112 protein-coding genes and 13 pseudogenes (2 of these 125 only partly in view) are annotated in these 113,785 nt (G+C 52.2%); 66 read left to right on the plus strand and 59 right to left on the minus strand.

Going from position 1 to position 113,785, the window contains the following annotated elements; translation table 11 throughout:
* Positions 1–249: the end of a DNA replication terminus site-binding protein gene (locus L3068_RS23555; protein WP_236904884.1), read on the plus strand. The gene continues 714 nt to the left of window position 1, outside the view; only the last 249 of its 963 coding nucleotides appear in the window; its start codon lies off the left edge, out of view; its stop codon occupies positions 247–249.
* Positions 250–258: 9 nt separating this feature from the next.
* Positions 259–1,164 (plus strand): hypothetical protein, encoded by a 906-nt coding sequence (locus L3068_RS23560; protein WP_001198595.1) that lies wholly within the window; start codon positions 259–261, stop codon positions 1,162–1,164.
* A 301-nt stretch (positions 1,165–1,465) separates the two neighbouring features.
* Here L3068_RS23560 and L3068_RS23565 read toward each other — a convergent pair whose 3' ends face one another.
* On the minus strand, positions 1,466–2,641 hold the full coding sequence (locus L3068_RS23565; RefSeq protein WP_000795949.1) for a tyrosine-type recombinase/integrase: 1,176 nt from the start codon (positions 2,639–2,641) through the stop codon (positions 1,466–1,468).
* Positions 2,642–2,810: 169 nt separating this feature from the next.
* On the opposite strand from L3068_RS23565, the gene L3068_RS23570 reads away from it, so the two are divergent.
* Both L3068_RS23570 and L3068_RS23575 read left to right on the plus strand, forming a co-directional pair.
* Positions 2,811–3,023: an Hha/YmoA family nucleoid-associated regulatory protein gene (locus L3068_RS23570; RefSeq protein ID WP_001285422.1), complete on the plus strand. Its 213-nt coding sequence runs from the start codon at positions 2,811–2,813 to the stop codon at positions 3,021–3,023.
* Between the two features lie 360 nt (positions 3,024–3,383).
* Complete coding sequence (locus L3068_RS23575) at positions 3,384–4,466, plus strand: competence protein CoiA family protein (protein WP_001232447.1); 1,083 nt, start codon at positions 3,384–3,386, stop codon at positions 4,464–4,466.
* Between the two features lie 165 nt (positions 4,467–4,631).
* On the opposite strand, the gene L3068_RS23580 is transcribed toward L3068_RS23575, so the two are convergent.
* The 15 genes and pseudogenes from L3068_RS23580 to L3068_RS23650 form a co-directional block, all read right to left on the minus strand.
* Entirely contained in the window at positions 4,632–6,131 is a 1,500-nt protein-coding gene (locus tag L3068_RS23580; RefSeq protein WP_001284318.1) for a helix-hairpin-helix domain-containing protein, read from the minus strand.
* Positions 6,132–6,156: 25 nt separating this feature from the next.
* On the minus strand, positions 6,157–7,794 hold the full coding sequence (locus L3068_RS23585) for a PP2C family serine/threonine-protein phosphatase (protein WP_000081059.1): 1,638 nt from the start codon (positions 7,792–7,794) through the stop codon (positions 6,157–6,159).
* Entirely contained in the window at positions 7,794–8,834 is a 1,041-nt protein-coding gene (locus L3068_RS23590) for a TerY-C metal binding domain-containing protein (RefSeq protein ID WP_001253656.1), read from the minus strand. The genes L3068_RS23585 and L3068_RS23590 overlap by 1 nt, the downstream gene beginning before the upstream one ends.
* An 84-nt stretch (positions 8,835–8,918) precedes the next feature.
* The gene (locus L3068_RS23595) at positions 8,919–9,557 is read right to left on the minus strand and encodes a vWA domain-containing protein (protein ID WP_001253658.1); all 639 of its coding nucleotides are present in this window, start codon (positions 9,555–9,557) and stop codon (positions 8,919–8,921) included.
* Positions 9,557–10,075, minus strand: a pseudogene (locus L3068_RS23600) (TerD family protein); the annotation flags it as partial. The pseudogene L3068_RS23600 and the gene L3068_RS23595, both read right to left, overlap by 1 nt.
* A gap of 17 nt (positions 10,076–10,092) precedes the next feature.
* Positions 10,093–10,790 (minus strand): IS1-like element IS1B family transposase gene (locus tag L3068_RS23605; RefSeq protein WP_095033700.1). Its coding sequence is split into 2 segments (ribosomal slippage): positions 10,093–10,541 and positions 10,541–10,790, totalling 699 coding nucleotides; the frame shifts between segments, so codons are not numbered across the junction.
* 53 nt (positions 10,791–10,843) lie between these two features.
* Positions 10,844–10,975 (minus strand): annotated as a pseudogene (locus L3068_RS23610) (TerD family protein); the annotation flags it as partial.
* Positions 10,976–10,997: 22 nt separating this feature from the next.
* Positions 10,998–11,636, minus strand: coding sequence for a vWA domain-containing protein (locus tag L3068_RS23615; protein ID WP_001253657.1), 639 nt, complete (start codon positions 11,634–11,636; stop codon positions 10,998–11,000).
* Between the two features lie 462 nt (positions 11,637–12,098).
* Positions 12,099–12,566 (minus strand): tellurium resistance protein TerW, encoded by a 468-nt coding sequence (terW, locus tag L3068_RS23620; RefSeq protein ID WP_001176767.1) that lies wholly within the window; start codon positions 12,564–12,566, stop codon positions 12,099–12,101.
* A 17-nt stretch (positions 12,567–12,583) separates the two neighbouring features.
* Positions 12,584–13,792, minus strand: coding sequence for a DUF4236 domain-containing protein (locus L3068_RS23625; RefSeq protein WP_011152964.1), 1,209 nt, complete (start codon positions 13,790–13,792; stop codon positions 12,584–12,586).
* A 10-nt stretch (positions 13,793–13,802) separates the two neighbouring features.
* On the minus strand, positions 13,803–14,759 hold the full coding sequence (locus L3068_RS23630; protein ID WP_011152965.1) for an HpcH/HpaI aldolase/citrate lyase family protein: 957 nt from the start codon (positions 14,757–14,759) through the stop codon (positions 13,803–13,805).
* Positions 14,759–15,838: a cysteine protease StiP family protein gene (locus L3068_RS23635; protein WP_001585166.1), complete on the minus strand. Its 1,080-nt coding sequence runs from the start codon at positions 15,836–15,838 to the stop codon at positions 14,759–14,761. Before L3068_RS23635 ends, L3068_RS23630 begins: the two co-directional genes overlap by 1 nt.
* A 1-nt stretch (position 15,839) precedes the next feature.
* Positions 15,840–16,613 (minus strand): HAD family hydrolase, encoded by a 774-nt coding sequence (locus L3068_RS23640; protein WP_001040058.1) that lies wholly within the window; start codon positions 16,611–16,613, stop codon positions 15,840–15,842.
* Positions 16,606–17,748, minus strand: a complete 1,143-nt coding sequence (locus L3068_RS23645; protein ID WP_001280115.1) for a phosphoribosyltransferase domain-containing protein — start codon at positions 17,746–17,748, stop codon at positions 16,606–16,608. Before L3068_RS23645 ends, L3068_RS23640 begins: the two co-directional genes overlap by 8 nt.
* A 9-nt stretch (positions 17,749–17,757) precedes the next feature.
* Positions 17,758–18,816 (minus strand): ATP-grasp domain-containing protein, encoded by a 1,059-nt coding sequence (locus tag L3068_RS23650; RefSeq protein WP_012695441.1) that lies wholly within the window; start codon positions 18,814–18,816, stop codon positions 17,758–17,760.
* A 320-nt stretch (positions 18,817–19,136) separates the two neighbouring features.
* Here L3068_RS23650 and L3068_RS23655 point away from each other — a divergent pair, with 320 nt between their 5' ends.
* The 8 genes from L3068_RS23655 (at position 19,137) to L3068_RS23690 (ending at position 25,903) form a co-directional block, all read left to right on the plus strand.
* Positions 19,137–19,718 carry a tellurium resistance-associated protein TerZ gene (locus L3068_RS23655; RefSeq protein WP_000254137.1) on the plus strand — a complete coding sequence of 194 codons (582 nt, stop codon included), beginning with the start codon at positions 19,137–19,139 and terminating at the stop codon, positions 19,716–19,718.
* The gene (locus L3068_RS23660; protein WP_044704557.1) at positions 19,718–20,875 is read left to right on the plus strand and encodes a TerD family protein; all 1,158 of its coding nucleotides are present in this window, start codon (positions 19,718–19,720) and stop codon (positions 20,873–20,875) included. The genes L3068_RS23655 and L3068_RS23660 overlap by 1 nt, the downstream gene beginning before the upstream one ends.
* A gap of 22 nt (positions 20,876–20,897) precedes the next feature.
* Positions 20,898–21,353 (plus strand): tellurite resistance TerB family protein, encoded by a 456-nt coding sequence (locus L3068_RS23665; RefSeq protein WP_000007449.1) that lies wholly within the window; start codon positions 20,898–20,900, stop codon positions 21,351–21,353.
* 22 nt (positions 21,354–21,375) lie between these two features.
* Complete coding sequence (gene terC / locus L3068_RS23670; RefSeq protein WP_000255079.1) at positions 21,376–22,416, plus strand: tellurium resistance membrane protein TerC; 1,041 nt, start codon at positions 21,376–21,378, stop codon at positions 22,414–22,416.
* A gap of 48 nt (positions 22,417–22,464) precedes the next feature.
* Positions 22,465–23,043: a tellurium resistance membrane protein TerD gene (gene terD / locus L3068_RS23675; RefSeq protein WP_000116680.1), complete on the plus strand. Its 579-nt coding sequence runs from the start codon at positions 22,465–22,467 to the stop codon at positions 23,041–23,043.
* 68 nt (positions 23,044–23,111) lie between these two features.
* Positions 23,112–23,687: a TerD family protein gene (locus L3068_RS23680; protein ID WP_000301247.1), complete on the plus strand. Its 576-nt coding sequence runs from the start codon at positions 23,112–23,114 to the stop codon at positions 23,685–23,687.
* Positions 23,688–24,115: 428 nt separating this feature from the next.
* Positions 24,116–25,357: a vWA domain-containing protein gene (locus L3068_RS23685; protein WP_001053340.1), complete on the plus strand. Its 1,242-nt coding sequence runs from the start codon at positions 24,116–24,118 to the stop codon at positions 25,355–25,357.
* 90 nt (positions 25,358–25,447) lie between these two features.
* Positions 25,448–25,903 carry a hypothetical protein gene (locus L3068_RS23690; protein ID WP_000374058.1) on the plus strand — a complete coding sequence of 152 codons (456 nt, stop codon included), beginning with the start codon at positions 25,448–25,450 and terminating at the stop codon, positions 25,901–25,903.
* 240 nt (positions 25,904–26,143) lie between these two features.
* On the opposite strand, the gene L3068_RS23695 is transcribed toward L3068_RS23690, so the two are convergent.
* Positions 26,144–26,335: a DUF7706 family protein gene (locus L3068_RS23695; RefSeq protein ID WP_000398479.1), complete on the minus strand. Its 192-nt coding sequence runs from the start codon at positions 26,333–26,335 to the stop codon at positions 26,144–26,146.
* A gap of 91 nt (positions 26,336–26,426) precedes the next feature.
* On the minus strand, positions 26,427–26,768 hold the full coding sequence (locus tag L3068_RS23700) for a hypothetical protein (protein WP_001151572.1): 342 nt from the start codon (positions 26,766–26,768) through the stop codon (positions 26,427–26,429).
* 625 nt (positions 26,769–27,393) lie between these two features.
* Between L3068_RS23700 and L3068_RS23705 the strand changes: the two are divergent.
* Together L3068_RS23705 and L3068_RS23710 are read left to right on the plus strand one after the other, a co-directional pair.
* Positions 27,394–27,614 (plus strand): annotated as a pseudogene (locus L3068_RS23705) (type I restriction-modification system subunit M N-terminal domain-containing protein); the annotation flags it as partial.
* Between the two features lie 140 nt (positions 27,615–27,754).
* Positions 27,755–28,009 carry a hypothetical protein gene (locus L3068_RS23710; RefSeq protein ID WP_000880375.1) on the plus strand — a complete coding sequence of 85 codons (255 nt, stop codon included), beginning with the start codon at positions 27,755–27,757 and terminating at the stop codon, positions 28,007–28,009.
* Between the two features lie 2 nt (positions 28,010–28,011).
* Here the strand turns inward: L3068_RS23710 and L3068_RS23715 are convergent, their stop codons facing one another.
* On the minus strand, positions 28,012–30,051 hold the full coding sequence (locus L3068_RS23715) for an ATP-dependent helicase (RefSeq protein ID WP_000166877.1): 2,040 nt from the start codon (positions 30,049–30,051) through the stop codon (positions 28,012–28,014).
* On the minus strand, positions 30,048–31,034 hold the full coding sequence (locus L3068_RS23720) for a competence protein CoiA family protein (RefSeq protein WP_000211823.1): 987 nt from the start codon (positions 31,032–31,034) through the stop codon (positions 30,048–30,050). The genes L3068_RS23715 and L3068_RS23720 overlap by 4 nt, the downstream gene beginning before the upstream one ends.
* 920 nt (positions 31,035–31,954) lie before the next feature.
* Between L3068_RS23720 and L3068_RS23725 the strand changes: the two genes are divergently transcribed.
* The 9 genes and pseudogenes from L3068_RS23725 to L3068_RS23765 all read left to right on the plus strand — a co-directional run.
* Positions 31,955–32,347: a hypothetical protein gene (locus L3068_RS23725; protein ID WP_000341066.1), complete on the plus strand. Its 393-nt coding sequence runs from the start codon at positions 31,955–31,957 to the stop codon at positions 32,345–32,347.
* A gap of 658 nt (positions 32,348–33,005) precedes the next feature.
* On the plus strand, positions 33,006–33,662 hold the full coding sequence (locus L3068_RS23730; protein ID WP_000462754.1) for a trypsin-like serine protease: 657 nt from the start codon (positions 33,006–33,008) through the stop codon (positions 33,660–33,662).
* Between the two features lie 202 nt (positions 33,663–33,864).
* On the plus strand, positions 33,865–34,362 hold the full coding sequence (locus tag L3068_RS23735; protein ID WP_000340139.1) for a membrane protein: 498 nt from the start codon (positions 33,865–33,867) through the stop codon (positions 34,360–34,362).
* 4 nt (positions 34,363–34,366) lie between these two features.
* Entirely contained in the window at positions 34,367–35,755 is a 1,389-nt protein-coding gene (locus L3068_RS23740) for a hypothetical protein (protein ID WP_012695445.1), read from the plus strand.
* 400 nt (positions 35,756–36,155) lie between these two features.
* Positions 36,156–36,449: a helix-turn-helix transcriptional regulator gene (locus L3068_RS23745; protein ID WP_012477377.1), complete on the plus strand. Its 294-nt coding sequence runs from the start codon at positions 36,156–36,158 to the stop codon at positions 36,447–36,449.
* A 4-nt stretch (positions 36,450–36,453) separates the two neighbouring features.
* On the plus strand, positions 36,454–37,779 hold the full coding sequence (locus tag L3068_RS23750; RefSeq protein ID WP_000088044.1) for a type II toxin-antitoxin system HipA family toxin: 1,326 nt from the start codon (positions 36,454–36,456) through the stop codon (positions 37,777–37,779).
* A gap of 60 nt (positions 37,780–37,839) precedes the next feature.
* On the plus strand, positions 37,840–38,046 hold the full coding sequence (locus tag L3068_RS23755; protein WP_000134171.1) for a hypothetical protein: 207 nt from the start codon (positions 37,840–37,842) through the stop codon (positions 38,044–38,046).
* Between the two features lie 100 nt (positions 38,047–38,146).
* Entirely contained in the window at positions 38,147–38,557 is a 411-nt protein-coding gene (locus L3068_RS23760; protein WP_000985909.1) for a hypothetical protein, read from the plus strand.
* A gap of 12 nt (positions 38,558–38,569) precedes the next feature.
* Positions 38,570–38,998: pseudogene (locus tag L3068_RS23765) on the plus strand (hypothetical protein); the annotation flags it as partial.
* A gap of 276 nt (positions 38,999–39,274) precedes the next feature.
* On the opposite strand, the gene L3068_RS23770 reads toward L3068_RS23765, so the two are convergent.
* The 4 genes from L3068_RS23770 to intI1 (L3068_RS23785) all read right to left on the minus strand — a co-directional run bounded on the left by L3068_RS23770 (position 39,275) and on the right by intI1 (L3068_RS23785) (position 45,200).
* Positions 39,275–40,279, minus strand: a complete 1,005-nt coding sequence (locus L3068_RS23770; protein WP_000427623.1) for an IS110-like element IS4321 family transposase — start codon at positions 40,277–40,279, stop codon at positions 39,275–39,277.
* A 78-nt stretch (positions 40,280–40,357) separates the two neighbouring features.
* A complete protein-coding gene (locus L3068_RS23775) occupies positions 40,358–43,330 on the minus strand; it encodes a Tn3 family transposase (RefSeq protein ID WP_001138073.1) in 2,973 nt (990 codons plus the stop codon).
* A gap of 2 nt (positions 43,331–43,332) precedes the next feature.
* A complete protein-coding gene (locus tag L3068_RS23780; RefSeq protein WP_001162012.1) occupies positions 43,333–43,890 on the minus strand; it encodes a recombinase family protein in 558 nt (185 codons plus the stop codon).
* Between the two features lie 296 nt (positions 43,891–44,186).
* Complete coding sequence (intI1, locus tag L3068_RS23785; protein WP_000845048.1) at positions 44,187–45,200, minus strand: class 1 integron integrase IntI1; 1,014 nt, start codon at positions 45,198–45,200, stop codon at positions 44,187–44,189.
* A 145-nt stretch (positions 45,201–45,345) separates the two neighbouring features.
* Here intI1 (L3068_RS23785) and aadB point away from each other — a divergent pair, with 145 nt between their 5' ends.
* From aadB to ampR, 7 genes are all read left to right on the plus strand, one after another.
* Positions 45,346–45,879, plus strand: a complete 534-nt coding sequence (gene aadB, locus L3068_RS23790; RefSeq protein WP_000381802.1) for an aminoglycoside nucleotidyltransferase ANT(2'')-Ia — start codon at positions 45,346–45,348, stop codon at positions 45,877–45,879.
* Between the two features lie 57 nt (positions 45,880–45,936).
* Positions 45,937–46,728 carry an ANT(3'')-Ia family aminoglycoside nucleotidyltransferase AadA2 gene (locus tag L3068_RS23795; protein ID WP_001261740.1) on the plus strand — a complete coding sequence of 264 codons (792 nt, stop codon included), beginning with the start codon at positions 45,937–45,939 and terminating at the stop codon, positions 46,726–46,728.
* A 163-nt stretch (positions 46,729–46,891) separates the two neighbouring features.
* Entirely contained in the window at positions 46,892–47,239 is a 348-nt protein-coding gene (locus L3068_RS23800) for a quaternary ammonium compound efflux SMR transporter QacE delta 1 (protein ID WP_000679427.1), read from the plus strand.
* On the plus strand, positions 47,233–48,072 hold the full coding sequence (gene sul1, locus L3068_RS23805) for a sulfonamide-resistant dihydropteroate synthase Sul1 (RefSeq protein WP_000259031.1): 840 nt from the start codon (positions 47,233–47,235) through the stop codon (positions 48,070–48,072). Before L3068_RS23800 ends, sul1 (L3068_RS23805) begins: the two co-directional genes overlap by 7 nt.
* Positions 48,073–48,476: 404 nt before the next feature.
* Complete coding sequence (locus L3068_RS23810) at positions 48,477–50,018, plus strand: IS91-like element ISCR1 family transposase (protein WP_000050481.1); 1,542 nt, start codon at positions 48,477–48,479, stop codon at positions 50,016–50,018.
* A 263-nt stretch (positions 50,019–50,281) separates the two neighbouring features.
* The gene (locus L3068_RS23815; RefSeq protein ID WP_012579084.1) at positions 50,282–50,938 is read left to right on the plus strand and encodes a quinolone resistance pentapeptide repeat protein QnrA1; all 657 of its coding nucleotides are present in this window, start codon (positions 50,282–50,284) and stop codon (positions 50,936–50,938) included.
* Positions 50,939–51,123: 185 nt separating this feature from the next.
* Positions 51,124–51,999 (plus strand): LysR family transcriptional regulator AmpR, encoded by an 876-nt coding sequence (ampR, locus tag L3068_RS23820; protein ID WP_004193231.1) that lies wholly within the window; start codon positions 51,124–51,126, stop codon positions 51,997–51,999.
* A gap of 3 nt (positions 52,000–52,002) precedes the next feature.
* Here ampR and hypA read toward each other — a convergent pair whose 3' ends face one another.
* On the minus strand, positions 52,003–52,368 hold the full coding sequence (gene hypA / locus L3068_RS23825) for a hydrogenase maturation nickel metallochaperone HypA (protein ID WP_025999322.1): 366 nt from the start codon (positions 52,366–52,368) through the stop codon (positions 52,003–52,005).
* Here hypA and L3068_RS23830 point away from each other — a divergent pair.
* The 3 genes from L3068_RS23830 (at position 52,261) to L3068_RS23840 (ending at position 54,057) form a co-directional block, all read left to right on the plus strand.
* A complete protein-coding gene (locus L3068_RS23830; protein ID WP_052238321.1) occupies positions 52,261–52,596 on the plus strand; it encodes a DMT family transporter in 336 nt (111 codons plus the stop codon). The genes hypA and L3068_RS23830 overlap by 108 nt on opposite strands.
* Positions 52,590–53,429 carry a sulfonamide-resistant dihydropteroate synthase Sul1 gene (gene sul1, locus L3068_RS23835; protein WP_000259031.1) on the plus strand — a complete coding sequence of 280 codons (840 nt, stop codon included), beginning with the start codon at positions 52,590–52,592 and terminating at the stop codon, positions 53,427–53,429. Before L3068_RS23830 ends, sul1 (L3068_RS23835) begins: the two co-directional genes overlap by 7 nt.
* Positions 53,430–53,556: 127 nt before the next feature.
* Entirely contained in the window at positions 53,557–54,057 is a 501-nt protein-coding gene (locus tag L3068_RS23840; RefSeq protein ID WP_000376623.1) for a GNAT family N-acetyltransferase, read from the plus strand.
* Positions 54,058–54,362: 305 nt separating this feature from the next.
* Here L3068_RS23840 and L3068_RS25490 read toward each other — a convergent pair whose 3' ends face one another.
* Complete coding sequence (locus L3068_RS25490; RefSeq protein WP_001297012.1) at positions 54,363–54,476, minus strand: hypothetical protein; 114 nt, start codon at positions 54,474–54,476, stop codon at positions 54,363–54,365.
* Between the two features lie 87 nt (positions 54,477–54,563).
* Here L3068_RS25490 and L3068_RS23850 point away from each other — a divergent pair, with 87 nt between their 5' ends.
* On the plus strand, positions 54,564–55,328 hold the full coding sequence (locus tag L3068_RS23850; RefSeq protein WP_001389365.1) for an IS6-like element IS6100 family transposase: 765 nt from the start codon (positions 54,564–54,566) through the stop codon (positions 55,326–55,328).
* A 109-nt stretch (positions 55,329–55,437) separates the two neighbouring features.
* A pseudogene (locus tag L3068_RS25495) lies at positions 55,438–55,533 on the plus strand (NTP-binding protein); the annotation flags it as partial.
* Here the strand turns inward: L3068_RS25495 and L3068_RS23860 are convergent.
* The 7 genes and pseudogenes from L3068_RS23860 to merT all read right to left on the minus strand — a co-directional run.
* A pseudogene (locus L3068_RS23860) lies at positions 55,503–55,736 on the minus strand (DUF3330 domain-containing protein); the annotation flags it as partial. The pseudogenes L3068_RS25495 and L3068_RS23860 sit on opposite strands and share 31 nt — an antisense overlap.
* A gap of 50 nt (positions 55,737–55,786) precedes the next feature.
* Positions 55,787–56,023: a broad-spectrum mercury transporter MerE gene (gene merE / locus L3068_RS23865; RefSeq protein WP_001087807.1), complete on the minus strand. Its 237-nt coding sequence runs from the start codon at positions 56,021–56,023 to the stop codon at positions 55,787–55,789.
* On the minus strand, positions 56,020–56,385 hold the full coding sequence (gene merD, locus L3068_RS23870) for a mercury resistance co-regulator MerD (RefSeq protein WP_001277466.1): 366 nt from the start codon (positions 56,383–56,385) through the stop codon (positions 56,020–56,022). The genes merE and merD overlap by 4 nt, the downstream gene beginning before the upstream one ends.
* 17 nt (positions 56,386–56,402) lie before the next feature.
* A complete protein-coding gene (merA, locus tag L3068_RS23875; RefSeq protein WP_000209296.1) occupies positions 56,403–58,088 on the minus strand; it encodes a mercury(II) reductase in 1,686 nt (561 codons plus the stop codon).
* 38 nt (positions 58,089–58,126) lie between these two features.
* A complete protein-coding gene (merC, locus tag L3068_RS23880; RefSeq protein WP_000522996.1) occupies positions 58,127–58,552 on the minus strand; it encodes an organomercurial transporter MerC in 426 nt (141 codons plus the stop codon).
* A 27-nt stretch (positions 58,553–58,579) separates the two neighbouring features.
* Complete coding sequence (gene merP, locus L3068_RS23885) at positions 58,580–58,855, minus strand: mercury resistance system periplasmic binding protein MerP (protein ID WP_000732275.1); 276 nt, start codon at positions 58,853–58,855, stop codon at positions 58,580–58,582.
* A 15-nt stretch (positions 58,856–58,870) separates the two neighbouring features.
* Positions 58,871–59,236: a mercuric ion transporter MerT gene (merT, locus tag L3068_RS23890; protein WP_001294656.1), complete on the minus strand. Its 366-nt coding sequence runs from the start codon at positions 59,234–59,236 to the stop codon at positions 58,871–58,873.
* Positions 59,237–59,307: 71 nt separating this feature from the next.
* Between merT and merR the strand changes: the two genes are divergently transcribed.
* Both merR and L3068_RS23900 read left to right on the plus strand, forming a co-directional pair.
* The gene (merR, locus tag L3068_RS23895) at positions 59,308–59,763 is read left to right on the plus strand and encodes a mercury resistance transcriptional regulator MerR (protein ID WP_001166628.1); all 456 of its coding nucleotides are present in this window, start codon (positions 59,308–59,310) and stop codon (positions 59,761–59,763) included.
* 65 nt (positions 59,764–59,828) lie between these two features.
* A complete protein-coding gene (locus L3068_RS23900) occupies positions 59,829–60,437 on the plus strand; it encodes an HNH endonuclease signature motif containing protein (RefSeq protein WP_000289256.1) in 609 nt (202 codons plus the stop codon).
* A 606-nt stretch (positions 60,438–61,043) separates the two neighbouring features.
* Here L3068_RS23900 and L3068_RS23905 read toward each other — a convergent pair.
* From L3068_RS23905 to dcm, 8 genes and pseudogenes are all read right to left on the minus strand, one after another.
* Positions 61,044–61,448, minus strand: coding sequence for an H-NS family histone-like protein (locus L3068_RS23905; protein WP_001287391.1), 405 nt, complete (start codon positions 61,446–61,448; stop codon positions 61,044–61,046).
* A 177-nt stretch (positions 61,449–61,625) separates the two neighbouring features.
* Positions 61,626–61,919: a hypothetical protein gene (locus L3068_RS23910; protein ID WP_001100635.1), complete on the minus strand. Its 294-nt coding sequence runs from the start codon at positions 61,917–61,919 to the stop codon at positions 61,626–61,628.
* A gap of 25 nt (positions 61,920–61,944) precedes the next feature.
* Complete coding sequence (locus tag L3068_RS23915; protein ID WP_223152485.1) at positions 61,945–62,250, minus strand: hypothetical protein; 306 nt, start codon at positions 62,248–62,250, stop codon at positions 61,945–61,947.
* A complete protein-coding gene (locus L3068_RS23920; RefSeq protein ID WP_000916941.1) occupies positions 62,222–62,677 on the minus strand; it encodes a hypothetical protein in 456 nt (151 codons plus the stop codon). The genes L3068_RS23915 and L3068_RS23920 overlap by 29 nt, the downstream gene beginning before the upstream one ends.
* 59 nt (positions 62,678–62,736) lie before the next feature.
* Positions 62,737–63,402, minus strand: coding sequence for a hypothetical protein (locus L3068_RS23925; RefSeq protein ID WP_001447900.1), 666 nt, complete (start codon positions 63,400–63,402; stop codon positions 62,737–62,739).
* Between the two features lie 57 nt (positions 63,403–63,459).
* Positions 63,460–63,840: a hypothetical protein gene (locus L3068_RS23930; RefSeq protein WP_001371925.1), complete on the minus strand. Its 381-nt coding sequence runs from the start codon at positions 63,838–63,840 to the stop codon at positions 63,460–63,462.
* 775 nt (positions 63,841–64,615) lie between these two features.
* The gene (locus tag L3068_RS23935) at positions 64,616–65,320 is read right to left on the minus strand and encodes an IS6-like element IS26 family transposase (RefSeq protein ID WP_001067855.1); all 705 of its coding nucleotides are present in this window, start codon (positions 65,318–65,320) and stop codon (positions 64,616–64,618) included.
* A 64-nt stretch (positions 65,321–65,384) separates the two neighbouring features.
* Positions 65,385–65,828 (minus strand): annotated as a pseudogene (gene dcm, locus L3068_RS23940) (DNA (cytosine-5-)-methyltransferase); the annotation flags it as partial.
* 62 nt (positions 65,829–65,890) lie between these two features.
* Between dcm and L3068_RS23945 the strand changes: the two are divergent.
* Positions 65,891–66,595, plus strand: coding sequence for an IS6-like element IS26 family transposase (locus tag L3068_RS23945; protein WP_001067855.1), 705 nt, complete (start codon positions 65,891–65,893; stop codon positions 66,593–66,595).
* Here L3068_RS23945 and L3068_RS23950 read toward each other — a convergent pair.
* From L3068_RS23950 to ltnD, 3 genes and pseudogenes are all read right to left on the minus strand, one after another.
* Positions 66,541–66,972: a class II aldolase/adducin family protein gene (locus L3068_RS23950; RefSeq protein WP_011977770.1), complete on the minus strand. Its 432-nt coding sequence runs from the start codon at positions 66,970–66,972 to the stop codon at positions 66,541–66,543. The two genes, L3068_RS23945 and L3068_RS23950, sit on opposite strands and share 55 nt — an antisense overlap.
* Positions 66,965–68,217 (minus strand): annotated as a pseudogene (gene otnK / locus L3068_RS23955) (3-oxo-tetronate kinase). Before otnK ends, L3068_RS23950 begins: the two are co-directional and overlap by 8 nt.
* A gap of 11 nt (positions 68,218–68,228) precedes the next feature.
* Positions 68,229–69,131 carry an L-threonate dehydrogenase gene (gene ltnD, locus L3068_RS23960; RefSeq protein ID WP_002903955.1) on the minus strand — a complete coding sequence of 301 codons (903 nt, stop codon included), beginning with the start codon at positions 69,129–69,131 and terminating at the stop codon, positions 68,229–68,231.
* A 261-nt stretch (positions 69,132–69,392) separates the two neighbouring features.
* On the opposite strand from ltnD, the gene L3068_RS23965 reads away from it, so the two are divergent.
* Positions 69,393–70,154, plus strand: coding sequence for a DeoR/GlpR family DNA-binding transcription regulator (locus L3068_RS23965; RefSeq protein WP_002210513.1), 762 nt, complete (start codon positions 69,393–69,395; stop codon positions 70,152–70,154).
* Between the two features lie 20 nt (positions 70,155–70,174).
* Here the strand turns inward: L3068_RS23965 and L3068_RS23970 are convergent, their stop codons facing one another.
* Positions 70,175–71,035, minus strand: coding sequence for an extended-spectrum class A beta-lactamase SHV-12 (locus L3068_RS23970; RefSeq protein WP_002904004.1), 861 nt, complete (start codon positions 71,033–71,035; stop codon positions 70,175–70,177).
* 136 nt (positions 71,036–71,171) lie between these two features.
* On the opposite strand from L3068_RS23970, the pseudogene L3068_RS23975 reads away from it, so the two are divergent.
* Positions 71,172–71,576 (plus strand): annotated as a pseudogene (locus L3068_RS23975) (IS6-like element IS26 family transposase); the annotation flags it as partial.
* Between the two features lie 191 nt (positions 71,577–71,767).
* Here L3068_RS23975 and L3068_RS23980 read toward each other — a convergent pair.
* Positions 71,768–73,345, minus strand: coding sequence for a methyl-accepting chemotaxis protein (locus tag L3068_RS23980; protein WP_001323889.1), 1,578 nt, complete (start codon positions 73,343–73,345; stop codon positions 71,768–71,770).
* 309 nt (positions 73,346–73,654) lie between these two features.
* Between L3068_RS23980 and L3068_RS23985 the strand changes: the two genes are divergently transcribed.
* The 5 genes and pseudogenes from L3068_RS23985 (at position 73,655) to istB (ending at position 79,916) form a co-directional block, all read left to right on the plus strand.
* Positions 73,655–74,215, plus strand: coding sequence for a recombinase family protein (locus L3068_RS23985; protein WP_236904885.1), 561 nt, complete (start codon positions 73,655–73,657; stop codon positions 74,213–74,215).
* A gap of 3 nt (positions 74,216–74,218) precedes the next feature.
* Positions 74,219–77,185, plus strand: coding sequence for a Tn3-like element TnAs1 family transposase (locus L3068_RS23990; protein ID WP_001138014.1), 2,967 nt, complete (start codon positions 74,219–74,221; stop codon positions 77,183–77,185).
* A gap of 33 nt (positions 77,186–77,218) precedes the next feature.
* Positions 77,219–77,521 (plus strand): annotated as a pseudogene (locus tag L3068_RS23995) (IS6-like element IS26 family transposase); the annotation flags it as partial.
* A gap of 159 nt (positions 77,522–77,680) precedes the next feature.
* Positions 77,681–79,189: an IS21-like element ISCfr8 family transposase gene (gene istA, locus L3068_RS24000; RefSeq protein ID WP_077249983.1), complete on the plus strand. Its 1,509-nt coding sequence runs from the start codon at positions 77,681–77,683 to the stop codon at positions 79,187–79,189.
* Positions 79,176–79,916, plus strand: a complete 741-nt coding sequence (istB, locus tag L3068_RS24005) for an IS21-like element helper ATPase IstB (protein ID WP_012695455.1) — start codon at positions 79,176–79,178, stop codon at positions 79,914–79,916. Before istA ends, istB begins: the two co-directional genes overlap by 14 nt.
* Before the next feature lie 227 nt (positions 79,917–80,143).
* Here istB and L3068_RS24010 read toward each other — a convergent pair whose 3' ends face one another.
* Positions 80,144–80,698 (minus strand): aminoglycoside N-acetyltransferase AAC(6')-Ib3, encoded by a 555-nt coding sequence (locus L3068_RS24010; RefSeq protein ID WP_032488579.1) that lies wholly within the window; start codon positions 80,696–80,698, stop codon positions 80,144–80,146.
* A gap of 176 nt (positions 80,699–80,874) precedes the next feature.
* On the opposite strand from L3068_RS24010, the gene intI1 (L3068_RS24015) reads away from it, so the two are divergent.
* Both intI1 (L3068_RS24015) and L3068_RS24020 read left to right on the plus strand, forming a co-directional pair.
* Positions 80,875–81,888 carry a class 1 integron integrase IntI1 gene (gene intI1 / locus L3068_RS24015; protein WP_002075255.1) on the plus strand — a complete coding sequence of 338 codons (1,014 nt, stop codon included), beginning with the start codon at positions 80,875–80,877 and terminating at the stop codon, positions 81,886–81,888.
* Between the two features lie 392 nt (positions 81,889–82,280).
* On the plus strand, positions 82,281–82,850 hold the full coding sequence (locus L3068_RS24020; protein ID WP_001749988.1) for a recombinase family protein: 570 nt from the start codon (positions 82,281–82,283) through the stop codon (positions 82,848–82,850).
* Positions 82,851–83,161: 311 nt separating this feature from the next.
* On the opposite strand, the gene L3068_RS24025 is transcribed toward L3068_RS24020, so the two are convergent.
* The 3 genes from L3068_RS24025 to tet(A) form a co-directional block, all read right to left on the minus strand.
* Positions 83,162–83,866: an IS6-like element IS26 family transposase gene (locus tag L3068_RS24025; RefSeq protein WP_001067855.1), complete on the minus strand. Its 705-nt coding sequence runs from the start codon at positions 83,864–83,866 to the stop codon at positions 83,162–83,164.
* Positions 83,867–83,902: 36 nt separating this feature from the next.
* Positions 83,903–84,406 carry a shikimate dehydrogenase family protein gene (locus L3068_RS24030; protein WP_013851371.1) on the minus strand — a complete coding sequence of 168 codons (504 nt, stop codon included), beginning with the start codon at positions 84,404–84,406 and terminating at the stop codon, positions 83,903–83,905.
* A 514-nt stretch (positions 84,407–84,920) separates the two neighbouring features.
* Entirely contained in the window at positions 84,921–86,120 is a 1,200-nt protein-coding gene (gene tet(A), locus L3068_RS24035) for a tetracycline efflux MFS transporter Tet(A) (RefSeq protein WP_031942321.1), read from the minus strand.
* Positions 86,121–86,247: 127 nt separating this feature from the next.
* Between tet(A) and tetR the strand changes: the two genes are divergently transcribed.
* The gene (gene tetR, locus L3068_RS24040; RefSeq protein ID WP_013851373.1) at positions 86,248–86,889 is read left to right on the plus strand and encodes a tetracycline resistance transcriptional repressor TetR; all 642 of its coding nucleotides are present in this window, start codon (positions 86,248–86,250) and stop codon (positions 86,887–86,889) included.
* A 390-nt stretch (positions 86,890–87,279) separates the two neighbouring features.
* Here the strand turns inward: tetR and L3068_RS25360 are convergent.
* Positions 87,280–87,456, minus strand: a pseudogene (locus tag L3068_RS25360) (DDE-type integrase/transposase/recombinase); the annotation flags it as partial.
* Between the two features lie 254 nt (positions 87,457–87,710).
* Here L3068_RS25360 and L3068_RS24045 point away from each other — a divergent pair.
* Together L3068_RS24045 and L3068_RS24050 are read left to right on the plus strand one after the other, a co-directional pair.
* Positions 87,711–88,415, plus strand: coding sequence for an IS6-like element IS26 family transposase (locus L3068_RS24045; protein WP_001067855.1), 705 nt, complete (start codon positions 87,711–87,713; stop codon positions 88,413–88,415).
* Between the two features lie 161 nt (positions 88,416–88,576).
* A complete protein-coding gene (locus L3068_RS24050; RefSeq protein WP_001067855.1) occupies positions 88,577–89,281 on the plus strand; it encodes an IS6-like element IS26 family transposase in 705 nt (234 codons plus the stop codon).
* A 52-nt stretch (positions 89,282–89,333) separates the two neighbouring features.
* Here L3068_RS24050 and intI1 (L3068_RS24055) read toward each other — a convergent pair.
* Positions 89,334–90,131 (minus strand): annotated as a pseudogene (gene intI1, locus L3068_RS24055) (class 1 integron integrase IntI1); the annotation flags it as partial.
* 155 nt (positions 90,132–90,286) lie between these two features.
* Here intI1 (L3068_RS24055) and dfrA16 point away from each other — a divergent pair.
* From dfrA16 to L3068_RS24095, 8 genes are all read left to right on the plus strand, one after another.
* Positions 90,287–90,760: a trimethoprim-resistant dihydrofolate reductase DfrA16 gene (gene dfrA16, locus L3068_RS24060; protein ID WP_032490158.1), complete on the plus strand. Its 474-nt coding sequence runs from the start codon at positions 90,287–90,289 to the stop codon at positions 90,758–90,760.
* Between the two features lie 104 nt (positions 90,761–90,864).
* Positions 90,865–91,656 carry an ANT(3'')-Ia family aminoglycoside nucleotidyltransferase AadA2 gene (locus L3068_RS24065; protein ID WP_001261740.1) on the plus strand — a complete coding sequence of 264 codons (792 nt, stop codon included), beginning with the start codon at positions 90,865–90,867 and terminating at the stop codon, positions 91,654–91,656.
* 163 nt (positions 91,657–91,819) lie between these two features.
* On the plus strand, positions 91,820–92,167 hold the full coding sequence (locus L3068_RS24070; RefSeq protein WP_000679427.1) for a quaternary ammonium compound efflux SMR transporter QacE delta 1: 348 nt from the start codon (positions 91,820–91,822) through the stop codon (positions 92,165–92,167).
* On the plus strand, positions 92,161–93,000 hold the full coding sequence (gene sul1 / locus L3068_RS24075) for a sulfonamide-resistant dihydropteroate synthase Sul1 (protein ID WP_000259031.1): 840 nt from the start codon (positions 92,161–92,163) through the stop codon (positions 92,998–93,000). Before L3068_RS24070 ends, sul1 (L3068_RS24075) begins: the two co-directional genes overlap by 7 nt.
* Positions 93,001–93,404: 404 nt before the next feature.
* Positions 93,405–94,946 (plus strand): IS91-like element ISCR1 family transposase, encoded by a 1,542-nt coding sequence (locus tag L3068_RS24080; RefSeq protein WP_000050481.1) that lies wholly within the window; start codon positions 93,405–93,407, stop codon positions 94,944–94,946.
* Positions 94,947–95,272: 326 nt separating this feature from the next.
* A complete protein-coding gene (locus tag L3068_RS24085) occupies positions 95,273–96,148 on the plus strand; it encodes an extended-spectrum class A beta-lactamase CTX-M-9 (protein WP_032489926.1) in 876 nt (291 codons plus the stop codon).
* A 463-nt stretch (positions 96,149–96,611) separates the two neighbouring features.
* Positions 96,612–97,241 carry a helix-turn-helix transcriptional regulator gene (locus tag L3068_RS24090; protein ID WP_024266332.1) on the plus strand — a complete coding sequence of 210 codons (630 nt, stop codon included), beginning with the start codon at positions 96,612–96,614 and terminating at the stop codon, positions 97,239–97,241.
* Between the two features lie 561 nt (positions 97,242–97,802).
* A complete protein-coding gene (locus tag L3068_RS24095) occupies positions 97,803–98,054 on the plus strand; it encodes a hypothetical protein (protein ID WP_044704902.1) in 252 nt (83 codons plus the stop codon).
* A 157-nt stretch (positions 98,055–98,211) separates the two neighbouring features.
* On the opposite strand, the pseudogene L3068_RS24100 reads toward L3068_RS24095, so the two are convergent.
* Positions 98,212–99,375: pseudogene (locus tag L3068_RS24100) on the minus strand (Tn3 family transposase); the annotation flags it as partial.
* Between the two features lie 61 nt (positions 99,376–99,436).
* On the opposite strand from L3068_RS24100, the gene L3068_RS24105 reads away from it, so the two are divergent.
* Positions 99,437–100,134 (plus strand): IS1-like element IS1B family transposase gene (locus L3068_RS24105; RefSeq protein ID WP_095033700.1). Its coding sequence is split into 2 segments (ribosomal slippage): positions 99,437–99,686 and positions 99,686–100,134, totalling 699 coding nucleotides; the frame shifts between segments, so codons are not numbered across the junction.
* A 10-nt stretch (positions 100,135–100,144) separates the two neighbouring features.
* On the opposite strand, the gene L3068_RS24110 is transcribed toward L3068_RS24105, so the two are convergent.
* The gene (locus L3068_RS24110; RefSeq protein WP_044704969.1) at positions 100,145–101,767 is read right to left on the minus strand and encodes a phosphoethanolamine--lipid A transferase MCR-9.2; all 1,623 of its coding nucleotides are present in this window, start codon (positions 101,765–101,767) and stop codon (positions 100,145–100,147) included.
* Positions 101,768–101,955: 188 nt separating this feature from the next.
* Positions 101,956–102,924 carry an IS5-like element IS903B family transposase gene (locus L3068_RS24115; protein ID WP_072196614.1) on the minus strand — a complete coding sequence of 323 codons (969 nt, stop codon included), beginning with the start codon at positions 102,922–102,924 and terminating at the stop codon, positions 101,956–101,958.
* A 38-nt stretch (positions 102,925–102,962) separates the two neighbouring features.
* Here L3068_RS24115 and pcoS point away from each other — a divergent pair, with 38 nt between their 5' ends.
* Both pcoS and L3068_RS24125 read left to right on the plus strand, forming a co-directional pair.
* Complete coding sequence (gene pcoS / locus L3068_RS24120; protein ID WP_236904882.1) at positions 102,963–104,309, plus strand: copper resistance membrane spanning protein PcoS; 1,347 nt, start codon at positions 102,963–102,965, stop codon at positions 104,307–104,309.
* 217 nt (positions 104,310–104,526) lie between these two features.
* A complete protein-coding gene (locus L3068_RS24125) occupies positions 104,527–104,961 on the plus strand; it encodes a PcoE/SilE family metal-binding protein (protein ID WP_000723070.1) in 435 nt (144 codons plus the stop codon).
* 257 nt (positions 104,962–105,218) lie between these two features.
* Here L3068_RS24125 and L3068_RS24130 read toward each other — a convergent pair whose 3' ends face one another.
* Positions 105,219–106,334: a nickel/cobalt efflux protein RcnA gene (locus L3068_RS24130; protein WP_001572377.1), complete on the minus strand. Its 1,116-nt coding sequence runs from the start codon at positions 106,332–106,334 to the stop codon at positions 105,219–105,221.
* A gap of 122 nt (positions 106,335–106,456) precedes the next feature.
* Between L3068_RS24130 and rcnR the strand changes: the two genes are divergently transcribed.
* The 3 genes from rcnR (at position 106,457) to L3068_RS24145 (ending at position 109,215) form a co-directional block, all read left to right on the plus strand.
* Positions 106,457–106,729 carry a Ni(II)/Co(II)-binding transcriptional repressor RcnR gene (gene rcnR, locus L3068_RS24135; RefSeq protein WP_000019951.1) on the plus strand — a complete coding sequence of 91 codons (273 nt, stop codon included), beginning with the start codon at positions 106,457–106,459 and terminating at the stop codon, positions 106,727–106,729.
* 465 nt (positions 106,730–107,194) lie between these two features.
* Positions 107,195–108,013: a DUF4942 domain-containing protein gene (locus L3068_RS24140; protein WP_044704764.1), complete on the plus strand. Its 819-nt coding sequence runs from the start codon at positions 107,195–107,197 to the stop codon at positions 108,011–108,013.
* Positions 108,010–109,215 carry a coiled-coil domain-containing protein gene (locus tag L3068_RS24145; RefSeq protein ID WP_001572381.1) on the plus strand — a complete coding sequence of 402 codons (1,206 nt, stop codon included), beginning with the start codon at positions 108,010–108,012 and terminating at the stop codon, positions 109,213–109,215. The genes L3068_RS24140 and L3068_RS24145 overlap by 4 nt, the downstream gene beginning before the upstream one ends.
* Positions 109,216–109,494: 279 nt before the next feature.
* Here L3068_RS24145 and L3068_RS24150 read toward each other — a convergent pair whose 3' ends face one another.
* The 3 genes from L3068_RS24150 to L3068_RS24160 are packed head-to-tail and all read right to left on the minus strand — an operon-like array spanning position 109,495 to position 112,492.
* Complete coding sequence (locus tag L3068_RS24150) at positions 109,495–110,814, minus strand: DUF1173 family protein (RefSeq protein ID WP_000078514.1); 1,320 nt, start codon at positions 110,812–110,814, stop codon at positions 109,495–109,497.
* 22 nt (positions 110,815–110,836) lie between these two features.
* Entirely contained in the window at positions 110,837–111,004 is a 168-nt protein-coding gene (locus tag L3068_RS24155; protein ID WP_000220758.1) for a hypothetical protein, read from the minus strand.
* Positions 111,005–111,064: 60 nt separating this feature from the next.
* Positions 111,065–112,492: a DNA cytosine methyltransferase gene (locus L3068_RS24160; protein ID WP_000833382.1), complete on the minus strand. Its 1,428-nt coding sequence runs from the start codon at positions 112,490–112,492 to the stop codon at positions 111,065–111,067.
* A gap of 214 nt (positions 112,493–112,706) precedes the next feature.
* Here L3068_RS24160 and L3068_RS24165 point away from each other — a divergent pair, with 214 nt between their 5' ends.
* The gene (locus L3068_RS24165; protein ID WP_031942328.1) at positions 112,707–113,222 is read left to right on the plus strand and encodes a thermonuclease family protein; all 516 of its coding nucleotides are present in this window, start codon (positions 112,707–112,709) and stop codon (positions 113,220–113,222) included.
* Positions 113,223–113,224: 2 nt separating this feature from the next.
* Positions 113,225–113,785 carry the 5' portion of a hypothetical protein gene (locus tag L3068_RS24170; RefSeq protein ID WP_000975181.1) on the plus strand. It continues 336 nt past the right edge of the window, so the window shows 561 of its 897 coding nt (coding positions 1–561); the start codon lies at positions 113,225–113,227; its stop codon lies off the right edge, out of view.

Consider the following 113,785-nt stretch of genomic DNA (forward strand, 5'->3'; position numbering starts at 1 on the left):
CACATTTTTGCATTTAGGCCTGAAGGGCAGGAACGAAACGGGAATAAATATGCTGAGACTGATTATTCAGTAGTAAAAGCATCCTTGCCCATTTTCGCAGCAGGCAACATACCTCAATTAAAAACGCTCTCTGACTGGGCTCCTGAAAACAGCCAGGGTCCGTCCAACCAACGGAAGCTGAGCCTGAAATATACAGAACTCGTGCCGGGGGCTGAGCTGGGCATTTTCATTGTCAGCCCCGAAAATTAAGGAACAACAATGCAATGGATTTCCACAGCCAGCCAGAAAATCGATGAGCGTCTCTATCGTGTCTGCGTCTGGGTAAAAAAATATCACGCTGATGCGATTAACCGCGTTGTGCTAACCGTTGATCTAAGTAAAGCCCGACATGACCCTGACGAGGACCAGGTAAGAGCAGAGCTGCTGTGCGGCCATTATTTTTTGCTTCGTAAGGAAAACGCTTCGAACTCTGCGCCTGACGATCAAAAGTTTGCTTTCCTGCCTGACGGGCGCAATCTGTGTTGGCAGACCGCAACCCCGGTGCTTCAGCATCTCCTACTCAATAAAAACGTTCCTGAGTCGCTGAGGTTGCTTACGGACTACATACATATGCGTCTGGCCAGGCTGACAATGGTACCTATGTCCGGAACCATCATGAACGAGGCTCTGCTGGACAGCATCAGCTGGGTTAAGGTGGATTTGACCTACTTCTGGCAGTACGAACAGCTCAGCTCTCATCTGGGACCCATCCAGATAACCCACAAGGCACTTGTACGCTTCGGGCACCTGGCAAAGAATGATGAAAACTCCAGTGCCATAAGAATTCTGCGTCAGCGTCTGTCTTCAGAATTCTTACAAGAATTTCAGATGGCTGAGGATGAGCTAAAGCGCAAACAGTCGTTGATGGGCACCATGGACGTGAAAATGCTGTTTCATGCTCATTACCCCAGCCAGAAGATGCTGGTGGCTCGATATAAAAATGGTTGGGTAATGGTGGATTGTTTTCTGTTTCACCATACCAAACCTAAGAAAAAAGCAAAAAACAAAACTACTGTGGCTAAGCCTCAACTTAAACAGACTAAAAGAGAAGGGAGTGAAAATGGAACTGGGCATTATGGTGTGCATCGTGTTGTTACTCTCAGTGGCGGCGGCGTGGATCAGTAATAAGACAGTTGATTTGCTCGAAAGATTCTATTTCAAGCGTCCGCTGAGCATGGAGTACGCGGCATGGCTACGTGTAATGTGTGCAGGCTTGTTATTAGTTTTTATTCAGGTTGCTCCCCAATTTACACTCCTGTATACCCTTAAACTTGTCACGCTTATTAATCTTGGAATCCAGACAATGAAATTAAATGGCGTGTACAAATATAAAAGGACGGGAATTTTGCCTCCGGGAGGGGCACTCTCTAATCTCACCAGACTTAACCCGTTCAAGAAAAAATAAAGTTATGCGCCCGTGAGGGCGCTATTCATCAAAGGCATTTCGCATAAGCTTGATCATGGCTTTTTTACCAGCTTCAATATTGCGAATGTAGCGCATAACCATTTCTTCATTCGACCAGTTCCCCATTTCCATAATCTGTGGTAGCGAGTAACCTTCAATATCCAGCTGTATCGCACCGCCTACACGAACGCTGTGCCCTGTCCAGTAACGGGTTTTAGTCTCATTTGGATAAAGCTCATTCCACATTTCTTTAAATGCCCGTAAAAGGGAATTTTTGCTGAGCATACCGGCATCGTCCACAGTGTCTTCCTCATCTTCATCGTTCAGAAGACTTTGTTTAGCACGGTAGGGCAGGTTATGCCGTTTAAGAAGCTCAGATAGCTCATTCCCTTTACTCCGAAGCTTCCAGCCGGGTGGCATATAGCCTGTATCATGGAAATTTACGGCCTGGAAAAGGTATTCATCCGGATGACTGTGCTGATCCATTTTCACAAGGTTCATCAATCTCAAGAGGCAGTTAGTTAACTGACGTGTCAGCCGGTAGGTAAGAAGTGTACTGATGTTCGTTTTTGTACGGTATACCGTCAGGTTAAATTCACCGGTCATACTATCCAGAGACAGATCTTTCAGACGTATACGGCGAATTTCGGATGAACGGAGCAGTGTTTCAAAGCCTGTCCAGATCAGGCACAGGTCACGAAGCTTACGAACTGAGTTTGTAGTACTGCGTAACTTTATCAGAGCCTTGAGATCGCCAATAAGAAAGGGAGTTGCCTGTTTAGTCGTCTTTCGCTTCCGGGCTTCCGATTGTTTTAAGGCTTCCAGCATGTACCATGCTTCAGACGTAATAATCCCGGGCAGGTTAAGCCCTTTTTTATGGATACTGTTTAAGGCCTGAAGACAGCTGTTTATGCTGCTTCGTGACAATTTGCCTTCAAGATGCCCCATAAACGCCAGCAGAGCTTCCTCAGACACGGGGAGCGAACTTACTGGCCAGTCTGTATGCAACCGGGCATTCGCCTGATACCATTCGTTCCATACTCGTAGCCAGTGCAGATAGGTTTTAGCTGTGTTGTATCTCAGATGGGAAAAGTAACGGATCAAGCGTGAAAGCTGTTTATCATGGTTGCCGAACGTTTCCAGCTGCTGATGCAATTCGCTTTCCGAAAACTGTCTGATCACTGATTGATTCTTCATCCTGCTCACCGGGATACACTGGTTTTATTTACAGTCATTTTAGCACTCATGTACCTGGTTATGAACAGGGTGGAAACAACGAAAAAGGTTGTGAAATCGTTAGGCTTAAGTGAAAAATGATATTAAGATTATCCCTGGCCAGTTGAGGCCTGTCTAAAGAAGGTTGATTATGTCTGACACAAAGCAGTCTTATTTAATGAAATTCCGTAAGTGTAGTTCGTTCGAAACGCTCGAAAAAGTATTTGAAAGGTTATGTGAAAAAAACTCGGGTGTCGCCTCTCTTGAAATTTCTGGTGCTTATGATCATCGTAAAGCTGAACTGACAATGAAAAAGTTATATGACAAAGTTCCTGCGAGTGTGTGGACCTTTGTTCGCGAGTAATTATTGATATTGGCACAACAAAAAGACTGTGTCTGGATTTGAAAATAGTTTATGCCCCTTTCGGGGCTAAAGGCACTGTAATAGCCTGTCTTTTTAACTTTCTTATTAAGTTCGGAGAAAGACTTTAATCATAAGCCAAGCCCACTGCTAAATACATCCGATATTCTCCTTAATTTTAGAAGTTGTGATAAAAGTTACTTTACCTAAACTTCTCTCTCCATATTTGTAAGGCTCTCATTTGATTCTTGTCAAACATTAATCTGGAAAACTAAAAAATCATTTCTTTTAATTCGTTTTACAGAAATCCTCCTCCGTTATTTCGGATATAGTTTGAATAATTATCAAAAACGGGGTGCAGCCATGCGTAAGAGTTACACATTTGGTATTCCATTTGGACTCCAGAGAGAATCAGGACTCTTTTTAGATATTACAGAGGTCAGCCGGGGTATCGACTGTAACTGCATCTGCCCCGCTTGCAAAACTGATCTGTTAGCAAAGCAGGGGGAGGTCAAGCTTTGGCATTTCTCACACAGTACTGCTGTAGCCGGTGACTGTGATGGTCTGATGGAAGCCATCCGGGGAAAAATTATTGAAGTCATCAACGAGCACCAGGTTCTTGGTTTCCCAAATCTTCTCGCTGGCGACGATGGTGGGCCGGTTTCACTGAATGAGGTTATTGGAAGCGGCAGTATGTTCGGAGGCACAGCTGATCTGTTCGTAAAGGTTAATGATTTATGTGTGGCCGTCTTTCTGGACAGGGATCGTAGCATTTCTGCGAAGTTAACCTTTGACCACCTTCATCCTTCCGAAAGAGTTGCCGCATTGCGTATCGATCTTCCAGATATTGAATATGAAATCAGTCAGGTGCAGCTCGGGCGACGTAAAACAACATACAGTGAGTGCATTGAAAGCCTGATCATTGATGAGACCAGTTCCCGGGAATGGCTATATCATCCATTAATGCATGAACTTGAATCTGAACCTCTTCAGGAGTATCGGGGACGGGAGCCTTCAGAGGAAGGGCCTCTTCTTCAGCGCCTTGCTGACTGTAAGATGAAATTGCCTGATATCCTTCCGGGCAGTCATAACGCGTTAGTCAGGTTACAGCAGGATACGATTGTATGTCTGTGTAGGTTAACGGTTCGGGCTTATGACATCGCTCAGACCGATGAATTTCCTTTGTTCCTTCGCTATTTCAGGTTGCACTGCCTGGAAAACAGCGAACATGTCAGTTACGAAAGACTGATCTGCTGGCAGGAAATGATTTCAAAAACCCAGGAAGGCCAGTCCTTGACACAAAACGAACTTGAATATCTTCATGAGATTGTCCGCATCGCCTTATACAATCACCGGCTTAACAATGTCAGTATTTCAGATGTTAAAAACCATGACACAGGAAAGGAGAGCGGCAGGGTAGAGCCACAAAACTATTCACTCTTATAAATAAATTGGGCTTTGCGCATTAAACCCTTGCCGCAGGAGGTGTACCGCATATCCGGCACAGACAGTCAGTTTTTCTGGCAGCTTAAATTTGACACAGCTTAATATAGTGATTCATTAAACAGGTTCAGTATGCTGCCAGAACGTTTTAGTCGTTATGGGCGTCCGTTAGTTTTCTACTAACTGAACGACGACCAGCCTGCCGCCTTCCTCCTTTGACAGAACAAACTGAGCGTTATTCGTCAGTTCAATTTTTTCCCCAATGGCAATCTGTCGTTTATCCGGTAATGACATAAGCCCATTTATGCCTTCATTTACTAACCACCACTGATCGTTATGGAAAACAAAATACCCAACTCGTTTCCTTTGCAAATCGGTTGTACGCTCATTTGGCGCAATGAGGCGATTCACATGCCACGCATAGATTGACTGCCCGCTCCACACCATCAACCGGTGGTCGTCAGGACGATAACTGCCTTCCTTTCGGGAAGAATATAAATTTAGAACCGGTAATTTACCCTTGTATGGCGTACCGCAGTAGGGACAAACCGGCTTTGTCTTACCCGAGAAAACGTACCATTTCTGTTCACACGCCTTGTTCTGGCAGGGCTGTATCAGATCGACTGTTTTAACCAGGGCGCTTTCCCACTCATCGGCGGTCGGGCGTTTAGTGGCATCGTGTAAGCCATCTATAAAGGCGCGCTCAAACAAAGGTGTCAGATAAGGGCCCATGATGGTGTAAGGAATTTTCTCCGGGTCAGCCCAGGGCAGTGAAAAGGACGATAGCTGACTGACTTTGACTGCATTGCTTTTGTCTGTCGGATGTTCAATGAAGAGTGCCTTCTCACCCATAGATAAGGTCTCATCACGTACTTCATCCGACATGTCATGTATTTTTCCGCCACGTAGCGGATGACGGAAGAACAGATACATGTAGATAAGCACCGACAGCGCATGACGGTCAGTAGTAATGCTTGGCAATACGCGGTTCGGATCCTCTTTGGAAAGATGACTGGTTTTCACCACTTCCGGAGCGATAAAATCCGGGGTGCCCACCACGTCGGGAGGATACTTTCCAGGGACAACCAGGCCGTCTACGTCAATGATGCAGGCATGTCCCATTTCTGGATCGATAAGCACGTTTTTATAGCTTAGATCGCTGTGACAGAGACCTGCCGCATGCATCCTTCTGACGGCTCTTGTCAGCAGCAGACAGACCTTGAGATAGGTAAGCGTATTGCCTCGTTCACGTGGGTCGAGAAATTTGTTCTGGTTGCTGGCGCTGGCAAACCATTTGCCTTCCTTTTCACGACCTTTTATGCCAAGAAAATCATCGTTTTTAGAGCCGTATTTAAAGAAAAAGTAGCTTTTGTAGGTTGGAACCACGATGCCGATTTTATGCCCATGCTCAACAACATGGGTCGGCCAGCAAAACAGGTCCTTCCAGTATTCACCTCCGGACTGGCCAAAAATGTTTTGCCTGTAGCGTCCGGTGATCATATCAATCCGATCCCGGGCCTGCTCGTTCTGCGGTTTATGATAAAAAGCGACGACGTATGATTTATCAGGCGAAAAGTAAACATCCTTCATCGAGCCCGAACCAATTACCTCGTCAACATACTGGACTGTTTCGCCGTCCTTTGTTTTGCACGTAACGATATTTGCCATATTGATCACCGAAAAAGCGTATCCCTTACCACAACACCGCAATAGTGCGGTCATCATGGTTCCCTGTGGAGAAAAAGTTAAGCCAGTCGCCTAACCTCTCAGGCGCAATACTGGCGTCTGTAAGGACAGGGTTGAGCTCATCAACGAGACGGGTCCATTTTTCGTCACTGCGAAGCCCATTATCCGTCTCAAACAGAGGGTCTGAGACGCCGTCTGTCATGAGGATCAAGTGAGATACATCATTCCATTTACCCACGCTGATGCGGCCGCTAAACGAGGGGTCTGCGATAATGCTCTGGTCAAGGAAACGGGTTTGTCCTGCGTATTCTCCGCTATCGGGATTTCCCAGTATCCTGACTTTACCGGAAGGGCTGTATGCACCTATCGCACCATCACCAAGCCAGAATGCAGCCGCAAACAGCTCGTTATCAGTTCGTAGCGCTACAGTTGCCAGAAGGGTTGTTGAATAGGATTTCACAGGTTGTTCTGCACAAATGGCTTCGTTCTGGATACTGTTGACCGCGAGCGTAGCTGCCTGTTTAAAATGATGAAGCATGGCGTTTATTGTTGCCTGCTGATCGCTCCCTTCCCACGCCGTGATGTGCTGCTTTAAATGGACGCCTTTCACACCACTGAGCTGATTTAAAAGGTAATCGCCAGCCGTTTTGACTGCAATCCGGGAGCCTTCCCGGGAATTTACCGCACTACCGGCTCCGTCTGCGACCAGCATGACAGACCATCCTGTTTCCTGGCAGTGGTTGATGTAGAAGTCGTCATCTCTGAAGCTTCCGGCATGCTCATGAGAGCGTCCCCGGCGACTGGCGGCAGCAATACGTATATCACCCCTGACCAGGCCAGCAGCGTCCAGATGGGACTTAGGGTAGGGAGCGTCTGCTGGTGGCTCTACCACCTTCCACAGGCTTCTCGGATCGGGATTGATTATAAATAGCTGTTTTGTTTCACATTCGTCGTGCGACGTGCATGACCAGATTACTGAAAGCTCTATATCGCCGCTTTCGGTGGGAGTACCTGTCAGCAACTCCTGTTCTTTGTCAAAAGACAGGCCAATGTTCCGGGGAAAGACAACGTCCCTGACAGTAGCCTGCTGGCCCTCACCCAGAACGATAGCAACCGGCGAAGAGAAACGTTCGCCTGCGCGGGCGTTGGGGATCGTTATTTTAGCTCTCGGGGGAACGGCAGGTGGCACAGCTAAGCTGGCCCGCTGCTGGCCTGTCGGTATCTGCCCGGGTTTTAATACCAGGGAAGACAGGTTTTCGTCTTCCCTCTGTGCTGGTTTATCAAATTCGTAATAAGGCATCAGCTTCCAGAACGGAGGATGAGGCTCATTTTCTGGCAGGGGTTGCAGTGCTGATGTATCGGTAGCGTCAATGCCCGGGTTATCAGCAACACTTACGACCGTTTGTTGCTGATCGGAAAGACTGGATGCTGACGAGGCGGCAATCTCTGCGTCGTTATCACCTTCGCTAACCCGCGCAGATAAACCCTGTGCAAGGCTCTCAATCCGCTCTTTAAGCCGCATAATTTCTTCGGTAAGGGATGGGTCCTGCGATAGAAGTAAAAGCCGCTCACCTTCAACAGGGTGGCCCAGCTCAGACAGAACTAAGCGGATAATCTTCTCTTCAAGTAAAGCATTTTGCGACATCAACCTCTCCCTCTGTTTACGTCGAAGTTAGTGTTTCCGCCATCATTGCTGAATGACAGGCCTGTTTCACACCACGGGCAGATCACGTCATCCGGGCCGTCAATACACAGCAACTTTCCGCATGAGCACAGGGCAAACGCACTGGCATTACCGCAGTGGGGGCAACCCGGTACGCCATGCAGTTCGCTGGTATTTACCTGCAAACCGGTAGCGGTGGCATCTGACCACGCAAAATAGTCCTCATCGATGGGATAGCATCCGGCAATATTAAAGCTGTTCAGGTTCAGACTGAAATCGAGCCCGGAAACCCTTGCTGGTGGCCGTTCATACTTCATCAGGTACGGACGACGGGTCTTGCTGCAACGGCCGGTAAGCGTAACGCAGTTTTCGTCGTACGCTTTTACTGGCTCGTCCTTGGCCAGCCGGACTATGTATTCAGTCTGGCTGAGCTCAGGTTGTTTGTCGTCCCCGACGCTGCGGCTGTGCGCCGTAACCGAGGCCGTGATCCATTTGATGAAGCGGGTAAAGTCCCCTTCCTGAGATTCGGTGAACAGCATGACATTCTCTGTCAGTTGCCGCAGGATATTCAGGTCCGCTGACGGCCCCAGGCCAACGGCAATGAGATTCACTTTACTCGCGTAGTGATCCTTCCAGCGCTTCACTTCTGCGGTTGTGTCGTCAGTCGGACGTCCGTCGGTAAGGAGATACACGACGGGTTTCCAGTCGCCTTTAGCCTCATGAGTGGTTTTTCTGACCTGGGTATCAATTTGCACGGTCAGCTCACGCAATGCAGCTCCAAGGCTCGTACCGCCGCCAACGGGAAGGCGGGGAGGGTAGAACGAGGCAATTTCGTGAAGAGGTACAATCGTACGGGCTACACCGGCAAATGCGATTACCGAGACCCAGGCTGTTTCAAGTGCGTGTGGATCCTTTCTTAAATCTCCGACGATCATTTGCAGACCATCAGTCATTTTTTTCAGGTTTTCACCAATCATGGACTCTGAACAGTCCAGGACAAAAAACACGGGAAGGCGTCTCATAATTTTCCTCGTACGGCTGGTACGGCCAGCAGAAAACGTTGCTGTACAGAAAGGTGCTGCCCGGAAACAGCACCTTTCTGTCTGTCAGAGCACCAGCTGGATTTCTGGTGGAGGAGGGGGAAGGGTATCAGTTCCGTTATTAATCCCCGCGCTTGTGCTGCCGGAAGACACGCTGGCCGATACCCATTTAAAGAAACCTGCAAACGCGGTTGAATCTAGCGTCTCCAGAGACACAACCTTATCGGTGAGCTGTTTTAAGTGCTCATGGCCTGCTTTAGGACCAACGGCGCAGGCAATGATGGATCCGAATCCCCGGCCGCGAATCGCTTTTACCGCTTCACCGTACGCCAGGGCATCAGAAGGGGTTCCATCAGTCATCAGGAATACCAGAGGACGCCAGTCTCCTTTGGTATCACCATCTGAGCGACGTACATCCCGTTCAACACACTGCATCAGACATTCAAGGGCAGCACCGGTGAACGTCCCGCCTGCGCTTGGCACAACGATGTCAGAAAACTGGAAGTCTTCCAGCGGCGTGAGAGGAATGAACTCACGCGCCTCATTGTCATAGGTGATAATGGAGATATGAACGCTTTCGAGGGCGTAGGGATCCTGGCGAAGAGCGCTAAGCATCGCCTGAATTCCAACGTTAACGGAATGGATTGACTCACCGCGCATCGAGCCGGATGTGTCGATAACAAGGTAAACAGGCAGGCGGCGCATCACATGTAATTCCTCAGGTGCGAGACAAACGAATCTGATTCTGAAGGCTCACCAATTGCCCTGAGTTTCCAGCCTGTAGCCTCGCGTATCAGCTCGGCAAAGACCATGGAGCGCTGGCTGGCGAAGGCGGGTCCGCCAGAAAGATCGAATCGTGCCATTTCAATATTACGGGCATCTACTGCCCGGATGAAGGCATTCTGAACTTTACCAAAGTGCTGCTGGAGCTTTTCACCATTGTAGATCTGAACGATGAACACAATTTTCTCGTACTGAGCGTCAAGGGAATTCAGGCGCACAATAATTTGCTCATCGTCACCGTCACCGGCTCCGGTTCGGTTATCGCCCGTCAGCCAGATATTGCCTGACTTATGGCGAAGGCTGTTGAAAAAGATGATATCGCCATTCACAAGCGTTGGTTTACCATTTTCCACATTGCCGAGATCGGTCACCTTTCCGGCTGAATTACACAGGAAAGCGATCACATCAAGGTCGTATTCTTCTTCTTTTTTACCAAAGATCCGGTAATGACTCCAACTTATTGATAGTGTTTTATGTTCAGATAATGCCCGATGACTTTGTCATGCAGCTCCACCGATTTTGAGAACGACAGCGACTTCCGTCCCAGCCGTGCCAGGTGCTGCCTCAGATTCAGGTTATGCCGCTCAATTCGCTGCGTATATCGCTTGCTGATTACGTGCAGCTTTCCCTTCAGGCGGGATTCATACAGCGGCCAGCCATCCGTCATCCATATCACCACGTCAAAGGGTGACAGCAGGCTCATAAGACGCCCCAGCGTCGCCATAGTGCGTTCACCGAATACGTGCGCAACAACCGTCTTCCGGAGCCTGTCATACGCGTAAAACAGCCAGCGCTGGCGCGATTTAGCCCCGACGTATCCCCACTGTTCGTCCATTTCCGCGCAGACGATGACGTCACTGCCCGGCTGTATGCGCGAGGTTACCGACTGCGGCCTGAGTTTTTTAAATGGCGGAAAATCGTGTTGAGGCCAACGCCCATAATGCGGGCGGTTGCCCGGCATCCAACGCCATTCATGGCCATATCAATGATTTTCTGGTGCGTACCGGGTTGAGAAGCGGTGTAAGTGAACTGCAGTTGCCATGTTTTACGGCAGTGAGAGCAGAGATAGCGCTGATGTCCGGCAGTGCTTTTGCCGTTACGCACCACCCCGTCAGTAGCTGAACAGGAGGGACAGCTGATAGAAACAGAAGCCACTGGAGCACCTCAAAAACACCATCATACACTAAATCAGTAAGTTGGCAGCATCACCCAAAGATCCCGCCGAGAAAACCTTTCTTTTCCTCATTAATATCCCAACCGAGGCCGATAGTAACGGACGAGAGATCGTATTCATTTTTTTTCAGGCTTACGCCCTGGCCTTTGCTCAGACTGACAGACATGATATCCCCTTAATCAATAAAATTATAAGACCACATTTACTTCTGGCGGCGGCGGTGGCAGGTCTTCAAGACCGATCACTTCTTTTTTGCTGGACTCCACTTTCTGACTGCCTACCGAAATGCTCGCACTGACCCATTTAAAGAAAGCTTTAATCGTCGAACTGTCAGCTGTATCGAGCTGAACCACGATTTCAGTGATTTCTTTGAGGACGCTGGTATCGGCATCATGCCCGGCTGCACATGCCACAACAACGCCGGTTCTGGCCGCTTTAAAGTCATTCAGGCCTTTACGCCAGTCATCATTCGGACTTCCATCCGTCATCAGGAATACAAGGGGACGCCAGTCACCTTTAGTGTCAGCCGTCGTTTTCTGTACTTCTTTGGCAATGGAGCTGGCCGTGAGGGAAAGCGCTTCGCCAAGAGACGTGGTGCCGCTGGCTGTTAGTGCTGGCATCTGGAAACTCAGGAGGTCTGTCAGGGGGACTGCCTGTCGGGCTGAAGAATCAAAGGTGATCACTGACACGTGAGCCGTTTCGAGTGCATACGGATCCTGTTTCAGCGTGGTAAGCAGCGTCTGAACGCCATTTTTAACCGCTTCGATAGGCTCTCCGTGCATAGAGCCGGACGTGTCGAGTAGCAGATATACGGGTAAGCGTCTCAAATGTAATTCCTTCTTAAGAGATCGGAAGAGGAGAGTAGTTTCAGGAAGAGGCCAGGGTTTGTTGATTTGATAAAACGGCACGACATCTGTCGGGTGGAGATTAAATACTCAGAAGCGGCATTAAAGAAATAAGTTAACCACCATAGAATTACCGACATGTGAATGGCCTCTTATCAACAGAAAAATAATTCAGACCGGACTGGAATATAAGATTTCTGAAAAAACTCGGACAAATAAACTGTCTTATGTATGAAATTCATCATACATCACAGATCTGCATGAATGGAGTGTAAAACGCCCAAAGATTGATGTGTAGCACAAGAGGATGTCAAGACACCAGGTTTTGTAGTCAGTAAGGCGCTGCTGGCATTGCGGGAGGAGAATAGATCAAAACTACGTCACGCCAATACAGAGGTAAAATATGACAAAACCGGGGTTTTCACCCCGGTCTGAGATTTAGCGTCAGGACTTTTTAGCGCTGTATTCTTTTATCAGTTCGTCAACGGAGTGCAGAGCCAGCTTCTCTACCGCTTCACTTCGGGTCGAGCCACTCAGCGCAGCCAGACGGTCAATTTTTCTTAAGATCCGCATGCGTAGCGATAAGGACACGGCTGTTTTTTTATCCTTATCGAGTACGACCTTCCCTGTAGACTCACCGGTTTTCAGTTCAGCATTCTGTGCGAGCGCTTCATTCATCCGGCGAAGGGTCTTTTTATCCAGCTGGCCCGGATTAACGAGATGGTAGGAATGACCTGCCTTGCTGTATTTGATCTCCGCAGAATATGACTCGCGTAGCTCTTTGAGGGCCCGGGTTAATGTCGGCTCTGAGCATTCCAGACTGGTTATAATGTCGGCAGCGGAAACGGGCTTGCCGGTGCCCAGTAAGTTGGCAAGCTTAAAAATCCGGGCCTGTCTGGTATTTAATTGCATCGTAAGATTTAGCCTGCTTAAAGGGTTAGTGGTTCAATAGGCTGAAAAATGAAGGTACTGCTCATCTTTCGAATAACCGGGTGATCGCCTAACGCTTCAACCGGATCAATGTGTTCTATGCCTGCAAAATTTACTGACGACATCTGGCTGCGAGTGCATTTGCAGGACAGGATATACTCATCCTCCAGATAGCCGGTCCGCTTACTGACCCGTTGCGTAAAGCCTGACACAATCACGTTGTCGAAAGGTAGCGTATGTAAAACGATACCGACCAGGCGGAACAAGCAGCCATGGACGTGGCGGGCATAGTTTTCGCGTACGGCTTTTTGCGTCATGGCTTTTTCCGTCAGCTCCGTGCCCCGGGCATTAACGCCGTAAATCTTATCAGGGAAATCTTCAATCTCAGCTAAATCAACGTCCAGCAGGACTGCTGATAGCTCCGGCTTTACTTCAAATGCAACAATCGTTTCACGCGGCCATTCAGTTTCTGCCAGCACACCCGCCAGGTATGATTCGAAAAACGCGGCGTCTGTCCGGAACTGCTGCCGGGCATCTGCCTGAGCCGTGGCGAGCCGTTTTTCATGTTCTTCTGCTTCAAACTTCCAGTTTGCATACTGTTCGGCCCAGGCCGTCCGTTGTTGCTGGTACCGGTGCTGTCGAAGGGTATTCTCACGCTCCACATCAATCAGCTCCTGCTGCCACCGGCGAAGATTTTCGGCGTGGCGCTCAGCTTTAGCTGATTCCGATTCAAACCATTTACCCAGAAAACTAATGCCTTCGCTCTCGGCAGGCTTTTCCGGCAATGCAAGGTAGTCTGGCTTTTCTGGACGCACCGGTGCCGGAACCTGAAAAGGCGACGTTCTGTTATGCAGGTATACTGCTTCCAGCTCTGCCCAGCTGATGCCTGTTTTTGGATCCGGCGTCAGCTCGTGAATATTACGGATTGCGGTTACCGCTGACATGAGTTCAGCGGCTTCCTGCTCAAGCGCCTGTCTGAGCCCCGGGTCGGTTGCCGTCCGGTTTCCACCTCCGGAACGCGCGGCCCGGTCAAGCCGGGTACGGTAACTCAGCCCGGTACCGGGCAAGCCCAGATTGGCATAGGTCCCCCGGCTACCAAAAGAAACGGAAGCACCTCTCGGCCCGACACTCAGGCTCGGTGCACCGTTACTCAGGTTGAGGCGAACGCCAGGAATAATGTTGATCGACTTTCTGAACCTGAACCCCATTATGATTTCCTTAATGATGCTGGGTCACGGTAAGTAATCTGATTCCATCAGCGCTTTGCTCGTTCTGTAACCCATAAAAACGAGCTCTGTCCAGAATGCCAGCCGCCCAGCGGCGATGTGTGGCGGGTTCACACATTGCTCCCTGCGACTTAAACACGGCCTGGGTAGAGTTCAGGATCCGCAGAGCGTCAGAATACTCACCCTGAGTGACCATCAGCGCGTTTTGAATGACCTCTATCTGACCCGGGTGAATGGCCGTTTTCCCAACAAGCCCATGTGCCATATCAAGAGCCAGCTCTCTGGCCATAACGGCATGATCGTCAATATGCTCACATACGGGCGCGGTCAGGGCAAAATCACGCGGGCCGAAGACTGAAACGAGCATTTTGATGACGTAGCCCATCGGGCTGTCATACAGCGTCAGGTCCCGGGGGCGGCGAAGCGACACAACGTTCATAAGATCGTTGCCGCCGATTCGAAGCGCAATAATGCGGTCGTGGCAGGGATGTTCCACCAGGCGAGTGGCCAGCTCGCGCATCTGAACCACGTCAAAGACGTCTTCTGTTTCCAGCGTTGGCATCATGCACAGGTGAGTCCCGCCCATGATATCCCACCATTCAGCTAACGAACTGAGGGTAAATTTCGGCAACACAAACCCATCGACAGCGGAAAGATCATAATGCGCTTTTAACCATCTGCCCATTTCGGCATGCCGAGGGCGAATGAACACCAGAGGCCAGTCATTTTTACCCAGGCTACGCATGCTGTTACTGAGCTCGTGCAGCAGGTGCTCCAGATTTTTGAGGGCGATGGGGATGTCTGCTTCACTGACAGCATCCTCCAGGCAAATCACCAGAGAGCGCAAACCCGGGATTTTCCCGTGCAGGACGGCATCAGCAATATCTTCCCGTGTTGCAGGCATGTATAGCGTGGCTCCCAGATTCCAGGGAGAAAGACGATTTTTCATCAGAGTACCTTCTTGATAATGGTTACAGCCCGATACTGGCCGAGGGTTCCCCCCATTTCTGTAACAACTATTCCCTTTTCACGAGCAAGCCCTACAAGCAAGGCAACGTCCGGGTCGTCAATAGAACGCACAAATACATGGTCCGGTACCCGACGTAATACAGCCCGGGTTGCTTCAGCAATACCGGGTTTAATACGATTGACGCTGTCCACTTTAAATTCATCGGCCAGGAACGCGATAACGTCGCGACTTGTCTGCCATAAGACCCGGGCTGACTCCATATTCCAGCTCAGGGTAGCGAGGGATGACGGGGTTAACTTCTTACGGAAATGGGCGACGGTATCGACAAGCATCCGGCTGCATTCGAATTCACTGAGATGCTCGCAAACCATGCACCCATGTAATCCTTCAGAGGACCATACTGACCGGGAGATCAGGCCTGATACCGGCGCACCCATGATGCCAAAAGGAATGAGCCAGTCATCATCACTGGCTGCAAGCCAGGAGCAGCCACAGGGATCGGCCAGGACAACCAGTCGCGGCTGCTCAGGATAGCCCGGGCGATCTTTCAGTGCGCGTACAAGCTCTCCGGTAATTGCGCCTTTACCTGTCCATCCGTCAACAAAGACAATACCGCTGGTACCATGGCGCTCTTCAATGACGTCGAGGGCTGCACCGTCAATTCCACGATCCCGGATAATGCTGATACCGTAATGCCATGAGGTTTTCCCCATGTCACGCAGGGCCTGGTGCAGCATAACGCCGAGCGGCACGCCAGCTCTGACGAGACTGGCCAGTACAATGGGCTCATCACCGAAGCGTTCGGCCAGAGCAATAGCGAGCTGTGTGACTTCTTTTGCAAGTCTCTCTGCGCCCCGATCCAGCGCCCGGTGAAACAAATCAAGATGCCATTGTGTTGGCGCTGGCTCCTGACTGAGCATGTCCGAATAATGTTTCTTCCCTGACTGAATCAGCTCTTCTTTTTGCTCAACCGGCGTCATCTCAATGACTACCGGCTTTAGCAGAAATTCCACGTCACCGGGCTGGTATGAGCCGGTAAATGTGTCATGTGGCTGCATTTTAATTTTCTCCAAAAATTCGCTGTGAAATGGCATCTGCAAACTGACTCTGACGCGGGATGCCAAACCAGCTGCACAGTTTCATAAAACGATGATCGCTCAGGCTGTCGCCCAGACCAATTACGGGGAAGACTCCGCGTTCAGCCCGAAGTTTTTCAAGAAGCCATCTGACTGCCAGCCCTTTCTCAACCGCGGTGGGAAGCCAGGCCACGTTATTACTGTTGCGGTGGATGTAGAAGCCCTCGGTCGGAAACACCGTTTCTATCTCATCTGCAATGGCATTGAGCTCGTCAAGGCGGGTGCTGTCGCGGTGCTTCATCACCATATAAACCGCCGTTTCACCGTATTCGAAGTTCAGCCTTGCCCAGGCATTGATCCCTTTTGCGTCCATCATTTCAGTGATCAGACGCTGCATCGATGTCAGCTTTTCCTGATAGGGAGCCAGCTGGCCGAGCATATGGGCCTTCCACTCCTCGTCGGGTTTGCCTTCTGGCGTGAGAATGACGGCCCCGTGAGTGGTGATTGCCCAGGAGTGGAAAGGGATCCGTACGCGGCTGATTTCTTCAGTTCCCCGTGCGGTAACGGGTATGAGTTCAGCCTGCTCCAGGAGCCAGTCCACCAACATGGACTGTTCTTCCGTCATAAAGCTTCGTGGATTCAGGGTGCGATCAACGGCACCGGTACGGAATGGCTCCAGGGCCAGCTCGTCCACCATTTTACGACGGGTCTGAAAGAGCGTGTCGTCAAGGTCGCTCAGAACAACGGGTTTATTCATAGGTAACAATCTCCACGACGGCCGCAACCTCAGCCAGCGCTTTAAGAAGCTGCGTGTCAATACTTTCTGCGGGTGTCTCAGTACACACAAGAATGCGGTCAAACTGCTGGTGGGCGACGTTATAGACAAAATTGGGGATGCCCAGCCCGTAGTTATCCGTAAAGGAAATGGCGGACTCAATGGCATAACCAACGGCGATAGGGGAGCGGGTGGTCGATCCATAAAATGCCTGTGCTCCGGCAGCTTCGAGCCGTTCAGCAAGCAGGAACGGCTCCCAGACGAATTCCCCGGTCCCGAGAACCAGAATACGTTCCCCCTTGTGGACGGAGACCTCATGGCCGAGATCGGCCGCAGGTGCGAGCATCCCCAGTCGGCCCCAGGACTGTTTTCCCTGGATGTCCCATTCTCCTCGTGAAGTTACGTTGACTTTCGGCATGTCCGGGACAGGTGCATCAGGTAATGGGGTCCATCCCCACTTACCGCTTACAAGAGAAACCGAAGTGACTGGTAAGGTGCTGCGCTCGGACAAGGCTTTGCCACTCCAGTCGGTAAGCGTAACGGCTATAACCTGTTCAATATGTTGAAGCTTGCCGGTATTACGCAGGGCTGAAAGCAGGTTAATAAAGGTATTACCGGTGGTTGCCTCGTCATCAATCAAAACCAGCGTTCGTGCGTTGGTAACACGACGTCTTTTCTCTTCATCATCTGGCAGATAGATCAGATGATCGGTGGCGTGGCTGTGTTCTTCCTTGAACTCGCAAAGCAACGTGCCATCAACCGGGTGACGGGTAGAGGTCAGATAGACAGATTCAGGATGCTGGTGGCGCACTTCATCAAATACACCGGCCCCAAGCCCAACGGCGGTTTCAGCCATACCGATAAACAGTACGGGTCCTGTCAGTGTCGAGGGGAACTGGCTGGCAAGCTGTCTGTAGGCCTGCCGCATGACTGAGGGTGGCACGGGAATGTGCCTGCCGAGTACTTTGCTGACAAACAGAAAGGCGCGTTTCGGGTTACGTCTTTCAGCGATGTCAAACAGGTCATCGAGCGAAACTTCACCCTGGTCGCGGGTTACCTGAATCGTACCGCATGAGAGGGTACGGCGATAAATCATATCTTCGAGGATATCAGACATAAATACGCCTTAATTCAGAAGGTTAGAGAGTGATTCCGGGTATGCAATTACATCCGTAATGGATCTCACCGCAACCGGAGAAAAGGTGTTTTTAGCGCTCTGGCGCACCATATCTTCAGACATCAGACCGAGCTTAAAGGCAGCAAATAACCCAGGAAGGTTCACCCCGCTGTGAAGGGTATAACCCACCCCCCCTGACGGACGCATGTTGGTTTCAAGCAGCACCGGGTTGCCATTCACATCGTTTCGCGTCTGAACATTCACCAGCCCGTCGGCCTTCATAACCCTGGCGCAGTCACACGCCAGTTCCCAGGCGCTTCCTTCGTTTACCAGATACTGGATAACCCCTTCCTTACGGCGTCCCACGGCTGCGAGTATTTCGCCCTTATCCGCGAGGATATCGACGGAAAATTCCGGGCCTGGCAGGTACGGCATCAAAACAAGGGGTTTAAACGACTCAGCAGCTGATGCTGCTGCAATATACTGTTGCGGACTGACCAGACGATGTTCGGGATGATTAAAGACGGCCATAGGCGAAGCACTGTCATCAAAGCGCCAGAATCCCATGCCATAGATACCCGTCACCGGCTTCACGCATACCGGGCTGTCAGTGAACGGCGGGGCCGCGAGGTGTGTTTTTAATTCTGCCAGCGTATTCACCCGCCAGGATGGTACGACCGGGAGACCCTTTTGCTCCATAAACTGAGCAAAAGTAACTTTTTCGTCAGCCAGAGTTAACCAGTCGACGCCCGTTGCACCGGTAGTAAGGGTGGCACCGGTCGATTCAATGGCTGAACGGTGTTCTTCAAACCACTGGCTGTTACGGCCAGTATGAATATGGTGGATGCCGTAGGACTGAATGGTTTCCTGGATAAACTGAAGACGTTTTTGAGGATCTTCAGGTTCAGTCAAAGAATAGTCGGCAACGGAAAGGATTTCATTTCTTTCGTTACGGTGGGAGGCAAAAACGGTAATGGCAAAATTATTTTTTTTTGCAAATGATTTTACCCCCTGAATAATATCTCGCTGGGAGGATAAACCTTCCATAAACCAAATTTTCTTGTTCATTTTTTTTAATTATCCGGAACGCCATGCAAATTTATGATTGAGAAGTGAGTCTATGAGTGTCTAAGCTACATGTCAATCATAATATGATTAATAACTCCTGTGGTTATGGAGTGCGTCAGGTTTTTTGGATTCCTGATAACACATTGATATTTAAATTAAACTTAGAAAATTAACACCCTGAAAAGGATTTCTTTTTGTGTTTTTACAGAAAACTACCAAAATTTCCCTTGTCAGAGAACTTCATCATGATATGATTTTCTTCGTCAGTTACTAAATATACCTTTGATTGTCTCGGTCATTACCATTTTAAGGAATAAAACATGGTTTCATTAGTTAAGAACCAGACGGTATCACTCAGCAAAGAATCATCTGCATTAAGCCAGCTTCATTTCGGTCTCGGTTGGGATCCGGTTAAGAAAAAAGGTCTTCTTGGAGGATTGTTTGGAGGCAACGACTCAATCGATCTCGATGCTGGCTGCGTATTAATGGACAGCACCGGTAAAACAATTGACACCATCTGGTTCCGCAAACTGGAATCCACCTGCGGCGCTGTTGTGCACAGTGGCGATAACCTGACCGGTGAAGGTGACGGTGACGATGAGGTGATTAATGTCAACCTCTCCCGACTGCCTGCAAACGTTGAATACCTGGCGTTTACGGTAAACAGCTTCCGTGGTCAGTCGTTCAATGACGTCGAAAACGCGTTCTGCCGCGTTGTCGATCAAACCGGCAAAGAGCTGGCTCGCTACAAGCTGACTGAGCAGGGCTCACATACCGGGATCGTTATTTCTTCGCTGCGCCGTAATAACGGCAACTGGGACTTTACCGCCCTTGGCCATGCCTGTCGCGGCCGCACAATTGACGATATGCACTCCGATATCGTTTCAGCGGTTATTCGCTAATGAACCTGACGCCGGGGGGCAATGCCCCCGTTCCAGCCCAGGAGTTGCGGGTCCGGATCACCTCGGGCGGCCAGGTGGATGCTTCGGCGTTTCGCCTGTATGCCGACGGGAAGGTGCAGGGTGATGCGGACATGGTGTTTTATGGTCAGCCACGTAACGATGATGGTACCGTCAGCCTGGTCAGTGAAGGCCAGTACTCAACCTTTACTGTCGCGCTCAACCGGCTGAAACCTGATGTCCAGAAAATTGCGTTCACCGTGACCTGTGACGGTGGGCAGACGGCGTCCGGTCTTCGTAATCTTTCCATCGACGTGGAGCAAGGGGCTACCGGCCTGGTTAGCGGCAGTGTCGAACTGAGCGGCCGTCAGGAAGCAGCCTTAATTCTGGGTGAATTTTACCGTCGTAATAATGACTGGAAATTCCGCTTCGTTGCGCAGGGGTTCAACGGTGGACTTAAACCGCTGGCAGAGCATTTCGGCGTAAATATTGCCGACGAACCGGCTCCCGCAGCCCCGACTCCTCCGGTTGTAACCCCTCCGCCAGTTGAGACAAAAATCAGCCTGAGCAAGGTATCGCTGACAAAAGAGAAGCCTGCAATCAGCCTGACCAAACGGGATAACTTCGGTGAAATCCGGATCAACCTGAACTGGCACCGGGGCAGCGGCAAATCAGGCTTTGCAGGCATGTTCGGCTCCAAAGGAATCGACCTGGATCTGGGGGCCTTTGTTGAGCTTCAGGACGGGTATAAATCGGTCATTCAGGCGCTCGGTAATGCATTCGGTGATTATCGCGATGAACCGTATGTTCAGCTCAAGGGCGATGACCGGACGGGTGATGTATCAGACGGCGAGTGGCTGCATATCAATGGACGTGAATGGAAGCATATCCGCGAAGTGCTGATTTACGCCTTTATTTATGAAGGTGTTCCCAGCTGGGACAAGACTGATGGTGTGGTCACCATTCATGTGCCGGATCAACCGCCCATTGAGACCCGCCTGACCGAAGGTGAAAACCGTCGCACATTGTGCGCCATTGCCAGACTCGTAAACGAAAACGGCGCAATTAAAGTCGAGCGAATTAACCAGTACTTCAAAGGCCAGGACGAAATGGACCGGGCATTTGGCTGGGGATTTCGCTGGAGCGCCGGTTCTAAATAACACAGCAACAAAGGAAACAGGTATGAGCTTTTTCGACAAAGTTAAAGGTGCCATTAACTCAGGCCGTGACGAACTGACCCGCCAGGTTGGCCGTTTCAAAAACAAAAAATTCATGCAGGGCACCGTTGCTGTATGTGCCCGTATTGCCGTATCGAGTGACGGCGTAAGTTCGGAAGAAAAGCAGAAAATGATGGGCTTTCTGCGCTCTTCAGAAGAGCTGAAGGTCTTCGATACCAATGAGGTGATTGAGTTCTTCAATAAACTGGTTTCAAGCTTCGATTTCGATGTTGAAATCGGCAAGGGCGAAACCATGAAATACATCCTGGCGCTGAAAGATCAGCCTGAGGCCGCTCAGCTGGCCTTACGTGTTGGTATTGCCGTTGCGAAAAGTGACGGTAACTTCGATCAGGACGAGAAACTGGCCTCCCGCGAGATCGCTATCGCGTTGGGCTTCGACCCGGCTGAATTTGGCCTCTGATCCACATCCCTAAGGGTAAAATATGGTTTCCACACACATCGGCTTCCCGACTGAAACGGTCATTGTTTTTATTGCGCTTTCAGTCGGTGCCATCTTTATTGACCTGTTTATGCACCGTGATGACAAGCCTATTTCGCTGAAGAGTGCGGCGCTCTGGTCCGTATTCTGGGTTGTGGTTGCGATGGCATTTGCCGGTTTCCTCTATATCCACCACGGTGCTGAGGTTGCCAGTCTGTTTGTCACGGGTTATGCGCTGGAGAAAGTGCTGTCGGTCGATAACCTGTTCGTCATGATGGCCATCTTCTCCTGGTTCGCCGTTCCGGATCGTTATCGCCACCGTGTTCTCTACTGGGGGATCATTGGTGCCATTGTCTTCAGGGGCATCTTTGTCGCCATCGGTACGAGCCTGCTGAGTCTGGGGCCGTATGTTGAAGTTGTCTTCGCTATTATCGTTGCCTGGACAGCGGTCATGATGCTTAAAAGCGGTGATGACGATGATGAAATTGAGGATTACTCCCAGCATCTGGCTTACCGCATGGTTAAACGCTTCTTCCCTATCTGGCCGAAGCTCAGAGGGCATGCCTTCCTGCTTAACCAGAAGGAAGTGGATGCTGAACTGGCGAAACCAGAAAACAGCGATGTCACCATTGGCCGTGGTAAAAAAGCGGCGCTGTATGCGACCCCGCTGTTCCTGTGTGTGGCTGTGGTTGAACTCTCGGACGTAATGTTCGCGTTTGACTCGGTACCGGCAATCATTGCCGTCAGTCGTGAACCGCTTATCGTCTATAGTGCCATGATGTTTGCTATCCTGGGCCTGCGTACTCTGTACTTTGTCCTTGAGGCACTGAAACAGTACCTGGTTCATCTGGAGAAGGCCGTTATCGTGCTGCTGTTCTTCATCGCGGCAAAACTCGGCCTGAATGCGACCGATCACATCTGGCATCATGGTTACAGCATCGCGGCAACAACCAGCCTGTATGTTGTACTGGGTGTACTGGCGCTGGGCATTCTCGCAAGCGTCATGTTCCCGGGCAAACCTGAATCTGAGGAAAAGGGGAGTTAATCCCCTTAAGTGTTAACCTGAACAATTACTAATCGAAGAGGTTATTTTATGAGTGTTTCTCTTTCCAAAGGCGGGAACGTCTCCCTAAGTAAAGCAGCTCCGTCAATGAAAAACGTCCTGGTGGGCCTTGGCTGGGATGCGCGTTCAACAGACGGTCAGGACTTTGACCTGGATGCTTCAGCATTCCTGCTGGCCTCAAACGGCAAAGTGCGCGGCGATTCAGATTTCATCTTCTATAACAACCTGACGTCATCCGACGGTTCCGTAACGCACACCGGCGATAACCGCACCGGTGAGGGCGATGGTGATGATGAATCGCTGAAAATTAAACTGGACGCCGTCCCGTCTGAAGTTGACAAGATCATCTTCGTTGTGACCATCCACGATGCTCAGGCTCGTCGCCAGAGCTTTGGTCAGGTATCCGGTGCGTTTATTCGTCTGGTTAATGACGATAACCAGACTGAAGTTGCTCGCTACGATCTGACCGAAGATGCGTCCACTGAGACTGCCATGCTGTTCGGCGAGCTGTATCGCCACAATGGTGAGTGGAAATTCCGCGCAGTAGGTCAGGGTTATGCTGGTGGTCTGGCATCTGTATGTGCTCAGTACGGCATTAACGCGTCCTGATCAAAAAGTAACTTTTCTACCCGGGGCTGTTAATGCAGCCCTCATTCAACTGTTTGCAGGAGCTAAAAATGGCAGTTTCTCTCGTAAAAGGCGGCAATGTATCTCTGACCAAAGAAGCACCAACCATGAATGTTGCTATGGTTGGCCTAGGCTGGGATGCCCGTGTAACCGATGGTCAGGGTTTTGACCTGGACGCTTCCGTGTTCGCAGTAGGCGAAGACGGTAAAGTGTTGTCAGATGCGCATTTCATTTTCTTCAATAACAAAACCAGCCCTGATGGCGCGGTAGAGCACCAGGGCGACAACCGTACCGGTGAAGGCGACGGCGACGATGAGCAGGTCAAAATCGATCTGACCAAAGTCTCAGCAGATATCAAAAAACTGGTGTTTGCCGTTACCATCTATGATGCAGAAGCGCGTAAACAAAACTTCGGCATGGTGAGCAACAGCTTCATGCGCGTTTACAACAACGACAACGGCACGGAAATTGCCCGTTTCGATCTGTCTGAAGATGCCTCAACCGAAACCGCTATGGTCTTCGGTGAACTGTATCGTCATGGCGCTGAGTGGAAGTTTAAAGCTGTCGGTCAGGGCTTTGCCGGTGGCCTGGCGGCTCTTGCCTCCCAGCACGGCGTTAACATCTAAAATAACGCTGAATCATACCCCGGCAATGCCGGGGTTTTTTTTGGTTGCGATCCGCTATCAGGAGGGGGGGGGCAGAAAGGGTTCGGGAATCTCAGAAAGCAGAGAGATGTTAATTCTGACGTGAGCCTTTTAAAGGCAGGAAACGGATTTTTCTCTGGTTGCTGGTTAAAGCCTGTATTCCGTGCCTTATATCAACAGCATGCCCCTCTGATATATGTTACGTTTGCGACTTATGAAGGCACGGGTTCTGGAAGATAAAATACCCGACCAATGGAAATTCCAATTCAACAGGTATAGAAACTTCAACGTGATGAAATATGGTGTCACACCATATATACGCCTCACCAGAAATCCAGCGTCCTGAACTAAGCCAGGGGAACCTATATAAACGCTGCGCTTTAAAATAATCAAAAATCAGGAGAGTTAATGTGAATCTACAATCCGGACAAAACATACCACTTCAGCAATCTGCGATCAGGCTGAATCTTCAGTACCCTACCAAATCCGGCTTTAAAGGCGAACCCGATACCTGCCTGTTCCTGCTTAATGCTCAGGGAAAGGTCAGCGGCGATTCTGACTTTATCTTTTACAATAATCTGTCTTCTCCTGAAGGGGCAGTAAAGCTCGTTACCGGTTCTCAGCAGTCCAGCATTGAGATAGCACTGGATCGTGTTCCTGCGAACATCAGTAAAATTGCAATCACAGTTGTCATTGATGGTGAAGATACCATCAGTGGGCTCAGTTCGTTGAGCATGCAGGCTCAAGGAATCGCTGAGTTCCAGGCTGAGACTCAGGGCCGCAGTGAGAAAGCAATTATCCTGGGTGAAGTATATCGGCACAATGGCGCCTGGAAGCTTCGTGCGCTCGGGCAGGGTTTCAACGGTGGTCTTGAGCCTCTGGCCATTAGCTATGGCGTTGATGTCGCACAGCCAGCTCCGCAGCCAGCAAAGCCTGCTCGTATCAGTCTGGAAAAGAAACTGGAAACCAGATCTCCGCGCCTTGTAAGCCTCGCTAAAAAAGCCTCGGTCAGTCTTACTAAAAATAAACTGGACACCCTTGAGGCAGCGGTTGCATTTGTACTTGACGCATCCGGCTCAATGAGTGGCCAGTTCAGTAAGGGTAACGTTCAGTCTGTGCTGGACCGCATCGCCGTTCTTGCCGCCCAGTTCGACGACGACGGTGAAATGGATGTCTGGGGATTTGGAGAGAAGCATAAGAAGTATCCAAACGTCACACTGGACAACCTGGACACATATATTCAGTCCATTCGCGGGGCTGGAAAGCGTTCAGCCTGGGAGAACCTGCCGGGCCTCGGAGGGACAAACAACGAGCCTCCTGTGATGGAAGAAATAGTCGACTACTTTAAGGACTCGAAAATCCCGGTGTATGTTGTATTTATTACCGATGGCGGGATCAGCAAGACCCGGGCGATTAAAGATGCAATCCGGCGTTCTGCCAACTACCCCATCTTCTGGAAGTTTGTCGGCCTGGGTGGTTCAAGCTACGGTATCCTCAAAAATCTGGATGACTTTACTGACCGCCGGGTTGATAACACCCACTTCTTTGCCATGGATGATTTCGGTTCGATTAGCGATGAAAAGTTATATGATAATCTACTGGAAGAATTCAGACCGTGGATCGATGAAACAAAAAGGTTAGGCATCCTTTAATACGCACAGTTTGAGCTTGGTTGAATGAGCTCTACAGCAGCTTAATACTGTAGAGCCTTTGTTCATTGGAAATCGTACAGGGAGGCGCATATGGACCGCATCAAGTACCTGAAATGGATAGCTGAAGAATCACCAAGTACGGCTCAGCAGCTGGTGGCCTGGTTAAACAGAGCAAGGCACTATACGCCCGACATGAAAGAGCATCAGGCAGGTGTACAGATTCAAGAAAAGGGGATTGTTGTAGGGCTTAGACAAAGTACTAATCGTTATCATGGAGATTGTCTGACCATACATGTGGTACGGCTTCCGGAAGAAATACAAAACAAGGGATGGTTTAAGTCTTTTCTGAAGCTTTGCTGTGAATCGAATCCCTGGTGCGATGTTGTAATAGAAGACGTGAAAAACCCATATTTATTAAGCTTTTGTAAGAAACTAAACTTTACTGTATTAGATGAATTTTACCCGAATACTTACATAGTAAACACAGATGCCATTATGAGTTTACCTATCCCACCCTTAGGGAGATACGAAACCTATCTTTATTAAACCTGCGAACCTTTACCGGTTGCGTGGGGAGCGGATGGACTTCGGCTAAAGAAAAATCACATCGTCTATTTTGACCAGAAAAAGCTAATCTGCTTGATGTAATGCAGAAACGCATTACATTAATATCTTCTCCCAACAATCACCTGAACAATTCCCTGATTGCTTTTCACCTCATACCAGTGCTGGCTCATAGTTAGTCCTTAAGCAAATTTGTTATCGGAATAAAGAACGAAGCCAGCCTCATCGAGGCGCATAACCTTCTTCCCTTAACGCCTGTTGTAATTTTTCAATTGCGCTTTTCATTACCCAGGCTTCTTCGTCACTCACAGCACAGCCACGAAGATCGCTCCAGCTCAGACGTTTAACTAATTGAGCAAGGGCCATAGTTTCATTCTCATCAAGCTGCAAACTCAGTGTCTCAATACCTTCCACTATCTAACCTCCCTTATACTGAAAAATGGCGCTTTATTTCTGACCAGATGCCGAAGCCTTGAATGCGGCCGGAACTGCCGTTGTTTCTACTTTACAGAAATGGAATTAAAAAGTGGTGGTGCTGGGCACGTTTCTTTTCCAGTCGGGGTTTAAGCCAGAGCCGAAACTCATTCAACTTCTCAGCAGCCAAAACCGCTTCAACGGGGAAAACTTTATATTTACCCTGCTGCTGAGGTTCACCCAACCATCGCCTGATGGCTCCGTCAGTCCATAAACGAGTCTCTTTGAGCCTGGTTACAGTGACCCATTTCCTGGACCATTCATCAAATTGTCGCTGGCGATCCCGATAACGTTGTTCTTCCTGCTGACGAAGCCAGTCACGATCAACAGCGAATTTTCGGTATCCAACAAAGAGCCCTTGTACTTTGGCCATGACAACATTCCGGTTTGCTTAGAACTGTTCAGACAGACATGTCAGGGATAAAGCTGAAGAAAAAGGTACAACGAAGAATAACCAAGACATAGGCCTGCCGGGTAAGTGGTGCGGTGCACAGGACTGTCGGAAAGTACGCTCAGAGAGGGTCGTTTAAGCATGATGCACCACCGCCAGCCAGCCTTAATAATGGTAATGTACCACTGGGTTACCAGACAGACCAGTAACGCATCAAACATAAAACTGTTTTTTAAAAAACGTCAGGAACGTAGCCTGACCTTTTAACCAGTGGTGTAAAAAACATACAGATTGCTCTGAGGTATGAGGTTCAGCAACTAGCCTTGTCGACGCAGAAACATTAAGTAATCAATAGCAGCTATCGCAAACAATGGTGAAAACCACCACGTGCTTTTCAACAAGCCAAGCGGCAGAAAGAGTACAGTTGCCATCGAATAAACAAAAACACGAACCATACCATCTGTAATAAACATAGGCTATTTGCAATCTGAGGTTGGATTGTAGATTTTAGTTAGAAATGGATCAAAGTCCGTTTTGTGCAAAACTTGGTTGACAACCCTCTTTTGGAAGATGTGCCGTTTCGTGCAAAAGTTGGTTGGAGGCCAAGATGGCAGAGTTCGTAGGTTCGGCTGCTTCGCAAGCTGATTTCATTTGGAAGAACGCGGAAGACCTGTGGGGGGGGATTTCAAGCATACCGACTTCGGCAAGATCATTTTGCCGTTTACTCTGCTGCGTCGATTGGAGTGCGCACTGGAGTCTACACGGGAAGCATCGCTCGATAGCCAACCAGCCACGATTGAGTTCTTAGAAGCAGAGTTCAGTGTTGATTTCGATGCGCTGCTATCTTGACCGCCAATCAGACCCGCATGGTTCAGGTTTGTGTATGAGAGTCCCCAAATGGCTGTAGTTCTAACCAAAGCCTTGATTGAAGCCGGCCGCGCCGGAAATAGTGGGTACAGAAAAGGCAGTTGCTTGCGCTGGGCGTAAGTTACCCGCCGAAAAGCGGCTGGATCGAACGACTGATCGGCACTGAGGTATCTGACGAGCAGTACGAACGCTTTCTGGGGCACAGCACGAGCAAGCAGGCTGAACAGATCCTACGCGGAGAGCAGCCAGCCAAGGGGCTTCAGTATGCAAAGCGAGCGAAGAAGCTCGCTTCTGAAAGAAAAGCCACAATTGATCTGGATAACGAGCACCTGTCTGAAATCGAAAAGTATCGGTAGCCCTAGACTTTTAGCCGCTGAAGATCTCTTAGATACCATTGGTGAAACTTGCTGAAGTCAGCCTTCTGTTTCTCTACCGTGCTGTTATAGATCGCATCACTGGTAACCGCACAAGCAGTCCAGCCAGCCTCATAGACGAAGCGAGTAGCTATCGGTGACTTCTTCGGGGTGCTATCCCAGCGGTTTTTGAGCCACCGCGCAAGCCCTTCATCAAGAGGGACCACCAGATTTAGCTGCTGTTTTGTGCGAGTGATACCGACATAAAACAGCCGACGTTCCTCCTCGATTTCCTCTTCGGCCGGAGGGGTGTTCATCGATGTGCGAACGCTGTAAACATCATCGGGTTTGCCGCCAGGAAATTCCTGCTCATTCAGCCCGATCAGTATTACGTTATCCCACTCCAGCCCCTTGGAACCATGCAGTGTGGAAAGGATGAAGGGATCGCAGTCAGTAGCAGCCTCGCCTGGATTCAAGATAAGGTTTAAAAACGTGCGGGAATCGATCTTACTGGAGTCAAGTAGCTCCCCGATCCTCACGACCCCTCGTTGCTGGTCGTTCGATCCAGTGCGAGTTACACCCTCAGAGCCAACACTATCAATGAAACCCTCCATACTCAGGCGTCGTAACACATCGATAGCAGGCGTTTCCTCTCCGTCTTTCTGGCAGATAGTGGCGAGCCTGCCCAGCCGATCTTTTTGGTATTGTGCGCCCTCGAATAACTGACCTAGAGCAGACCATAGGTCGGCGTGCGGAGCCATCAATCCACTGAGCGCCGCTTTGAATTGCCCTTTCTGCCATCTAAAACCAGCCTCCTTCAGAAAGCCGTAAACAATCGCTTGTTTGTTGGGATGGTTTTCCAGTAGCCGCAGATCGCCGTACACAGACAGCAAGACGCCAACTACCAGTATCCCGATTTCGGTGCGGGTGTGTAATGCGCTTGAACCATTGAGGTAGCGATAAGGTAGCCCACACAGGCGTAAAGCAATTTCCGCCTCAGCAAGGTTCGCCTTAGTGCGGGACAATATGGCTTGTGTTCCACTGCTCACCGAGAGGTTTGATAGCACCTTGGATAGGCAGTTATCAAAGTGCAATCTGACCTCTGTTTTGGGGGTGCTAGGATGACTGACACAAAGCTTGGTCAGCTTTGTAGAGTTGCGCCGAATTACCGAGTTAGCCATCAAGGAAAGCTCATGGCCAAATCTGAACGTGCATGACAGTTGAAACACCTTCGTATTCGGGTAGTGCCTTTCAAACAGTCCGCCGATAAAGTCTGGTCGAGCACCACGCCACTCATAAATACACTGGTTAACATCACCAACAGCCATAACCGACGTATCCGACTTAGATAGCAAGCGGGTCATGTCATGCTGTATCAGGTTAACGTCCTGATATTCATCAACAATGATGTGCTTGAAGTGGGCACCAAGGCTGCTGTCATTACGCAACAGTGCGACAGCCTCAATCAAACAGTCATCAAAGGTTCGCAGACTGTTTTCCTCCAGCAGCTCACAATAGCGGCCATAGGCGTGAATAAACTCCCGTTTGATGTTGCTGAACGTTGGATCATTGGCAGCATCAACAGGAGTTACGGCCGCCGCCCGGCAGCGAGCAATAAACAGCTCGAAGTTTTCAATTTCATTGGGGTCAATATAATTCGCCTCATGGTCAAAGCCATAGCGGTAGGCTTGCTTTACCAGTTGCTCATAGCGGTAGTCGCTTGGAGTAATGAGGTCTTTCTTCTTGATTATCTGTTGGCGTTCTCCGTAACCAACAATCTTTAAGGCCAAGCTGTGGAACGTGCGGATTTCTGGAATCACGCTCGACATCAGTGCCGTCTTCAAGTTCTCCGTGAAGCTCACCTGCGCCGACTTGTTGTACATCAGGATCAGAATGGAGCGAGGATCAGTTCCCGTCTTGACCAGCCGCTCAACGCGCTTTACAAGTGTGGTTGTTTTCCCGCTACCAGGTACGGCTTTTACCAACGCATGTCCGGTGTCATGGCTGACAATACTTTTCTGCTCCCAAGTCAGTCTTTTGGTCATGCCTTAACCTTGTAATTGGCGCACTGACGGGCCTCGGTGTAGGGAACGATCTTTGCCTTACTGTGACATTGCAGATAGCCATCCTCCCATCGGCCTGCTTGCTCGCACATAATGCAGTTGGGAAATAGTGAATGAGGATCGGCGTGACGGATAAAAGCTCGTAAGTTATCAGCCAGCTCAGCGGCCCCTAACGATCTAGGCCATGTGTTCACGTCAGAATTGATTGTTAAATCCACTTCAGCGAGCGGCATCGTTTGTTCGTTGAGTCGGCCGGAACCACTTAAACTCCAGACAGACATATCCACGTTACCTACTGAGCAGACGCCGCTACAGGTGTCCACAGATTGAAACGGGGGAAGCCAGTTGAATACTCTCAGGATCTTCTCCTTGATCGAGTAGGCCCCGGTAAGCAACATCTGAATATCAGAGGCAGATTGGACCTTAAACTCAAGAATCGGGATACCGGCTTCGATCTTGTCTTGAGAGCAGGGGTGTGTGACACAAATCTCTACGTAGCAACGCCTTTCGCCAGTCGTATCATACAACATCACGTCTGGTCGCAGCCCTGTGACCTTATCGTGTTTTTCCAGCTCTGCCTGATCGAAAAATTGAGTCAAGTTGTAGCGTGCAGGCACGGATTTTACGCACTGACGTGCTTCGTCTCTAACCAAGGCTAAACGAGAACCATTACAGGCAACCCGGCGCTCCAGCTCAAGGCTAATAGGCATTTCACGGCTGAGAGCTTGTTGGTAGCGATAGAAGAATGCTTCTTTGCCGCACTTGTGAAGATAGGTTTCAAGGGCACAGCATTCTTCCGAATGGCGAAAGTGCTTAGCGTTGAACTCGCCCATTACCGGGGTCAGGGGGCTCTTACAACCTGGGCAGGTGTAAGTATGTGAGCGCAGGGCAGCGCCAATGTGCGTGAGGGTGCCCTCGCCGTCTAGCGCGTAAGCGTATTGTATTGAGCTGGATTGAGTTGTCATGACTGCGTATCCTCCCAAAAAAATCCAGCTAAGAACAGACCTTACGGCAGGCAAATGGTAAGTAGTGCTTCTTGAAGCAGTCGAGTGTACAGCGGCTCAGTGAAAAAGCTAATCGCCCGCTCAACAACCTAGTGATACTGGTGCAGATTCGACAATGAGTTAATGCCCGGAGAGCATCTGCAAGACTTCTAGCTGGAAGGCATTCCAACCAGCCCTCGCTTCTGAAAAGCCGTCAGGAAACGGTAAAATCCAACCAAGTGAGCAACTTCACTTGATCAAAGATCTAAGGCTAGAATGATGGAATTCCAACCTTAGTTTGCAAATAGCCTAAACATATAACTTCCTCTGAGGATTTAAAAGAATTCTCAGATGTCTTGAAAGCTACTTTTTAAACTTTCTCATTCTGAGAAGCATATTTAATTTTGCTGCGTCTGCTCGTGCTGCTGCTACAGAAAGGGCTTTATGCAGTGAAACTACCACGACAAACAAACAGAACATCGACCAGAATCCATCCATTTCGTTTACCTAATCGTTGAGGTTTTTATTCGGGATATCTGGCTAAATAGGACTACACAGATACCCAGTTAAACCCCCCGCTTACATAACACTCCGGTTCCTCACCAGACGTTTTATTCTATCGCGGTCTGTGGTTATCAGAAGCTGCATAAACCGGTTATTTAGTCCGTTACGCGAAAATTATTGAGGATCCGGGCTGTTAAACTGTTCTTCCTCTTTCGCTTCCGGAGAAAAGGGGAGGTGTCACCCTGCGGCCGGGTAGTGAAAGGGATTTGACGTAATTCAGGCGAAGGGCGAACAAGACCGCAAAGGACGCCCGGGCGACCGGATACCTGCCGGGTTGTGCGAAGTAAAAACCGGAAGCAGTGATAACACAAACAGGCCCCTACAGCGTAAGGATTGTGATGGACGATAAAGAGCAATTTACGAATCTTGTGGCAAAGCATGCCTCCGGACTCACCGAAGAGCAGCTGGCCGGTTACGATGCCTGTTCCCTGGATGGTGAATGCGTCACGCCTTCATACGAGGTTTTCCGGGGGTATCGTACCCGCCATACCCTGGATGAATTTCTGGAGATGGCCATATCGCTGAATGCCATCCACCCGGATGAATATTTAACGGATATGCTGCTTAAGCCTCATGAGGTGATCGGCGCTCTGGCCGATGAAGGCGACCAGCTGAACAACGCCACCCCGGTTTATTTCTTCCCGGATACCGGCGTCTATGCAGCGGCCGTCAGTGAAACCCGGGTGCTCGATGCCTGGCTTTGCTGGCCATGCTACCCGGCGAACTGGTAACGCGGCCGTTGGAATTGCACCGGCAGGATACGAATTTAACCGACCCCGTGGCGGGAAGGTTATCACAATTGCATGTCCTCATCCCTCAAGCCCCCTGCCAGGCCCTAACGTGCTGTCAGGCTTCGCCTGATTCCCGATCTGCGCCGGTACTTCAGCCGATAACTTTTTGTTTTCTTTTTATTTTCTCCCCATTTCCTCAAAGTTCGCGGGCGGCGTGGACAGGGCACCATTGCCGCATGTGGGGTCTTAATAAGGGCAGGGTGGTCAGGTTTGCTCGATGCCGGGGGTAGGCCCTACCCTTTATGGGATGAGGACATGCAATTCACTAAATTAATCGACAGCACCGGTGGTGACTTATCTGTAACGGGTCAGTTTTGATACGGGGAATGTTTCAGGGTTAAGATCTGGAATCATAAAAATATACGCTCCCGTTCAGGACATACGACTTGAAATGGATAATGCCATTAAAGGAATTCCAGCCTTTCGTCGATAACAGTTTCTGACCATCGCCATAACCATGTCATGGAGGAGACTAACCGTGTTTCAGAGGTGAGCTGGTGCCTGGCAAAACATACAAACTCAAATATCAGGAAGCGAGTTTAGTTGTTTATAACATGCAGCCGTGTAACTGATTAGGTACCGGCAAAAGGAGGAAATAATGTTTGAAAACTACGTTTGTAAAATCTATGTAAGCAATGATCCTCATTTTAGTAGCCATCTCGAAGCAACTGCGTTTGGTTTCGATAATGGTCAGCAGCAAAAGATTCTCACCGCAGCCCATGTTGTTACCAATGCTCTTGGAAAAATTTATCCCGTCAGCAATACACTTAAACTTTACGTCAAATTTCTTAACCATCAAGGACTGGTGAACGAAGAGCCTGTTCTAGTCGATTTCATTCTCAATGAGGCTAATGACAGGGCAGACTTTAAAGACGGCATTCCGTTTGTTGACAGTGCAGAAATCGTATTACCAGCTGGAATACAACAGCCTGTAAGTAGTTACTTTAAGGTCCTGGCTCCCGCAGCTGGCATGGGTACATTGGGTGTCGGATATCCAATGAATGAGACAACAATTTCGACATTCCCTGGTGAAGTTTCAGGCATTTGGCCTTTAAATTGCTCAAATCATTCTCCCCAACATCTCACAACTCGCTTTGTAATAGCACATTTCAACACCGATGGTTGCTCTGGTGGACCCTATGTCGTCTCCGAGAATGACGAGCATTTTGTCATTGGAAGTCTGGTTGGAATAATGTCTGGAACCTGCCCAGATTCAAATCCACACATGTCTGTTCAGTCCGCTACTGATTTTTAGCAAAGTCAGTTCCAAAATGACGCTGGCACGATAGTTATTTTGGGTCTGCCCGATATGGCGTCTGCCCTTACTAACAGCAACAGCATTGAAACTGACAAACATGAACTCGAAAGTGCCACAATAGTAAGTCATGATTTCTTCATCACTTTTATGGTGCTCTTTTTCACCTATCACACAGCAAGTTATGAATACGAGGCCTGTAATGGACGCTACCGAAACTGAAGAGCTCGAAAAAATTCGCAAGAAGGCAATGGATGAAGTTACAAGTGCTCTTCAGGCGCTTGAAAATAAGTTCCCGGGTATTACTGAGGGCGCAGCAGCTTTGGCGGGGTCAGGCGTAGGCGCAGCGGCTTCCTTCGGTGCTCTCTATACGCTTGGTACAACGGGAGTGTCAGCAGCAGGCATAACCTCCGGGCTCGCTACAGCAGGGTCTATCGTCGGTGGCGGTATGGTTGCAGGCATTGCGGTATTGGCCGCACCTGTAGCTGTGTTAGGGATTGGCGGGTACGCGATAGTGAAACACAAAAAAAATGCGAAACTGACAGCCGCCCTTAGTCAGGCCATCCAAAAGCTCTACGAAGTTCAGGAAAGGTTGATGTCGAATGCGGAATATTTTAAGGCAGAAATTGCTGGCATCAAGGCAACAATCGACATGCTTACTAAGAAAGCTCCAAAAGGTAGCCTGGTCGCGGTGAGGTAAACACATGAGTCAGTCTCCTTATGATGATGAGTTCAGGGCCATCCGTTATATTCAGCTCCGTGGTCAGGATATCGCGAACGCTCACGAGACAATTAACAGTGATATAGAGAGCCTTAAGGCACAGTTGACCGGGCTAATCAGCGGCACTGAACTTGATGAAGCGGAGCATCTGGCGCTTAAAGAACATCATCTGCGAGAAATGACCCCTTCAGATACTGCCATGCATTCTACTGGTCTCAAGACTATATATAGCGAGGCTAACCAGCGTGTATGCGGTGATATTGGACTGGCCACAATACTCTCCACGGATGACTTGGCTGTTGTAGATGCCCGGATCCAGAATCATATTAAAGAATTTAATGATCGCTACGCACTCGACGCCTGGGATTATGCTATTGCCTGCGGATGCGGGCTCATAGCATCCATGCTGGATTTACTTTGCGTCAGAGCCCCGCCAAAACCTACGGTGAGCTTTACGGCAGAAGTGGATGGTATTTTCAATAAACAGGTGCAGAAAGCCTTCAATGCCATTTTGCCGGAGGACCTGAGTACAAAACTCTCAGATTTGTTCCCTATAGGGGCACCAGACAGTTCGATCAGCAGCGATTTAGTGGGTGCGGCCGGTGGCGTTTTGTCTCCCACAAATCACCGCTTAAGAGCTTTGTCACACGATCCCGTACTGGGCATTATTTTCGGTATAAAGGATATGCTGAACGGGACCTGTACGGTGGTTCAGAATGGACAGATCGTGGTTTATCCTTCCAGTAAAGGCGTTACAGACGAAACCAATATTTTCAGGCTCATCGCCAGAATGTTTGGACACCTGGCATCGGATGTTAATGCCCCCTCAGCAAAAGGAAACCGTGGCATGGGGTTACCGGCTCCTTTTATGGGGCTACTTCGTATGCTTGAGGGGATCCCTGTGGGGAGTTCTAACTTCGGCAAACAAATAGAGTACATGTATGTCAACGGGTATGACTTTCGTCAGTTTATCGTGACAAGTATTCCGATGAGCATAATGGAAGTTTTGATGCGGGTTTTCTATGTGGCGAAACAGGTATCGCTGGGAAAAGGAGCTTTTGGGGAGACCTTACTGGATACCATGCCGTTGCGGCTAAATCCACGCTTCCGGATGATGCTTGCCCTGGGTTATGGAACTTCCAGTGCTGTTAACGCAGGTAAAATGTATATCACCGGCAATATTCTCAATGCGAATTACGCCTCCTGGATGGGGTTGGCCTGGAATGGTTTTCACTCACTCAAGTGGTCCCTTTATCAGCGACACTTAAAGCTTTGGGCCGGTATTGAAAAGGCAGAACTGGAACGGCTTCAGAACAATATAGACAGCATCGAGGCATTGACCATCATAGCAGGAAACTTGCCAGTCAAGTAACATTCACCGGAGCACCTCCGGAACCCCATAGCCCACCAGCTGCTAAAAATGTCTGCCTTTGCTTTTAATACTCTCTCTGCCTCCTCCCCGAGGCAGAGAGTAGCTCGTAGTTATTTATACAGCTCACAACAGGGCCATAAGATACTCCGCTTCTCGTTTACCGATGATCCTGATCTGTCAGCTCTCTTACCGGATGCTGTACGAGCGTAACGGCTTATTATTGATAGTTCTCTCATATCAAACCTCATAAAGATTTATGCTGCCACTTAGTAACAGCCTAAAGGTTGTACTCTCTATTTAACAGCTTTTAGGCTGTTAATTTGATATTACAGCTTTTAGGGTGTATGTTTAGAAAACAGCGTACAAGGTGTATCAGAGGAACTACTGAGGCCAGCTTATGATCAATAATGATTACCCGTTAAACACGCTCAACCAGTTGCGTCCCTTGCTCATTGGTTTTCGCAAGGCGAATGGCCTGACGCAAAAAGACCTGTCCGAAAGGTTAGGGGTCACTCAACAGACATACTCACGTCTGGAAGCCAACCCTGCCAGTGCGAGCATTGAACGGCTATTCAAGGTGTTTTCTATCCTGGGCGTAAAAATCAGCTTCTCCTCGACAACCGCCTCTTCAGAGGGGAAGCAGACGGAAGAAATGCTTAAATCAAACTCACCTGCACGACAGGAGAAATGGTAACGATATGAGCCGGAAACAGCAGCGTCTGGCAATCTGGATGAACGGAATCAAAGTCGGATACTGGGAAAAAAGTAAAGGGGTAGACAGCTTACAATACCTTCCTGACTGGAGTGCAGACGAACAGGGAAGGCCGCTGTCATTGTCCCTTCCTTTTACTCCCGGGAACCAGGTCTGGCGTGGAAATGTGGTACGTGACTATTTTGATAATTTACTCCCGGACAGCGAAGGCATACGCAGACGTCTGGCAATGCGTTACAAGGCCGATAGCCTGGAGCCTTTTGATCTTCTGACGGAGCTGGGAAAAGACTGCGTGGGCGCGATACAGCTGCTTCATGACGGAGATGAACCCACAGATTTATATTCCGTGAAGTATCACCCGCTTACTGAATCAGAAATTGCGGCAACTTTGCGTAATACCACGGAGACATTGCTACCGGGCAGGCCAGAAGATAACGACGACTTACGTTTATCTATTGCCGGTGCTCAGGAGAAAACAGCCCTACTGTGGCATGAAGATCGGTGGTGTATGCCGGAGGGTAATACACCAACGACGCATATATTCAAGCTACCGCTCGGACTTGTGGGGAACATGAAAGCCGACATGCGCTCGTCGGTTGAAAATGAATGGCTCTGCTCGGTACTTCTCGAACAGTACGGGCTCCCCGTGGCAAGAACGCAGATTGCTCACTTTGAAGATCAGAAAGCGCTGGTGGTAGAACGTTTTGACCGAAAATGGTCAGGAAACGGACAATGGATCATTCGTTTACCCCAGGAGGATATGTGTCAGGCCCTGGGCATTTCGCCATTACGAAAATATCAGGCGGACGGCGGGCCAGGTATATCGGAAATTATGGAAGTTCTGAGTAATTCAGACCGTGCTGAGCGTGACAAAGCGCAGTTTTTTATGACGCAGATAGTTTTCTGGATGATGGCCGCAACAGATGGCCACGCTAAAAATTTCAGTATTTCTATTGGGCCACAGGGACGTTATCACCTTACACCACTCTATGATGTGTTGTCGGCATGGCCGGTGATCGGTCATGGGAACAATCAGATATCCTGGCAGAAGTGCAAACTGGCGATGGCCGTACGTGGCAGTAGCAACTATTACCAGATATATCGAATACAACGACGCCACTGGATCAGGCATGGTGAGATAACCGGCCTGAGTAAACAGCAGACAGAGGCGATGATAGAGGAAATCATCGCCAGAACCCCGGGTGTCATTGAACGTGTTAGCGGGCTTCTTCCGGACCAGTTCCCCCAGCAGCTTGCGGAAAGTATTTTTGATGGAATGAGGCAGCAATGCAGGCGCCTGGCTGAGAAATGACAGCCGCAATTTATAGTGTGCATGTTTTCAGAATAGCTGATGTAAGCGTGAGGATTCAGTATGACTGAAGAACAAAAAAGAATAGAGCGGGCTATTGAGTTGGCTTGTCGTTACGGCGGAACCGATGAAATGCATCATCTGCAATGGGTCGTGGATCAGATGGTAAGAGAACTTGCTGGAGAACGTTATGCACAGATTGTAGCAGATGCCACCAGCGGAGAAGATGGGCCTGATACTTACAAATGGAGTGTTGGGATCGCGCCTTAGCATCTGTCAGTCTGGGGATGAAAACGTACTTAACATCCAGCGAATTCCCAGACTTCACATTAAGACTAGAGTAACGGCCGCAATCACGTGAGAGAAAAAAATGGCAATTTTAGCAATCATTGCAGTTATCGCCCTGGGTGGGTACGCCTGCGGGTTTATTAAAGCCCGTGAGCTGAGCGCTTTGCGTAAAGAAATGAAACTATACGTGGATCGCATGGAAGCGGCGGAGCTGGACTTACACGCAATCAGAAGTGTAGCGGAGCACCGGTTGCACGGTGCAGGTAAACAGTTTGCCGACCTTTACAGCCGTATCGACGGTGCAACTGTGACGCTGACACCCGAAGATCAGCTGTTACTGGCAACGATGCCATTTAATATTCAGGATGTAGAAGACATCGTAAACGAGCGCGGTCCAAAGACAATTAGCGGCCGTCCATTCTGGGAAGTTGAGCCAGGCCCGCATGACTATGAATATGGCCCGCAATATCCGTATTTCCCAGACCAGCGCTAGGAAGAGATCAAGATGAGAGAGCCAAGACCCCGCCATACCTTGCAGGTCATTCGAGTGCCTTCTCTGGAGGTTCAGGATCTGGGGCTGACCAGCTTTGATAGCTGGCTTGACGAGAACGGTTATGACAAAACGAATGCCAGAAATAACCGTACCATCTGGGCGAGAGAAGGCGGATGGCATCTGAAACGTTGCAGAAATCTGGAAACTGGCACGGACGATTTCTGGTTTATCGCTTTCGATGGTAAAGGCGGAAAGATATACCCGCTGAAAACCCAAAGAGACTACCGGGCTGCATATCGTAAGCTGGAAGCAGAAGGTTATGCACCTGCGGTCATCGAGCAAATGACCACAGGCGCAGCATATAACCTGGCCTATCCACGTTCCACCCTAAAACAAGCTGAGACGGCCACCAGCGAACCAAAGCGGAAACCTGACGTAGATGGGGTCGTCTCAGAAAACGGATCTATGGTCACTCCCGTTTTTGCAACACCGATTTTGACGACAAGTTGGCTTGCTTGAATCTATCCGGCGTCTGAATGGGATTTTATTCCCGCGCCTTGATGAGTTCCGCGCCTGATGAACCTCCAGAAAATATACGGCTTCAATGAGCCTTTCCGTTTTACAGGTTCCTCAACAGGCCGGTGGGCCGTTAGTATCATCAATATCAGTATTCGCAAAACCAGATCAGTAATTCTTTAAACCGGTGTATTTCTGCCGTTATGCTACATAAGTTTGCTGTCGTGCCGTTAGGGCCCAGGCTATTCTGGCCAGCTTGTTTGCCAGAGCACAAGTGACGACAAAGTTGCTTTTCCGGCACAGTAAATCCCTGACCCAATCGGCCAATTTGCCAGACTGGTGTTCCAGTTTTTGTATGAATACCCTGGCACATTGAACCAACAAAGTTCGGATCTTTTTATTACCTCGCTTACTAATTCCCAGCAATGTCGTCCTACCTCCCGTGCTGTACTGCCGAGGTACAAGCCCTGTTGCCGCCGCAAAGTCACGGCTGCTGGCGTACTGCTTCCCGTCGCCAATCTCAGTTGAAATAGTACTCGCTGTCAGTGTTCCGACGCAGGGAATGCTCAGCAAGCGCTGTCCAACCTCATCTTCGTCCAACTTTCGTTTCAACTGGGATTCCAAATCTTTAATCTGCTCAACAAGATAGTGATAATGCTGTTGTAATTTCAGCAATAACTGGCTGAGGTAAAGAGGCAAACTATTATCCTCAAGAATGGTACTCAGTCGGCTAATAACGGCAGCTCCTCGGGGAACGCTAATGCCAAATTCCAGCAGAAAAGCATGCATTTGATTGGTTGTTTTTACCTTATCCTGAACCAGGGATTCACGGACACGATGCAGAGCCCGCATTGCCTGCTGAGATTCCGTTCTGGGCTGCACAAAACGCATAGACGGACGCGATGCAGCTTCACAAATAGCTTCGGCGTCGACAAAGTCGTTTTTATTGCTTTTAACGAACGGGCGGACAAATTGTGGTGATATCAGCTTTGGGGAATGCCCCAACTCTTCCAACTTGCGTGCCATAAAGTGAGAACCGCCACAGGCTTCCATTGCGATGGTTGTAGCGGGGCATGTCGCCAAAAATTCGATCAACTTTGGCCGGGTAAATTTTTTACGGTAAACAGCCTTCCCGCGACGATCCTGGCAATGAATATGGAAAGAGTTTTTACCCAGATCGATACCAATGAGCGCAATGTTTTCCATGATAGTTCTCCGAATGAAAGCCTGTCCTCAGCATAGTACCGGGAAGGAGGGAGTGACCATCTCATTAAATAAAGCACGCTAAGCCGGTGGCAGCGGTCGCAATGGCCTAAACTTCCCCGCACCGACCTTGGCGCTGCTGCGCCATAGGTAATCGCCGGTCAGGTTGATGTGCTCCCACCCCAGCGGCGACAGATATTGCAACAATGTGTCGTCCAGCGCCGTGCCGTTGCCACGCAAAGCACTGGTGGCACGCTCCAGATATACCGTGTTCCACAACACGATGGCCGCCGTCACCAGATTGAGGCCGCTGGCCCGGTAGCGCTGCTGCTCAAAACTGCGGTCGCGGATTTCACCCAATCGGTAGAAGAAGACCGCCCTGGCCAGCGCGTTGCGCGCCTCGCCCTTATTCAGCCCCGCATGGACGCGGCGGCGCAGCTCCACGCTTTGCAGCCAATCCAAAATGAACAGCGTGCGCTCGATGCGCCCCAGCTCGCGCAACGCCACGGCCAAGCCGTTCTGGCGCGGGTAGCTGCCGAGTTTGCGCAGCATCAGCGAAGCCGTTACCGTGCCTTGCTTGATGGAGGTGGCCAGCCGCAGAATTTCATCCCAATGGGCGCGTATTTGCTTGATGTTCAGCCTGTCGCTGCTAATCATCGGCTTGAGCGCGTCATAGGCGGCATCGCCCTTGGGGATGAATAGCTTGGTTTCGCCCAAGTCACGGATACGCGGCGCGAAGCGAAATCCCAGCAAATGCATCAAGCCAAACACGTGATCGGTGAAGCCTGCCGTGTCGGTGTAGTGTTCCTCGATGCGCAAGTCCGACTCGTGGTACAGCAGGCCATCAAGCACGTAAGTTGAATCACGAATGCCCACGTTGACCACCTTGGCACTGAAGGGCGCGTACTGGTCGGAGATATGGGTGTAGAAAGTCCGTCCTGGACTGCTTCCATACTTCGGGTTGATATGACCAGTGCTTTCTGCTTTGCTGCCGGTTCTGAAGTTCTGGCCGTCCGACGATGACGTGGTGCCGTCACCCCAGTTGCCGGCGAAGGGTTGCCGAAACTGCGCATTCACCAGCTCGGCCAGCGCCGTCGAATAGGTTTCATCGCGGATGTGCCAGGCTTGCAGCCAAGACAGCTTGGCGTAGGTGGTGCCAGGGCAGGACTCGGCCATTTTGGTCAGACCCAGGTTGATCGCGTCGGCCAGGATCGTCGTCAACAGCAAGGTTTTGTCCTTGGCCGTGTCGCTGGTCTTCAGGTGTGTGAAGTGGCGGGTGAAGCCCGTCCATTCATCGACCTCCATCAGCAACTCGGTGATTTTGAGGTGCGGCAGCAGCATAGCTGTCTGGTCGATCATGGCTTGCGCGGCGTCTGGTACTGCCGCGTCCAGCGGCGTGATCTTCAGGCCTGACGCGGTGGTGATGATGGCATCCGGTAAGTCGTTGGCCGCAGCCATGCGGTTGACTGTGGCGAGTTGCGCCTCCAACAATTCCAACCGGTCATGCAGGTATTGGTCGCAGTCGGTGGCCACTGCCAGCGGCAATTCGCTGGCCAGCTTCAAAGTGGCGAACTTCTCGACCGGCACCAGGTATTCGTCGAAGTCCTTGAACTGGCGAGAACCCTGCACCCAGACATCACCGGAGCGCAGCGCGTTCTTCAGCTCCGACAGGGCGCATAACTCGTAGTAACGCCGGTCGATGCCGTCGTCGGTCAGAACCAGCTTTGCCCAGCGCGGCTTGATGAATGCGGTTGGCGCATCGGCGGGCACCTTGCGCGCGCTGTCGCTGTTCATGCCGCGCAGCATGTCGATGGCATCGAGCACACCCTTGGCGGCGGGCGCAGCCCGCAATTTGAGCACGCCCAGGAACTGCGGCGCGTAGCGGCGTAGCGTGGCATAGCTTTCACCGATGTGGTGCAGGAAATCAAAGTCGGCAGGCCGCGCCAATGTTTGCGCTTCGGTGACGCTGGCGGCGAAGGTGTCCCAGGGCATAACGGCCTCGATGGCGGCGAACGGATCGCTGCCGCTTTGCTTGGCCTCAATCAACGCTTGACCGATGCGCCCATACATCCGCACCTTGTCGTTGATCGCCTTGCCGGAAGCCTGGAACTGCTGCTGATGCTTGTTCTTGGCCGCGTTGAACAGCTTGCCGATGATGCGATCGTGAAGGTCGATGATTTCATCGGTGACGGTGGCCATGCCTTCGATGGCCAGCGCTACCAGCGTGGCATAGCGTCGTTGCACCTCGAACTTTGCCAGATCAGCAGGCGTCATCTGGCCACCTTCACGAGCGATTTTGAGCAGGCGGTTCTGGTGAACCTGCCGCTCGATGCCTGCGGGCAGATCAAGTGCTTGCCAGGATTTCAGGCGCTCAATATGTTCGAGCATGTGGCGAGAGTTCGGTTTGGCAGGCGACTGGCGCAGCCATGCCAGCCACGTCACTTTACTGCCGTCCTTGCGCTTGAGAAGTTCGTCCAGGCGCTGACGGTGGGGTGATAACAAAGAATCGGTCAGCGCCGCGTAAATGCGTCGGTTGGCACGGGTGATGGCCTCGGCGCTTGCGCGCTCGATGGCATTCATGGCGGGCAGGATAATGCTCTGCCGCCGCAGATTCTCGACAAGTGCGCTCGCCAGCACGATGCCTTTGTCGGTCTGCAAGGCCAGCTCGGTCAATGTATGCACGGCTTGCCGATAGTGGCTCATGGTGAAGGGCTTGAACCCAAAAACCGTTTGCAGCTCGACCAAGTGCTCCCGCCGTGTCTGTTCGCGCTGGCCGTACTCGCTCCAACTTTCCACTGGCATCTTGAGTTGCGCGGCCACCATGCGCAACAGGGGCGGAAACGGAGGCTCATCGACGCCCAAAAAGGTGCCAGGGAATCGCAAGTAGCAAAGCTGCACAGCGAAGCCCAATCGATTCGCGGCGCCGCGACGCTGACGGATCACCGACAGGTCGGTTTCGTTGAACGTGTAGTGCCGTATCAGTTCGTCTTTGGCATCTGGCAGTGCCAGCAGGCTTTCGCGCTCGGTGGCGGACAGGATTGAGCGGCGTGGCATGGTCAGTCTTCCCGCAGGTACTGGTACAAGGTTTCGCGGCTGATGCCGAAGTCACGGGCCACCAAGGTTTTTTGGTCGCCTGCCGCAACTCGCCGTTTCAACTCGGCAATTTGTTCGCTGTTCAGCGATTTCTTTCGTCCCCGGTAGGCACCGCGCTGCTTGGCCAGCACGATTCCCTCGCGCTGACGTTCGCGGATCAGGGCGCGCTCGAACTCAGCGAAGGCTCCCATGACCGACAGCATCAGATTGGCCATCGGTGAGTCCTCGCCGGTGAACTTCAGCCCTTCTTTGACGAACTCCATGCGCACGCCCCGTTGTGTCAGCCCTTGGACGATGCGGCGCAGGTCATCAAGGTTGCGTGCCAGCCTGTCCATGCTATGCACCACCACGGTGTCGCCCTCGCGGACGAAGGCCAGCAGCCTTTCCAGCTCGGGACGCTGGGTGTCCTTGCCAGAAGCCTTGTCGGTGAACACCCGCGCCACCTGAACACCCTCCAATTGCCGTTCCGGGTTCTGGTCGAAGCTGCTGACGCGGACATAGCCGATGCGTTGACCTTGCAAGATGCCTCCAAAGGCAAAAGTGTCAGGATGAAATCTATTACCTTTGACGGAATATGTCAATCAATAGGAAATTTAACTCTATTCTGACATCGTTTGTCGTTTTCAGAAGACGGCTGCACTGAACGTCAGAAGCCGACTGCACTATAGCAGCGGAGGGGTTGGATCCATCAGGCAACGACGGGCTGCTGCCGGCCATCAGCGGACGCAGGGAGGACTTTCCGCAACCGGCCGTTCGATGCGGCACCGATGGCCTTCGCGCAGGGGTAGTGAATCCGCCAGGATTGACTTGCGCTGCCCTACCTCTCACTAGTGAGGGGCGGCAGCGCATCAAGCGGTGAGCGCACTCCGGCACCGCCAACTTTCAGCACATGCGTGTAAATCATCGTCGTAGAGACGTCGGAATGGCCGAGCAGATCCTGCACGGTTCGAATGTCGTAACCGCTGCGGAGCAAGGCCGTCGCGAACGAGTGGCGGAGGGTGTGCGGTGTGGCGGGCTTCGTGATGCCTGCTTGTTCTACGGCACGTTTGAAGGCGCGCTGAAAGGTCTGGTCATACATGTGATGGCGACGCACGACACCGCTCCGTGGATCGGTCGAATGCGTGTGCTGCGCAAAAACCCAGAACCACGGCCAGGAATGCCCGGCGCGCGGATACTTCCGCTCAAGGGCGTCGGGAAGCGCAACGCCGCTGCGGCCCTCGGCCTGGTCCTTCAGCCACCATGCCCGTGCACGCGACAGCTGCTCGCGCAGGCTGGGTGCCAAGCTCTCGGGTAACATCAAGGCCCGATCCTTGGAGCCCTTGCCCTCCCGCACGATGATCGTGCCGTGATCGAAATCCAGATCCTTGACCCGCAGTTGCAAACCCTCACTGATCCGCATGCCCGTTCCATACAGAAGCTGGGCGAACAAACGATGCTCGCCTTCCAGAAAACCGAGGATGCGAACCACTTCATCCGGGGTCAGCACCACCGGCAAGCGCCGCGACGGCCGAGGTCTTCCGATCTCCTGAAGCCAGGGCAGATCCGTGCACAGCACCTTGCCGTAGAAGAACAGCAAGGCCGCCAATGCCTGACGATGCGTGGAGACCGAAACCTTGCGCTCGTTCGCCAGCCAGGACAGAAATGCCTCGACTTCGCTGCTGCCCAAGGTTGCCGGGTGACGCACACCGTGGAAACGGATGAAGGCACGAACCCAGTGGACATAAGCCTGTTCGGTTCGTAAACTGTAATGCAAGTAGCGTATGCGCTCACGCAACTGGTCCAGAACCTTGACCGAACGCAGCGGTGGTAACGGCGCAGTGGCGGTTTTCATGGCTTGTTATGACTGTTTTTTTGTACAGTCTATGCCTCGGGCATCCAAGCAGCAAGCGCGTTACGCCGTGGGTCGATGTTTGATGTTATGGAGCAGCAACGATGTTACGCAGCAGGGCAGTCGCCCTAAAACAAAGTTAGGCCGCATGGACACAACGCAGGTCACATTGATACACAAAATTCTAGCTGCGGCAGATGAGCGAAATCTGCCGCTCTGGATCGGTGGGGGCTGGGCGATCGATGCACGGCTAGGGCGTGTAACACGCAAGCACGATGATATTGATCTGACGTTTCCCGGCGAGAGGCGCGGCGAGCTCGAGGCAATAGTTGAAATGCTCGGCGGGCGCGTCATGGAGGAGTTGGACTATGGATTCTTAGCGGAGATCGGGGATGAGTTACTTGACTGCGAACCTGCTTGGTGGGCAGACGAAGCGTATGAAATCGCGGAGGCTCCGCAGGGCTCGTGCCCAGAGGCGGCTGAGGGCGTCATCGCCGGGCGGCCAGTCCGTTGTAACAGCTGGGAGGCGATCATCTGGGATTACTTTTACTATGCCGATGAAGTACCACCAGTGGACTGGCCTACAAAGCACATAGAGTCCTACAGGCTCGCATGCACCTCACTCGGGGCGGAAAAGGTTGAGGTCTTGCGTGCCGCTTTCAGGTCGCGATATGCGGCCTAACAATTCGTCCAAGCCGACGCCGCTTCGCGGCGCGGCTTAACTCAGGTGTTAGACATCATGAGGGTAGCGGTGACCATCGAAATTTCGAACCAACTATCAGAGGTGCTAAGCGTCATTGAGCGCCATCTGGAATCAACGTTGCTGGCCGTGCATTTGTACGGCTCCGCAGTGGATGGCGGCCTGAAGCCATACAGCGATATTGATTTGTTGGTTACTGTGGCCGTAAAGCTTGATGAAACGACGCGGCGAGCATTGCTCAATGACCTTATGGAGGCTTCGGCTTTCCCTGGCGAGAGCGAGACGCTCCGCGCTATAGAAGTCACCCTTGTCGTGCATGACGACATCATCCCGTGGCGTTATCCGGCTAAGCGCGAGCTGCAATTTGGAGAATGGCAGCGCAATGACATTCTTGCGGGTATCTTCGAGCCAGCCATGATCGACATTGATCTAGCTATCCTGCTTACAAAAGCAAGAGAACATAGCGTTGCCTTGGTAGGTCCGGCAGCGGAGGAATTCTTTGACCCGGTTCCTGAACAGGATCTATTCGAGGCGCTGAGGGAAACCTTGAAGCTATGGAACTCGCAGCCCGACTGGGCCGGCGATGAGCGAAATGTAGTGCTTACGTTGTCCCGCATTTGGTACAGCGCAATAACCGGCAAAATCGCGCCGAAGGATGTCGCTGCCGACTGGGCAATAAAACGCCTACCTGCCCAGTATCAGCCCGTCTTACTTGAAGCTAAGCAAGCTTATCTGGGACAAAAAGAAGATCACTTGGCCTCACGCGCAGATCACTTGGAAGAATTTATTCGCTTTGTGAAAGGCGAGATCATCAAGTCAGTTGGTAAATGATGTCTAACAATTCGTTCAAGCCGACCGCGCTACGCGCGGCGGCTTAACTCCGGCGTTAGATGCACTAAGCACATAATTGCTCACAGCCAAACTATCAGGTCAAGTCTGCTTTTATTATTTTTAAGCGTGCATAATAAGCCCTACACAAATTGGGAGATATATCATGAAAGGCTGGCTTTTTCTTGTTATCGCAATAGTTGGCGAAGTAATCGCAACATCCGCATTAAAATCTAGCGAGGGCTTTACTAAGCTTGCCCCTTCCGCCGTTGTCATAATCGGTTATGGCATCGCATTTTATTTTCTTTCTCTGGTTCTGAAATCCATCCCTGTCGGTGTTGCTTATGCAGTCTGGTCGGGACTCGGCGTCGTCATAATTACAGCCATTGCCTGGTTGCTTCATGGGCAAAAGCTTGATGCGTGGGGCTTTGTAGGTATGGGGCTCATAATTGCTGCCTTTTTGCTCGCCCGATCCCCATCGTGGAAGTCGCTGCGGAGGCCGACGCCATGGTGACGGTGTTCGGCATTCTGAATCTCACCGAGGACTCCTTCTTCGATGAGAGCCGGCGGCTAGACCCCGCCGGCGCTGTCACCGCGGCGATCGAAATGCTGCGAGTCGGATCAGACGTCGTGGATGTCGGACCGGCCGCCAGCCATCCGGACGCGAGGCCTGTATCGCCGGCCGATGAGATCAGACGTATTGCGCCGCTCTTAGACGCCCTGTCCGATCAGATGCACCGTGTTTCAATCGACAGCTTCCAACCGGAAACCCAGCGCTATGCGCTCAAGCGCGGCGTGGGCTACCTGAACGATATCCAAGGATTTCCTGACCCTGCGCTCTATCCCGATATTGCTGAGGCGGACTGCAGGCTGGTGGTTATGCACTCAGCGCAGCGGGATGGCATCGCCACCCGCACCGGTCACCTTCGACCCGAAGACGCGCTCGACGAGATTGTGCGGTTCTTCGAGGCGCGGGTTTCCGCCTTGCGACGGAGCGGGGTCGCTGCCGACCGGCTCATCCTCGATCCGGGGATGGGATTTTTCTTGAGCCCCGCACCGGAAACATCGCTGCACGTGCTGTCGAACCTTCAAAAGCTGAAGTCGGCGTTGGGGCTTCCGCTATTGGTCTCGGTGTCGCGGAAATCCTTCTTGGGCGCCACCGTTGGCCTTCCTGTAAAGGATCTGGGTCCAGCGAGCCTTGCGGCGGAACTTCACGCGATCGGCAATGGCGCTGACTACGTCCGCACCCACGCGCCTGGAGATCTGCGAAGCGCAATCACCTTCTCGGAAACCCTCGCGAAATTTCGCAGTCGCGACGCCAGAGACCGAGGGTTAGATCATGCCTAGCATTCACCTTCCGGCCGCCCGCTAAATATCTCCTTTTGGGTTGTTAATAAAACATCCAATAAGTTGACTGTGCGTGAAAAAGAAAGTTTTGTGTGATGGCGTTGAAGATCGCACCGTTAAGCTCTTATGTGGGATGGTGCAGAGCTCGACGACTACCGATAAAACGCAACCGCCGCAAACAGACAAGAAAAAGCCCCAACTGATAACAGTTGGGGCTTCAGTATTGTGATTGGTGGAGCAATAGCACCCTGAACCCAAAACCTTCTCGCTCAACCGGTAGTGGCTGATAACAACTCGTGAGGGCTATTGCGGGTTAAGCATTTAGCGATGTCTAGGGCCAGACTGGACGTCTGAACGCAAGCCGCTGATACTGTACATAACCACAGTATCAGCGGAGGATACCCATGTCGCTGGCAAGGAACGCCACGGCGAGTCAATCGCCCACTCAAACAAACGGTTACGAACGCCACCAACCCGACCAGACGCTGCTCTACCAGCTGGTTGAGCAGCACTACCCAGCCTTCAAAGCCTCACTCGAAGCCCAAGGTCAACACCTGCCTCGCTACATCCAACAAGAATTCAACGACCTCCTCCAATGTGGCCGTCTGGAGTATGGTTTCATGCGGGTTCGCTGCGAGGATTGTCATCACGAGCGTCTGGTCGCCTTCAGCTGTAAACGACGCGGCTTTTGCCCTAGCTGCGGTGCCCGCCGGATGGCCGAGAGTGCGGCGCTGCTGATAGACGAAGTCTTCCCCAAGGAGCCCATTCGCCAGTGGGTGCTCAGCTTTCCTTTCCAGCTACGCTTTTTGCTGGCTCGCCATCCCCAGCTGATGGGCCAGGTCTTGAGTATCGTCTATCGTACACTCTCAACTCATCTGATCAAAAAAGCCGGTTACACCAAAGCCTCTGCACAAACTGGCTCAGTGACTCTTATCCAACGCTTTGGCTCCGCGCTAAATCTCAATGTCCACTACCACATGCTGTTTCTCGATGGTGTCTATGCCGAAGATGACTATGGCAAGCAACGCTTCCATCGTGTCAAGGCACCCACTTACGATGAGCTGAATACGCTCGCTCACACCCTCAGCCATCGCATCGCTCGCTGCATGGAAAAGCGTGGGATTTTGGAGCGTGATGCCGAGAATACGTGGTTGACACTGGAAGAGGGCGAAGACGATACGCTGACTCAATTACATGGTGCTTCGGTTACGTATCGCATTGCCGTCGGCCCCCAGCAAGGGCGCAAAGTCTTCACCCTGCAAACCTTGCCAGGGCGTGAGGATAAAGCCGACTCAAGCAGTCGAGTAGCCAACCATGCTGGTTTCTCGCTACACGCCGGTGTGATGGCCGAAGCGCATCAGCGGGATAAGCTTGAGCGCTTGTGTCGCTACATTAGTCGGCCAGCGGTTTCAGAAAAACGTCTGGCATTAACCGCCAATGGGCAGGTGCGTTACGAGCTCAAAACTCCGTACCGCAATGGCACCACCCATGTGATCTTCGAGCCGCTGGACTTCATCGCCAAACTCGCTGCGTTGGTACCTAAGCCGCGAGTCAACCTCACACGCTTCCACGGCGTCTTTGCACCGAACAGCAAACACCGAGTTCAAGTAACACCCGCCAAGCGGGGCAAGAAGCCCGACAAATCGGAAGGTCTCGATACTAACTGGCGTGACAAGAGTCCTGCAGAGCGCCACCGCGCCATGACCTGGATGCAACGCCTCAAGCGAGTCTTCAATATTGATATTGAAGTCTGCGAACACTGCGGCGGTCACGTCAAAGTGATTGCCAGCATCGAAGATCCGAAGGTCATTGAGCAGATTCTCAAGCATCTGAAACAGAAAACAGCCAAGGCGAATGCCGCCAAGCAGCGTGAGCTGCCACCAGAACGAGCGCCGCCACTGACTCCCAGCCTGTTCGATCCATCACAGAGTCGTCTCTTTGACTGACGACCCCAAATCCAACACTGCTCAACACTGCCAACTTTTAAACGGGGCGGTGGGGCAGTTTGTATCTCTCGAGCTATCAGGCTAGAGATTTTACCGCCAAATCGAACCTTATTAGAGCGGTTTAGGCTGGACCGGCAGTTAAAATTGGGGCTTGAGCGGTAAACGAGTGAGGGAATTTCAGGTAAGATACTTCGGATGAGGAGCAAAAAGGTGGTTTATACTTCCTATACCCGTTAGCACCCTCCCTGATTAAAGGAAGCCGTATGGATATTATTGATAAAGTTTTTCAGCAAGAGGATTTCTCACGCCAGGATTTGAGTGACAGCCGTTTTCGCCGCTGCCGCTTTTATCAGTGTGACTTCAGCCACTGTCAGCTGCAGGATGCCAGTTTCGAGGATTGCAGTTTCATTGAAAGCGGCGCCGTTGAAGGGTGTCACTTCAGCTATGCCGATCTGCGCGATGCCAGTTTCAAGGCCTGCCGTCTGTCTTTGGCCAACTTCAGCGGTGCCAACTGCTTTGGCATAGAGTTCAGGGAGTGCGATCTCAAGGGCGCCAACTTTTCCCGGGCCCGCTTCTACAATCAAGTCAGCCATAAGATGTACTTCTGCTCGGCTTATATCTCAGGTTGCAACCTGGCCTATACCAACTTGAGTGGCCAATGCCTGGAAAAATGCGAGCTGTTTGAAAACAACTGGAGCAATGCCAATCTCAGCGGCGCTTCCTTGATGGGCTCAGATCTCAGCCGCGGCACCTTCTCCCGCGACTGTTGGCAACAGGTCAATCTGCGGGGCTGTGACCTGACCTTTGCCGATCTGGATGGGCTCGACCCCAGACGGGTCAACCTCGAAGGAGTCAAGATCTGTGCCTGGCAACAGGAGCAACTGCTGGAACCCTTGGGAGTAATAGTGCTGCCGGATTAGCTCGAATGCAAACACAAGAGGCAAATATCACTTGAGTTCCGCGCTACAACAAGGCAGATTCTGCTATAGCAGAGTATTACCGCCGGAATGCCGTTTCTCTGCTGCCGCAGCCGACGTTATACCTTCCCTTCAAAGGAGGCATTATGAAGACTCAACTGCCCTAAAGAAAAACTTACAGGTGGATTATGGTCAGACGTTATCTCCCCCTTAACCCGCTGCGCGCCTTTGAGGCCGCCGCCCGTCATCTCAGTTTTACCCGCGCGGCGATTGAGCTGAATGTCACCCATGCCGCCGTCAGCCAGCAGGTCAGGGCGCTGGAAGAACAACTCGGCTGTGTGCTGTTTACCCGCGTCTCGCGCGGGCTGGTGCTGACCCATGAAGGTGAGGGATTACTGCCGGTGCTCAATGAGGCGTTTGACCGGATTGCGGATACTCTGGAGTGTTTTTCTCACGGGCAGTTCCGTGAGCGGGTGAAAGTCGGTGCGGTGGGAACATTTGCCGCAGGCTGGCTGCTGCCGCGTCTGGCCGGATTCTATGACAGCCATCCGCATATTGATCTGCATATCTCCACCCATAACAATCATGTGGACCCGGCGGCGGAAGGGCATGATTATACGATCCGTTTCGGTAACGGCGCGTGGCATGAGTCAGATGCGGAACTGATTTTCAGTGCACCACACGCTCCGCTGTGCTCACCGGCCATTGCAGAACAGTTACAGCAGCCGGATGATGTTCACCGCTTTACCCTGCTGCGCTCATTCCGCCGGGATGAATGGAGCCGCTGGCTGGATTGTGCGGGCGGCACACCGCCTTCCCCGTCACAGCCGGTAATGGTGTTCGATACCTCACTGGCCATGGCCGAGGCGGCACAACTGGGTGCCGGGGTAGCGATCGCACCGGTATGTATGTTCAGCCGCCTGTTACAGTCAGGCGCACTGGTACAGCCGTTTGCCGCAGAAATCACCCTCGGCGGCTACTGGCTGACGCGGTTACAGTCCCGTACGGAAACCCCGGCCATGCAGCAATTCGCCCGCTGGCTGCTGAATACGGCGGCGGCGTAAAACTCACTCACCTTCCAGGCTTTTTACCCGCAAATCATCACCTTCACTGATGCGCAGCCGTTCACTGCCGCAGTGCGGACAGCATCCGGCGTGCTGCATGATTTCGGCCTCACGGCTGCAATCCCAGCACCATGCCTGTGCCGGGATAACATCAATATGCAGTGTGCAGCCCTGCGCCACGGTATCACGGCAGGCGATATCAAAACAGAAATGCAGTGCACTCTCCTCAACATCCGCCAGTGCGCCGACTTCCAGCCAGACATCCGTTACCCGCGCAATGCCGTGCTGTTCAGCCTGTTCGCGGATAATGTCCGCCGCACCGAGGGCTTTACTAAGCTTGCCCCTTCCGCCGTTGTCATAATCGGTTATGGCATCGCATTTTATTTTCTTTCTCTGGTTCTGAAATCCATCCCTGTCGGTGTTGCTTATGCAGTCTGGTCGGGACTCGGCGTCGTCATAATTACAGCCATTGCCTGGTTGCTTCATGGGCAAAAGCTTGATGCGTGGGGCTTTGTAGGTATGGGGCTCATAATTGCTGCCTTTTTGCTCGCCCGATCCCCATCGTGGAAGTCGCTGCGGAGGCCGACGCCATGGTGACGGTGTTCGGCATTCTGAATCTCACCGAGGACTCCTTCTTCGATGAGAGCCGGCGGCTAGACCCCGCCGGCGCTGTCACCGCGGCGATCGAAATGCTGCGAGTCGGATCAGACGTCGTGGATGTCGGACCGGCCGCCAGCCATCCGGACGCGAGGCCTGTATCGCCGGCCGATGAGATCAGACGTATTGCGCCGCTCTTAGACGCCCTGTCCGATCAGATGCACCGTGTTTCAATCGACAGCTTCCAACCGGAAACCCAGCGCTATGCGCTCAAGCGCGGCGTGGGCTACCTGAACGATATCCAAGGATTTCCTGACCCTGCGCTCTATCCCGATATTGCTGAGGCGGACTGCAGGCTGGTGGTTATGCACTCAGCGCAGCGGGATGGCATCGCCACCCGCACCGGTCACCTTCGACCCGAAGACGCGCTCGACGAGATTGTGCGGTTCTTCGAGGCGCGGGTTTCCGCCTTGCGACGGAGCGGGGTCGCTGCCGACCGGCTCATCCTCGATCCGGGGATGGGATTTTTCTTGAGCCCCGCACCGGAAACATCGCTGCACGTGCTGTCGAACCTTCAAAAGCTGAAGTCGGCGTTGGGGCTTCCGCTATTGGTCTCGGTGTCGCGGAAATCCTTCTTGGGCGCCACCGTTGGCCTTCCTGTAAAGGATCTGGGTCCAGCGAGCCTTGCGGCGGAACTTCACGCGATCGGCAATGGCGCTGACTACGTCCGCACCCACGCGCCTGGAGATCTGCGAAGCGCAATCACCTTCTCGGAAACCCTCGCGAAATTTCGCAGTCGCGACGCCAGAGACCGAGGGTTAGATCATGCCTAGCATTCACCTTCCGGCCGCCCGCTAGCGGACCCTGGTCAGGTTCCGCGAAGGTGGGCGCAGACATGCTGGGCTCGTCAGGATCAAACTGCACTATGAGGCGGCGGTTCATACCGCGCCAGGGGAGCGAATGGACAGCGAGGAGCCTCCGAACGTTCGGGTCGCCTGCTCGGGTGATATCGACGAGGTTGTGCGGCTGATGCACGACGCTGCGGCGTGGATGTCCGCCAAGGGAACGCCCGCCTGGGACGTCGCGCGGATCGACCGGACATTCGCGGAGACCTTCGTCCTGAGATCCGAGCTCCTAGTCGCGAGTTGCAGCGACGGCATCGTCGGCTGTTGCACCTTGTCGGCCGAGGATCCCGAGTTCTGGCCCGACGCCCTCAAGGGGGAGGCCGCATATCTGCACAAGCTCGCGGTGCGACGGACACATGCGGGCCGGGGTGTCAGCTCCGCGCTGATCGAGGCTTGCCGCCATGCCGCGCGAACGCAGGGGTGCGCCAAGCTGCGGCTCGACTGCCACCCGAACCTGCGTGGCCTATACGAGCGGCTCGGATTCACCCACGTCGACACTTTCAATCCCGGCTGGGATCCAACCTTCATCGCAGAACGCCTAGAACTCGAAATCTAACGTCCGTTCGGGCATCGAGGTCCATGTCGGGGTGGGACGGGCCCGTGGCTTCAAGATCACTTGCAGTCCGACCGCGATGTCTTGGTTGCGCGAGAGGTTGTCGATATCCTCCACTTCCATCATCAACCCTGGATAATGCCGCCGCCGTCATCGCCGCCGACGCCCGTGCCGGGCTTTTCGGGCCTGTCAGGCTTGCTCGGCCTTCAGCCTGCCTGGGCGAGATCTCCGGCGGACGGATTAACGGCGGAGCTTCGCCGCCTTTCGTGCGTGTGAAGGCCGAAGATAGTTCTCTCAAAAACATCCGTTTATGAGAGATACCAAATGTCATTTTCAGAAGACGACTGCACCAGTTGATTGGGCGTAATGGCTGTTGTGCAGCCAGCTCCTGACAGTTCAATATCAGAAGTGATCTGCACCAATCTCGACTATGCTCAATACTCGTGTGGGCTCTGTTGCAAAAATCGTGAAGCTTGAGCATGCTTGGCGGAGATTGGACGGACGGAACGATGACGGATTTCAAGTGGCGCCATTTCCAGGGTGATGTGATCCTGTGGGCGGTGCGCTGGTATTGTCGCTATCCGATCAGCTATCGCGACCTTGAGGAAATGCTGGCGGAACGCGGCATTTCGGTCGACCATACGACGATCTATCGCTGGGTCCAGTGCTACGCCCCGGAGATGGAGAAGCGGCTGCGCTGGTTCTGGCGGCGTGGCTTTGATCCGAGCTGGCGCCTGGATGAAACCTACGTCAAGGTGCGGGGCAAGTGGACCTACCTGTACCGGGCAGTCGACAAGCGGGGCGACACGATCGATTTCTACCTGTCGCCGACCCGCAGCGCCAAGGCAGCGAAGCGGTTCCTGGGCAAGGCCCTGCGAGGCCTGAAGCACTGGGAAAAGCCTGCCACGCTCAATACCGACAAAGCGCCGAGCTATGGTGCAGCGATCACCGAATTGAAGCGCGAAGGAAAGCTGGACCGGGAGACGGCCCACCGGCAGGTGAAGTATCTCAATAACGTGATCGAGGCCGATCACGGAAAGCTCAAGATACTGATCAAGCCGGTGCGCGGTTTCAAATCGATCCCCACGGCCTATGCCACGATCAAGGGATTCGAAGTCATGCGAGCCCTGCGCAAAGGACAGGCTCGCCCCTGGTGCCTGCAGCCCGGCATCAGGGGCGAGGTGCGCCTTGTGGAGAGAGCTTTTGGCATTGGGCCCTCGGCGCTGACGGAGGCCATGGGCATGCTCAACCACCATTTCGCAGCAGCCGCCTGATCGGCGCAGAGCGACAGCCTACCTCTGACTGCCGCCAATCTTTGCAACAGAGCCTCCGTCGCCATGCTCACCTCGCTTTGGTGCACACGAGTATTGAGCATAGTCGAGATTGGTGCAGATCACTTCTGATATTGAACTGTCAGGAGCTGGCTGCACAACAGCCATTACGCCCAATCAACTGGTGCAGTCGTCTTCTGAAAATGACAGGACAGGCGCAATGTCAGATTCTGTCGCGGCCTTGGCGCGTGCCTGGAAGCGTTCATAGCAATCCAGCCCGCAGAAATGTTCGACGTATTCCGCGCCTTCCGGGGTGAAGGCGGCATCGAGCGGAATTTCTTTGCAGCATACGCAGCAGGTGGTGCAACTGGCAGTGTTCGGGGCGTTTGCGTTCATGGTGGTACTCCTCCAGATTGGTAGCGAAGCTCAAAGCTGCCCACTCTCGGCTGGCTGGGAAGCGGTCATGATCTTCCCTTGAAGGCCCGCAGCAGCCGCGTCACAGACAGGACAAACAAGCCGGTCAGCGTGAGGGCTGCAATACCCCAGTGCTCCCCGATGAACGCGCCGGCCGTCGTGCCGGCTAGCACAATGGCGAGAATCGGCAAATGGCAGGGACAGGTGAGCACGGCCAGCGCGCCCCACAAGTAGCCGGTGATCGGTTTGTGCGTCTCAGACGGCAAGTGCTCTGGGCTGTTCATGGCAGACTCTCCGCGTGCTGTGCCGGTTCGGTTGGCATGGCGGCCAGTTGCATTTCGAGGCTGGCCAGGGCCTCGCGCCGACGCTCGACGAGTTGCCGCAACACGGCAAGCTGCGCAGACGCACCGTCACCGTCCGCAGCATCCAGCGCCCGGCACAGCCGCGCCAGTGCGTCCAGGCCGATACCCGCTTCGAAGGCAGCCCGTACAAAGCGCAGCCGTTGCAACGCGGTGTCATCGAACAAGCCGTAGCCGCCCGTGGTGTACGCGACCGGCCGTAGCAATCCGCGCAGCAGGTAGTCGCGCACGATATGCACGCTCACCCCGGCATCAAGGGCCAGCCGGGACACTGTGTAGGCGCTCATTGAACACCTCCTTTTCCTCATCCGGCGCAGCACGAAAGCTGCTTCACGTCCTTGCTGAAGGTCTGCGCCGCGAGCTTCAGCCCTTCGACCATGGTCAGGTAGGGGAACAATTGGTCGGCCAGTTCCTGCACGGTCATACGGTTGCGAATGGCGAGCACCGCCGTCTGGATCAGTTCACCCGCTTCCGGGGCCACCGCTTGCACGCCGATGAGCCGTCCGCTACCTTCCTCGATGACCAGCTTGATGAAGCCGCGTGTGTCGAAGTTGGCAAGCGCACGCGGCACGTTATCCAGTGTTAGCAGGCGACTGTCGGTCTCGATCCCGTCGTGATGTGCTTCCGCCTCGCTGTAGCCCACGGTGGCGACCTGCGGGTCGGTGAACACCACGGCCGGCATTGCGGTCAGGTCCAGGGCCGCATCGCCGCCAGTCATGTTGATCGCCGCACGAGTGCCGGCCGCTGCCGCCACATAGACGAACTGCGGCTGGTCGGTGCAGTCGCCGGCCGCGTAGATGTTCGGGCTACTGGTGCGCATGCCCTTGTCGATGACGATGGCCCCCTGCGCATTGACGGCTACCCCCGCCGCTTCCAATGCCAGGCTGCGCGTGTTCGGTGTCCGGCCGGTGGCGACCAGCAGCTTGTCGGCGCGCAATTCACCGTGCGTGGTGGTCAGCACGAATTCACCGTCCATATGGGCGACCTGGCTGGCTTGCGTGTGCTCCAGCACCTCGATGCCCTCGGCACGGAAAGCGGCTGTCACCGCCTCGCCGATGGCCGGGTCTTCACGGAAGAACAAGGTATTGCGCGCCAGGGCCGTGACCTTGCTGCCCAGCCGGGCAAAGGCTTGCGCCAGCTCCAGCGCCACCACCGACGAGCCGATTACGGCAAGGCGTTCGGGAATGGTGTCGCTCGCCAGGGCCTCGGTGGAAGTCCAGTAGGGTGACTCTTTCAAGCCCGGAATCGGCGGGACCGCCGGGCTGGCACCCGTGGCGACCAGGCAGCGGTCGAACATCACGACGCGCTCGCCACCCTCGTTCAAACTAACGATAAGGCTCTGGTCGTCCTTGAAACGCGCTTCACCGTGCAGAACGGTGATGGCTGAATTGCCGTCCAGGATGCCTTCGTACTTGGCATGACGGAGTTCTTCGACACGGGCCTGCTGCTGGGCCAGCAGCCGCTCGCGCAAGATCGTCGGCGGTGTGGGTGGCATGCCGCCGTCGAATGGGCTTTCCCGGCGCAGATGGGCGATGTGGGCGGCGCGGATCATGATCTTGGACGGCACACAACCGACGTTGACGCAGGTGCCGCCGATGGTGCCGCGCTCAATCAGCGTGACCTGCGCGCCTTGCTCGACGGCCTTCAGTGCTGCCGCCATCGCGGCTCCACCGCTACCAATGACGACGACCTGCAACGGGCGTTCGTTGCCACTGGGCTTATCAGCGGCCCCTATCCAGCCGCGCATCTTGTCGAGCAGGCCGGCGCGGTTGTCCGTCGGTGGCGCATCGGCAAGCGTTGCCTCGTAGCCCAGTCCGGCCACGGCGGTAGTCAGCGCATCCGATGACGTGCCCGCCTCAATGGCGAGTTGCGCTGTGCCCTTCGGATAGGACACCAGCGCCGATTGCACGCCGGGCACTTTCTCCAAGGCTTCCTTGACGTGAGCCGCGCACGAGTCGCAGGTCATCCCGGTGATTTTCAGGGTGGTCATGTATTTTTCCTTTTCTGTGGTGGCTACGGCTGTTGCCGTCAGCCACGTTGTTCTGGCAATTCACAGCTGTCCGGCCCGCAGCGGCGATGTGCTGGCGAGATGAAATCCCAGACCGACACCCCAACCATCAAGGCCAGGCCGACATAGAGCAGTCCACCGCTCTGCCAGCCGTAAGCCCGCATTAAAAACACCGCTGCCAGCACCAAGATCGGGCCTATCGTGCCGAGCGCCGTGCGTCGCCACTGTCGATGATTGAGCCAAGCGATAGCATTGGCGAGTAACGCGATGCCGGCGAACATCGGCAGCAGGATGCCAATGAATAGCCCCTCGTACTGGCTCAAGAAGCCCAGTCCGATGGCCGCGCCAAAGCTGGCGATGGCAGGAAAACAGGCGGCGCAGCCCATCGCGGAAACGACGCTGCCGAGCGCGCCGGTTTTGCCAGCGATGCGCGTGATGAGTCCCATGTGTCGCTCCCGAGTTCGGTTAACGGATCAGCGTTTGAGGCTGGACGGATAGCCCGCGTCCTCGGTCGCCTTGGTCAACTTCTGGACGTTGGTCTTGGCATCGTCGAAGGTGACGACGGCCTGGCGCTTGTCGAAACTTACGTCGGTCTTGCTCACGCCCTCAACCTTGGAAAGCGCGTGCTTGACAGTGATCGGGCAAGAGGCGCAGGTCATGCCAGGCACGGACAGCGTGACGGTCTGGGTGGCGGCCCACACGGGGGCAACAACGGCAGCGAGGGCGAGGGCGGCAAACAGTTTTTTCATGATGAACTCCTGTGATTAATAGAAAAATGGCATGACGTAGGGAAATCCGAGCGAGACCAGGACCAGCGCGGCCACGATCCAGAAAATGAGCTTGTAAGTAGCTCGCACTTGGGGAATCGCGCAGACCTCACCCGGTTTGCAGGCTTGCGCCGGGCGGTAGATGCGCCGCCAGGCGAAAAACAGCGCGACCAGCGCTGCGCCGATGAAGATCGGGCGATAGGGTTCCAGCACCGTCAGGTTGCCGATCCATGCCCCGCTGAACCCCAAGGCGATCAAAACCAGCGGCCCCAGGCAGCAGGCCGACGCAAGAATGGCGGCCAGCCCACCGGCGAAGAGCGCGCCGCGCCCGTTTTGTGGTTCAGACTTTTGTGGTTCAGACATACGCTTGTCCTTTCAAATTTGGTTTGGATAGCTTAAACTTACTTCCGTAGTTATGTACGGAGTCAAGCGATATGCAAATTAATTTTGAGAATCTGACCATTGGCGTTTTTGCCAAGGCGGCCGGGGTCAATGTGGAGACCATCCGGTTCTACCAGCGCAAGGGCCTGCTGCCGGAGCCAGACAAGCCCTATGGCAGCATTCGCCGCTATGGCGAGGCGGATGTAACACGAGTGCGGTTCGTGAAATCGGCCCAGCGGCTGGGCTTTAGCCTGGACGAAATCGCCGAGCTACTGCGGCTGGAGGATGGCACCCATTGCGAGGAAGCCAGCGGCCTGGCCGAGCACAAGCTCAAGGATGTGCGCGAGAAGATGGCCGACTTGGCACGCATGGAGGCCGTGCTGTCTGAACTGGTGTGCGCCTGCCATGCGCGGAAAGGGAACGTTTCCTGCCCGCTGATTGCGTCACTGCAAGACGGAACGAAGCTCGCTGCATCGGCGCGGGGGAGTCACGGGGTGACTACGCCTTAGCGTGCTTTATTTTCCGAATTCTGAGACGACCCCTGTGTGTTGAAAGACAAGATGAGAACCATGATGTGTACGTAGGTAAATTCATCCAGTTACATGTAGCCGCTAATAAGAGCCTTAAGATCGTCGAAATGGGCGATGTGAAACTGGTGGCCATAACCAGCTCGATTCCTACCACTTTTAATGGTGGGATAAAGAGATACAAAGGGGTTACGTATGTGTCACTTTCCCAAACAGCTCAAACCACTATCGACTTCCCGAAGCGTATCTACAAAGAGGGCCAGGAATGTACTTCTGTCACCAGTCCTGACCAAGGTCCTTTCGCCCGGGATGTTAGGTTGAATTGCTACGGGCGATGTGTTGTCACCGGCGTAAGGTCCCCCTGGCGTACTGAGGCCGCGCACTTAACGCCACGTCATGAAGAAGGCATTCCCGACGTAACGAACGGAATTTTACTTCGCCGTGATATCCATACACTGTTCGACAATGACCATTGCGCCATAAACCCTGACACTATGAAAATTTACTTCAGCCGGGAGGCCCGGGAGTTGGATGATGATCTCCTGAAATGGCATGGGAATGAGATAGAGACGACACGCATGCAGGTTCCGGTTAACATCGAAAACCTTCGGATACGATGGCAAAAATTTAAGGCTAAGGATCGTCAGCGTAAATAAAGCCATAAGCTGAACCACGGCGAGGATTAGTCTTGTTCACTAAATGACAGCGAGAGATTAAATGCAAACCCAAAAAGATATTACAGTTGGCCAGATCTGGGAAGAAGTGGATCCAAGACTGATCCGGAAAGTGCGAGTTGTTGAGGTGGCCTCGTTAGAAGGGCCCAAAGGCATCCTAATCGAAAACGTGGAGTCTGGTCGTAAGAACTGGGCGTCGTCATCCCGCTTTAATGGAAAGCGTGGAGGGTATCGTCTTATTTCCTGAAGGTTTTGCCAATATGGGAAACTGAAGAGGTTGAAACCATCCCGGTGAGGGAGCATATCTGGTAAAGAAGAGTCTTTAAAAAGGTTTTACGCGACCTGGGATAATAAACGGGAAAACGATACCCAAAAAAAGAATACAGCGATGATAACGATAAGGAATGGTAAGGGCTTCAATATTTTGAGAAATGACCTGGCTTACTTTGCATCTGCATTTCTAATCAAACTGTCCACATAGGGATCACAGCTCTTAGGTTCTGAATTTTTCATATGTTCTGTACCTGAAATTGATTCCGTATGAGAAAAGGCCACCGAAGTGGCCTCTATCAAAACTGGTGGCAAAAGTTAGATCAGGAAATCATCAAGACTTTTACCGGCTGCAATTTGTTCTGCCAGAGCTTTGGGGGTACGGCCCTGTCCAGTCCACGTTTTTGTTTCGCCATTTTCATCAGTAAATGAGTATTTGGCCGGGCGTGGTTCACGGCTTTTCTTGGTAGCCGTAGATTTGGCCTGGAATGAGCCAAGCAGCTCTTCCGGGTTGATACCATCTTCTTCCATTAACTTACGCAGGGCGTCAAGTTTCTCCTGACGAGCTTGCAGTTCGGCAGCTTTGGATGATTCTTCCTGACGACGCTCATCAACAATGACATTAAGCTTTTCGAGGATTTCCTCAAGTACTTCTAAAGGCAGCTCGCGGCCCTGGGCGCGAAGAGTACGAATATTGTTTAACGATTTGAGTGCTTCAGACATACGACCTCACTTTCTAATTCTTTGATAAGGATTTACTTAATCATAATACACTCTATAAGGAAAAAGATGCCAGCTTTATGTCTTCAGGTACAAAGATATCTTGCTAAGAATACTCCTTATCTTCCTTGTGCAGACTGTTTCGTGCTTTCGATGTTGTTCATGAGTCTTAAAATCTGCTCACTGTTTAGGGTACTCATGCTGTAAATCATCAAGAAGGAAGCGCAGAACAACATAAGCAATCGGAAAAGGAAACCATGCCAGTGACAGGCCATATATGGCGGAGATAAACATAGGGTAATTTAACTCACTTACAAAATTCGCTTCATTGTATTGTTGAATCGAAATGGCAGAAGCAAAAATTATAATTAAAGTAAGAAAAATCCACTCTAGCCATCTCTTTTTATAACAAGCATAAGCGAAAGCTGTAGGGTAAAAAATAAAGCAAAAAATTCCAGCTGCAATTACGTTCATAAAAGTAACTTTCCTGATAGCGCAGTTATTTTTCGAATGCAGCATCATGAACAACTGCCATAACATTGATGATTGGCTTTCTTTTTCTGAAGAACCTTCCGCGCGGCAAAGTTTCTCCCGCTTTGAGACGATAAAGCCAGAAAACATAAGCCGGAGGAACATTGCTGTCAAAAATATCTGAACAAGTTTGAACTGTGATGCCTACTGTATTGTCTTTCCTCATCTCTTTAAAAGTGCCTTGCAATGCAGCGGATAACGTCATTTTTAAGAAACCTTTTTCTGTTTGAACGGATAGACTTGACTTAGCTGGCTTGACTGTAATGTTTGCCACTAAAGATCCCTCGTTCTGAGGATGCAGGCACTACAAAGTTACCGTCAGGTCTAATCATACGAGTTTGGATGAAATTTTTGCCGGATTTGGTTTTTTCAACCTGGTGCTCGATCTTCCATTCTTCTTTGACGGGACCGGATGACAAATGAACTAGAACCGGTACTTTTTTACGTGTTCTATCCAGAACAATACAATTTGATTTATCCGTATCAACGCTTCCCTGAAGAGTATTCAAAGAGCAATTATCATATCCCTCAACCGGAACTGCATTACCTTGGATATCAATTTTGAATCCTCCAGCTATTACAATTTCGGGTGCATTATCATTTAAAGTCTCGTCATAGGCAGCATCAACTACATCGCAAGCAGTAAGAGTAAGTGACGATGCCACAGCAAGACACAATAAAGAAAATCTGTTTTTGAGCATATTTGAGACCTTTTATAAAAATAAAATAACAGGAGAATTGTATCATTAACAGTCTAGTTCTAACGACTACCACTTTTAAGTATGTATTGAGCCAGTTTTATATTCAGGCACACCATATTGCACTCTAGCTCTTTCATCATCCTAGAAGAACTCTTAATTAAGTATTCTTCAAGTGGGCCAGCATATGCCCCTGATGTCACGATCGTTAGTTGCGTAAGAGGATGAGTCAAACTCTCAATGCCCTTCAGGATGTCATTCTGGACAGCAGAAATATAAACAGGCGAAGCCGCAATCAAATATTCATCATTCGGACTGGACTGCATTAACTGGCTTATAGTTGCGCAACGGTTATGCTTTCCTAGTGATTTTGTGATGGCTTTCCACCAGAGATCATGCCTGAATGGTACTTGATGAAATGTCGCCTCGTAAGAGGGCACCCGATCTCGACTATTTAAAAACCCCATCCCGGCAGAGATTATCCACAACTCCAGATTTCTGGTTGAGTTTAAAATTTCCTTTGCCGTAGACCAGTGATTACCTGAATACAAGGACAATGCCGGTACCGCCTGATTACTTCTGGCGTCGTCTACAATGTTACTCCAGGCATATGCTGCGTCGTCCGGGGTTTGTTTTGGATCTATGTCCAATGTCGGCCAGACGTGGCCCTGATGATTCTTGCCCTTTGTACAGGAAGTGATTAAGTGTACTGAGCGTTCAGAGAACATTATCTTCCTTACATACCCATAGAACAGCTTTCTAAGAACGGTGGGCTCGCCTGAAAATTACAAATCAGCCCCTTTCACGGCATCATTTTGATTCTTCGCGTCTGCCCCCAGTAAGATGACCGGTTTTCTGCATGACAGTGTTATTCCTAACAAACGCAACACAAAACCACGCCAGCCAGAGCAAATTTTTTCATTTGCTGCGTAAAGCCTATTGTTTTCTCTTTTAAGCTTCGCCCACTCGTTACAGAGGGTAACATCATCAAGCGCTGTTATATGCTTCGCCTCACCTTCGACGATAACGGTATGGATACCGTATGCTGTAAATCTCATACTATTTTCCAGAACCCAGTTGCGGTATTCGTTGAGTCCACCTTCGGAACCGGTAGCTCTGCGCCACATTTCAATTTGCTTGTGTGATGGGTCAAGTGTACTTGTCATTGAAGCCTCGTCTCAGCGATAACGCTTGAAATAGCCCGCTTTGGTCAAAATGAAATTAGCCATCTGACTGGCGATTTGATTGTATCTTACTCATAGTGCCCAACCTATAGGTTAAAAAGGGGCATTTTCGCTTTATAGCGTGTTCAACATCATCAATCATCCCAAGAAAGGCTGGCTTATTAAGCCGGTCCATCATTTTCTGTATATCTCTCATCAATTTTTATATCCGGCCTGAAGTGCACCGTTCAAGCACACCGATCAGGCAGTTAGTCACTAGTTAACTCTTTACTAGAGACTAAATTCCATTGATTTACGTGACAACGTCACGTCATTAAGGTTTGCAAATGCCTAATTTTCATACTATGGGATTTAATTAGGAGTAAATCCCACAGGTTTACATAAAGCTGACATTTAAAAGTGTTAAAAATCAATCAGATAGAAAGAAAAGGCTCTCCGGAAGAACTCTTCTCATTATTTCGCCGCCCGGGGTTATTGCTGACAGATCTGAAAGTGCTAATATGTTAGTCATTAGTAATTAGTAAAGCCTTTACTAAACGCGTTTCTACGTAAATTCTATTGGTTTTAGAGGGTCCTACTGTCCGAAGACAATAAAGTTGTACACAAAGCACTAAAGTTGTAACCATTCTCAAAAAACGACGCTAATGTTGTATGCTTACTGAATGTGTGGTTATAGGGTTGGAGACTATAAAATGCACATATAGGGGCACTGTTGCAAAGTTAGCGATGAGGCAGCCTTTTGTCTTATTCAAAGGCCTTACATTTCAAAAACTCTGCTTACCAGGCGCATTTCGCCCAGGGGATCACCATAATAAAATGCTGAGGCCTGGCCTTTGCGTAGTGCACGCATCACCTCAATACCTTTGATGGTGGCGTAAGCCGTCTTCATGGATTTAAATCCCAGCGTGGCGCCGATTATCCGTTTCAGTTTGCCATGATCGCATTCAATCACGTTGTTCCGGTACTTAATCTGTCGGTGTTCAACGTCAGACGGGCACCGGCCTTCGCGTTTGAGCAGAGCAAGCGCGCGACCATAGGCGGGCGCTTTATCCGTGTTGATGAATCGCGGGATCTGCCACTTCTTCACGTTGTTGAGGATTTTACCCAGAAACCGGTATGCAGCTTTGCTGTTACGACGGGAGGAGAGATAAAAATCGACAGTGCGGCCCCGGCTGTCGACGGCCCGGTACAGATACGCCCAGCGGCCATTGACCTTCACGTAGGTTTCATCCATGTGCCACGGGCAAAGATCGGAAGGGTTACGCCAGTACCAGCGCAGCCGTTTTTCCATTTCAGGCGCATAACGCTGAACCCAGCGGTAAATCGTGGAGTGATCGACATTCACTCCGCGTTCAGCCAGCATCTCCTGCAGCTCACGGTAACTGATGCCGTATTTGCAGTACCAGCGTACGGCCCACAGAATGATGTCACGCTGAAAATGCCGGCCTTTGAATGGGTTCATGTGCAGCTCCATCAGCAAAAGGGGATGATAAGTTTATCACCACCGACTATTTGCAACAGTGCCGTAAAAAGTGCTTTCCGTCGATAACTTTAGGATCGTTTTTGCCCATCTCAGCTGCATCCGCAACTTCATAGCCCAGTTCGTCGAGGGTATCCATGATGACTTTAAAGGTTTTACCCTTGTCATGGCTCTTCAGGTTTTTAACGTTTTCAAGAACAAAGATGGCAGGTTTTTTTGCGCGGATAATACGCGCCACATCGAAGAAAAGCGTTCCCTGAGCCTCACATTCGAAACCATGCGCGCGCCCGAGCGAGTTTTTCTTGCTTACGCCCGCAAGGCTAAACGGTTGACAGGGGAAACCTGCTAGAAGTACATCATGATCCGGCACATGCTCATTAATGTAAGCATAGGCATCGTTTTCAGGTACTTCAGGTTTATCACTGAGCGTGACTTCACGAATATCGAGATTGAAAGTGTGTTCCTGAGCATCGTTAAACCAGTTAGCTTGGCACTGTTGCAAATAGTCGGTGGTGATAAACTTATCATCCCCTTTTGCTGATGGAGCTGCACATGAACCCATTCAAAGGCCGGCATTTTCAGCGTGACATCATTCTGTGGGCCGTACGCTGGTACTGCAAATACGGCATCAGTTACCGTGAGCTGCAGGAGATGCTGGCTGAACGCGGAGTGAATGTCGATCACTCCACGATTTACCGCTGGGTTCAGCGTTATGCGCCTGAAATGGAAAAACGGCTGCGCTGGTACTGGCGTAACCCTTCCGATCTTTGCCCGTGGCACATGGATGAAACCTACGTGAAGGTCAATGGCCGCTGGGCGTATCTGTACCGGGCCGTCGACAGCCGGGGCCGCACTGTCGATTTTTATCTCTCCTCCCGTCGTAACAGCAAAGCTGCATACCGGTTTCTGGGTAAAATCCTCAACAACGTGAAGAAGTGGCAGATCCCGCGATTCATCAACACGGATAAAGCGCCCGCCTATGGTCGCGCGCTTGCTCTGCTCAAACGCGAAGGCCGGTGCCCGTCTGACGTTGAACACCGACAGATTAAGTACCGGAACAACGTGATTGAATGCGATCATGGCAAACTGAAACGGATAATCGGCGCCACGCTGGGATTTAAATCCATGAAGACGGCTTACGCCACCATCAAAGGTATTGAGGTGATGCGTGCACTACGCAAAGGCCAGGCCTCAGCATTTTATTATGGTGATCCCCTGGGCGAAATGCGCCTGGTAAGCAGAGTTTTTGAAATGTAAGGCCTTTGAATAAGACAAAAGGCTGCCTCATCGCTAACTTTGCAACAGTGCCCGAGCCCCTGCAGGCAGGAGAGCGCGGTCAGATAGTGGCTGTGCAAGTGGACGATCGCCTTGCAGGCCGGGTTGTGCAAATAGACCGCCCGGTGAAAAGTGACCTCTTTCGACGGTTTGTCGCCGGAGATCCATTCCCCTTGCAGCGTCACCACCGACAACCGCTGAGCCTGCAGTTCGCCGAGGCAGGCGCCGGTCGGCGTCGCCAGCAGGTTGCCGTCCGGCAGCAGCAGCGACAGATTGCCAGCGGAGCCGGTGGCATAGCCGCGGCTAAACAACGAGGCGCCAATCTGCACCATTTCCTCTCGCAGTTGTTGCTCAGTCATGACGAAACTCCTGCTGGGCACGGGCAAAGAACTGGATATCGCCGAAGTTACCTGACTTCAGCGCCAGGGAGAGCGGCTGGCGGGTGTCACGCACCCAGGGCACGCCAGGGGAGATGGTCGGCCCAATATGGAACGCCTCAACCCCCAGGGTCTGCGCCACAATGCTCGACGTTTCCCCTCCGGCCACAATAAAGCGGGTAAATCCGTTCGCCTTCAGGGCGGCGGCAAGAGCGGCAAACAGCTGTTCCACCCGTTCGCTGCTGGCCTTGTCGCCATACTGCGCCTGGATCCGCTGCAGCGTTTGCGGCTCGGTGGTGGCATAGATCATCGGCGCCAGCGGCGCATCGCGCTGCGCGTCCACCCAGTCAGTCAGCGTCCTGACGTAGCTCTCCAGATCGGTAAAGCAGGCGCTTAAGTCGACGGCGCGGGCGGGGGCCTGTTGACGATAGGCCGCCACCTGGCTGTTGGTCATCACCGAGCAGGAGCCCGAGAGCACCACCGCCGGACCGGCCAGCGGCATGCCGGCCTGAGCGCTTTCCCCCCTGGCGCCATGGCGCTGCGCCCAGTCGCGGGCGAGGCCGATGGCGAGGCCGGAACCGCCGGAGACCAGCTTCATCTCCCGCAGCGCCACGCCCTGGGTGAGCAGATCCTGTTCGCTGAGGGCGTCGAGCACCACATAGCGCACCGCCGGATCGTTGACTGCCGCCAGCGCGGCGGCGACCGGGCGACAATCGGCCAGGCAATCAGCGCGGCTTTTCCGCGCCCTTGGCACTCAATTAAGCGGCCCAGGTGCGCATCCTCCATCGGCGTCACCGGATGGTGGCGCATCCCGGACTCATTCAGCAGTTGCTCGCCGACGAACAGATATCCCTGATAGACCGTGCGGCCGTTAACCGGCAGCGCCGGGGAAATCACCGTCCGCGTCTCACCCAGCTCGGCCAGCAGGGCATCCAGCACCGGGCCAATGTTGCCCTGCGCGGTGCTGTCGAAAGTGGAACAGTACTTGAAATAAAACTGCTGACAGCCCTGGGCCTGCAGCCAGCGCAGGGCCGCCAGCGACTGGCTGACGGCCATTTCCGCCGGGCAGGAGCGGGTTTTCAGGCTGATGACCACCGCCTCGCTGGTCAGCGGAATATCGCGGGTCGGCACGCCATTCAGTTGCACCGTCGGCATGCCGTTGCGCACGAGGAAGCTGGCAATATCCGTGGCGCCGGTGAAGTCATCGGCAATGACACCAAGCTGCATGTTGTCTCTCCTCACTGTTTATGGCCCGGCAGGGTGATGCCGTTGAAAATCTTGATCACCGCGCTGTCATCTTCCCGACCGAATCCGGCATTACTGGCGGAGGTGAACATATTCAGCGCGGTGGTAGCGAGCGGCAGCGGGAAGGTCAGCGCCCGGGCAGTGTCATTCACCAGCCCGAGATCTTTGACAAAAATATCGACAGCGGATTTTGGCGAGTAATCGCCATCCAGGACGTGCTGCATGCGATTCTCAAACATCCAGGAATTACCCGCCGCGTGGGTGACCACGTCATACATCGTCTCCAGTGGGATCCCGGCGCGGGCGGCAAGCGCCATCGCTTCGGCGGCAACGGCGATGTGCACCCCGGCCAGCAGCTGATGGATAATTTTTACCGTCGAGCCAAGACCAATGTCGCTCCCGATGCGGTAGACTTTGCCGGCCACGGCGTCCAGCACCGGCGCGAGTCGGGCAAAGGCGGCATCGCTCCCGGAGGCCATCACCGTCATGTCGCCGGCGGCCGCTTTCACGGCGCCGCCCGATACCGGCGCGTCGAGCATCAATAGCTGGTACTCCGCCAGCGCCTCGGCAATGGCCTGAGCATCGGCGGAGGCGATGGTGGACGACACCATCACGACGGTGCCCGGCTTCAGATGGGCGGCGAGGCCGCTCTCGCCGAACAGGATCCCCCGCACCTGGGCGGCATTGACCACCAGCAGCACAACTGCATCCAGTTCCGCGGCGAACGGCACCGCGCTGGGGCCCGCGCCTTTGGCGCCCGCCGCCAGCAGTGCGCGACAGTTGTCGGGATTGATGTCAACGCCCCAGGTGTTCAGGCCCGCCTGCAGGCAGGCGCGGGCGGCGCCCATGCCCATTGAACCCAGTCCAATCACGCAGACGTTAGTGTGTGCAGCCATGCTGGTCTCCTTGTGAACATTAGTTAATTAATGTGATTTAATGATAGAATAAAGCGTTATCATGTGAATTTATGTGAGAGTTATCACGAATAACCCACATGAATATAAAAAATTCACAGGCGGAAAGAGGCTGCACAGCGGCGATTCTTGCCCTAAAATAGCGTAAAAAACAGCGGCAAAGCGCGATAACAACACCGGGTGTCGCCAGGGCCGTAGCCTGGGTGGTGACGCCTGGTGTGAAAAAATGGTAAGGGGAGAGCGGTGATTCCAATAGAACGACATCAGCGTATTTTAGCCCTGGTGGAGCAGCGTGGGGCGGTAAGCATTAACGAGCTGACGGAGATCCTCGGCGTGTCCCATATGACCATCCGTCGGGACGTCAGTAAACTGGAGGAGCAGGGGCTGCTGGTCAGCGTCTCGGGCGGCGTACGCGCCGTCAGCCGGCTGGCCGCGGAACCCAGTCATCTGGTGAAAAGCACGCTGCAGAGTGAGGAGAAACAGGCGATCGGCGCGCTGGCGGCGAGTCATATCGCTAAAAACAGTTGCATCTATCTGGATGCCGGGACTACCACCCTGGCGCTGGCGCGGGCGATCCTCGACCGGAACGATCTCCAGGTGGTCACCAATGATTTTGAGATAACCCAGCTGCTGATCGATGCCAGCCAGTGCGGCGTGATCCACACCGGCGGCACTCTGTGCCGGGAGAACCGCTCCTGCGTGGGCGAATCGGCGGCGCGTACGTTACGCCACCTGGCTATCGATACGGCCTTTATCTCCGCCAGCGGCTGGGACAGTCGCGGGATATTCACCCCTGATGAGAACAAGGTTACCGTCAAGGAGACCGTCAGCCAGGTCAGCGCGAGAAGCATCCTGCTGTGCGACAGTTCGAAATACAATCAGGTGGCCACGTTTATGGCGTTACCTTTGACCCGGTTCACCACCATCATTACCGACCGGCATCTTTCCGATGCCGCCGCCAGTCATATCGCCCGGCACGCCTGCGAGGTGCTGCGGGCCGGATAACGCGCGCGGCCACCGCCGGCTTAGCGTTGCCAGTGCTCGATCAGCGCCGCGCCGATCCCGGCGATTTGCTGATTTCGCTCGGCCATGCTCGCCGGCGTATCCCGCAGATAAATCACCACAATGCGCTCTGCTTTGTTATTCGGGCCAAGCAGGGCGACAATCCCGCGCGCACCCCGCTTGCTAGCTCCGGTCTTATCGGCGATAAACCAGCCCGCCGGCAGCACGGAGCGGATCAACGGTCCGGCGACCCGATCGTCCACCATCCACTGCAGCAGCTGCCGTTGCGAACGGGCGCTCAGACGCTGGCTGGTCAGCAGCTTGCGCAGGGTCGCGGCCATGCTGGCCGGGGTAGTGGTGTCGCGGGCGTCGCCGGGAAGCGCCTCATTCAGTTCCGTTTCCCAGCGGTCAAGGCGGGTGACGTTGTCGCCGATCTGGCGCAAAAAGGCAGTCAATCCTGCGGGGCCGCCGACGGTGGCCAGCAGCAGATTGGCGGCGCTGTTATCGCTCATGGTAATGGCGGCGGCGCAGAGTTCGCCGACCGTCATGCCGTCGGCAAGGTGTTTTTCGCTGACCGGCGAGTAGTCCACCAGATCCTGCTGGCGATAGTGGATCTTTCGCTCCAGCTGTTCGTCACCGGCATCCACCCGCGCCAGCACTGCGCCGCAGAGCACTACTTTAAAGGTGCTCATCATGGGAAAGCGTTCATCGGCGCGCCAGGCGGTCAGCGTGCGGCCGCTGGCCAGATCCATTTCTATCATGCCTACGCGGCCCGACAGCTGGCTTTCGCTTTGTTTAATTTGCTCAAGCGGCTGCGGGCTGGCGTGTACCGCCAGCGGCAGGGTGGCTAACAGGGAGATAATACACAGGCGAATATAACGCATAACCACAATACATCCTTGAGTGAAGGCCGATAAAGGCGAGTAAAGAAGCGACAAATAAGAATAACCCGGCGTTGGCACTGTTGCAAATAGTCGGTGGTGATAAACTTATCATCCCCTTTTGCTGATGGAGCTGCACATGAACCCATTCAAAGGCCGGCATTTTCAGCGTGACATCATTCTGTGGGCCGTACGCTGGTACTGCAAATACGGCATCAGTTACCGTGAGCTGCAGGAGATGCTGGCTGAACGCGGAGTGAATGTCGATCACTCCACGATTTACCGCTGGGTTCAGCGTTATGCGCCTGAAATGGAAAAACGGCTGCGCTGGTACTGGCGTAACCCTTCCGATCTTTGCCCGTGGCACATGGATGAAACCTACGTGAAGGTCAATGGCCGCTGGGCGTATCTGTACCGGGCCGTCGACAGCCGGGGCCGCACTGTCGATTTTTATCTCTCCTCCCGTCGTAACAGCAAAGCTGCATACCGGTTTCTGGGTAAAATCCTCAACAACGTGAAGAAGTGGCAGATCCCGCGATTCATCAAGGGGGAACCGCAGAATTCGGAAAAAATCGTACGCTAAGCTAACGGTGTTCTCGTGACAGCTCTTTGACTAGGCTTTCTAAGGCCATTCTGATAGCCCTGACTTCCTGAAAAGCCATGGCTAAAATTTGTGCGGCTAAAAGGGATAACCGATGGTAAAGTAAGTTATCCCTGTCGAGATACTGAAAAGCGTTATCCTCGTTTTTCCCAAAACTGTTTTGCCAGTTCGCTCAGAGCGCTAGTTAACTGAGCGACAGATTTCGCACTTTGCAAATTATTCTGCCCGGTCTGTACATTGGTATCAGCAGCATCGCGTATATTGATAATACTGCGGTTTATGTCTTCACTTACTGCTCCCTGCTGCTCGACCGCAGTCGCTATTTGCGCGTTCATGTCGGTAATTTCGTTAACGCGTTGGCCAATTCCATCAAGAGCTGTAGCTGCTTCCTCTGCGTGAGCTACACTCGTGTGCGCTTGCCGACTACTTTGCTCCATGACTGTAACAGCGGATTGCGCTCGCTCTTGTAGAGCGCTGATCATGCTTTGAATATCCGTTGTCGATTGCTGTGTGCGAGCAGCAAGACTGCGAACCTCATCGGCGACAACAGCAAAACCACGCCCCTGCTCACCAGCACGCGCGGCCTCAATTGCTGCGTTGAGTGCCAACAAATTCGTTTGCTCGGCGATCCCTCGTATAACGTCAAGAACTTTTGATATCTCGTTACTTTGACCTTCAAGCTCATGAATAACCTGAGTGGCTTGCCTAATTTCACCTTCAAGGGCAGTGATTGACTGGCTTGTGTGGGCTACCAGACGCTGGCCAGATGCCGTCTCAGTGTCTGCTCTTCCGGCCGCATCTGCAGCATGCTGTGCATTGCTCGCAACCTCTTGAATGCTTGCCACCATTTGGTTTACTGCCGTTGCTATTTGATCTGTCTCTGCCTGCTGCTCAACTGTAAGTACATTGCTTGACTCAATATCCTTTAGTAGGCCTCGGGTGTGTTCGCTAAGCCGATTTGATGCATCACCTATGCGACCTACTATGGCGCCTGTTTCAGCTTGCATCATTCGTAAAGCAAACTCTATTTGGCCAAACTCATCGGTGCGCCCAGTGTAGAGGGATTGACTTAATGGGTTATTGGAAATATTCCTGGCTCTTTCAACCAGTCTTCCAAGAGGAGAGAGAATAGCCAAAACACTAACAGAGCTTAAGCTTCCTGACATTAAAGTGGCTAACAATAAGCTGCTTATTGATGTATCAGTAAGCATGCCGGCAGCCATTGCGCTTGATATAATACTACCCCATATGAGCAAGAGTATTTTCACGGAAAAGCTAGCAGCCAATTTCGGCCTCGCGGCCTTCCCGCTTCTCAATTGAGCATATAATTTTTCCGCAGCCAAAACCTGCTCAGGTTCAGGCTTGGTCCTTACAGACTGGTATTCAACAATCGAACCATTCTTAGCTATTGGCGTTACATAAGCACTTACCCAATAGTGGTCGCCATTTTTACAGCGATTTTTTACTAGCCCCATCCATGAGCGGCCAGATTTTAATGTACTCCACATATGCTCAAATGCAGCAGGCGGCATATCTGGGTGTCTTACGATGTTGTGAGGCTGGCCTAATAGTTCTTCCTCAGTGAAACCACTGATTTTAATGAAGTCAGGATTAACGTACGTGATATGGCTTTGAGGGGAGGTAGTCGAAAGAATATTGGCATCTTTTGGGAGTTCTAAGTTTCGACCCGTCACTGGTAAATTCTGGCGCATAAGAACCTCAAGGGTTGGCTGTTTTATTTTATTGTTTTCGGCATTAAGCCCAATTTCTTGAGCGTTACGATAAAGCTAGCATGGAAACGATAGGTGCAAGCAAGTTAAGGGTTGCATCGCGCATGTCAATCTAGGCTATACCCTAACTTGATGTCAGGCAGGGCCGCGCCGCTTCGTCAGAATAGAGTCTGCTTTCCCATTTTTTGACACATGCCCGCGAAGGTTATAGATTTCAGCCTGACAGAAATGGGCTTTGAGGCACAACGGAACAGAAAGTGCACTTAAGCCGCCTTCAACCAAGGAGACATCGTGCAGGGGCACCGCATCGGCTACGTCCGGTTCAGCAGCTTTGACCAGAACCCGGAACGCCAGCTGGAACAAACCCAGGTGAGCAAGGTGTTCACCGACAAGGCATCGGGCAAGGACACCCAGCGCCCCCAGCTCGAAGCGCTGCTGAGCTTCGTCCGCGAAGGCGATACAGTGGTGGTGCACAGCATGGATCGGCTGGCCCGCAACCTCGATGACCTGCGTCGCTTGGTACAGAAGCTGACTCAGCGCGGCGTGCGCATCGAGTTCCTGAAGGAGGGCCTGGTGTTCACTGGCGAGGACTCGCCGATGGCCAACCTGATGCTGTCGGTGATGGGGGCCTTCGCTGAGTTCGAGCGCGCCCTGATCCGCGAGCGGCAGCGTGAGGGCATCGCCTTGGCCAAGCAGCGTGGCGCGTACCGGGGCCGCAAGAAAGCCCTGTCCGATGAGCAGGCTGCTACCCTGCGGCAGCGAGCGACGGCCGGCGAGCCCAAGGCGCAGCTTGCCCGCGAGTTCAACATCAGCCGGGAAACCCTCTACCAGTACCTCCGCACGGACGACTGACACATGCCGCGTCGCTTGATCCTCTCGGCCACGGAGCGGGACACCCTGCTTGCGCTGCCGGAAAGCCAGGATGACCTGATCCGCTACTACACCTTCAACGACTCCGACCTGTCGCTGATCCGCCAGCGACGCGGCGACGCCAACCGCCTCGGCTTCGCCGTGCAGCTCTGCCTGCTGCGCTACCCCGGTTACGCGCTGGGAACCGACAGCGAGCTGCCCGAGCCGGTCATCCTGTGGGTGGCGAAGCAAGTCCAGGCCGAGCCGGCGAGCTGGGCAAAGTACGGCGAGCGCGACGTGACCCGTCGCGAGCATGCCCAGGAACTGCGCACCTACCTGCAACTGGCCCCGTTCGGCCTGTCCGACTTCCGCGCCCTGGTGCGCGAGCTAACCGAGCTGGCCCAGCAGACCGACAAAGGCTTGCTGCTGGCCGGTCAGGCCCTGGAGAGCCTACGGCAGAAACGACGCATCCTGCCGGCGCTGAGCGTGATTGACCGGGCCTGCTCGGAAGCCATTGCGCGAGCCAATCGGCGGGTCTACCGCGCCCTGGTCGAACCACTCACGGACTCGCATCGGGCCAAGCTGGACGAGCTGTTGAAGCTCAAGGCCGGCAGCAGCATCACCTGGTTGACCTGGCTGCGCCAGGCACCGCTGAAACCCAACTCTCGGCACATGCTGGAACACATCGAGCGGCTGAAGACATTTCAGTTGGTGGACTTGCCCGAAGGCCTGGGCCGGCACATCCACCAGAACCGCCTGCTCAAGCTGGCCCGCGAGGGTGGGCAGATGACGCCCAAAGACCTCGGTAAGTTCGAGCCGCAGCGCCGCTACGCGACCCTGGCCGCCGTGGTGCTGGAGAGCACCGCGACCGTGATCGATGAGCTGGTCGATCTGCATGACCGCATCCTGGTCAAGCTGTTCAGCGGCGCGAAGCACAAGCATCAGCAGCAGTTCCAGAAGCAGGGCAAGGCGATCAACGACAAGGTGCGCCTGTACTCCAGGATCGGCCAGGCGCTGCTGGAAGCGAAGGAAAGCGGCAGCGACCCCTATGCCGCCATCGAGGCGGTGATTCCCTGGGACGAGTTCACCGAGAGCGTCAGCGAGGCCGAGCTGCTGGCCCGGCCGGAAGGCTTCGACCACCTGCACCTGGTCGGCGAGAACTTCGCCACCCTGCGCCGTTACACGCCGGCCTTGCTGGAGGTGCTGGAACTGCGCGCCGCGCCGGCCGCGCAAGGCGTGCTGGCAGCCGTGCAGACCCTGCGTGAGATGAACGCCGACAACCTGCGCAAGGTGCCGGCCGATGCACCCACGGCCTTCATCAAGCCGCGCTGGAAGCCGCTGGTGATCACCCCGGAAGGCCTCGACCGGAAATTCTACGAAATCTGCGCCCTGTCCGAGCTGAAGAACGCCCTGCGCTCCGGCGACATCTGGGTCAAGGGCTCGCGGCAGTTCCGCGACTTCGACGACTACCTGCTGCCGGCCGAGAAGTTCGCCGCACTCAAGCGCGAGCAGGCCCTGCCCCTGGCGATCAACCCGAACAGCGACCAGTACCTGGAAGAGCGTTTGCAGCTGCTGGACGAGCAGTTGGCCACCGTCACCCGCCTGGCCAAGGACAACGAGCTGCCCGATGCCATCCTCACCGAGTCAGGGCTGAAAATCACCCCGCTGGATGCGGCGGTGCCGGATCGGGCGCAGGCGCTGATCGACCAAACCAGCCAGTTACTGCCGCGCATCAAGATCACCGAACTGCTGATGGACGTGGACGACTGGACGGGCTTCAGCCGCCACTTCACCCACTTGAAGGACGGGGCCGAGGCCAAAGACAGGACGTTGCTGCTGTCCGCAATCCTCGGTGATGCGATCAACCTCGGGCTGACCAAGATGGCCGAGTCGAGCCCCGGCCTGACCTACGCCAAGCTGTCCTGGCTGCAAGCCTGGCACATCCGCGACGAAACCTATTCGGCGGCCTTGGCCGAGCTGGTCAACCACCAGTATCGCCACGCCTTTGCCGCCCACTGGGGCGACGGCACGACCTCATCCTCCGATGGCCAGCGCTTCCGCGCGGGTGGCCGGGGCGAGAGCACCGGGCACGTCAACCCGAAGTACGGTAGCGAGCCGGGACGGCTGTTCTATACCCATATCTCCGACCAGTACGCGCCGTTCAGCACCCGCGTGGTGAATGTCGGCGTCCGCGATTCCACCTATGTGCTCGACGGCCTGCTGTACCACGAGTCCGACCTGCGGATCGAGGAGCACTACACCGACACGGCCGGCTTCACCGATCACGTCTTTGCCCTGATGCACCTGCTAGGCTTCCGCTTCGCGCCGCGCATCCGCGACCTCGGCGAAACCAAGCTGTACGTGCCGCAGGGCGTGCAAGCCTACCCGACGTTGCGCCCGCTGATCGGCGGCACCCTGAACATCAAGCACGTGCGTGCCCACTGGGACGACATCCTGCGCCTGGCCAGCTCGATCAAGCAGGGCACCGTCACCGCCTCGCTGATGCTGCGCAAGCTCGGCAGCTACCCGCGCCAGAACGGACTGGCCGTGGCCCTGCGCGAGCTGGGCCGGATCGAGCGCACGCTGTTCATCCTGGACTGGCTGCAAAGTGTTGAACTGCGCCGCCGCGTGCATGCCGGCCTGAACAAAGGTGAGGCGCGCAACTCGCTGGCCAGGGCGGTGTTCTTCAACCGCCTTGGGGAAATCAGGGATCGGAGCTTCGAGCAGCAGCGCTACCGGGCCAGCGGCCTCAACCTGGTGACGGCGGCTATCGTGCTGTGGAACACGGTGTACCTGGAACGCGCCACCCAGGGGTTGGTCGAGGCCGGCAAGCCGGTGGACGGCGAGCTGCTGCAATTCCTGTCGCCGCTGGGCTGGGAGCACATCAACCTAACCGGCGATTACGTCTGGCGGCAGAGCCGCAGACTGGAAGACGGGAAGTTTCGGCCCTTACGGATGCCCGGAAAACCTTAGCGTACGATTTTTTCCGAATTCTGCGGGCTCCCCATCAACACGGATAAAGCGCCCGCCTATGGTCGCGCGCTTGCTCTGCTCAAACGCGAAGGCCGGTGCCCGTCTGACGTTGAACACCGACAGATTAAGTACCGGAACAACGTGATTGAATGCGATCATGGCAAACTGAAACGGATAATCGGCGCCACGCTGGGATTTAAATCCATGAAGACGGCTTACGCCACCATCAAAGGTATTGAGGTGATGCGTGCACTACGCAAAGGCCAGGCCTCAGCATTTTATTATGGTGATCCCCTGGGCGAAATGCGCCTGGTAAGCAGAGTTTTTGAAATGTAAGGCCTTTGAATAAGACAAAAGGCTGCCTCATCGCTAACTTTGCAACAGTGCCCTGGCCATTAATTTTGACCCACCCCAAGGTGGCCAACCGGCCAGAAATGCAGATAGGGTTCCCAGCCTTTTGGCAGGCCGGGAACCGTTCTGATGATGAGGTGGAACGTGATACACAAAATAAAATCATTACATGACGATGGCAAAGGACTTTCCATTCGGGCCATCAGCCGGGAGCTGGGCATCTCGCGCAACAGCGTGCGCAAGTATCTGCGTCAGGATGAAACAACCACTGCCCGCAAGCTGGATAACCCTGTCCGCAGCAAACAGCTCGACACCTACCGGGGATACCTGATCAGCTTGCTGGCCAGCTTTCCCGGGCTCAGTGCAGTCAAGATTGCCCGCAAGCTCAAGGAGAAACTGGGTGAGCTGCCGACCTCCGAGCGCAGTATTCGTCGTTACGTCAGCGCGCTGAAGGAAGAGGTTGCAACCGGTCAGCACCGATATTACGAGCCGGTGGTTGATGAGGTGCCGGGTGTGCAGTGCCAGGTTGACCCGGGCGAGCTGCGTAACGTGCTGATTGGTGGCGTGGAAACAGTGGTGCACTTTGTTGTGTTTGTGCTGGCGTACTCGCGGCTGATGTATGTGGGCCTGTCGTTTAAGCCGCTGGATACCCGGCAGTTCATCCAGCTGCATGACGAAGCGCTGCGCTACTTTGGCGGCATGCCTGAAGAGCTGGTGTACGACCAGACCAAGCTGGTGGTGATTGAGGAGAAATACCGGGAGCTGACCCTCAACGAGCGTTTTCATCAGTACGCCACCACAGCCGGCTTTCGTATCCATGCTTGCGAAGGCTATGACCCCGAGAGCAAGGGCAAGGTTGAAGCGGGCGTCAAATACGTCAAGCAGGACTGCTTTTACGGCGAGACCTTCCGTGATGAGCAGCACCTGCGCGAGCATGTGCATCACTGGCTGGACAAGGTCGCCAATGTGCGGGCACACGGCACCACAGGTGAGGCACCTCAGCTGCGTTTTGAACGTGACGAACAGGCTCTGCTCAAGCCCTACCTGTCACCCTCTTGCGTCACATCTGAAGCCCGTGAGACCCGCAAGGCGGATAAGACCGGACTGATCTCCTGGAAGGCCAACAAGTACTCTGTGCCCATGGCCTGGCAGCAAAGCCGTGTCGGTGTGCTGGAAGACGACAGCCAGCTGCATGTGATTGATCTACAAACTGGCGAAGTGATTGCCCAGCATGCGTTGGCGGGCGGCAAAGGTCAGATTATCAAAAACACCCACCACTACCGTGACCATGCCCAGCGCCGGCAGCAGCTGGAGCAGGACATTCAAGTACTGGTGGGCGACGAGGCACTCAGCCTGGCCTTGTGTGATCAGTTGCGGAGATCCTTGCCCAAGGTCTATAAGGATCAACTGTTCGCAGTACGCAACCTGCTGAGTAAGCACGCACCTGTTGAACGGGACATGCTGTTGAACCTGAGCCAGAAGCCGGGCCTGACCGCCCGACAGATCGAAGCGTATCTGGTGGCCACCCAGCTGGCCAGCCGGCGTGAGCGTCTGCCTGAGCCCGTGCCAGAGGCTCCGTCAGAGCTGGACTTGAGTGCATACCGACAGCTTGGCCGCTCGACTGGCCAGGAGGTGACCCATGGGCATGCTTGAACAGACTGCCGCCCAGTACCGTAGCCTGCGCATGACCTCCATCGCCGCAGAGCTCGCCCAGTTACTGGCCGAGGCCGAAGCCAGTGAAATGTCGTTCCTGAGCTTTGCACAGCGACTGGCTGAATACGAACTCCAGCAGCGTCAGGCCAACCGGGTACAGCGCAATTACAAGACGGCAGGCTTTCCTGCGCACAAGCATCTGGAGGGCTTTGACTATCGCCACCAGACCACCATCAGCAAGCGCCAGATCAACAGCCTGCTGGACTTCCGGTTCATCGACGAGCGCAACAACGTGATCTTCATCGGCCCGCCAGGCGTGGGCAAGACCCACCTGGCCATCGGGATTGGCCACAAGGCCGTCGAGGCCGGATACCGGGTATTGTTTCGCACCGCGCTGGAGTTGGTGGAAGAACTGGAGCTGGCAGAAATGAAGGGCGAGCTGAAAAAGAAAATCAGCCAGCTGAGCAAGGTCGACCTCTTGATCATCGATGAGCTGGGCTACCTGCCCATGACCCGGCAGGCCCGCTACAACCTGTTCCAGCTGATCAACAGTCTGTACGAATACCGGTCTATCATCCTGACCACCAACAAGGACTTCACCTGCTGGGGCGAGTTCTTCCACGACGACAACGTGGCAGTACCGATCATCGACCGAATCATCCATCACTCACACATCTTTATGCTGGGAGGAGAGAGCTATCGGCTGAAACAGAAAACAACGGGTTAAACGTGCAAGGGTGGGTCAATTTTATTGGCCAAAGGTGGGTCAAAATTAATGGCCATTGACAAATGGCAAGAAGCACAGGCTCCAAATGTGACTTTATGACGTCGACGACTATCCGCACCTGAGCGGATACCTCTGCGGGGACGGTGTGGTTCATGCATGACGCCTAACGTTTGACATGAGGGGCGGCCAAGGGCGCCAGCCCTTGGACGTCCCCCTCGATGGAAGGGTTAGGCATCACTGCGTGTTCGCTCGAATGCCTGGCGTGTTTGAACCATGTACACGGCTGGACCATCTGGGGTGGTTACGGTACCTTGCCTCTCAAACCCCGCTTTCTCGTAGCATCGGATCGCTCGCAAGTTGCTCGGCGACGGGTCCGTTTGGATCTTGGTGACCTCGGGATCATTGAACAGCAACTCAACCAGAGCTCGAACCAGCTTGGTTCCCAAGCCTTTGCCCAGTTGTGATGCATTCGCCAGTAACTGGTCTATTCCGCGTACTCCTGGATCGGTTTCTTCTTCCCACCATCCGTCCCCGCTTCCAAGAGCAACGTACGACTGGGCATACCCAATCGGCTCTCCATTCAGCATTGCAATGTATGGAGTGACGGACTCTTGCGCTAAAACGCTTGGCAAGTACTGTTCCTGTACGTCAGCAAGTGTCGGGCGTGCTTCTTCTCCGCCCCACCACTCGACGATATGAGATCGATTTAGCCACTCATAGAGCATCGCAAGGTCATGCTCAGTCATGAGGCGCAGTGTGACGGAATCGTTGCTGTTGGTCACGATGCTGTACTTTGTGATGCCTAACTTTGTTTTAGGGCGACTGCCCTGCTGCGTAACATCGTTGCTGCGTAACATCGTTGCTGCTCCATAACATCAAACATCGACCCACGGCGTAACGCGCTTGCTGCTTGGATGCCCGAGGCATAGACTGTACAAAAAAACAGTCATAACAAGCCATGAAAACCGCCACTGCGCCGTTACCACCGCTGCGTTCGGTCAAGGTTCTGGACCAGTTGCGTGAGCGCATACGCTACTTGCATTACAGCTTACCAACCGAACAGGCTTATGTCAACTGGGTTCGTGCCTTCATCCGTTTCCACGGTGTGCGTCACCCGGCAACCTTGGGCAGCAGCGAAGTCGAGGCATTTCTGTCCTGGCTGGCGAACGAGCGCAAGGTTTCGGTCTCCACGCATCGTCAGGCATTGGCGGCCTTGCTGTTCTTCTACGGCAAGGTGCTGTGCACGGATCTGCCCTGGCTTCAGGAGATCGGAAGACCTCGGCCGTCGCGGCGCTTGCCGGTGGTGCTGACCCCGGATGAAGTGGTTCGCATCCTCGGTTTTCTGGAAGGCGAGCATCGTTTGTTCGCCCAGCTTCTGTATGGAACGGGCATGCGGATCAGTGAGGGTTTGCAACTGCGGGTCAAGGATCTGGATTTCGATCACGGCACGATCATCGTGCGGGAGGGCAAGGGCTCCAAGGATCGGGCCTTGATGTTACCCGAGAGCTTGGCACCCAGCCTGCGCGAGCAGCTGTCGCGTGCACGGGCATGGTGGCTGAAGGACCAGGCCGAGGGCCGCAGCGGCGTTGCGCTTCCCGACGCCCTTGAGCGGAAGTATCCGCGCGCCGGGCATTCCTGGCCGTGGTTCTGGGTTTTTGCGCAGCACACGCATTCGACCGATCCACGGAGCGGTGTCGTGCGTCGCCATCACATGTATGACCAGACCTTTCAGCGCGCCTTCAAACGTGCCGTAGAACAAGCAGGCATCACGAAGCCCGCCACACCGCACACCCTCCGCCACTCGTTCGCGACGGCCTTGCTCCGCAGCGGTTACGACATTCGAACCGTGCAGGATCTGCTCGGCCATTCCGACGTCTCTACGACGATGATTTACACGCATGTGCTGAAAGTTGGCGGTGCCGGAGTGCGCTCACCGCTTGATGCGCTGCCGCCCCTCACTAGTGAGAGGTAGGGCAGCGCAAGTCAATCCTGGCGGATTCACTACCCCTGCGCGAAGGCCATCGGTGCCGCATCGAACGGCCGGTTGCGGAAAGTCCTCCCTGCGTCCGCTGATGGCCGGCAGCAGCCCGTCGTTGCCTGATGGATCCAACCCCTCCGCTGCTATAGTGCAGTCGGCTTCTGACGTTCAGTGCAGCCGTCTTCTGAAAACGACAAACAGCCAGAAAGGCTGTTACAGGCGATTTGATCTGCAACCTATTGGTTAAATTAATGTATCAAAAACGATGGTTTTTGTGACAGTCTTGAAAAGTCCTGACTTCTCCCGAAAAATGACTCCCCTCATGTAACAAAACTCGTTACTATATCAACATAACAATAACCCCATAACTAATTAGCGTGAAAAGAATGAAAATCGGCTATGCACGTAAATCTACGCATCTTCAGGATGTGGCGCACCAGGTTGACGAACTAACAAAAGCTGGATGTGAGCAAATCTATCAGGATCAGACCTCACGTAGCGGCCCCAAGCGCGACAAAAAAGGTGCGCCGGAACTGGAGAACTGCCTGAAAGCATTGCGCGAGGGAGATACCCTAGTAGTTTGGGCACTAGATCGGCTCGGCGGTTCATTGGGTCAAGTCATTACTTTACTCGACGACCTGAAGAAACGCGGAATAACTTTCATAGCCATCAAGGACAGAATAGACACAAATGCGCCAGTTATAGGGGAAATCTATACGCATCTGATGGCGATATTCTCTAGCTTTGAACGCAACCGCAATATTGAAAGAACGCGCTCAGGCCTTGCAGCTGCACGCGCAAGGGGCCGTGTGGGAGGGAGAAAACCGTCACTTTCTGAAGAAGATGTTAAACAAATTAGAATCTTACTTGCTGATCCTGAAATGACAGTTGGTGCAGTTGCTAAGCGCTTCAACGTTTCTCGCATGACTATTTATCGCTACACCACAAAATCATGAATGACCGCAGCATGGCGGTTTTATTTTCTTATGCCCGTCAGGGCATGGAAGGCGTCCGCGCCGGACTTAACCGGCCACCGGCCGCAAATCGCCGGAAACCGCAACGCTGACCGGATCGCCCGGCCCAGCCCCCTCCCTGTGTATTCGCATGTATCTGATCCCCCATTCGCAAATCAGTTGATCACTCACTCGCAAATTACTTGATCACCTCCAGCAGGAAGTTTGCATCACTTCAGGGAGCGAATAATTGTATCTCAGGGGCACTGTTGCAAAGTTAGCGATGAGGCAGCCTTTTGTCTTATTCAAAGGCCTTACATTTCAAAAACTCTGCTTACCAGGCGCATTTCGCCCAGGGGATCACCATAATAAAATGCTGAGGCCTGGCCTTTGCGTAGTGCACGCATCACCTCAATACCTTTGATGGTGGCGTAAGCCGTCTTCATGGATTTAAATCCCAGCGTGGCGCCGATTATCCGTTTCAGTTTGCCATGATCGCATTCAATCACGTTGTTCCGGTACTTAATCTGTCGGTGTTCAACGTCAGACGGGCACCGGCCTTCGCGTTTGAGCAGAGCAAGCGCGCGACCATAGGCGGGCGCTTTATCCGTGTTGATGAATCGCGGGATCTGCCACTTCTTCACGTTGTTGAGGATTTTACCCAGAAACCGGTATGCAGCTTTGCTGTTACGACGGGAGGAGAGATAAAAATCGACAGTGCGGCCCCGGCTGTCGACGGCCCGGTACAGATACGCCCAGCGGCCATTGACCTTCACGTAGGTTTCATCCATGTGCCACGGGCAAAGATCGGAAGGGTTACGCCAGTACCAGCGCAGCCGTTTTTCCATTTCAGGCGCATAACGCTGAACCCAGCGGTAAATCGTGGAGTGATCGACATTCACTCCGCGTTCAGCCAGCATCTCCTGCAGCTCACGGTAACTGATGCCGTATTTGCAGTACCAGCGTACGGCCCACAGAATGATGTCACGCTGAAAATGCCGGCCTTTGAATGGGTTCATGTACAGCTCCATCAGCAAAAGGGGATGATAAGTTTATCACCACCGACTATTTGCAACAGTGCCAATTAATTCTCCAACCTGTTTGGCGGCCATAGCATAAGCAATAGCTGAGCCAGCACCGCCTGTTCCAGCTAGATAGACTCTTTTACCTGTCACATCGAAGCCTCTTTTCAAAAGGCTCGATACGAAACCTTCACCATCGAGCATATCCCCATGTAGTTGGCCCTGAGCATTCCTCCTGATGACGTTGCATCCTCCGATTGCCATAGCAGATTCACTGGCTGAATCAATTAATGAAAGCGCATGTTGTTTGTGAGGCATCGTTATAATGGCACCACGAAAATTCTGAATACATTTCAGACCATTGACAGCGGTTTGCAGACCTACAGAGTTTATATGGAGAGGGACCATCAAAGTGTCGGGGATTTGTTTTTCAAGGATGGCGGCATTTATCATGAGTGGAGCGCTGACCTGAGCGATCGGGTCACCTATGATCGACAACAGTTGCAATTTACCACTAACAATACTGAGTTCATTCATCACTGATACCCGTATGTAAAATAAATTAACCAGACTATTTTACATAGGATTACATGAAAGACTGGTTTAATGGCAAGTAGAAATGCTGTATCAGCCACCTCAACAGGGGAAGACACATCTACATACAGTGATTGAAGGTTACGCCTTCAAATGCTCATATGTCAATAACGTAATTAGAGAATTTGTAGAAACCTACATGTCAGGCTTATTGCGAGATATAATAGATTTAAATTGTACTTTTAATACCTGATACAACGATAAATCTCCAAAATTTGGTGTAAATAATTATCTCATCTGTATTTTTTAGTGGAACATTCGTATTGTCCTGTCCCCCGTTGACTACACATTCTGAAGTGAGGGATGTCTGTTCTTAGAACGAAGCGGACAAGATGGCTGGGTTAGAGGTCCGCTGTGAGCGAAAAGCAGTCCTAATATTGCTGTACTTGTTGTGATTGAAAGACGGGTAGCCGGAAGTCGCCTTGACCCGCATGGCATAGGCCTATCGTTCCCACGATCAGCGATCGGCTCGTTGCCCTACGCCGCTCCAAAACCCGCGACGCAGCGCCGGCAGGCAGAGCAAGTAGAGGGCGGCACCTGCAATCCATGCCCACCCGTTCCACGTTGTTATAGAGGCCGCATAGATCGCCGTGAAGAGGAGGGGCCCGACGATCGAGGTCAGGCTGGTGAGCGCCGCAAGAGATCCTTGAAGCTGCCCCTGACGTTCCTCATCTACCTGCCTGGACAACACTGCTTGCAGCGCCGGCATTCCGATGCCACCCGAAGCAAGCAGGACCATAATCGGGAACGCCATCCATCCCCTTGTCGCCAAGGCAAGCAGGATGTAGCCTGCGCCGTCGGCAATCATTCCGAGCATGAGTGCCCGCCTTTCGCCGAGCCTGGTGGTTACAGGGCCGGTGATCATTGCCTGGGCGAGTGAATGTAGAATACCAAATGCGGCAAGCGAAATGCCGATCAAGCTCGTGTCCCAATGAAAGCGATCCTCGCCGAAGATGACCCAAAGCGTGGCCGGCGCCTGTCCGACGAGTTGCATGATGAAGAAGACAGCCATCAGGGCGGCGATGACGGTCATGCCCCGGACCCACCGGAACGAAGCGAGCGGGTTGAGAGCCTCCCGGCGTAATGGTCGACGTTCGCCTTTGTGCGACTCCGGCAAAAGGAAAATGCCCATCAGGAAATTGAGGCCATTCAAGGCTGCTGCGGCGAAGAACGGAGCATGGGGGGAGAAACTGCTCATCAGCCCACCGAGCACAGGTCCCGCGACCATCCCGAACCCGAAACAGGCGCTCATGAAGCCGAAGTACCGCGCGCGCTCATCCCCATCTGTGATATCGGCAATATAGGCGCCGGCTACCGCACCAGTCGCCCCGGTGATGCCGGCCACGATGCGCCCGATATAGAGAACCCAAAGGAAAGGCGCCGTCGCCATGATGGCGTAGTCGATAGCGGCGCCGGACAGCGAGACGAGCAAGACCGGCCGCCGGCCGAAACGATCCGATAGCGCACCCAGCACAGGCGCGCAGGCAAATTGCATCAACGCATACAGCGCCAGCAAAATGCCATAGTGGGCGGTGACGTCGTTCGAGTGAACCAGATCTCGCAGGAGGCCCGGCAGCACCGGCATAATCAGGCCGATGCCGACAGCGTCGAGCGCGACAGTGCACAGTATTACGATCAGGGGTCTGTTGGGTTTCACGTCTGGCCTCCGGACCAGCCTCCGCTGGCCTCCGGACCAGCCTCCGCTGGTCCGATAGAACTCACGGATCCTTTATCACTGATAAGTTGGTGGACATATTATGTTTATCAGTGATAAAGTGTCAAGCATGATAAAGTTGCAGCCTAATACAGTTATCCGTGTCGCCCTGGACCTGTTGAATGAGGTCGGCGTAGAGGCTCTGACGACACGCAAACTGGCTAAACGGTTGGGGGTTCAGCAGCCGGCGTTATACTGGCACTTCAGGAACAAACGGGCGCTGCTCGACGCACTGGCCGAAGCCATGCTGGCGGAGAATCATACGCATTCGGTGCCGAGAGTCGACGACGACTGGCGCTCATTTCTGATCGGGAATGCCCGCAGCTTCAGGCAGGCGCTGCTCGCTTATCGCGATGGCGCGCGTATCCATGCTGGCACGAGACCGGGCGCACCGCAGATGGAAGTGGTCGACGCGCAGCTTCGCTTCCTCTGCGAGGCGGGTTTTTCGGCTTGGGACGCCGTCAATGCGCTGATGACAATCAGCTACTTCACTGTTGGGGCCGTGCTTGAGGAGCAGGCCGGCGACAGCGATGCCGGTGAGCGCGGCGGCACCATTGAACAGGCTCCGTTGTTGCGGGCCGTGATAGACACCTTCGACGAAGCCGGTCCGGACGCAGTGTTCGAGCTGGGGCTCGCGGTGATTGTCGATGGATTGGCGAAAAGGAGGCTCGTTGCGAGGAACATTCAAGGGCCGAGAAAGGGTGACGATTGATCAGGACCGCTGTCGGAGCGCAACCCGCTCACTACAGCAGAGCCATATAGACAACATCCCCTCCCCCTTTCCACCGCCTCGTGCGCCTGGCGGGCAAGAGCCAGGGCGGCCGTCTTCACATTCTGCCCTGCGCAGATAAGATAGATTTAGCGTGGACTCAAGGCTCTCGCGAATGGCTCGCGTTGGAGGCTTTCATTGATACTTGTGGGGCACCGCAGGGAAATACCGGCTATGTCGTGCTGCGCATCGCAGCCTGCGCCCTTGACTTGTCTCGCCTCTCGGGACTCACCCCTTGATACTGAACAATATCGCCAGCAGCTTCAGTCCTGTCCCGATAACCACCCCGTGGTATCCACTCCGATTTCAGACTGCGGAACAGTCATTCTGCAAAGCATTATCCCAGCAGTTCCCGCTGCGGCTCATGCTGAGCATCATTCCATATTGAGCGGCCAGAATCCGGTACGGCAGGCTGCAATATTGGGTTCCCTGGTCCGAATGGAAAATTATACCTCCCGGGCAACCTCGGCCCTGCCAAGCCATTGCCAGCGCTTGTTTTTGCAAGCAGGCTGTTTGCTTCTGACGAGAACGCCCAGACCACTAATTTATCTGTATATATTCAAGTTTCATCTTGTTTCCCCATGTAAGTATCCCTGCAAAACGAACCATTCACTTTTAGAGATCCTCCGACATACTAATTATGTCCTCTGAGGAGATCTCCATGCGTAAAGTCCGATTCACCGAGCTGCAGACATTCGGCCGGCACTGTTGCAAATAGTCGGTGGTGATAAACTTATCATCCCCTTTTGCTGATGGAGCTGCACATGAACCCATTCAAAGGCCGGCATTTTCAGCGTGACATCATTCTGTGGGCCGTACGCTGGTACTGCAAATACGGCATCAGTTACCGTGAGCTGCAGGAGATGCTGGCTGAACGCGGAGTGAATGTCGATCACTCCACGATTTACCGCTGGGTTCAGCGTTATGCGCCTGAAATGGAAAAACGGCTGCGCTGGTACTGGCGTAACCCTTCCGATCTTTGCCCGTGGCACATGGATGAAACCTACGTGAAGGTCAATGGCCGCTGGGCGTATCTGTACCGGGCCGTCGACAGCCGGGGCCGCACTGTCGATTTTTATCTCTCCTCCCGTCGTAACAGCAAAGCTGCATACCGGTTTCTGGGTAAAATCCTCAACAACGTGAAGAAGTGGCAGATCCCGCGATTCATCAACACGGATAAAGCGCCCGCCTATGGTCGCGCGCTTGCTCTGCTCAAACGCGAAGGCCGGTGCCCGTCTGACGTTGAACACCGACAGATTAAGTACCGGAACAACGTGATTGAATGCGATCATGGCAAACTGAAACGGATAATCGGCGCCACGCTGGGATTTAAATCCATGAAGACGGCTTACGCCACCATCAAAGGTATTGAGGTGATGCGTGCACTACGCAAAGGCCAGGCCTCAGCATTTTATTATGGTGATCCCCTGGGCGAAATGCGCCTGGTAAGCAGAGTTTTTGAAATGTAAGGCCTTTGAATAAGACAAAAGGCTGCCTCATCGCTAACTTTGCAACAGTGCCCTTTTTACCTCAGCACCGAGAACGTATCGTTTTGGTCGGTTTCCGCGGCACTGTTGCAAATAGTCGGTGGTGATAAACTTATCATCCCCTTTTGCTGATGGAGCTGCACATGAACCCATTCAAAGGCCGGCATTTTCAGCGTGACATCATTCTGTGGGCCGTACGCTGGTACTGCAAATACGGCATCAGTTACCGTGAGCTGCAGGAGATGCTGGCTGAACGCGGAGTGAATGTCGATCACTCCACGATTTACCGCTGGGTTCAGCGTTATGCGCCTGAAATGGAAAAACGGCTGCGCTGGTACTGGCGTAACCCTTCCGATCTTTGCCCGTGGCACATGGATGAAACCTACGTGAAGGTCAATGGCCGCTGGGCGTATCTGTACCGGGCCGTCGACAGCCGGGGCCGCACTGTCGATTTTTATCTCTCCTCCCGTCGTAACAGCAAAGCTGCATACCGGTTTCTGGGTAAAATCCTCAACAACGTGAAGAAGTGGCAGATCCCGCGATTCATCAACACGGATAAAGCGCCCGCCTATGGTCGCGCGCTTGCTCTGCTCAAACGCGAAGGCCGGTGCCCGTCTGACGTTGAACACCGACAGATTAAGTACCGGAACAACGTGATTGAATGCGATCATGGCAAACTGAAACGGATAATCGGCGCCACGCTGGGATTTAAATCCATGAAGACGGCTTACGCCACCATCAAAGGTATTGAGGTGATGCGTGCACTACGCAAAGGCCAGGCCTCAGCATTTTATTATGGTGATCCCCTGGGCGAAATGCGCCTGGTAAGCAGAGTTTTTGAAATGTAAGGCCTTTGAATAAGACAAAAGGCTGCCTCATCGCTAACTTTGCAACAGTGCCTTCTACGGCACGTTTGAAGGCGCGCTGAAAGGTCTGGTCATACATGTGATGGCGACGCACGACACCGCTCCGTGGATCGGTCGAATGCGTGTGCTGCGCAAAAACCCAGAACCACGGCCAGGAATGCCCGGCGCGCGGATACTTCCGCTCAAGGGCGTCGGGAAGCGCAACGCCGCTGCGGCCCTCGGCCTGGTCCTTCAGCCACCATGCCCGTGCACGCGACAGCTGCTCGCGCAGGCTGGGTGCCAAGCTCTCGGGTAACATCAAGGCCCGATCCTTGGAGCCCTTGCCCTCCCGCACGATGATCGTGCCGTGATCGAAATCCAGATCCTTGACCCGCAGTTGCAAACCCTCACTGATCCGCATGCCCGTTCCATACAGAAGCTGGGCGAACAAACGATGCTCGCCTTCCAGAAAACCGAGGATGCGAACCACTTCATCCGGGGTCAGCACCACCGGCAAGCGCCGCGACGGCCGAGGTCTTCCGATCTCCTGAAGCCAGGGCAGATCCGTGCACAGCACCTTGCCGTAGAAGAACAGCAAGGCCGCCAATGCCTGACGATGCGTGGAGACCGAAACCTTGCGCTCGTTCGCCAGCCAGGACAGAAATGCCTCGACTTCGCTGCTGCCCAAGGTTGCCGGGTGACGCACACCGTGGAAACGGATGAAGGCACGAACCCAGTGGACATAAGCCTGTTCGGTTCGTAAACTGTAATGCAAGTAGCGTATGCGCTCACGCAACTGGTCCAGAACCTTGACCGAACGCAGCGGTGGTAACGGCGCAGTGGCGGTTTTCATGGCTTGTTATGACTGTTTTTTTGTACAGTCTATGCCTCGGGCATCCAAGCAGCAAGCGCGTTACGCCGTGGGTCGATGTTTGATGTTATGGAGCAGCAACGATGTTACGCAGCAGGGCAGTCGCCCTAAAACAAAGTTAACTCGAGGGAGAAATCGTGAAGTTATCACTAATGGCTGCCAAGTCGAAGAACGGTATTATCGGTAATGGACCAGATATTCCATGGAGCGCCAAAGGCGAGCAACTTCTATTTAAGGCAATTACATATAATCAATGGCTTTTAGTTGGACGCAAAACTTTTGAGTCAATGGGCGCTCTCCCAAATCGAAAGTATGCAGTTGTAACTCGCTCTAATTTTTCTACGAATGATGAGGGTGTAATGGTTTTCTCCTCAATTCAGGATGCCTTAATAAATTTAGAGGAAATCACGGATCATGTTATCGTTTCTGGTGGTGGTGAAATATACAAAAGCTTGATTTCCAAAGTAGATACTTTGCATATTTCAACAGTCGACATCGAGCGAGATGGAGACATAGTTTTTCCTGAAATCCCAGATACATTCAAGTTGGTATTTGAGCAAGATTTCGAGTCTAACATTAACTATTGTTATCAAATCTGGCAAAAGAGTTAACAAGCGCCTGCAATCTGACCTCCGGTTACTGTCACCTTTTTTTGCGGTGGAGCTGCAAAAAAGGCGCCATTAACCTCCGGCAGTTGAGGCGGGCGTTAGACATCATGAGGGTAGCGGTGACCATCGAAATTTCGAACCAACTATCAGAGGTGCTAAGCGTCATTGAGCGCCATCTGGAATCAACGTTGCTGGCCGTGCATTTGTACGGCTCCGCAGTGGATGGCGGCCTGAAGCCATACAGCGATATTGATTTGTTGGTTACTGTGGCCGTAAAGCTTGATGAAACGACGCGGCGAGCATTGCTCAATGACCTTATGGAGGCTTCGGCTTTCCCTGGCGAGAGCGAGACGCTCCGCGCTATAGAAGTCACCCTTGTCGTGCATGACGACATCATCCCGTGGCGTTATCCGGCTAAGCGCGAGCTGCAATTTGGAGAATGGCAGCGCAATGACATTCTTGCGGGTATCTTCGAGCCAGCCATGATCGACATTGATCTAGCTATCCTGCTTACAAAAGCAAGAGAACATAGCGTTGCCTTGGTAGGTCCGGCAGCGGAGGAATTCTTTGACCCGGTTCCTGAACAGGATCTATTCGAGGCGCTGAGGGAAACCTTGAAGCTATGGAACTCGCAGCCCGACTGGGCCGGCGATGAGCGAAATGTAGTGCTTACGTTGTCCCGCATTTGGTACAGCGCAATAACCGGCAAAATCGCGCCGAAGGATGTCGCTGCCGACTGGGCAATAAAACGCCTACCTGCCCAGTATCAGCCCGTCTTACTTGAAGCTAAGCAAGCTTATCTGGGACAAAAAGAAGATCACTTGGCCTCACGCGCAGATCACTTGGAAGAATTTATTCGCTTTGTGAAAGGCGAGATCATCAAGTCAGTTGGTAAATGATGTCTAACAATTCGTTCAAGCCGACCGCGCTACGCGCGGCGGCTTAACTCCGGCGTTAGATGCACTAAGCACATAATTGCTCACAGCCAAACTATCAGGTCAAGTCTGCTTTTATTATTTTTAAGCGTGCATAATAAGCCCTACACAAATTGGGAGATATATCATGAAAGGCTGGCTTTTTCTTGTTATCGCAATAGTTGGCGAAGTAATCGCAACATCCGCATTAAAATCTAGCGAGGGCTTTACTAAGCTTGCCCCTTCCGCCGTTGTCATAATCGGTTATGGCATCGCATTTTATTTTCTTTCTCTGGTTCTGAAATCCATCCCTGTCGGTGTTGCTTATGCAGTCTGGTCGGGACTCGGCGTCGTCATAATTACAGCCATTGCCTGGTTGCTTCATGGGCAAAAGCTTGATGCGTGGGGCTTTGTAGGTATGGGGCTCATAATTGCTGCCTTTTTGCTCGCCCGATCCCCATCGTGGAAGTCGCTGCGGAGGCCGACGCCATGGTGACGGTGTTCGGCATTCTGAATCTCACCGAGGACTCCTTCTTCGATGAGAGCCGGCGGCTAGACCCCGCCGGCGCTGTCACCGCGGCGATCGAAATGCTGCGAGTCGGATCAGACGTCGTGGATGTCGGACCGGCCGCCAGCCATCCGGACGCGAGGCCTGTATCGCCGGCCGATGAGATCAGACGTATTGCGCCGCTCTTAGACGCCCTGTCCGATCAGATGCACCGTGTTTCAATCGACAGCTTCCAACCGGAAACCCAGCGCTATGCGCTCAAGCGCGGCGTGGGCTACCTGAACGATATCCAAGGATTTCCTGACCCTGCGCTCTATCCCGATATTGCTGAGGCGGACTGCAGGCTGGTGGTTATGCACTCAGCGCAGCGGGATGGCATCGCCACCCGCACCGGTCACCTTCGACCCGAAGACGCGCTCGACGAGATTGTGCGGTTCTTCGAGGCGCGGGTTTCCGCCTTGCGACGGAGCGGGGTCGCTGCCGACCGGCTCATCCTCGATCCGGGGATGGGATTTTTCTTGAGCCCCGCACCGGAAACATCGCTGCACGTGCTGTCGAACCTTCAAAAGCTGAAGTCGGCGTTGGGGCTTCCGCTATTGGTCTCGGTGTCGCGGAAATCCTTCTTGGGCGCCACCGTTGGCCTTCCTGTAAAGGATCTGGGTCCAGCGAGCCTTGCGGCGGAACTTCACGCGATCGGCAATGGCGCTGACTACGTCCGCACCCACGCGCCTGGAGATCTGCGAAGCGCAATCACCTTCTCGGAAACCCTCGCGAAATTTCGCAGTCGCGACGCCAGAGACCGAGGGTTAGATCATGCCTAGCATTCACCTTCCGGCCGCCCGCTAAATATCTCCTTTTGGGTTGTTAATAAAACATCCAATAAGTTGACTGTGCGTGAAAAAGAAAGTTTTGTGTGATGGCGTTGAAGATCGCACCGTTAAGCTCTTATGTGGGATGGTGCAGAGCTCGACGACTACCGATAAAACGCAACCGCCGCAAACAGACAAGAAAAAGCCCCAACTGATAACAGTTGGGGCTTCAGTATTGTGATTGGTGGAGCAATAGCACCCTGAACCCAAAACCTTCTCGCTCAACCGGTAGTGGCTGATAACAACTCGTGAGGGCTATTGCGGGTTAAGCATTTAGCGATGTCTAGGGCCAGACTGGACGTCTGAACGCAAGCCGCTGATACTGTACATAACCACAGTATCAGCGGAGGATACCCATGTCGCTGGCAAGGAACGCCACGGCGAGTCAATCGCCCACTCAAACAAACGGTTACGAACGCCACCAACCCGACCAGACGCTGCTCTACCAGCTGGTTGAGCAGCACTACCCAGCCTTCAAAGCCTCACTCGAAGCCCAAGGTCAACACCTGCCTCGCTACATCCAACAAGAATTCAACGACCTCCTCCAATGTGGCCGTCTGGAGTATGGTTTCATGCGGGTTCGCTGCGAGGATTGTCATCACGAGCGTCTGGTCGCCTTCAGCTGTAAACGACGCGGCTTTTGCCCTAGCTGCGGTGCCCGCCGGATGGCCGAGAGTGCGGCGCTGCTGATAGACGAAGTCTTCCCCAAGGAGCCCATTCGCCAGTGGGTGCTCAGCTTTCCTTTCCAGCTACGCTTTTTGCTGGCTCGCCATCCCCAGCTGATGGGCCAGGTCTTGAGTATCGTCTATCGTACACTCTCAACTCATCTGATCAAAAAAGCCGGTTACACCAAAGCCTCTGCACAAACTGGCTCAGTGACTCTTATCCAACGCTTTGGCTCCGCGCTAAATCTCAATGTCCACTACCACATGCTGTTTCTCGATGGTGTCTATGCCGAAGATGACTATGGCAAGCAACGCTTCCATCGTGTCAAGGCACCCACTTACGATGAGCTGAATACGCTCGCTCACACCCTCAGCCATCGCATCGCTCGCTGCATGGAAAAGCGTGGGATTTTGGAGCGTGATGCCGAGAATACGTGGTTGACACTGGAAGAGGGCGAAGACGATACGCTGACTCAATTACATGGTGCTTCGGTTACGTATCGCATTGCCGTCGGCCCCCAGCAAGGGCGCAAAGTCTTCACCCTGCAAACCTTGCCAGGGCGTGAGGATAAAGCCGACTCAAGCAGTCGAGTAGCCAACCATGCTGGTTTCTCGCTACACGCCGGTGTGATGGCCGAAGCGCATCAGCGGGATAAGCTTGAGCGCTTGTGTCGCTACATTAGTCGGCCAGCGGTTTCAGAAAAACGTCTGGCATTAACCGCCAATGGGCAGGTGCGTTACGAGCTCAAAACTCCGTACCGCAATGGCACCACCCATGTGATCTTCGAGCCGCTGGACTTCATCGCCAAACTCGCTGCGTTGGTACCTAAGCCGCGAGTCAACCTCACACGCTTCCACGGCGTCTTTGCACCGAACAGCAAACACCGAGTTCAAGTAACACCCGCCAAGCGGGGCAAGAAGCCCGACAAATCGGAAGGTCTCGATACTAACTGGCGTGACAAGAGTCCTGCAGAGCGCCACCGCGCCATGACCTGGATGCAACGCCTCAAGCGAGTCTTCAATATTGATATTGAAGTCTGCGAACACTGCGGCGGTCACGTCAAAGTGATTGCCAGCATCGAAGATCCGAAGGTCATTGAGCAGATTCTCAAGCATCTGAAACAGAAAACAGCCAAGGCGAATGCCGCCAAGCAGCGTGAGCTGCCACCAGAACGAGCGCCGCCACTGACTCCCAGCCTGTTCGATCCATCACAGAGTCGTCTCTTTGACTGACGACCCCAAATCCAACACTGCTCAACACTGCCAACTTTTAAACGGGGCGGTGGGGCAGTTTGTATCTCTCGAGCTATCAGGCTAGAGATTTTACCGCCAAATCGAACCTTATTAGAGCGGTTTAGGCTGGACCGGCAGTTAAAATTGGGGCTTGAGCGGTAAACGAGTGAGGGAATTTCAGGTAAGATACTTCGGATGAGGAGCAAAAAGGTGGTTTATACTTCCTATACCCGAGGCGCGACAGAAAAATCGCGGCGTTTTGCTTTTCAGTTCGACCTTTTAATGAATACTGATGTAACACGGATTGACCGTATTGGGAGTTTGAGATGGTGACAAAGAGAGTGCAACGGATGATGTTCGCGGCGGCGGCGTGCATTCCGCTGCTGCTGGGCAGCGCGCCGCTTTATGCGCAGACGAGTGCGGTGCAGCAAAAGCTGGCGGCGCTGGAGAAAAGCAGCGGAGGGCGGCTGGGCGTCGCGCTCATCGATACCGCAGATAATACGCAGGTGCTTTATCGCGGTGATGAACGCTTTCCAATGTGCAGTACCAGTAAAGTTATGGCGGCCGCGGCGGTGCTTAAGCAGAGTGAAACGCAAAAGCAGCTGCTTAATCAGCCTGTCGAGATCAAGCCTGCCGATCTGGTTAACTACAATCCGATTGCCGAAAAACACGTCAACGGCACAATGACGCTGGCAGAGCTGAGCGCGGCCGCGTTGCAGTACAGCGACAATACCGCCATGAACAAATTGATTGCCCAGCTCGGTGGCCCGGGAGGCGTGACGGCTTTTGCCCGCGCGATCGGCGATGAGACGTTTCGTCTGGATCGCACTGAACCTACGCTGAATACCGCCATTCCCGGCGACCCGAGAGACACCACCACGCCGCGGGCGATGGCACAGACGTTGCGTCAGCTTACGCTGGGTCATGCGCTGGGCGAAACCCAGCGGGCGCAGTTGGTGACGTGGCTCAAAGGCAATACGACCGGCGCAGCCAGCATTCGGGCCGGCTTACCGACGTCGTGGACTGCAGGTGATAAGACCGGCAGCGGCGACTACGGCACCACCAATGATATTGCGGTGATCTGGCCGCAGGGTCGTGCGCCGCTGGTTCTGGTGACCTATTTTACCCAGCCGCAACAGAACGCAGAGAGCCGCCGCGATGTGCTGGCTTCAGCGGCGAGAATCATCGCCGAAGGGCTGTAACTCTCAATAATGGGGCGCTACGGTGCCCCACTTTCTATTTATATATCCGTAAAAGCTTTTCTTGATATACATCTTCAGCTTTTTGTATGATTATTAATATCATTCTTTTCGATGGCCTTAAGACCTTTTTAAGTCAAAAGTATTACCTCCCCCAAAAAACAAATCCGCAAAGTAATGGAAGTAAATTATTTTATTTTGAATAGTCTTCATTGTGATTAGTCACATGACTCATTCTTTTTATTGTAATTATCTGATTTACATTCGCAGTTTTCTCATTGTTTCCGCCGGAAGTTATTCTTCCACTGTTTTTCCTCTTTATTTCCGCATGGTTGTTTTTCCACCCTTTGGATGGCTTGTAAGAATATTGTTTTAATCCGGCCAATAGAGTTATTGGGCCTCCAAAAGAATATTGACATCATTTTATGGCAGTGAAATTATTCGATCATGGATAAGGAGGGGGACAATGAAGTCACTAATTTATGATTACGGAAGAATCAACTGTATGAGTTGCCCTTCTCAATGTGAATTAAAACCAAATGCCTCATTGCGCGTTTCGTTTTGCCAGGACTATTGTTTTTGTACCTGGCCAGAAGGGAGTGGCTATTTTTCTCTGGGGATTATGGAGGGGCTCCTCAAACAAAATTATAATAATCTATATTTAGGCTGTATTTTTGTCGATTTTTCTATCAGCCATTTGCGCTTTTTTACTAACGAACGTTGGATAGATTATTTAATTGAAACGAAATTAAAAATTGTTATCGTTTGTGATAAATACCTTAAACCATTGGCTAATTACTGGTTTAAGCATTCTAAAGATATTTTTCTTGTTATCTATCAGCAAGATCGGCTGACGCTGGCCTGTGAAAAGTTAAAAAAGAGATTTATCTATCAGCGCGACGCCTTCTTTGGCGGAGAGTCACTCTCTGAACTGGAGTTTGCTGTCTTAAGCGCATTGATTTCCGGAGACGGTTGTCTGCAACTGGCTGATGAACTCAATGTCGATATTCGTACTATCTATGCTGCAAAGCGCCGTGCGGAAAAGAAAATGGGGGCCGATATCAATACCCTTTTCCGATTCTCACATTCGTTATAAGCGATTTTAAACTGATTGATGGCCCTTTTCATTGTTATCACTTTGCCGTGAGAAGGGCCTACAGTTAAATATTAATGCATAAAGCGGTTGAATACGCATGTTGCCGGATTTTAGCGTTTGCAGCCCCGTGCAAGAGAATACGTTCAATGCGAACTATGCAGTTTATTACTACGGCTCTGTAAACGGTAACGGTCAGGATTTTACCCGCTACGTACGATAAGGCAATTATTACCACCAGGGCGACAGGGGGAGCTTCAGGTGGGCTGAAAAACGGGAGTCTGTATTTGATTAGCGAAAACGATAAATTTAACGATCTGACCGTTAATACTTCAGGCTGGTTAGCCGACGGTATTAACCCTGGTCGGGAACGTGCCGGCAGAGATAATAACGTGACGGTAAACCATCAGACCAATATCAAAGCAGCAGGAATAGGGGGCGTGCGAACGCTCCGGTAAATAATGCTAATGAGGTCGCTACCATCACTCTCAATGGCCCCACCACCATTGAAACCACTTCGCCGGTTTCTATAAAGGTTGACTGTGCTGCCGTATCGAGAACGCTATGACTATTTACGCTGAAGAGTTGCGCATCATGATGGATGCTATTATGGATATCATTTTCGACCACGGCACGCACAGGCAGGCACGCACCTTTATGGCTGTTTTCACTCTCGACGCGGAACACCCTTACCCTGACGGCGTTCTTCCGCACCTGGTCAGGATCTTCACCACTGACCACGCCCGTCAGTTTCTGAAGCGTATCTGCCGGACTGCTGTACTCAGCCTGGCTGAGATAGCGGCCGTTCGGGGTTAACCAGAAATCCTGGCTGTCACTGACACGGTAGGTTTCGCCGTGGCTGGCGATGCCTGAGACGTTACAGAAGCGGTCATAATCGGGGTTCTAGGGATTTTCCGTCCAAAAACGACAAAGTGCTCTGGAGGCCGCGCCGTCCGTGGCCTCCAGAGGGGTATTACTTTTCGCTGACGGGTAAATATCCCTCGATTGAGCGCATAAGCTCCTCCAGATCTGGCAATTTTTCGCTCAATTCGAAGTGGTAAGTCCCCTTGAGGTTAATGTTGTGCCAGGCCACAGGGGATGCCTGTTTGACGATATCTATTCTCTTGGTATCTCCTTGGTATTCGAAGCTGGTCAACAGCTGGCTGAGTATCCTGGAGTTGAAGTAAACGATGGCATTGGTGACCAGGCGAGCGCACTCATTCCATAGCTGGATTTCTTCGTCTGAACTGCCCCGGAACTGATCCCCATTGACGCTGCTCACGGCCCGACGCAGTTGGTGATAGGCCTCTCCCCGGTTCAGCGCGCGCTGAACATAGTTTCTTAAACTGGCATCATCGATGTAGCACAGTAGATAATTCGCTTTCACCAGGCGATTGTATTCCGTCAGGGCTTCCAGCAGCGGGTGATTGCGCTTGTACTCCGAGAGCTTTCTCACCAAGGTGGCTTGCGTTGTTTTCCGCTGCTTAAGTGATACTGCAATCCGTTGGATGGTATCCCAGTGCTGCGCAATACGATGGGTATTGATTGGCTTTTTTAAGCACAGCTGAATTCGGTGTTCTTTGTCTTCCTTGACATCAAACATGTCATTGATCACTTTGCCAACCTGGGCATAGCGTGGGGCAAACTGGTATCCGAACAGATCCAGTAACGCGAAGTTCACATGGTTCACCCCATGGGTATCGGTTGAGAGCACATCCGGAATGATGTCTGACGTATTGCTCATCAACAAATCAAAGATGTAGTGCGATTCATGTTCGTTGGCGCCGATCACTCTGGCGTTGATCGCAGCGTGATTGGCGATCAAGGTCATGGCAGAAACACCTTTTTGAGTGCCAAAGTACTTCGACGAATAACGGGTTTTGAAGGTCTCGCGCCGGGCTTCGAACTTTTGACCATCGGCACTGGCGTGGATCACATCTTCCTGGATGTTGTAGTACCGGAAGATGGGTAGCTTGGCTGTCGCGTTATTGATGTTGTCGTTAGCAGCATTCAATGTTTCCAGGCGAAGATAGTTCGCCTGGATAGTGCTGAGCTGATCATAGGTACGATCAGAGATCTGTGCCATGCCGTAAATGCCTTGATTGGTTGCATTGCCGACCAGAATTGCCAACAGGTCATATTCGGTGATGCTGCCAACTTACTGATTTAGTGTATGATGGTGTTTTTGAGGTGCTCCAGTGGCTTCTGTTTCTATCAGCTGTCCCTCCTGTTCAGCTACTGACGGGGTGGTGCGTAACGGCAAAAGCACTGCCGGACATCAGCGCTATCTCTGCTCTCACTGCCGTAAAACATGGCAACTGCAGTTCACTTACACCGCTTCTCAACCCGGTACGCACCAGAAAATCATTGATATGGCCATGAATGGCGTTGGATGCCGGGCAACCGCCCGCATTATGGGCGTTGGCCTCAACACGATTTTCCGCCATTTAAAAAACTCAGGCCGCAGTCGGTAACCTCGCGCATACAGCCGGGCAGTGACGTCATCGTCTGCGCGGAAATGGACGAACAGTGGGGATACGTCGGGGCTAAATCGCGCCAGCGCTGGCTGTTTTACGCGTATGACAGGCTCCGGAAGACGGTTGTTGCGCACGTATTCGGTGAACGCACTATGGCGACGCTGGGGCGTCTTATGAGCCTGCTGTCACCCTTTGACGTGGTGATATGGATGACGGATGGCTGGCCGCTGTATGAATCCCGCCTGAAGGGAAAGCTGCACGTAATCAGCAAGCGATATACGCAGCGAATTGAGCGGCATAACCTGAATCTGAGGCAGCACCTGGCACGGCTGGGACGGAAGTCGCTGTCGTTCTCAAAATCGGTGGAGCTGCATGACAAAGTCATCGGGCATTATCTGAACATAAAACACTATCAATAAGTTGGAGTCATTACCAGCCACGGCATTCGCGGAACAAATCGCGGTCAGGATTATAGACGCTGGTGCTTACGTCCCACAGCCCCAAAATCGATGAGAACAGGTTGTCGTGGGAATATGATTTTTTCGCCGCATTATTTTCAAGGCAAGACATGTTGATGTGTTTCCCGGCGATAAAGCCCGGTGACATCCAGACCTGCATCGGAATATGCGTCTGCTGATCCGGTGCCAGTTTGTACGGCGTGCCGTGCAGATATAGCCCGCTTTCGCCCAATGATTCACCATGATCGGACACATAAAGCAGCACGGTGTTGTACTGATCGCTGTAATTTTTTAGCTTTTCAATCATCTCAGCTAATACATAGTCTGTATAACGAAGGGTGTTGTCGTAGGTGTTGACCAATTGTTCCTGAGTACAGTTTTCGATATCGCTACGTGCACATTCGGGCATGAAGTGGCGATGCTCAGCCGGATAACGCAGGTAATAAGTCGGTCCATGGCTGCCAATGATATGGAAGGCGACAAGCTTATCACCTGGCATTTTGGCGATTTCATCATCAAGGTTTTCCAGCATCACCTCGTCATGGCACGTTTTGCCATCGCACAGTTTCGGGTTATCACTAGGCTTAATTTCGACAGTCGGGATGCGGCTACATACGCCTTTACAACCGCCATCGTTCTCTTTCCATAACAGCGAGACACCGGTTTTCTGCACGATGTCGAGGAAATTTTCACTGTTAGATGCTTTTTTACTGTCGTACTCGGTGCGATTCATATTCGAGAACATGCACGGAACGGATATTGCGGTAGCGGTACCGCAGGAATGCATATTTTTAAACGAAATAACGCCGCCGGATTTGCTGGTAAAGGCATTGGTATCACGCGAATAACCGTTCATCGAGAAATTCTGGCTGCGTGCCGTTTCGCCAATCACCAGGAACATCAGCGTGGGTTTTTCGTGAGCGACGACGCGTTTAGCATCATTCCCCAGCGTCTGGAAAGGCACTTTAGTCGTAAAGTACGTATCCTTAACATACTGGAAAGTGCTGTAAGCGTAGTTCGCCGGGATGATCTCTTTATTCAATGTCGAGTTATTGCGGCCGACAGAGGCATAATCCTGATAATAAAGTGCGGCAACACCTGCAATCAAACTCAACGATGCCAGCACGGAGAGCAAACGGTAAGCAATGCCTTTATACCATTTTTCAGGATATTGAATTTTTATTGAAAAAAGGAGGATGGCAGGAAGGATACCGGTAAAGACGAACCATATAATAATTGAGCCATTAAGATAGGAATGCGCTTCCTGGGGGTTAGTTTCAATAATGTTTTGAATCATCGTTTGATCAAACATTACTTTATATTTTAGTGTCGAATAACTGACCAGTGAGCCAGTGATAAACAGTAAAGCAAAGAAAGGTTTCAGCAGAAAACGAACTGAGAAAGGCATAAAAACAACGTTAAGCGCCGCAACCAGAACAAAGGGAATAGAAATGACAAAACCAATTTTGACATGCTCTAAATGCGACAAAATCTCGTAAAAATGCAGCAATATTGGCCAGTTAAGTAAAAACGCAAAGATCATTGCCAGAAGTAAAACCAGCGGAATAACTTTCACCCTGAAAAGTACAGGCATTAACACCTCCGGAAAATAGTAAACCAGTAAAAACATTGATGATAATTACAACAATTCAATCTAATATTATGATTGCCTTATTCGCTGCAAAGCAGAGATTATCATTCTGAAATCTTAGGTTAACCTTAACGAGGCTTTGTTGAATAAATCAGATTTCGGGTAAGTCTCCCCCGTAGCGGGTTGTGTTTTCAGGCAATACGCACGCTTTCAGGCATACCTGCTTTCGTCATTTTGTTCAGCGCTCGTACCAGGGCCATAGCCTCCGCAACCTGACCATCGTAGTCACGCAGCGTCAGTGAACCCCCGAACAGCTGTTTTACCCGGTACATCGCCGTTTCCGCTATCGAGCGACGGTTGTAATCTGTTGTCCATTTCCACCGCGCATTACTCCCGGTCATTCGCTGATTAGCCACTGCACGGTTACGGTCTGCATATTCACCGGGCCAGTAACCCGCACCTTTTCGGGGAGGGATAAGCGCGCTGATTTTCTTATGCCGCAGTTCATCGTGACATAGCCGGGTATCGTAAGCGCCATCGGCGGCGGCTGACCTGATTTTCCGGTGGGTTTGCCGGATTAACCCGGGGAAGGCCTCTGAGTCCGTAACGTTGTTCAGCGACAGGTCAGCGCAGATGATTTCATGTGTTTTACTGTCAACGGCGAGATGCAGCTTACGCCAGATACGGCGGCGTTCCTGGCCATGCTTTTTGACTTTCCACTCGCCTTCACCGAAGACCTTCAGCCCGGTGGAATCAATTACCAGGTGTGCGATTTCACCCCGGGTGGGCGTTTTGAAACTGACATTAACCGACTTTGCCCGCCTGCTGACACAGCTGTAATCCGGGCAGCGTAGCGGAACGTTCATCAGAGAAAAAATGGAATCAATAAAGCCCTGCGCAGCGCGCAGGGTCAGCCTGAATACGCGTTTAATGACCAGCACAGTCGTGATGGCAAGGTCAGAATAGCGCTGAGGTCTGCCTCGTGAAGAAGGCGCTGCCGACTCATACCAGGCCTGAATAGCTTCATCATCCAGCCAGAAAGTTATGGAGCCACGGTTGATGAGGGCTTTATTGTAGGTGGGCCAGTTGGTGATTTTGAACTTTTGCTTTGCCACGGAACGGTCTGCGTTGTCGGGAAGATGCGTGATCTGATCCTTCAACTCAGCAAAAGTTCGATTTATTCAACAAAGCCGCGGTGATGCTTACGGTATGGTGGTTATCAAGTTTTATCCTGATTAGCACCCTTAATGGCTATTTCGATAATCAGGACCGCGATTTTCTGACAGGTAAACTTCAGCTCACCGAAGAGTTTCTTAAAACAGAGACGTTCCGGAACAAAATGGATATTAAGTCATTATCAGAAAAAATAAACGATGCGATGGTAGGGCACAATGGTTTATTCATTTCTATAAAAAACATGGAAAATGAAAAAATTGTTGAACTCTATGCCAAAAATTCTGTTGTTCCAGCGGTCCTGCTTAATAAGTCGGGTGATATTCTCGACTATATGATCCAGACGGAAGAAAATAACACCGTGTACCGCAGTATCTCGCGGCGGGTTGCCGTGACGCCGGAACAGGGTAAAAGCAAACATGTCATCATTACGGTTGCCACGGATACTGGGTATCACACCCTGTTTATGGATAAGCTCAGTACCTGGCTGTTCTGGTTCAATATCGGTCTGGTCTTTATTTCTGTTTTTCTGGGCTGGCTGACCACACGTATTGGTCTGAAACCGCTACGGGAAATGACCAGTCTGGCTTCCTCCATGACCGTACACAGCCTGGATCAGCGTCTTAATCCCGATTTGGCTCCGCCGGAAATTTCTGAGACCATGCAGGAGTTCAATAACATGTTCGATCGCCTGGAGGGGTCATTCCGGAAACTGTCAGATTTCTCGTCTGACATCGCGCATGAGCTGCGCACAGCGGTCAGTAATCTGATGATGCAGACGCAGTTTGCACTGGCTAAGGAAAGGGATGTTTCGCATTACCGCGAAATCTTATTCGCTTACCTGGAAGAACTGAAAAGGTTGTCACGAATGACCAGTGATATGCTTTTTCTGGCACGTTCAGAGCATGGTCTGCTGCAGCTGGATAAACATGATGTGGATCTGGCCGCCGAACTGAATGAATTACGTGAGCTGTTCGAGCCTCTGGCAGACGAAACAGGAAAGACAATCACCGTTGAAGGAGAGGGCGTTGTTGCCGGAGACAGCGATATGCTGCGACGTGCTTTCAGTAACCTGCTTTCCAATGCAATCAAGTATTCTCCCGATAACACCTGTACAGCGATACACCTTGAGCGTGACAGTGACTGTGTGAACGTGATGATTACGAATACGATGTCCGGCCAGGTTCCCGCTAATCTGGAACGTTTGTTTGATCGGTTCTATCGAGCTGATTCATCAAGGGTCCACAACACGGAAGGCGCGGGGCTGGGATTATCAATTACAAGGTCGATCATTCATGCTCATGGCGGCGAGCTGTCAGCAGAACAGCAGGGGCGGGAAATTGTGTTCAGTGTGCGCCTGTTAATGGATTAATCCCGTTCTTCAGGAGAAACCTGGAAGGTGACAAAATTGTCATCATTCAGTCACGCGATAAACAGAGGCGGTTTTTTATAATCATACATAAATCAGGAGCAGAGTGATAACGCAATCGCCTGGTTCCTGGAGTGATGAATAACCCGCCCTGAGATCAAATGCTTTCTCTGTTATAAGCCGTTGATTGTTTGGGTATGAAAACACCGGAGACCCAACCATGAAAAAGATCCTTGTATCATTTGTTGCCATTATGGCTGTCGCTTCATCCGCCATGGCTGCAGAGACAATGAACATGCATGACCAGGTAAATAATGCCCAGGCACCCGCCCATCAGATGCAGTCAACCTCTGAAAAAAGCGCTGTTCAGGGAGACAGTATGACAATGATGGATATGAGCGGACACGATCAGGCTGCAATGTCCCATGAAATGATGCAAAACGGCAACGCTTCTGCCCACCAGGACATGGCGGAGATGCATAAAAAAATGATGAAAGGCAAACCAGGGGCCACCAACGAATCAGCAACGTCATTTTCAGAAATGAACGAGCATGAAAAAGCCGCTGTTGTGCACGAGAAGGCGAATAATGGTCAGTCTTCCGTTATTCATCAGCAGCAGGCTGAAAAGCATCGCAGCCAGATCACCCAGAATTAACCCGCAGCTCCACTTGTTAGACCCTCATTTGACGCCGAAGTCACTGGCTTACGCTCCCGTCCGGGAGCGTTTTTTTTATTCTTTCATTTATCATTGAGTCTTATGGGAATGGATTTAATCAGTTACTTAATCCCTGCCTCAGCAACAAGTCCCGGAAAGAGCAGCTTTATATTCCGGGTTTTTCTGCTCATAACCTCAACGGTGGCGCTTAGGATGTACTTTGTAAGTACCCAGAGTGTGTGTCATCAGTACCGGTGTTAATGCACCAGCCCATTCCAGCCATGTATACCCATGTAAATCCCAACAGCAGCAATCAGGGCGCTTGAAATATAGGGGGCTCTTCTGGCGATGGTATTGAAGCCACTCCAGCGTTTGGCGACCTGACGAACGCTGATCGCCGCACCCACTCCAACCGTTACGAGGGTCAATGCCAGGCCGATACTGAAACAAACAACCAGTGTGGCACCCAGCGTAAGCGCTTTAAGCTGAAGGCAGATCAACAATACAGTTATAGCTGCCGGGCAAGGGATAAGCCCTCCTGTCAGTCCAAATATCAGGATTTGCCCGTTGGTTACTTCTTTCCCGTCGAAGCGGCGTTTTATGTCATTGGCATGAGCCAGTTCGTGAGCGTCCTGATACTCTTTCGAATTCACATCCAGCCCATCAAGCTCAGAGTGGTCATGGTCATGGTCGTGTTCAGCGAACGCCACATCATAGTCATGGACATGACCACGATGTCCCAGAGACAGACGTACGTTGAAACTGTGAGGCTCAGGGATGGGAGATGTTGACTCCAGATAATCACCATGATCAACAAATTCAAAAGTCTGAGAGATCGTACTGTTTTCCCGAAGTGTGGTTAATGAGATATCTTCAGAAGCCCATCTTTGGCCACTAAGAGTGCGTAGCCGCCAGTGGGGAAGTTGTCCTTCTTCAAAAATGGACAGTTCAACTTTTCCATGGCCAGTATCGATCAACCTTGTTTCGTCATGGTGATGATGTTCATTCTCCTGCATTCCCTCCAGCCAGTTTTTCTCACCGCTCCAGGTTCGCCAGAACATCCAAAAAGCCGTACCAAGGATGATCACTGAAGAGACCATCTGTAGCCAGGGTTCGGCTGATTCTGCGGTAAATTTATTACTGATATACATCCCTCCAAAAGCAATCAGCCATACGACTGCAGTGTGCGACAATGTTGCCGCGACACCCAGCATCACGGCCTGACGTACGGTGCCTTTTATAGCAATGATGAATGCTGCCATCATTGTTTTGGAGTGCCCGGGCTCCAGTCCATGAAGCGCGCCAAGCAGAATGGCGCTGGGGATGAAAAACCATGCGTTGCCTTGCTGAAGAAGTGTCGTAAATTCGTTCATGAGAATCATTCTTGGTTATTAAGTGTAGGCCGGATTCTACTCCCCCCCAGTAAAATATACTACCCCCCAGTAGAATAACGCTGGTATAGTTACATAAAATATCCAGGAGAGTGAGAGCCCACATGTCACATACCATCCGCGATAAACAAAAACTGAAAGCACGTACAAGCAAGATCCAGGGGCAGGTTGCTGCGCTGAAAAAAATGCTTGATGAACCTCACGAATGTGCCGCTGTACTGCAACAAATAGCCGCCATACGTGGTGCCGTGAATGGTTTATTGCGTGAAGTGATTAAAGGACATTTGACTGAACATATTGTTCATGAAAGTGAAGAACAGAAACGAGAAGAAGACCTGGACGTTGTGCTGAAGGTTCTGGATTCTTACATCAAGTGACAGTTTGGCTAAAAGCCCTGAGCATTAATTTATCTAAATAACACGTTATCAAGTGACGGTTTTGGGCTGTTTGTAGCGGCATAGTGAGTTTGTTTAATCAATGAGCTTTAAGATGCCCCCCTTCATGCAAGGCAACGCGTACATTTCTGGTACATCTACTTCCCTTACTTTGCTCAGGGCAACCCACATTGTTAAAGCCTCTACTCGCTGACCATCAAAATCACCCAACGTCAGATAATGGAAAAAAATTTTGGATGACATTTTGAAACGTGTCCTCTGCTGTGAACGTCGAGAGATGCTACGCGAGAAAGGAGATGACCTACTTAGTATCCTGTTAAGTAGGTCTATCTGAAGAAGTAGACAACTTTAAAGTCTTTTTCATGTTAAAGGAGACAACTTTAATGTCTGTGTACACCTACCTTTGCTCAAATCAAAATGTTCTGACATACCAAAATGGAGTGTAAAATGACTCAAAACCAGGGTTCTGAGCCAGTACCGGCGAGCCGGACAGGGCAGCTCATCAGCGCCCGGGATATGGCCATGCAGAAATTCGAAGAAGGGATGCGGTTAATCTCGGAAGCGTCGGAACTGTGCGGTCTCTCTCTCTTCACCAGCAGAATTATGCAGCCCAACGCATTTGGTCTTCCGTCGTCACTGGATCGCACCATCGAGGAGGGGCGTAAGGAAATTGACCGTAAAACGTGGAAAAGGCTCTTTGAAGAAACAGGTATGGACCGGTACTGGAACCATAAGCAAAAAGAAGCCTTTAACGAATCCCTTCGTACGGATCCGCCCGTCGCTTCCCTGGAGATTGTTAAGGGAACATTACAGCATGCACTGGCTAACAGACGAGACACCCTTGCAGAAGGTTTCGTTGATGTTCTCAACAAGCTTGACCGAAGTTTCAAAAGCAATGCCAGGCAATATACAATGCCAAAAAAGCTTGTTCTTCGGGGGATTTTTCCTGGTGTGAACGTGCTGAGGTACAACGGTTTCTCGCAGGACAATCACTTTTGTTTACGCGACTTTGAGAATATTGTATGCATCTGTTCTGATACTCCAACACCTGCAACCGGCGGTGGGCTGAGTATGGTCGACAGGCTGACGGCCATGAGAAATACAGAATTCACAGGCGAGTTCAGTGATGAGAATGGCTGGCGGTGTCGCCTGTTTGAGAATGGAAACGTTCATATTTGCATCGACAGTATCTCGCTTCTGAATGCTCTGAACGATCTTATCAGCATATATTTTGCAAACCAGCTTCCGGCCGCAGGAAAAAAATGATGATTGAAAATGATAAAGAAAAAAGCCTGAACGATGCTACCCCGCCAGAGGTGCAGAATGACATCCGCAGCGAATCCACTGAAAAATCAAAGGAAATGGGTCGTTCAAGGTACTCATCTATCGCGATGATCGATTACTTCAATGCAATCGAACGTCTGTGCAAAGAGAAAGAAATTAACCCGGAAAATATCGATCTGAGCTTCAAAGTTCACTGGCTCAGAAACGCTGTTGGCGGCTCGTTTGCAAGGTCACAGGAGATGTTCGCGGAGTACCAGAAGTATGTTAAAGAGGTTCCTGAAGAGGCCCGTTACCTGGATATACCCGATGAGGTAAAGGTTGCACTCGGCGATATTATCTCGTACATCACCTGGCACTACCGTAGAAGCTATACCGCAATACAGAATGATAGTGTTAAAAAAGCTGAAGCACGTAGCATGCAGCTGGAGGAGGAGGTAACGCAGCTGTTACAGCGGCTTGAGCAAAGCGCTACCGATATGGATGAGCTGAAACTTGAGAATCAGGCACTACAGGGTCGATTAGAGATCCGGGACAGTACCGTCAAGGAGTTAGAAACAAGGCTGAATGTTGCCGAAGCAGAACTCGAAACCTGCCATCACCAGTTAGATAGCACACGGCATGAATTGAGCCTCGCACAGCAGTCAAATGACTCACTCTCCCAGCAACTGGCTGAACGTAAAACAGAGATCGCTGGTCACCTTGAATATCAAAAAAAGCTGAACGAAGAGATCAACACGCAGCGTTCTGATAACGCCGGTCTTTCCAGACAATGCGACCAGTTAAGTCAGACTGTGTCAGATACAAAGGCAGAGAGGGACAGGTTTGAACAGGAATTGATTGCTGCACAGAACCTTTGTACTGAGCTGAAAAGTGCACTGTCCGGGAAAGAGGGTGACCTGGTGGCGGTGAATGCCGAGCTTACTGAACTCCATAAACTAAACGAGTCGCTGAGCGCCGACCTGAATAAAGTAACTTTGGTCAGCCAGGGCTATGAAGCGGAAGTGGCTGAACAAAGCAATGAACTCAAAACGCTCCAGGCCAAAGTAATGAAGCTGGAAGCTACCCTGGAGGCGGAGAAAACAATCTCAGAATCCCTGAAAGGCACCATTGATACATTAACTGGTGCAATGGCAGGGGGAGGTACTGGAAAGTCAAAACAGCCGCGTAGCAGAAAAACATCATGATAAATGAAGCCAGGTTGATACACTTCTCTGCATCCCCTGGCACATAAGAACTTCTGCGGACATTCAGCCCGTCCGCAGGAGTTTTCGTCCTTCAGTCAACAAATGCACTACCTTTTTTGAGTCTCCACTTTCCAGAGCAGAAAACACGTTACCGATTCTACCAACAGCTTGTATCTGAGTGATAACCCCAGTCTTGTAATCATCTAGGATCCCTGACAGGAAAGCGTTCAGTTTTGTCTGTTCGCTTAGCGAAAGCATGTAGGACATTTTTTCTCCATTTTAAGCAGGTGTGTCAGTTGAAAGAGGTTTGCGTGATTCTGGAAAATGAGGCAGCACCATAGTTTCAGATGCTGTGGTCGCATCCCAGTGCCACCATCCATAAGGCCCATATTCACGGTTGTAATAATCTTTTTTGAGTTGCTTTCGGGCCAGATAAGCAGGAGTGGCCATACCAAATACTTCCATCGGGAACGGCTTATCGCTTTTTGTGTCGAGCAGGTAGAAGTCAGGGAACACCTCACTAATACTCGCATCATAACGCATGGGCTTAACGTACTGCCGGTGCTCTGCATCCAGCTTTTCTGCAACAACCGCCTCATAGGAGGAGTCCAGAGGTATCCAGTTCTCGCTAACGTGCATCAGCACAATTTGATGAGCTCTTACAGAAGGGCCTCTGCCGGTTACCGCAGCTGGTGACGTCAACGCAAAGACAACTATTTTCGCCCCGGATTTCCATGCTGCGTACTCCGATGAAAATCGTTTCTTTACGCTATCCCAATGGACTTCTGAATTGAAAAAAATCAGCGGTAGCCCCCCAAAATTCCGCAGGGGTAAAAATTTAAGTGGCTTCTCATGCTTTTCAGCATCGTAGCGAGGTAAAACTGACAGGAGCATGAGACGTTTATCACTCATCGCCTGTGATGAAAGACGCTGAATTTGCGACTGAGCGACAGGTTGTTTCGGGTCAGGTACACCAATGAATAAATGGTCACCTATGCAGGCTCTGCCGGTACGAATTTGTTTAGCGGTTTCAAGCAGACGATACCGTACCAGTGAATCGTTACGTTTCCCTGCCATTTTCGGGTACCAGACATTCAGACCAGACTCTGTCCACAAAAGACTAAGCAAGCCCAGGAGGGTCATTGAGGCCTGACCTCCTTCTGGTCGCTGAACATGGGGCAGGGGAGGCACTTCTGATTTTTCAGGAGGATCTTTCTCTGTCATACCGATACCGAGCCTTACAGCCATATCACCTTCGGTTGTAATCCGGACCACACCACTCGCATATCCTTTCAGGCCGGTATGCCGGGCATCAAGGGAGAAGAATACACAGGAAGGATCATGCTCAATGCCCGTGTTAGCGGCTTTGACGAGAATAAAGGCATCACCGTTCGGTAAAGCACGAACATAAAGTCGCTTTTCTCCTTTTCCACGACATCCGCAGGTGATGACTGATTTTTGACCTGAGGTGTGGTGTGCCTTTTTAAGAGCCGACTGCCACCCTTTAGCAAACTCATCCTGCGTTTGAAAGTCAGGTGAATACCTTTTGACGTTTGGATCGTCGTCGTAAGCAATCATCACTGCGAATTTTTGGCTCATAGTAGTCTCCTAAACAGGAAGTTTAATATCCCAACCAGAGCAACACTTCCTGAGCGTCATACTGTTCCTTTACGCCCATGTCGCTAAAGAATTCTTCGAAATCTGTTTCGGGAACGCAATGCCTGGACAGTTCTTGTAATGCTCGTTCTTTAGATACCGTCTCACCTTCAGCTGATTCGAAATACGTCATGGTTGACCTCTGACATTATTACAACAATCTTAAGCATTTAAATTGATGAAGGAGCTCAGGTCAGCTGACTTCGTCGTAAAACTGCCGCAAGCGCTGGGAGGCTGCAAATTCAATTCGTGACTTCAGCAGTTTGGCGACGGCCGCAAAGACATCAACGACCACGGAGTTCCCAAACTGTCTGTAAGCCTGTGTATTGGACACAGGGATACGGAAAACACTTTCCCCGGGTTTATCGAAGCCCATTAGCCTGCTGCATTCACGTGGCGTTAGCATGCGTGGCCGACGGTCCATGTTGTATGTGTTATGGAAATCAGTTTCTCCCAGTTCATGAGACCAGCCCCGATCAATAAGAATTTCAGATCCGTCTTTCATATAGCGGCTTGAGAGGGTTCTGGTGACACTATTAACATTGGAAGGATCTACTAGTCCAAAACCAAAACCATTGCCTTTTGCCGCATGTTTCTTTGCATAGTTGTATAAGTACTCCCAGAGTTTAGGGGAGAGGATGTATTTACTATCTACGCTCGGATCCAGTAAATCTGAGAGAGAAGGGCGCTTGTCCGGATAAAAGTCTTTAATGTCTCTCAGAGTAAAACCGTCTTTCAGACGTAGGTCGCGGCGAAAACCAATAAGGACGATACGTTCACGGTGCTGGGGTCGGAAATGACGGCCATCGATGACTTTAGGATCATCCGCGCCCGTGCTTTCGCTGTTTGCGACGTCGTAGCCAAGCTCATCGAGCGTTTTCATGATGATGTTAAAGGTATTACCCTTATCGTGACTCTTCAGATTTTTTACGTTTTCCAGAACAAAAATTGCAGGTTGTTTTGCCCGGATGATCCTGGCCACATCAAAGAAGAGCGTACCCTGAGTGTCGCACTCGAAACCGTGTTTGCGACCCATAGAGTTCTTTTTACTGACACCGGCGATGCTGAATGGCTGGCATGGAAATCCCGCAAGAAGAACATCATGATCCGGGATAGAGGCATCGATAAATTTGTATGCCTCGTCATCAGTAACCTCGGGCCGGTTGCTAAGAGTGATGTCACGGATGTCTGAATTGAAGCGGTGCTCGTTCTCATCGCAATACCAGTTCGCCCGGTAAGTACGGCTGGAATAAGTATTCCATTCGCTCGTGAAAAGACATTTACCACCGATGGCATCAAATCCGCTTCGCAGTCCACCTATCCCTGCAAACAGATCGATAAAGCTAAAGTGCCTGTCCTCATAATCAGCAGGTCGTGAAGGTATTAAAGTCTGTAGATAGCGTCCATCTGCGATACTCAGCTCACAATGCTCAGGTATGCATGTAACCTGACGTTTAAGGGATGCACGGGACCAATTACTGCCATTTTCATCATTTAATACCTGAGCCAGATATTTCAGGTCATAAATGGTCGAAGCTGTTAACAAAGTTTTGTGGATCAGAGATGGTGTTTTATCCACATCATTCAGGTCTGTCTCAAGATCATGAGTGTAACGTTTCATCCAAACTCTCTCAGGAATAATATCTTTGAGATAGATTAACACGCTTAATTTGGATTATTTTTTGGTTCAGGTTCTAAATTTATTGTGATTATTCTGCCTTTAAGTTGCAAAAAGATTGGTTTTAAGCCCGCCCATGAAATAATGACTTGTTAAAATACTGCCTGTAAATAGGCTTGTGGATACATGTCTGTACTCAACAAATCAAGGTGAAATGATGTTTTTTTTAACAAAGTTACTTTTGCCCATCATGATTGTTGTATTCCCAGTGGCGTCCTGGGGGAACTCAACAACTTTTGAGGCAAAGGTGGTTAAGATTGTTGACGGTGACACCATAACTGCGTTGGATGCTCAAAACACAACCATCAAAATACGGATGTATGGTATAGACGCTCCTGAATCTAAACAGGCTTTTGGCCAAAAAGCAAAACAGGCCTTAACCACAGCTATAGCAACTAAAATCGTTACCGTGATAGACCATGGTACGGATATCTATGGCCGTATGTTAGGTACCATCTGGTTAGATGGATATGATATCAATGCCTCTATGGTGGACAGTGGATATGCGTGGGTTTATCGGTTCGAAGATAACGCCATTGTCCCTGGCTATATCAAATATGAATCCGCAGCACAAAAGGAGGCAAAAGGGTTATGGGCAGACACCAACCCTGTCCCACCATGGCAGTGGAGACAGGCAAACGAAAAGCCCAGAAAGGTGAAAGGGAAGAAATAACCATGATGAAAGAGCCTCATCCGTTACTTCAGTTGGTACTAAACGATTCCGGTCGTCTAACCATGCCTGTTTATTATAGAGATCAACAGTATTGCCCGACTTGCCTTACAAAGGTGTTGAAGAGTGAGGATGGAAGTTTGGCGCACCTCGGGGAAATAAATCAAAATACATGTAGACCTTCTATTTCAGTAGTTGTGACAAAAGCAATTATTGAAATGTTATGTGACGGGGAAAAAATATTTGTAAATCCAATACGATACCGAGGCCGGGTGCTGGCACCCTCAGTAATTTTTTCTCCCGACACTCACACTTTCAAACCGTTTATAAATACAGACTATCAGCCTGTGGGAGCAAACTGGAAAAGTGAAAAGGGATATAAACTCGGTCTGTTTTATCTCAAAGATCGAGCCAACTCTATCAATAAAGAGGAATTTGATTTCATTGCCGTTATAGACCCTAAGGCAATGCAGAAAGAATTTATTTCGGCCTGGTCTGAGGTTGATGAAAAAAATCCATTGGAAACGCTGAAGCAGATCTTACGATCTAAAAACAACTCTTCTTTA

This window comes from Enterobacter cloacae complex sp. ECL414 (assembly GCF_021869685.1).
GTDB classification, from domain to species: Bacteria; Pseudomonadota; Gammaproteobacteria; order Enterobacterales; family Enterobacteriaceae; genus Enterobacter; species Enterobacter kobei.

What these genes read in the sequence shown, in the direction of transcription:
- L3068_RS24125 (WP_000723070.1), top strand. Translation starts at nt 104,527, where the DNA reads ATGAAAAAGATCCTTGTATCATTTGTTGCCATTATGGCTGTCGCTTCA.
- merD (WP_001277466.1), bottom strand. Translation starts at nt 56,385, where the DNA reads ATGAGCGCCTACACAGTGTCCCGGCTGGCCCTTGATGCCGGGGTGAGC.
- L3068_RS23595 (WP_001253658.1), bottom strand. Translation starts at nt 9,557, where the DNA reads ATGCGCCGCCTGCCTGTTTACCTTGTTATCGACACATCCGGCTCGATG.
- terC (WP_000255079.1), top strand. Translation starts at nt 21,376, where the DNA reads ATGGTTTCCACACACATCGGCTTCCCGACTGAAACGGTCATTGTTTTT.
- L3068_RS23980 (WP_001323889.1), bottom strand. Translation starts at nt 73,345, where the DNA reads ATGCGCCAGAATTTACCAGTGACGGGTCGAAACTTAGAACTCCCAAAA.
- intI1 (WP_002075255.1), top strand. Translation starts at nt 80,875, where the DNA reads ATGAAAACCGCCACTGCGCCGTTACCACCGCTGCGTTCGGTCAAGGTT.
- sul1 (WP_000259031.1), top strand. Translation starts at nt 92,161, where the DNA reads ATGGTGACGGTGTTCGGCATTCTGAATCTCACCGAGGACTCCTTCTTC.
- L3068_RS23665 (WP_000007449.1), top strand. Translation starts at nt 20,898, where the DNA reads ATGAGCTTTTTCGACAAAGTTAAAGGTGCCATTAACTCAGGCCGTGAC.
- L3068_RS23755 (WP_000134171.1), top strand. Translation starts at nt 37,840, where the DNA reads ATGACTGAAGAACAAAAAAGAATAGAGCGGGCTATTGAGTTGGCTTGT.
- L3068_RS23580 (WP_001284318.1), bottom strand. Translation starts at nt 6,131, where the DNA reads ATGGCAAATATCGTTACGTGCAAAACAAAGGACGGCGAAACAGTCCAG.
- L3068_RS23660 (WP_044704557.1), top strand. Translation starts at nt 19,718, where the DNA reads ATGAACCTGACGCCGGGGGGCAATGCCCCCGTTCCAGCCCAGGAGTTG.
- L3068_RS23680 (WP_000301247.1), top strand. Translation starts at nt 23,112, where the DNA reads ATGGCAGTTTCTCTCGTAAAAGGCGGCAATGTATCTCTGACCAAAGAA.
- L3068_RS23560 (WP_001198595.1), top strand. Translation starts at nt 259, where the DNA reads ATGCAATGGATTTCCACAGCCAGCCAGAAAATCGATGAGCGTCTCTAT.
- merP (WP_000732275.1), bottom strand. Translation starts at nt 58,855, where the DNA reads ATGAAAAAACTGTTTGCCGCCCTCGCCCTCGCTGCCGTTGTTGCCCCC.
- L3068_RS24150 (WP_000078514.1), bottom strand. Translation starts at nt 110,814, where the DNA reads ATGAGCCAAAAATTCGCAGTGATGATTGCTTACGACGACGATCCAAAC.
- L3068_RS24020 (WP_001749988.1), top strand. Translation starts at nt 82,281, where the DNA reads ATGAAAATCGGCTATGCACGTAAATCTACGCATCTTCAGGATGTGGCG.
- L3068_RS23930 (WP_001371925.1), bottom strand. Translation starts at nt 63,840, where the DNA reads ATGACAAGTACACTTGACCCATCACACAAGCAAATTGAAATGTGGCGC.
- L3068_RS23645 (WP_001280115.1), bottom strand. Translation starts at nt 17,748, where the DNA reads ATGTCTGATATCCTCGAAGATATGATTTATCGCCGTACCCTCTCATGC.
- L3068_RS23640 (WP_001040058.1), bottom strand. Translation starts at nt 16,613, where the DNA reads ATGAATAAACCCGTTGTTCTGAGCGACCTTGACGACACGCTCTTTCAG.
- aadB (WP_000381802.1), top strand. Translation starts at nt 45,346, where the DNA reads ATGGACACAACGCAGGTCACATTGATACACAAAATTCTAGCTGCGGCA.
- L3068_RS23575 (WP_001232447.1), top strand. Translation starts at nt 3,384, where the DNA reads ATGCGTAAGAGTTACACATTTGGTATTCCATTTGGACTCCAGAGAGAA.
- L3068_RS23740 (WP_012695445.1), top strand. Translation starts at nt 34,367, where the DNA reads ATGAGTCAGTCTCCTTATGATGATGAGTTCAGGGCCATCCGTTATATT.
- L3068_RS23585 (WP_000081059.1), bottom strand. Translation starts at nt 7,794, where the DNA reads ATGTCGCAAAATGCTTTACTTGAAGAGAAGATTATCCGCTTAGTTCTG.
- L3068_RS23590 (WP_001253656.1), bottom strand. Translation starts at nt 8,834, where the DNA reads ATGAGACGCCTTCCCGTGTTTTTTGTCCTGGACTGTTCAGAGTCCATG.
- L3068_RS23800 (WP_000679427.1), top strand. Translation starts at nt 46,892, where the DNA reads ATGAAAGGCTGGCTTTTTCTTGTTATCGCAATAGTTGGCGAAGTAATC.
- tetR (WP_013851373.1), top strand. Translation starts at nt 86,248, where the DNA reads ATGATAAAGTTGCAGCCTAATACAGTTATCCGTGTCGCCCTGGACCTG.
- merA (WP_000209296.1), bottom strand. Translation starts at nt 58,088, where the DNA reads ATGACCACCCTGAAAATCACCGGGATGACCTGCGACTCGTGCGCGGCT.
- L3068_RS23925 (WP_001447900.1), bottom strand. Translation starts at nt 63,402, where the DNA reads ATGTTCTCTGAACGCTCAGTACACTTAATCACTTCCTGTACAAAGGGC.
- L3068_RS23945 (WP_001067855.1), top strand. Translation starts at nt 65,891, where the DNA reads ATGAACCCATTCAAAGGCCGGCATTTTCAGCGTGACATCATTCTGTGG.
- L3068_RS24145 (WP_001572381.1), top strand. Translation starts at nt 108,010, where the DNA reads ATGATGATTGAAAATGATAAAGAAAAAAGCCTGAACGATGCTACCCCG.
- L3068_RS23635 (WP_001585166.1), bottom strand. Translation starts at nt 15,838, where the DNA reads ATGCAGCCACATGACACATTTACCGGCTCATACCAGCCCGGTGACGTG.
- L3068_RS23910 (WP_001100635.1), bottom strand. Translation starts at nt 61,919, where the DNA reads ATGAACGTAATTGCAGCTGGAATTTTTTGCTTTATTTTTTACCCTACA.
- L3068_RS23760 (WP_000985909.1), top strand. Translation starts at nt 38,147, where the DNA reads ATGGCAATTTTAGCAATCATTGCAGTTATCGCCCTGGGTGGGTACGCC.
- L3068_RS24070 (WP_000679427.1), top strand. Translation starts at nt 91,820, where the DNA reads ATGAAAGGCTGGCTTTTTCTTGTTATCGCAATAGTTGGCGAAGTAATC.
- L3068_RS24130 (WP_001572377.1), bottom strand. Translation starts at nt 106,334, where the DNA reads ATGAACGAATTTACGACACTTCTTCAGCAAGGCAACGCATGGTTTTTC.
- L3068_RS23950 (WP_011977770.1), bottom strand. Translation starts at nt 66,972, where the DNA reads ATGACTGAGCAACAACTGCGAGAGGAAATGGTGCAGATTGGCGCCTCG.
- L3068_RS24090 (WP_024266332.1), top strand. Translation starts at nt 96,612, where the DNA reads ATGAAGTCACTAATTTATGATTACGGAAGAATCAACTGTATGAGTTGC.
- L3068_RS24165 (WP_031942328.1), top strand. Translation starts at nt 112,707, where the DNA reads ATGTTTTTTTTAACAAAGTTACTTTTGCCCATCATGATTGTTGTATTC.
- merR (WP_001166628.1), top strand. Translation starts at nt 59,308, where the DNA reads ATGCAAATTAATTTTGAGAATCTGACCATTGGCGTTTTTGCCAAGGCG.
- istB (WP_012695455.1), top strand. Translation starts at nt 79,176, where the DNA reads ATGGGCATGCTTGAACAGACTGCCGCCCAGTACCGTAGCCTGCGCATG.
- L3068_RS24110 (WP_044704969.1), bottom strand. Translation starts at nt 101,767, where the DNA reads ATGCCTGTACTTTTCAGGGTGAAAGTTATTCCGCTGGTTTTACTTCTG.
- L3068_RS24140 (WP_044704764.1), top strand. Translation starts at nt 107,195, where the DNA reads ATGACTCAAAACCAGGGTTCTGAGCCAGTACCGGCGAGCCGGACAGGG.
- L3068_RS23700 (WP_001151572.1), bottom strand. Translation starts at nt 26,768, where the DNA reads ATGGCCAAAGTACAAGGGCTCTTTGTTGGATACCGAAAATTCGCTGTT.
- L3068_RS23725 (WP_000341066.1), top strand. Translation starts at nt 31,955, where the DNA reads ATGGACGATAAAGAGCAATTTACGAATCTTGTGGCAAAGCATGCCTCC.
- L3068_RS23625 (WP_011152964.1), bottom strand. Translation starts at nt 13,792, where the DNA reads ATGGGGTTCAGGTTCAGAAAGTCGATCAACATTATTCCTGGCGTTCGC.
- terW (WP_001176767.1), bottom strand. Translation starts at nt 12,566, where the DNA reads ATGCAATTAAATACCAGACAGGCCCGGATTTTTAAGCTTGCCAACTTA.
- L3068_RS24095 (WP_044704902.1), top strand. Translation starts at nt 97,803, where the DNA reads ATGACTATTTACGCTGAAGAGTTGCGCATCATGATGGATGCTATTATG.
- L3068_RS23970 (WP_002904004.1), bottom strand. Translation starts at nt 71,035, where the DNA reads ATGCGTTATATTCGCCTGTGTATTATCTCCCTGTTAGCCACCCTGCCG.
- sul1 (WP_000259031.1), top strand. Translation starts at nt 52,590, where the DNA reads ATGGTGACGGTGTTCGGCATTCTGAATCTCACCGAGGACTCCTTCTTC.
- L3068_RS24030 (WP_013851371.1), bottom strand. Translation starts at nt 84,406, where the DNA reads ATGAATGAACTCAGTATTGTTAGTGGTAAATTGCAACTGTTGTCGATC.
- merE (WP_001087807.1), bottom strand. Translation starts at nt 56,023, where the DNA reads ATGAACAGCCCAGAGCACTTGCCGTCTGAGACGCACAAACCGATCACC.
- L3068_RS24155 (WP_000220758.1), bottom strand. Translation starts at nt 111,004, where the DNA reads ATGACGTATTTCGAATCAGCTGAAGGTGAGACGGTATCTAAAGAACGA.
- L3068_RS23570 (WP_001285422.1), top strand. Translation starts at nt 2,811, where the DNA reads ATGTCTGACACAAAGCAGTCTTATTTAATGAAATTCCGTAAGTGTAGT.
- L3068_RS24045 (WP_001067855.1), top strand. Translation starts at nt 87,711, where the DNA reads ATGAACCCATTCAAAGGCCGGCATTTTCAGCGTGACATCATTCTGTGG.
- L3068_RS23920 (WP_000916941.1), bottom strand. Translation starts at nt 62,677, where the DNA reads ATGCTCAAAAACAGATTTTCTTTATTGTGTCTTGCTGTGGCATCGTCA.
- L3068_RS23850 (WP_001389365.1), top strand. Translation starts at nt 54,564, where the DNA reads ATGACGGATTTCAAGTGGCGCCATTTCCAGGGTGATGTGATCCTGTGG.
- L3068_RS23840 (WP_000376623.1), top strand. Translation starts at nt 53,557, where the DNA reads ATGGACAGCGAGGAGCCTCCGAACGTTCGGGTCGCCTGCTCGGGTGAT.
- L3068_RS23735 (WP_000340139.1), top strand. Translation starts at nt 33,865, where the DNA reads ATGGACGCTACCGAAACTGAAGAGCTCGAAAAAATTCGCAAGAAGGCA.
- L3068_RS23655 (WP_000254137.1), top strand. Translation starts at nt 19,137, where the DNA reads ATGGTTTCATTAGTTAAGAACCAGACGGTATCACTCAGCAAAGAATCA.
- pcoS (WP_236904882.1), top strand. Translation starts at nt 102,963, where the DNA reads ATGCTTACGGTATGGTGGTTATCAAGTTTTATCCTGATTAGCACCCTT.
- L3068_RS24085 (WP_032489926.1), top strand. Translation starts at nt 95,273, where the DNA reads ATGGTGACAAAGAGAGTGCAACGGATGATGTTCGCGGCGGCGGCGTGC.
- L3068_RS24065 (WP_001261740.1), top strand. Translation starts at nt 90,865, where the DNA reads ATGAGGGTAGCGGTGACCATCGAAATTTCGAACCAACTATCAGAGGTG.
- ltnD (WP_002903955.1), bottom strand. Translation starts at nt 69,131, where the DNA reads ATGGCTGCACACACTAACGTCTGCGTGATTGGACTGGGTTCAATGGGC.
- L3068_RS23730 (WP_000462754.1), top strand. Translation starts at nt 33,006, where the DNA reads ATGTTTGAAAACTACGTTTGTAAAATCTATGTAAGCAATGATCCTCAT.
- L3068_RS23935 (WP_001067855.1), bottom strand. Translation starts at nt 65,320, where the DNA reads ATGAACCCATTCAAAGGCCGGCATTTTCAGCGTGACATCATTCTGTGG.
- L3068_RS24050 (WP_001067855.1), top strand. Translation starts at nt 88,577, where the DNA reads ATGAACCCATTCAAAGGCCGGCATTTTCAGCGTGACATCATTCTGTGG.
- L3068_RS23650 (WP_012695441.1), bottom strand. Translation starts at nt 18,816, where the DNA reads ATGAACAAGAAAATTTGGTTTATGGAAGGTTTATCCTCCCAGCGAGAT.
- L3068_RS23810 (WP_000050481.1), top strand. Translation starts at nt 48,477, where the DNA reads ATGTCGCTGGCAAGGAACGCCACGGCGAGTCAATCGCCCACTCAAACA.
- L3068_RS24025 (WP_001067855.1), bottom strand. Translation starts at nt 83,866, where the DNA reads ATGAACCCATTCAAAGGCCGGCATTTTCAGCGTGACATCATTCTGTGG.
- L3068_RS23630 (WP_011152965.1), bottom strand. Translation starts at nt 14,759, where the DNA reads ATGAAAAATCGTCTTTCTCCCTGGAATCTGGGAGCCACGCTATACATG.
- L3068_RS23990 (WP_001138014.1), top strand. Translation starts at nt 74,219, where the DNA reads ATGCCGCGTCGCTTGATCCTCTCGGCCACGGAGCGGGACACCCTGCTT.
- ampR (WP_004193231.1), top strand. Translation starts at nt 51,124, where the DNA reads ATGGTCAGACGTTATCTCCCCCTTAACCCGCTGCGCGCCTTTGAGGCC.
- merC (WP_000522996.1), bottom strand. Translation starts at nt 58,552, where the DNA reads ATGGGACTCATCACGCGCATCGCTGGCAAAACCGGCGCGCTCGGCAGC.
- L3068_RS23565 (WP_000795949.1), bottom strand. Translation starts at nt 2,641, where the DNA reads ATGAAGAATCAATCAGTGATCAGACAGTTTTCGGAAAGCGAATTGCAT.
- L3068_RS23775 (WP_001138073.1), bottom strand. Translation starts at nt 43,330, where the DNA reads ATGCCACGCCGCTCAATCCTGTCCGCCACCGAGCGCGAAAGCCTGCTG.
- intI1 (WP_000845048.1), bottom strand. Translation starts at nt 45,200, where the DNA reads ATGAAAACCGCCACTGCGCCGTTACCACCGCTGCGTTCGGTCAAGGTT.
- L3068_RS24160 (WP_000833382.1), bottom strand. Translation starts at nt 112,492, where the DNA reads ATGAAACGTTACACTCATGATCTTGAGACAGACCTGAATGATGTGGAT.
- L3068_RS23815 (WP_012579084.1), top strand. Translation starts at nt 50,282, where the DNA reads ATGGATATTATTGATAAAGTTTTTCAGCAAGAGGATTTCTCACGCCAG.
- L3068_RS23770 (WP_000427623.1), bottom strand. Translation starts at nt 40,279, where the DNA reads ATGGAAAACATTGCGCTCATTGGTATCGATCTGGGTAAAAACTCTTTC.
- rcnR (WP_000019951.1), top strand. Translation starts at nt 106,457, where the DNA reads ATGTCACATACCATCCGCGATAAACAAAAACTGAAAGCACGTACAAGC.
- sul1 (WP_000259031.1), top strand. Translation starts at nt 47,233, where the DNA reads ATGGTGACGGTGTTCGGCATTCTGAATCTCACCGAGGACTCCTTCTTC.
- L3068_RS23720 (WP_000211823.1), bottom strand. Translation starts at nt 31,034, where the DNA reads ATGACAACTCAATCCAGCTCAATACAATACGCTTACGCGCTAGACGGC.
- L3068_RS23750 (WP_000088044.1), top strand. Translation starts at nt 36,454, where the DNA reads ATGAGCCGGAAACAGCAGCGTCTGGCAATCTGGATGAACGGAATCAAA.
- merT (WP_001294656.1), bottom strand. Translation starts at nt 59,236, where the DNA reads ATGTCTGAACCACAAAAGTCTGAACCACAAAACGGGCGCGGCGCGCTC.
- L3068_RS23715 (WP_000166877.1), bottom strand. Translation starts at nt 30,051, where the DNA reads ATGACCAAAAGACTGACTTGGGAGCAGAAAAGTATTGTCAGCCATGAC.
- L3068_RS24080 (WP_000050481.1), top strand. Translation starts at nt 93,405, where the DNA reads ATGTCGCTGGCAAGGAACGCCACGGCGAGTCAATCGCCCACTCAAACA.
- terD (WP_000116680.1), top strand. Translation starts at nt 22,465, where the DNA reads ATGAGTGTTTCTCTTTCCAAAGGCGGGAACGTCTCCCTAAGTAAAGCA.
- L3068_RS23795 (WP_001261740.1), top strand. Translation starts at nt 45,937, where the DNA reads ATGAGGGTAGCGGTGACCATCGAAATTTCGAACCAACTATCAGAGGTG.
- L3068_RS23690 (WP_000374058.1), top strand. Translation starts at nt 25,448, where the DNA reads ATGGACCGCATCAAGTACCTGAAATGGATAGCTGAAGAATCACCAAGT.
- L3068_RS23905 (WP_001287391.1), bottom strand. Translation starts at nt 61,448, where the DNA reads ATGTCTGAAGCACTCAAATCGTTAAACAATATTCGTACTCTTCGCGCC.